At 44.4% G+C, this 115343-nt stretch carries 115 protein-coding genes (2 of these 115 cut by a window edge); 36 read left to right on the top strand and 79 right to left on the bottom strand.

The features are described from left to right. A protein-coding gene (locus QNH15_RS07370) for an O-methyltransferase (RefSeq protein WP_283893719.1) crosses the window boundary here: on the bottom strand, positions 1 to 74 show its beginning. It extends 589 nt beyond the left edge of the window; only the first 74 of its 663 coding nucleotides appear in the window; its start codon is at positions 72 to 74; its stop codon lies off the left edge, out of view. A gap of 542 nt (positions 75 to 616) precedes the next feature. Here QNH15_RS07370 and QNH15_RS07365 point away from each other — a divergent pair. Together QNH15_RS07365 and QNH15_RS07360 are read left to right on the top strand one after the other, a co-directional pair. Then, entirely contained in the window at positions 617 to 868 is a 252-nt protein-coding gene (locus QNH15_RS07365) for an anti-repressor SinI family protein (RefSeq protein ID WP_283895463.1), read from the top strand. A 117-nt stretch (positions 869 to 985) separates the two neighbouring features. Continuing rightward, complete coding sequence (locus tag QNH15_RS07360) at positions 986 to 1165, top strand: hypothetical protein (RefSeq protein ID WP_061968028.1); 180 nt, start codon at positions 986 to 988, stop codon at positions 1163 to 1165. A gap of 45 nt (positions 1166 to 1210) precedes the next feature. On the opposite strand, the gene QNH15_RS07355 is transcribed toward QNH15_RS07360, so the two are convergent. From QNH15_RS07355 to QNH15_RS07325, 7 genes are all read right to left on the bottom strand, one after another. After that, positions 1211 to 1987 (bottom strand): alpha/beta fold hydrolase, encoded by a 777-nt coding sequence (locus QNH15_RS07355; RefSeq protein ID WP_283893718.1) that lies wholly within the window; start codon positions 1985 to 1987, stop codon positions 1211 to 1213. A 113-nt stretch (positions 1988 to 2100) separates the two neighbouring features. After that, positions 2101 to 3348: an MDR family MFS transporter gene (locus QNH15_RS07350; RefSeq protein WP_283893717.1), complete on the bottom strand. Its 1248-nt coding sequence runs from the start codon at positions 3346 to 3348 to the stop codon at positions 2101 to 2103. Positions 3349 to 3618: 270 nt separating this feature from the next. Beyond that, on the bottom strand, positions 3619 to 6786 hold the full coding sequence (locus QNH15_RS07345) for a DEAD/DEAH box helicase (RefSeq protein ID WP_283893715.1): 3168 nt from the start codon (positions 6784 to 6786) through the stop codon (positions 3619 to 3621). Positions 6787 to 6871: 85 nt separating this feature from the next. Then, the gene (locus QNH15_RS07340; protein WP_283893713.1) at positions 6872 to 8104 is read right to left on the bottom strand and encodes an MFS transporter; all 1233 of its coding nucleotides are present in this window, start codon (positions 8102 to 8104) and stop codon (positions 6872 to 6874) included. 13 nt (positions 8105 to 8117) lie between these two features. Then, on the bottom strand, positions 8118 to 9137 hold the full coding sequence (locus QNH15_RS07335; protein WP_129477061.1) for an ROK family transcriptional regulator: 1020 nt from the start codon (positions 9135 to 9137) through the stop codon (positions 8118 to 8120). A 181-nt stretch (positions 9138 to 9318) separates the two neighbouring features. Further along, a complete protein-coding gene (gene gndA, locus QNH15_RS07330) occupies positions 9319 to 10734 on the bottom strand; it encodes an NADP-dependent phosphogluconate dehydrogenase (RefSeq protein ID WP_283893709.1) in 1416 nt (471 codons plus the stop codon). A gap of 231 nt (positions 10735 to 10965) precedes the next feature. Continuing rightward, positions 10966 to 11340 carry a PaaI family thioesterase gene (locus tag QNH15_RS07325; RefSeq protein ID WP_283893707.1) on the bottom strand — a complete coding sequence of 125 codons (375 nt, stop codon included), beginning with the start codon at positions 11338 to 11340 and terminating at the stop codon, positions 10966 to 10968. 313 nt (positions 11341 to 11653) lie between these two features. Here QNH15_RS07325 and QNH15_RS07320 point away from each other — a divergent pair, with 313 nt between their 5' ends. Then, on the top strand, positions 11654 to 12112 hold the full coding sequence (locus tag QNH15_RS07320) for a hypothetical protein (RefSeq protein ID WP_283893705.1): 459 nt from the start codon (positions 11654 to 11656) through the stop codon (positions 12110 to 12112). Continuing rightward, positions 12109 to 12501, top strand: coding sequence for a hypothetical protein (locus QNH15_RS07315; RefSeq protein WP_283893704.1), 393 nt, complete (start codon positions 12109 to 12111; stop codon positions 12499 to 12501). The genes QNH15_RS07320 and QNH15_RS07315 overlap by 4 nt, the downstream gene beginning before the upstream one ends. Before the next feature lie 26 nt (positions 12502 to 12527). On the opposite strand, the gene QNH15_RS07310 is transcribed toward QNH15_RS07315, so the two are convergent. Continuing rightward, on the bottom strand, positions 12528 to 13166 hold the full coding sequence (locus QNH15_RS07310) for a TetR/AcrR family transcriptional regulator (RefSeq protein ID WP_283893703.1): 639 nt from the start codon (positions 13164 to 13166) through the stop codon (positions 12528 to 12530). A 166-nt stretch (positions 13167 to 13332) separates the two neighbouring features. Here QNH15_RS07310 and QNH15_RS07305 point away from each other — a divergent pair, with 166 nt between their 5' ends. Continuing rightward, positions 13333 to 14535 carry a YhgE/Pip domain-containing protein gene (locus tag QNH15_RS07305; protein ID WP_283893702.1) on the top strand — a complete coding sequence of 401 codons (1203 nt, stop codon included), beginning with the start codon at positions 13333 to 13335 and terminating at the stop codon, positions 14533 to 14535. Positions 14536 to 14586: 51 nt separating this feature from the next. Next, positions 14587 to 16107: an FAD-dependent monooxygenase gene (locus QNH15_RS07300; protein WP_283893700.1), complete on the top strand. Its 1521-nt coding sequence runs from the start codon at positions 14587 to 14589 to the stop codon at positions 16105 to 16107. A 208-nt stretch (positions 16108 to 16315) separates the two neighbouring features. Here the strand turns inward: QNH15_RS07300 and QNH15_RS07295 are convergent, their stop codons facing one another. Beyond that, on the bottom strand, positions 16316 to 16492 hold the full coding sequence (locus tag QNH15_RS07295; protein WP_156412549.1) for a hypothetical protein: 177 nt from the start codon (positions 16490 to 16492) through the stop codon (positions 16316 to 16318). Between the two features lie 150 nt (positions 16493 to 16642). Between QNH15_RS07295 and QNH15_RS07290 the strand changes: the two genes are divergently transcribed. The 3 genes from QNH15_RS07290 (at position 16643) to QNH15_RS07280 (ending at position 19200) form a co-directional block, all read left to right on the top strand. After that, entirely contained in the window at positions 16643 to 17089 is a 447-nt protein-coding gene (locus tag QNH15_RS07290; protein ID WP_283893698.1) for a CBO0543 family protein, read from the top strand. A gap of 295 nt (positions 17090 to 17384) precedes the next feature. Continuing rightward, positions 17385 to 18332, top strand: coding sequence for a nucleoside hydrolase (locus QNH15_RS07285; protein WP_283893696.1), 948 nt, complete (start codon positions 17385 to 17387; stop codon positions 18330 to 18332). 109 nt (positions 18333 to 18441) lie between these two features. Next, positions 18442 to 19200, top strand: a complete 759-nt coding sequence (locus tag QNH15_RS07280; protein WP_283893694.1) for a MerR family transcriptional regulator — start codon at positions 18442 to 18444, stop codon at positions 19198 to 19200. 41 nt (positions 19201 to 19241) lie between these two features. Here QNH15_RS07280 and QNH15_RS07275 read toward each other — a convergent pair whose 3' ends face one another. Next, positions 19242 to 19550 carry a WGxxGxxG family protein gene (locus tag QNH15_RS07275; RefSeq protein WP_283893692.1) on the bottom strand — a complete coding sequence of 103 codons (309 nt, stop codon included), beginning with the start codon at positions 19548 to 19550 and terminating at the stop codon, positions 19242 to 19244. A 211-nt stretch (positions 19551 to 19761) separates the two neighbouring features. Here QNH15_RS07275 and QNH15_RS07270 point away from each other — a divergent pair, with 211 nt between their 5' ends. Then, entirely contained in the window at positions 19762 to 20280 is a 519-nt protein-coding gene (locus tag QNH15_RS07270; RefSeq protein WP_061967994.1) for a DUF3231 family protein, read from the top strand. A gap of 108 nt (positions 20281 to 20388) precedes the next feature. On the opposite strand, the gene QNH15_RS07265 is transcribed toward QNH15_RS07270, so the two are convergent. The 6 genes from QNH15_RS07265 to QNH15_RS07240 form a co-directional block, all read right to left on the bottom strand. Continuing rightward, on the bottom strand, positions 20389 to 20622 hold the full coding sequence (locus QNH15_RS07265) for a VOC family protein (RefSeq protein WP_283893690.1): 234 nt from the start codon (positions 20620 to 20622) through the stop codon (positions 20389 to 20391). Between the two features lie 25 nt (positions 20623 to 20647). Then, positions 20648 to 20746, bottom strand: coding sequence for a VOC family protein (locus tag QNH15_RS07260; RefSeq protein WP_283893689.1), 99 nt, complete (start codon positions 20744 to 20746; stop codon positions 20648 to 20650). Next, positions 20743 to 21555, bottom strand: coding sequence for a cytochrome c oxidase assembly protein (locus QNH15_RS07255; protein ID WP_283893688.1), 813 nt, complete (start codon positions 21553 to 21555; stop codon positions 20743 to 20745). Before QNH15_RS07255 ends, QNH15_RS07260 begins: the two co-directional genes overlap by 4 nt. Next, positions 21545 to 22036, bottom strand: a complete 492-nt coding sequence (locus QNH15_RS07250; protein ID WP_283893687.1) for a DUF2243 domain-containing protein — start codon at positions 22034 to 22036, stop codon at positions 21545 to 21547. The genes QNH15_RS07255 and QNH15_RS07250 overlap by 11 nt, the downstream gene beginning before the upstream one ends. Positions 22037 to 22355: 319 nt before the next feature. Beyond that, entirely contained in the window at positions 22356 to 23330 is a 975-nt protein-coding gene (locus QNH15_RS07245; RefSeq protein ID WP_283893686.1) for a hypothetical protein, read from the bottom strand. Next, positions 23317 to 23661 carry a PadR family transcriptional regulator gene (locus tag QNH15_RS07240; RefSeq protein ID WP_283893685.1) on the bottom strand — a complete coding sequence of 115 codons (345 nt, stop codon included), beginning with the start codon at positions 23659 to 23661 and terminating at the stop codon, positions 23317 to 23319. The genes QNH15_RS07245 and QNH15_RS07240 overlap by 14 nt, the downstream gene beginning before the upstream one ends. A 228-nt stretch (positions 23662 to 23889) precedes the next feature. On the opposite strand from QNH15_RS07240, the gene QNH15_RS07235 reads away from it, so the two are divergent. Next, on the top strand, positions 23890 to 25242 hold the full coding sequence (locus QNH15_RS07235; RefSeq protein WP_283893684.1) for a TrkH family potassium uptake protein: 1353 nt from the start codon (positions 23890 to 23892) through the stop codon (positions 25240 to 25242). 12 nt (positions 25243 to 25254) lie between these two features. Then, positions 25255 to 25920, top strand: a complete 666-nt coding sequence (locus QNH15_RS07230) for a potassium channel family protein (RefSeq protein WP_283893683.1) — start codon at positions 25255 to 25257, stop codon at positions 25918 to 25920. Between the two features lie 62 nt (positions 25921 to 25982). On the opposite strand, the gene abc-f is transcribed toward QNH15_RS07230, so the two are convergent. Continuing rightward, positions 25983 to 27710, bottom strand: a complete 1728-nt coding sequence (gene abc-f, locus QNH15_RS07225) for a ribosomal protection-like ABC-F family protein (RefSeq protein WP_283893682.1) — start codon at positions 27708 to 27710, stop codon at positions 25983 to 25985. Positions 27711 to 28168: 458 nt separating this feature from the next. Next, positions 28169 to 29239 (bottom strand): permease, encoded by a 1071-nt coding sequence (locus tag QNH15_RS07220; RefSeq protein ID WP_283893681.1) that lies wholly within the window; start codon positions 29237 to 29239, stop codon positions 28169 to 28171. A 168-nt stretch (positions 29240 to 29407) separates the two neighbouring features. Between QNH15_RS07220 and mnmH the strand changes: the two genes are divergently transcribed. Together mnmH and pepF are read left to right on the top strand one after the other, a co-directional pair. Continuing rightward, positions 29408 to 30460, top strand: a complete 1053-nt coding sequence (gene mnmH / locus QNH15_RS07215; RefSeq protein ID WP_283893680.1) for a tRNA 2-selenouridine(34) synthase MnmH — start codon at positions 29408 to 29410, stop codon at positions 30458 to 30460. Positions 30461 to 30587: 127 nt separating this feature from the next. Continuing rightward, a complete protein-coding gene (gene pepF / locus QNH15_RS07210; RefSeq protein WP_283893679.1) occupies positions 30588 to 32375 on the top strand; it encodes an oligoendopeptidase F in 1788 nt (595 codons plus the stop codon). Positions 32376 to 32592: 217 nt separating this feature from the next. On the opposite strand, the gene cypC is transcribed toward pepF, so the two are convergent. The 15 genes from cypC to QNH15_RS07135 all read right to left on the bottom strand — a co-directional run bounded on the left by cypC (position 32593) and on the right by QNH15_RS07135 (position 52144). Then, positions 32593 to 33867 carry a CYP152 family fatty-acid peroxygenase CypC gene (gene cypC / locus QNH15_RS07205; RefSeq protein ID WP_283893678.1) on the bottom strand — a complete coding sequence of 425 codons (1275 nt, stop codon included), beginning with the start codon at positions 33865 to 33867 and terminating at the stop codon, positions 32593 to 32595. A 78-nt stretch (positions 33868 to 33945) separates the two neighbouring features. Continuing rightward, on the bottom strand, positions 33946 to 35604 hold the full coding sequence (locus tag QNH15_RS07200) for an alpha-keto acid decarboxylase family protein (protein ID WP_283893676.1): 1659 nt from the start codon (positions 35602 to 35604) through the stop codon (positions 33946 to 33948). 119 nt (positions 35605 to 35723) lie between these two features. After that, complete coding sequence (locus QNH15_RS07195; RefSeq protein WP_283893675.1) at positions 35724 to 38210, bottom strand: transglycosylase domain-containing protein; 2487 nt, start codon at positions 38208 to 38210, stop codon at positions 35724 to 35726. 213 nt (positions 38211 to 38423) lie between these two features. Continuing rightward, complete coding sequence (locus QNH15_RS07190; protein WP_283893674.1) at positions 38424 to 38936, bottom strand: hypothetical protein; 513 nt, start codon at positions 38934 to 38936, stop codon at positions 38424 to 38426. A gap of 140 nt (positions 38937 to 39076) precedes the next feature. Beyond that, on the bottom strand, positions 39077 to 39562 hold the full coding sequence (locus QNH15_RS07185) for a DinB family protein (protein WP_283893673.1): 486 nt from the start codon (positions 39560 to 39562) through the stop codon (positions 39077 to 39079). Continuing rightward, positions 39555 to 40013: a GNAT family N-acetyltransferase gene (locus QNH15_RS07180; protein WP_283893671.1), complete on the bottom strand. Its 459-nt coding sequence runs from the start codon at positions 40011 to 40013 to the stop codon at positions 39555 to 39557. Before QNH15_RS07180 ends, QNH15_RS07185 begins: the two co-directional genes overlap by 8 nt. 220 nt (positions 40014 to 40233) lie before the next feature. Then, the gene (locus QNH15_RS07175) at positions 40234 to 41685 is read right to left on the bottom strand and encodes an MFS transporter (RefSeq protein WP_283893670.1); all 1452 of its coding nucleotides are present in this window, start codon (positions 41683 to 41685) and stop codon (positions 40234 to 40236) included. A gap of 167 nt (positions 41686 to 41852) precedes the next feature. Continuing rightward, entirely contained in the window at positions 41853 to 43334 is a 1482-nt protein-coding gene (locus QNH15_RS07170; protein ID WP_283893668.1) for an MFS transporter, read from the bottom strand. 57 nt (positions 43335 to 43391) lie between these two features. After that, positions 43392 to 44831, bottom strand: a complete 1440-nt coding sequence (locus tag QNH15_RS07165) for an aldehyde dehydrogenase family protein (RefSeq protein ID WP_283893666.1) — start codon at positions 44829 to 44831, stop codon at positions 43392 to 43394. 19 nt (positions 44832 to 44850) lie between these two features. Beyond that, positions 44851 to 45906, bottom strand: a complete 1056-nt coding sequence (locus tag QNH15_RS07160) for a homoserine dehydrogenase (protein WP_283893664.1) — start codon at positions 45904 to 45906, stop codon at positions 44851 to 44853. Continuing rightward, positions 45896 to 47131 carry a M20 metallopeptidase family protein gene (locus QNH15_RS07155; RefSeq protein ID WP_283893662.1) on the bottom strand — a complete coding sequence of 412 codons (1236 nt, stop codon included), beginning with the start codon at positions 47129 to 47131 and terminating at the stop codon, positions 45896 to 45898. Before QNH15_RS07155 ends, QNH15_RS07160 begins: the two co-directional genes overlap by 11 nt. Positions 47132 to 47165: 34 nt before the next feature. Further along, positions 47166 to 48362, bottom strand: a complete 1197-nt coding sequence (locus QNH15_RS07150; protein WP_283893660.1) for a cystathionine gamma-synthase family protein — start codon at positions 48360 to 48362, stop codon at positions 47166 to 47168. A gap of 15 nt (positions 48363 to 48377) precedes the next feature. After that, positions 48378 to 49382, bottom strand: coding sequence for a cyclodeaminase (locus QNH15_RS07145; protein WP_283893658.1), 1005 nt, complete (start codon positions 49380 to 49382; stop codon positions 48378 to 48380). Between the two features lie 14 nt (positions 49383 to 49396). Beyond that, positions 49397 to 50590 carry a M24 family metallopeptidase gene (locus QNH15_RS07140; RefSeq protein WP_283893656.1) on the bottom strand — a complete coding sequence of 398 codons (1194 nt, stop codon included), beginning with the start codon at positions 50588 to 50590 and terminating at the stop codon, positions 49397 to 49399. Between the two features lie 189 nt (positions 50591 to 50779). Further along, positions 50780 to 52144, bottom strand: a complete 1365-nt coding sequence (locus tag QNH15_RS07135; RefSeq protein ID WP_283893655.1) for an aspartate aminotransferase family protein — start codon at positions 52142 to 52144, stop codon at positions 50780 to 50782. Between the two features lie 187 nt (positions 52145 to 52331). On the opposite strand from QNH15_RS07135, the gene QNH15_RS07130 reads away from it, so the two are divergent. Further along, positions 52332 to 53198 (top strand): MurR/RpiR family transcriptional regulator, encoded by an 867-nt coding sequence (locus QNH15_RS07130; protein ID WP_283893654.1) that lies wholly within the window; start codon positions 52332 to 52334, stop codon positions 53196 to 53198. Between the two features lie 33 nt (positions 53199 to 53231). On the opposite strand, the gene QNH15_RS07125 is transcribed toward QNH15_RS07130, so the two are convergent. The 4 genes from QNH15_RS07125 to QNH15_RS07110 all read right to left on the bottom strand — a co-directional run bounded on the left by QNH15_RS07125 (position 53232) and on the right by QNH15_RS07110 (position 59950). Next, a complete protein-coding gene (locus QNH15_RS07125) occupies positions 53232 to 54932 on the bottom strand; it encodes a PucR family transcriptional regulator (RefSeq protein ID WP_283893652.1) in 1701 nt (566 codons plus the stop codon). Between the two features lie 83 nt (positions 54933 to 55015). After that, positions 55016 to 56005, bottom strand: coding sequence for a hydroxyectoine utilization dehydratase EutB (gene eutB / locus QNH15_RS07120; RefSeq protein WP_283893650.1), 990 nt, complete (start codon positions 56003 to 56005; stop codon positions 55016 to 55018). Between the two features lie 153 nt (positions 56006 to 56158). Then, positions 56159 to 59074: a type I pullulanase gene (pulA, locus tag QNH15_RS07115; RefSeq protein ID WP_283893648.1), complete on the bottom strand. Its 2916-nt coding sequence runs from the start codon at positions 59072 to 59074 to the stop codon at positions 56159 to 56161. Between the two features lie 126 nt (positions 59075 to 59200). Next, the gene (locus tag QNH15_RS07110; RefSeq protein WP_283893646.1) at positions 59201 to 59950 is read right to left on the bottom strand and encodes a DUF2161 domain-containing phosphodiesterase; all 750 of its coding nucleotides are present in this window, start codon (positions 59948 to 59950) and stop codon (positions 59201 to 59203) included. Between the two features lie 151 nt (positions 59951 to 60101). Here QNH15_RS07110 and QNH15_RS07105 point away from each other — a divergent pair, with 151 nt between their 5' ends. Next, a complete protein-coding gene (locus tag QNH15_RS07105; protein ID WP_283893644.1) occupies positions 60102 to 61514 on the top strand; it encodes a hypothetical protein in 1413 nt (470 codons plus the stop codon). Positions 61515 to 61643: 129 nt separating this feature from the next. Then, entirely contained in the window at positions 61644 to 62414 is a 771-nt protein-coding gene (locus tag QNH15_RS07100) for a SurA N-terminal domain-containing protein (protein WP_283893642.1), read from the top strand. A gap of 39 nt (positions 62415 to 62453) precedes the next feature. On the opposite strand, the gene QNH15_RS07095 is transcribed toward QNH15_RS07100, so the two are convergent. Beyond that, the gene (locus QNH15_RS07095) at positions 62454 to 62837 is read right to left on the bottom strand and encodes a nuclear transport factor 2 family protein (RefSeq protein WP_283893640.1); all 384 of its coding nucleotides are present in this window, start codon (positions 62835 to 62837) and stop codon (positions 62454 to 62456) included. A 141-nt stretch (positions 62838 to 62978) separates the two neighbouring features. On the opposite strand from QNH15_RS07095, the gene QNH15_RS07090 reads away from it, so the two are divergent. Both QNH15_RS07090 and QNH15_RS07085 read left to right on the top strand, forming a co-directional pair. Continuing rightward, positions 62979 to 63425, top strand: a complete 447-nt coding sequence (locus QNH15_RS07090) for a cupredoxin domain-containing protein (protein WP_283893639.1) — start codon at positions 62979 to 62981, stop codon at positions 63423 to 63425. A 99-nt stretch (positions 63426 to 63524) separates the two neighbouring features. Next, positions 63525 to 64175 (top strand): DUF2306 domain-containing protein, encoded by a 651-nt coding sequence (locus QNH15_RS07085; RefSeq protein ID WP_283893637.1) that lies wholly within the window; start codon positions 63525 to 63527, stop codon positions 64173 to 64175. A gap of 40 nt (positions 64176 to 64215) precedes the next feature. Here QNH15_RS07085 and QNH15_RS07080 read toward each other — a convergent pair whose 3' ends face one another. From QNH15_RS07080 to QNH15_RS07050, 7 genes are all read right to left on the bottom strand, one after another. After that, positions 64216 to 65466 carry a helix-turn-helix transcriptional regulator gene (locus QNH15_RS07080; protein WP_283893635.1) on the bottom strand — a complete coding sequence of 417 codons (1251 nt, stop codon included), beginning with the start codon at positions 65464 to 65466 and terminating at the stop codon, positions 64216 to 64218. Positions 65467 to 65574: 108 nt separating this feature from the next. After that, positions 65575 to 65757 (bottom strand): aspartyl-phosphate phosphatase Spo0E family protein, encoded by a 183-nt coding sequence (locus QNH15_RS07075; RefSeq protein ID WP_283893633.1) that lies wholly within the window; start codon positions 65755 to 65757, stop codon positions 65575 to 65577. A gap of 190 nt (positions 65758 to 65947) precedes the next feature. Then, positions 65948 to 68077 carry a glycosyltransferase family 39 protein gene (locus QNH15_RS07070; protein WP_283893631.1) on the bottom strand — a complete coding sequence of 710 codons (2130 nt, stop codon included), beginning with the start codon at positions 68075 to 68077 and terminating at the stop codon, positions 65948 to 65950. Continuing rightward, complete coding sequence (gene galU / locus QNH15_RS07065; protein ID WP_283893629.1) at positions 68074 to 68967, bottom strand: UTP--glucose-1-phosphate uridylyltransferase GalU; 894 nt, start codon at positions 68965 to 68967, stop codon at positions 68074 to 68076. The genes QNH15_RS07070 and galU overlap by 4 nt, the downstream gene beginning before the upstream one ends. Further along, positions 68964 to 69371, bottom strand: coding sequence for a GtrA family protein (locus tag QNH15_RS07060; RefSeq protein ID WP_283893628.1), 408 nt, complete (start codon positions 69369 to 69371; stop codon positions 68964 to 68966). Before QNH15_RS07060 ends, galU begins: the two co-directional genes overlap by 4 nt. Continuing rightward, positions 69364 to 70347 (bottom strand): glycosyltransferase family 2 protein, encoded by a 984-nt coding sequence (locus QNH15_RS07055; RefSeq protein WP_283893626.1) that lies wholly within the window; start codon positions 70345 to 70347, stop codon positions 69364 to 69366. The genes QNH15_RS07060 and QNH15_RS07055 overlap by 8 nt, the downstream gene beginning before the upstream one ends. 141 nt (positions 70348 to 70488) lie before the next feature. Continuing rightward, positions 70489 to 71394: a substrate-binding domain-containing protein gene (locus QNH15_RS07050; RefSeq protein WP_283893624.1), complete on the bottom strand. Its 906-nt coding sequence runs from the start codon at positions 71392 to 71394 to the stop codon at positions 70489 to 70491. 135 nt (positions 71395 to 71529) lie between these two features. Here QNH15_RS07050 and modA point away from each other — a divergent pair, with 135 nt between their 5' ends. Both modA and QNH15_RS26170 read left to right on the top strand, forming a co-directional pair. After that, the gene (gene modA / locus QNH15_RS07045) at positions 71530 to 72360 is read left to right on the top strand and encodes a molybdate ABC transporter substrate-binding protein (protein WP_430667132.1); all 831 of its coding nucleotides are present in this window, start codon (positions 71530 to 71532) and stop codon (positions 72358 to 72360) included. A gap of 84 nt (positions 72361 to 72444) precedes the next feature. Then, on the top strand, positions 72445 to 72771 hold the full coding sequence (locus QNH15_RS26170; RefSeq protein ID WP_430667131.1) for a hypothetical protein: 327 nt from the start codon (positions 72445 to 72447) through the stop codon (positions 72769 to 72771). A 58-nt stretch (positions 72772 to 72829) separates the two neighbouring features. Here QNH15_RS26170 and wrbA read toward each other — a convergent pair whose 3' ends face one another. The 5 genes from wrbA to mle all read right to left on the bottom strand — a co-directional run bounded on the left by wrbA (position 72830) and on the right by mle (position 77238). After that, a complete protein-coding gene (wrbA, locus tag QNH15_RS07035) occupies positions 72830 to 73441 on the bottom strand; it encodes an NAD(P)H:quinone oxidoreductase (protein WP_283893620.1) in 612 nt (203 codons plus the stop codon). A gap of 136 nt (positions 73442 to 73577) precedes the next feature. Next, the gene (gene mreC / locus QNH15_RS07030) at positions 73578 to 74354 is read right to left on the bottom strand and encodes a rod shape-determining protein MreC (protein WP_283893618.1); all 777 of its coding nucleotides are present in this window, start codon (positions 74352 to 74354) and stop codon (positions 73578 to 73580) included. A gap of 234 nt (positions 74355 to 74588) precedes the next feature. Next, positions 74589 to 75287: a YqcI/YcgG family protein gene (locus QNH15_RS07025; RefSeq protein ID WP_283895461.1), complete on the bottom strand. Its 699-nt coding sequence runs from the start codon at positions 75285 to 75287 to the stop codon at positions 74589 to 74591. 120 nt (positions 75288 to 75407) lie between these two features. Beyond that, positions 75408 to 76268, bottom strand: a complete 861-nt coding sequence (locus QNH15_RS07020) for a dimethylarginine dimethylaminohydrolase family protein (RefSeq protein WP_283893616.1) — start codon at positions 76266 to 76268, stop codon at positions 75408 to 75410. A gap of 112 nt (positions 76269 to 76380) precedes the next feature. Beyond that, positions 76381 to 77238: an alpha/beta fold macrolide esterase gene (mle, locus tag QNH15_RS07015; protein ID WP_283893614.1), complete on the bottom strand. Its 858-nt coding sequence runs from the start codon at positions 77236 to 77238 to the stop codon at positions 76381 to 76383. Positions 77239 to 77569: 331 nt separating this feature from the next. On the opposite strand from mle, the gene QNH15_RS07010 reads away from it, so the two are divergent. Then, a complete protein-coding gene (locus tag QNH15_RS07010) occupies positions 77570 to 77893 on the top strand; it encodes a class I SAM-dependent methyltransferase (RefSeq protein ID WP_283893612.1) in 324 nt (107 codons plus the stop codon). Here QNH15_RS07010 and QNH15_RS07005 read toward each other — a convergent pair. The 9 genes from QNH15_RS07005 to ybaK all read right to left on the bottom strand — a co-directional run bounded on the left by QNH15_RS07005 (position 77853) and on the right by ybaK (position 82765). Further along, positions 77853 to 78176: a hypothetical protein gene (locus QNH15_RS07005; RefSeq protein WP_283893610.1), complete on the bottom strand. Its 324-nt coding sequence runs from the start codon at positions 78174 to 78176 to the stop codon at positions 77853 to 77855. The two genes, QNH15_RS07010 and QNH15_RS07005, sit on opposite strands and share 41 nt — an antisense overlap. After that, positions 78173 to 78826, bottom strand: coding sequence for a hypothetical protein (locus QNH15_RS07000; protein WP_283893609.1), 654 nt, complete (start codon positions 78824 to 78826; stop codon positions 78173 to 78175). Before QNH15_RS07000 ends, QNH15_RS07005 begins: the two co-directional genes overlap by 4 nt. Before the next feature lies 1 nt (position 78827). After that, a complete protein-coding gene (locus QNH15_RS06995) occupies positions 78828 to 79010 on the bottom strand; it encodes a sigma factor-like helix-turn-helix DNA-binding protein (protein ID WP_283893581.1) in 183 nt (60 codons plus the stop codon). Further along, entirely contained in the window at positions 78988 to 79338 is a 351-nt protein-coding gene (locus tag QNH15_RS06990) for a sigma-70 family RNA polymerase sigma factor (protein WP_283893579.1), read from the bottom strand. The genes QNH15_RS06995 and QNH15_RS06990 overlap by 23 nt, the downstream gene beginning before the upstream one ends. A 110-nt stretch (positions 79339 to 79448) precedes the next feature. Beyond that, positions 79449 to 79961 (bottom strand): YbaK/EbsC family protein, encoded by a 513-nt coding sequence (locus QNH15_RS06985; protein WP_283893577.1) that lies wholly within the window; start codon positions 79959 to 79961, stop codon positions 79449 to 79451. A 71-nt stretch (positions 79962 to 80032) separates the two neighbouring features. Then, complete coding sequence (locus tag QNH15_RS06980; protein ID WP_283893576.1) at positions 80033 to 81049, bottom strand: S66 family peptidase; 1017 nt, start codon at positions 81047 to 81049, stop codon at positions 80033 to 80035. A 14-nt stretch (positions 81050 to 81063) separates the two neighbouring features. Further along, complete coding sequence (locus QNH15_RS06975; protein WP_283893575.1) at positions 81064 to 81507, bottom strand: GNAT family N-acetyltransferase; 444 nt, start codon at positions 81505 to 81507, stop codon at positions 81064 to 81066. Between the two features lie 88 nt (positions 81508 to 81595). Further along, positions 81596 to 82159, bottom strand: coding sequence for an undecaprenyl-diphosphatase (locus QNH15_RS06970; RefSeq protein WP_283893573.1), 564 nt, complete (start codon positions 82157 to 82159; stop codon positions 81596 to 81598). A 129-nt stretch (positions 82160 to 82288) separates the two neighbouring features. Beyond that, complete coding sequence (gene ybaK / locus QNH15_RS06965) at positions 82289 to 82765, bottom strand: Cys-tRNA(Pro) deacylase (RefSeq protein WP_283893572.1); 477 nt, start codon at positions 82763 to 82765, stop codon at positions 82289 to 82291. Positions 82766 to 83352: 587 nt separating this feature from the next. Here ybaK and QNH15_RS06960 point away from each other — a divergent pair. After that, complete coding sequence (locus tag QNH15_RS06960) at positions 83353 to 84579, top strand: MFS transporter (RefSeq protein ID WP_283893571.1); 1227 nt, start codon at positions 83353 to 83355, stop codon at positions 84577 to 84579. A gap of 499 nt (positions 84580 to 85078) precedes the next feature. On the opposite strand, the gene aldA is transcribed toward QNH15_RS06960, so the two are convergent. Beyond that, complete coding sequence (aldA, locus tag QNH15_RS06955; protein ID WP_283893570.1) at positions 85079 to 86530, bottom strand: aldehyde dehydrogenase; 1452 nt, start codon at positions 86528 to 86530, stop codon at positions 85079 to 85081. Positions 86531 to 86608: 78 nt separating this feature from the next. Here aldA and QNH15_RS06950 point away from each other — a divergent pair, with 78 nt between their 5' ends. Both QNH15_RS06950 and QNH15_RS06945 read left to right on the top strand, forming a co-directional pair. Continuing rightward, a complete protein-coding gene (locus QNH15_RS06950) occupies positions 86609 to 87325 on the top strand; it encodes a LysE family translocator (RefSeq protein WP_283893569.1) in 717 nt (238 codons plus the stop codon). Between the two features lie 25 nt (positions 87326 to 87350). Further along, a complete protein-coding gene (locus QNH15_RS06945; RefSeq protein ID WP_283893568.1) occupies positions 87351 to 88259 on the top strand; it encodes a phosphotransferase in 909 nt (302 codons plus the stop codon). A gap of 15 nt (positions 88260 to 88274) precedes the next feature. Here the strand turns inward: QNH15_RS06945 and QNH15_RS06940 are convergent, their stop codons facing one another. Together QNH15_RS06940 and QNH15_RS06935 are read right to left on the bottom strand one after the other, a co-directional pair. Beyond that, positions 88275 to 90389 carry a PAS domain S-box protein gene (locus QNH15_RS06940; protein ID WP_283893566.1) on the bottom strand — a complete coding sequence of 705 codons (2115 nt, stop codon included), beginning with the start codon at positions 90387 to 90389 and terminating at the stop codon, positions 88275 to 88277. A gap of 139 nt (positions 90390 to 90528) precedes the next feature. Continuing rightward, a complete protein-coding gene (locus QNH15_RS06935) occupies positions 90529 to 90891 on the bottom strand; it encodes a winged helix-turn-helix transcriptional regulator (protein WP_129477155.1) in 363 nt (120 codons plus the stop codon). Positions 90892 to 91033: 142 nt separating this feature from the next. Here QNH15_RS06935 and QNH15_RS06930 point away from each other — a divergent pair, with 142 nt between their 5' ends. Next, positions 91034 to 91669, top strand: coding sequence for an FMN-dependent NADH-azoreductase (locus tag QNH15_RS06930; RefSeq protein WP_061967874.1), 636 nt, complete (start codon positions 91034 to 91036; stop codon positions 91667 to 91669). Between the two features lie 56 nt (positions 91670 to 91725). On the opposite strand, the gene QNH15_RS06925 is transcribed toward QNH15_RS06930, so the two are convergent. Beyond that, positions 91726 to 92133 carry a hypothetical protein gene (locus QNH15_RS06925; RefSeq protein ID WP_283893565.1) on the bottom strand — a complete coding sequence of 136 codons (408 nt, stop codon included), beginning with the start codon at positions 92131 to 92133 and terminating at the stop codon, positions 91726 to 91728. 242 nt (positions 92134 to 92375) lie between these two features. Here QNH15_RS06925 and QNH15_RS06920 point away from each other — a divergent pair, with 242 nt between their 5' ends. From QNH15_RS06920 to QNH15_RS06910, 3 genes are all read left to right on the top strand, one after another. Beyond that, entirely contained in the window at positions 92376 to 93455 is a 1080-nt protein-coding gene (locus tag QNH15_RS06920; protein ID WP_283893564.1) for an NADH:flavin oxidoreductase/NADH oxidase, read from the top strand. 127 nt (positions 93456 to 93582) lie between these two features. Next, positions 93583 to 94011, top strand: coding sequence for a cell wall hydrolase (locus QNH15_RS06915; protein ID WP_090236609.1), 429 nt, complete (start codon positions 93583 to 93585; stop codon positions 94009 to 94011). Between the two features lie 124 nt (positions 94012 to 94135). Continuing rightward, the gene (locus tag QNH15_RS06910) at positions 94136 to 94477 is read left to right on the top strand and encodes a YolD-like family protein (protein WP_283893562.1); all 342 of its coding nucleotides are present in this window, start codon (positions 94136 to 94138) and stop codon (positions 94475 to 94477) included. Between the two features lie 49 nt (positions 94478 to 94526). On the opposite strand, the gene QNH15_RS06905 is transcribed toward QNH15_RS06910, so the two are convergent. After that, positions 94527 to 95342, bottom strand: a complete 816-nt coding sequence (locus QNH15_RS06905) for an STAS domain-containing protein (protein WP_283893561.1) — start codon at positions 95340 to 95342, stop codon at positions 94527 to 94529. A gap of 173 nt (positions 95343 to 95515) precedes the next feature. Here QNH15_RS06905 and QNH15_RS06900 point away from each other — a divergent pair, with 173 nt between their 5' ends. Then, entirely contained in the window at positions 95516 to 96058 is a 543-nt protein-coding gene (locus tag QNH15_RS06900) for a GNAT family N-acetyltransferase (protein WP_283893560.1), read from the top strand. A 35-nt stretch (positions 96059 to 96093) separates the two neighbouring features. On the opposite strand, the gene opuFB is transcribed toward QNH15_RS06900, so the two are convergent. The 4 genes from opuFB to QNH15_RS06880 form a co-directional block, all read right to left on the bottom strand. After that, positions 96094 to 97608: an osmoprotectant update ABC transporter permease/substrate-binding subunit OpuFB gene (gene opuFB, locus QNH15_RS06895; protein WP_283893558.1), complete on the bottom strand. Its 1515-nt coding sequence runs from the start codon at positions 97606 to 97608 to the stop codon at positions 96094 to 96096. Continuing rightward, the gene (locus tag QNH15_RS06890) at positions 97601 to 98569 is read right to left on the bottom strand and encodes an ABC transporter ATP-binding protein (RefSeq protein ID WP_283893557.1); all 969 of its coding nucleotides are present in this window, start codon (positions 98567 to 98569) and stop codon (positions 97601 to 97603) included. The genes opuFB and QNH15_RS06890 overlap by 8 nt, the downstream gene beginning before the upstream one ends. A 200-nt stretch (positions 98570 to 98769) precedes the next feature. After that, positions 98770 to 99420: a FusB/FusC family EF-G-binding protein gene (locus QNH15_RS06885; protein WP_283893556.1), complete on the bottom strand. Its 651-nt coding sequence runs from the start codon at positions 99418 to 99420 to the stop codon at positions 98770 to 98772. Positions 99421 to 99558: 138 nt separating this feature from the next. After that, on the bottom strand, positions 99559 to 99828 hold the full coding sequence (locus tag QNH15_RS06880; RefSeq protein WP_283893555.1) for a CD3324 family protein: 270 nt from the start codon (positions 99826 to 99828) through the stop codon (positions 99559 to 99561). Between the two features lie 580 nt (positions 99829 to 100408). Between QNH15_RS06880 and ppc the strand changes: the two genes are divergently transcribed. Beyond that, positions 100409 to 103168 (top strand): phosphoenolpyruvate carboxylase, encoded by a 2760-nt coding sequence (ppc, locus tag QNH15_RS06875; protein WP_283893554.1) that lies wholly within the window; start codon positions 100409 to 100411, stop codon positions 103166 to 103168. A gap of 55 nt (positions 103169 to 103223) precedes the next feature. Here the strand turns inward: ppc and QNH15_RS06870 are convergent, their stop codons facing one another. The 4 genes from QNH15_RS06870 to QNH15_RS06855 all read right to left on the bottom strand — a co-directional run bounded on the left by QNH15_RS06870 (position 103224) and on the right by QNH15_RS06855 (position 105691). Next, positions 103224 to 104048: a prohibitin family protein gene (locus QNH15_RS06870; RefSeq protein ID WP_283893553.1), complete on the bottom strand. Its 825-nt coding sequence runs from the start codon at positions 104046 to 104048 to the stop codon at positions 103224 to 103226. Beyond that, positions 104020 to 104181 (bottom strand): hypothetical protein, encoded by a 162-nt coding sequence (locus tag QNH15_RS06865; protein WP_283893551.1) that lies wholly within the window; start codon positions 104179 to 104181, stop codon positions 104020 to 104022. Before QNH15_RS06865 ends, QNH15_RS06870 begins: the two co-directional genes overlap by 29 nt. Positions 104182 to 104320: 139 nt before the next feature. Continuing rightward, on the bottom strand, positions 104321 to 104767 hold the full coding sequence (locus QNH15_RS06860; RefSeq protein ID WP_061967848.1) for a YndM family protein: 447 nt from the start codon (positions 104765 to 104767) through the stop codon (positions 104321 to 104323). 72 nt (positions 104768 to 104839) lie between these two features. Continuing rightward, positions 104840 to 105691, bottom strand: a complete 852-nt coding sequence (locus QNH15_RS06855; protein WP_283893548.1) for an STAS domain-containing protein — start codon at positions 105689 to 105691, stop codon at positions 104840 to 104842. 196 nt (positions 105692 to 105887) lie between these two features. Here QNH15_RS06855 and QNH15_RS06850 point away from each other — a divergent pair, with 196 nt between their 5' ends. Then, positions 105888 to 106721, top strand: coding sequence for a deoxyribonuclease IV (locus tag QNH15_RS06850; RefSeq protein ID WP_283893547.1), 834 nt, complete (start codon positions 105888 to 105890; stop codon positions 106719 to 106721). A gap of 43 nt (positions 106722 to 106764) precedes the next feature. On the opposite strand, the gene QNH15_RS06845 is transcribed toward QNH15_RS06850, so the two are convergent. Both QNH15_RS06845 and QNH15_RS06840 read right to left on the bottom strand, forming a co-directional pair. After that, complete coding sequence (locus QNH15_RS06845; RefSeq protein ID WP_283893546.1) at positions 106765 to 107484, bottom strand: TraR/DksA C4-type zinc finger protein; 720 nt, start codon at positions 107482 to 107484, stop codon at positions 106765 to 106767. 146 nt (positions 107485 to 107630) lie between these two features. Beyond that, the gene (locus QNH15_RS06840) at positions 107631 to 107843 is read right to left on the bottom strand and encodes an alpha/beta-type small acid-soluble spore protein (RefSeq protein WP_061967841.1); all 213 of its coding nucleotides are present in this window, start codon (positions 107841 to 107843) and stop codon (positions 107631 to 107633) included. 168 nt (positions 107844 to 108011) lie between these two features. Here QNH15_RS06840 and QNH15_RS06835 point away from each other — a divergent pair, with 168 nt between their 5' ends. Further along, a complete protein-coding gene (locus QNH15_RS06835; RefSeq protein WP_283893542.1) occupies positions 108012 to 108443 on the top strand; it encodes an SRPBCC family protein in 432 nt (143 codons plus the stop codon). Next, a complete protein-coding gene (locus tag QNH15_RS06830) occupies positions 108440 to 108766 on the top strand; it encodes an ArsR/SmtB family transcription factor (protein WP_283893541.1) in 327 nt (108 codons plus the stop codon). Before QNH15_RS06835 ends, QNH15_RS06830 begins: the two co-directional genes overlap by 4 nt. 55 nt (positions 108767 to 108821) lie before the next feature. On the opposite strand, the gene QNH15_RS06825 is transcribed toward QNH15_RS06830, so the two are convergent. The 3 genes from QNH15_RS06825 to QNH15_RS06815 all read right to left on the bottom strand — a co-directional run bounded on the left by QNH15_RS06825 (position 108822) and on the right by QNH15_RS06815 (position 112084). Beyond that, entirely contained in the window at positions 108822 to 109667 is an 846-nt protein-coding gene (locus tag QNH15_RS06825; RefSeq protein WP_283893540.1) for a YitT family protein, read from the bottom strand. Between the two features lie 168 nt (positions 109668 to 109835). Beyond that, positions 109836 to 111473, bottom strand: coding sequence for a SulP family inorganic anion transporter (locus QNH15_RS06820; RefSeq protein ID WP_283893539.1), 1638 nt, complete (start codon positions 111471 to 111473; stop codon positions 109836 to 109838). 35 nt (positions 111474 to 111508) lie between these two features. Beyond that, complete coding sequence (locus QNH15_RS06815; RefSeq protein ID WP_283893537.1) at positions 111509 to 112084, bottom strand: beta-class carbonic anhydrase; 576 nt, start codon at positions 112082 to 112084, stop codon at positions 111509 to 111511. A gap of 425 nt (positions 112085 to 112509) precedes the next feature. Between QNH15_RS06815 and QNH15_RS06810 the strand changes: the two genes are divergently transcribed. Further along, positions 112510 to 113364 (top strand): STAS domain-containing protein, encoded by an 855-nt coding sequence (locus tag QNH15_RS06810; protein WP_283893535.1) that lies wholly within the window; start codon positions 112510 to 112512, stop codon positions 113362 to 113364. A 50-nt stretch (positions 113365 to 113414) separates the two neighbouring features. On the opposite strand, the gene QNH15_RS06805 is transcribed toward QNH15_RS06810, so the two are convergent. Further along, positions 113415 to 114548, bottom strand: a complete 1134-nt coding sequence (locus QNH15_RS06805; RefSeq protein ID WP_283893534.1) for a hypothetical protein — start codon at positions 114546 to 114548, stop codon at positions 113415 to 113417. Between the two features lie 405 nt (positions 114549 to 114953). On the opposite strand from QNH15_RS06805, the gene QNH15_RS06800 reads away from it, so the two are divergent. Next, a protein-coding gene (locus QNH15_RS06800; RefSeq protein WP_283893532.1) for a DUF2254 domain-containing protein crosses the window boundary here: on the top strand, positions 114954 to 115343 show its 5' portion. 981 nt of this gene lie beyond the right edge of the window; the window shows 390 of its 1371 coding nt (coding positions 1–390); its start codon is at positions 114954 to 114956; its stop codon lies off the right edge, out of view.

Below are 115343 nucleotides of genomic sequence, written 5' to 3'. Positions count from 1 at the left end.
TGTTCAAGAACCATATCCTGTTGGTGGAGATTTGATATGAAATACTCATCCACATTGCCCCATTCTTCTCTCATTCTGCTCCCTCCTTTATTACCGCAACTCATATACATTCGCTCCCAATTCTTACGTTTCCGTCTTTTTACAAAAAAAGCTACATTTGTCGGCATATAGGTCTTTATGATTAATTTTAGCGAATATTCAATGTTTAATAATTTTGTAAAGTTGAATAAAATTGCTCAATTATTCGCTATTCACGCAAATTTATTCATATTTTTCCAATTATTCAAAAACAGTAGAAAGCGATTAAATTAGGTCTAACTTACCATTAATTTATTCATTGATGATACCGAAATAACGCTATATACCTAACAAATCCGACTTTTATAGGTATAAATTATCAATTTCATTTTTTACATATAAAGTTAATAGTTTCAAAAACATTCCATATATGCTAATCTATTATTAGAAAAGGCAGAAAGTCCTATTAAGAATTTACGAAGATTGACGAAAGTGCTAGAGAAACCAGTTTTAAAGAGAGATTTCGGGAGTCACATATCATAAGCAATACCTTATAAAACCATCTAACCCTTTAAAACGAAAGGAAGTAAAATCAGTGATGAAACAACAGTATATGGTTGCAAAAACAAAAGCTCTACATAAGAAGTTAATAGTGGCCACCCAACCATCACATCGCCTTTTGTCAATGAACAAAACTACTGCACAGCATTCCAGATTGTTAGCCTATAAAATAAGAAAAAAACCTGAGTTGTTTTTGGATCGGGAGTGGGTAAAACTCATTCATGAAGCAAAACAGATGGGACTGAGCCTTGATGAGGTCCGCTCCTTCATTCAATGCCCCACCCATTAAAAGAACAATAAAAACGAGGCCATCAGGTCTTGTTTTTATTTTTTTATCGAACCGACATTCTTCTTATTCAATCTGTGATACAATGCTAAAACGTTCTTCTTGAAAGGAGGAGAGTCCATGGTCATATTGCTAACGCTTTTTACAGCGATCGTTGGAGGTATTCTTTTTCCGTTCATTTCCTATCTTGGGGACAGGAAGAAAGGCATTAAGCCGAAAAATCATTACATTATCCAAGGGGCACTCTTTGCGGCTGTTTTTTTTATGGTACTGATGACTGTAAAGCCGATAAGTAATTGAATACATATCCAACAAAAAAGGCCGCACTAATGCGGCCTTTTCTTACTACCCAGCCAAAAATGCCGTAACCACTTGCTTGAATCTTTCCGGTTCCTCCACACTCGGCGCATGTCCTGAATGTTCAAATTCAACAAACGTAGCGTGTGGTATGAATTTGACAACCTCCCTTCCCTCCTTTGGCGGATTAAGTCCATCATATCTCCCATTAATGACTAGCGTTTCTGCTGTAACCTTATGTAACTGGGGGCGAAAATCGAAGTTCACCAGTGCTTTTCTGGCCGCTTCCTGCTGTTCCGGTGTAAGGACAGGCACATCAACGGCCACCCGCTGTGACCATTCCCCGACCGCCTCCAGATTATGAAAAATATACTTGGAGAGGGCATACATCTGTTCTTCCTCCGTGAGGCCTTTTAGTTCATCCGCATGTTCAGCCTGAAGCCTTGCGGTGGATGATGTTTTTCCATAAGCTTTTGCAACAACCAGAATCATTTTCTTTATCCGATTCGGAATGGAAACTGCTACTCCCTGCGCCACATAACTTCCCATGGAAGCACCTAACAGATTGGTTTTCTCGATGTTCAGTTCATCCATAAACGCAATGACGTCCTGGACATGATCATCCAGCGTATAATGAGGAACTTTCTCCGACTTGCCATGCCCCCTGGAATCCAGAGCGATGACCCGATACGATTTCTTTAACTCATTGATTTCGCTCTCGAACATATGATGGTCGCCACCAAGCCCATGCAGCAGGATAAACGGTTCCCCGCTGCCGTACTCTTCGTAATACAGCTGTACTCCGTTTACGTTTATTTCCGGCATTTCATCTCCTCCTCTGGTTTTCAATTCATTTCCATTATAATCCCAAAGATCATGCGGTTCACAGAAAAAACGTCCGCAAGTGGGACGTTTTTTCTGTTAGAAAACCATTCATTTTATGCACTGATTCCTCGCTCCATATCCATTTGAAACAGCTGAATATATAACATGATACTAATCAATGAAAAGCCAAGGATAAAGCTGAATATTCCCATAGGCGGAACCCAGCTGGAGAGAAAAACGGTAATGGGTGCCAAGAACTTACCGATGGTGTTCTGCAGGCTGTCAGCTGCCATGTATTGTCCCCTTGCGTGTCCCGGGGCATAGCGGCTGATGAAGCTTTGTGTCACGGGTGAACGGACCATTTCCCCGAAGGTAAAAATGATGGTAATAAAAAACAGATACCATATGTTGCTGTTCACCCCGACGAGGAATGTTCCTGCACCTGCCAGCAAAGAGGACAGGATAAATACATTCCGCTCTTTCCAATGCTGGAACCATTTCGTGACAGGCAGGATGAAAAGTACAAAAAGCAGACCATTAAACCCTACCAGCCATCCGAAGATCTCCTTGCTGCTCAGCATAAAGGAATCTCCTTTCCATAAGAAAATTGCTTGTGGGGGCACGTGCTCCATGACGTACACGGGCAGATACATATCCAGCTGCATAATCGGAATGAGGGCAAAAATACCGGCAACAATATAAACCAAAAACACTTTATCCCGGAAAATGATGCCATATCCATGCCATTGTTTCTTAAAAACGTGTAAAACAGAACTTGATTCACGCTCTTTGTTTAAAGAGGAAGGACATGTTTCATGAACCAGATGGTTGATCGCAATAAAATATAAAAGTAATATGACGGTACAAGTCCACAAAAGTTCCTGGCGGTAATGAAAGAAGAAGATGGCTCCAAGCACAGGCCCAAGGACAGCTCCCACATTATTTGAAGTTGAAAACGTGGCAAAGGCCCGGCGCAAGTGTTGGGCCGGTACTAGGTCAGCGACCATGGCAGAACTGGCTGGACGGTAGATCGCGCCTCCAATTCCGATACCGATGAATGAGATATAGTCGATCCAATATGACGGTGACAGCGCAAAGCAGGCGAACATCAACGTTTGAAGCACAGTTCCGATCAGCATGACCGGACGCCGTCCCAGCCGGTCCGCCAACGCTCCACCGAGCAGACTTCCGAGCATACTGAACACAGGAGGAACGGCCATTAACAAACCTGCCGTATGATATCCCAACGCTTCCCCAAAATACACGGTGATGAAGGGAAAGTACATCCAAAACAGCAGGTTGAACAGCCCTTCACCGATTAACCTGACTTTCAGGTTAGTATCCCAAATAAACTTCCCCACAAAAACCCTCTTTTCTGATGCAGTGTCATTCATACGTTGCCCGGCCAGGTATAGATACTATAGAACAATTTTTCAAAAAGAAATAGACTTATAATTTCAGATGATTTATAATATTAATATGAAAGTCAAGGGTACGACCTTGTCGTTTAAATGTTACATAAAACGAACATGTGTTCTTTTAATACAAAACCACGCTCATTGGAGGGTGCTTTTTTTATGCCTAAAAAAAGCCTGGAAAGTGGATGAACAATCACTTTCCAGGCTTTTTGCTCAGATCATCAGTATGTCCCGTATATCCTCTTCGGTAAGGGAGGTTGACGGTTTCTCACCAATCAGCTCCTCGATGAGGTTCTTCTTTTTATCCTGCAATTCATTTATTTTCTCTTCGATTGTGCCTCTGGCAACAAGCTTGATGACCTGCACGGCTTGAGTCTGACCCATCCGGTGGGCACGGTCTGCCGCTTGTTCTTCCACCGCCGGATTCCACCAAAGATCGTAAAGGATGACCGTATCCGCACCTGTCAAGTTAAGACCGGTTCCTCCGGCTTTTAGCGAAATGAGAAACATGTCCCTCTCTCCCCCGTTGAACCGATTGCACAATTCCACCCGGGTCATGGACGGAGTCTGTCCGTCCAGATAGAAAAAGGAAAGCCCTCTGGTATCCAGCTCCCTGCCGATCAAATCGAGCATTTTTGTAAATTGGGAGAAAATCAGCACCCGTCTCCCTGAAACCCTCGCTTCTTCCACGATCTGAAGAAGCTGATTGAATTTTGCGGACGACTCTTTATATCCATCCACAAACAGGGCCGGATGGCAGCATATTTGGCGCAGCCGCGTAAGTCCCGCAAGAATCTTGATCTTGTTCTTCCGGAAGGTATCTTTATCCAGATGCTTCAGTGTTTCATGGCGAAGCTTGGCCAGGTATGCGGCATAGAGCTTCTTTTGTTCCGGCAGCAATTCAGATGCCGCACTTGATTCCACTTTCTCAGGCAGTTCGGCAAGAACATCCTCTTTGATCCGCCTGAGCAGAAACGGTGAAATCCGCCGGGACATTTTCTTTCGCGTAAGGTGGCTGAAATCCTTCAATCCGCCCAGAAGCTCCGGAAAAATGACATGGAAGATCGACCATACATCCTCGATTGAATTTTCTACGGGCGTACCGGTCAAGGCAAACCGGTGGTTCGCATTAATCTTCTGAACTGCCCGTGCCGTTTGGGTGATCGGATTCTTAAAGAACTGTGCCTCATCAAAAAACGCGATATGAAAGCTCTGCTTTTCATACCATCCGATATCTTTGCGCAGCAGTGGATACGAAGTAATGATTACGTCCTTGCCGTCGGTGTTTTTTTGGATCCGGCTTCTCTCCTGTTGACTGCCGTCCACGACAACCGCTTGAAACTCTGGTGCAAACGTTCGGCATTCATTGAGCCAGTTGTAGGTTACAGAGGACGGGCAGACGATGAGTGCTGGTTTCTTCGTTTTCCGGATCGTTGGCAATTCTGAAACAATGAACGCCAGGCTTTGAATCGTCTTCCCCAGCCCCATATCATCGGCAAGGATACCGCCAAACCCAAAGCTGGCCAGCGTTTTCATCCATTGGTAGCCCTGTTTTTGGTAATCCCTCAGAACGCTTTCCCACCCTTCTGGCAGATCGAATAGATCCCGGTCCGGATTTTTCAGATGATGAAGAAAATCGGTAAACGACTTTTCAAGTGCAAAAGCCGAGTCATCAGCGGCATCCAGCAGCTGCAGCCCCTTGATCACCGGGACTTCGAACCCTTTTTCAAGGTCTTTCTTCTGTTCAGGAACAGTATGCAAAAACCGCTGGATTTCTTCATATTCCCTTGTTTCTAATGAAAGAAGAGCCCCGTTCTTCAGCCGGTAATATTTTCGTTTTTCTTCGAGTGCCCAAAGAATATCACTGATTTCTTTTTGGGGAATGCCGTCAATATCGAACTTGAATTCCAGCCAGTTGGTCCGCTCCTTTTTATGCTTCACCCGGATCTGGGGAGGCGGACTTTTGCGAATGATTCGGTTTCGTACCGACGTGGTCGCATAGATTTGGACAAACTTTTGAAGCCGGGGCATCTCGCGATAGATAAATTCATACTCTAATTCTTCATTGTGCAAATAATAGCCGCCGTCAGTTTTGGCAAACTGGCTCTCTTCCATAATCTTAAGGATTCGATTTTCCTTTTCAAGATCGCGGATGATAGTTGAATGTTCTCTTTGACTGTTTTCTTCCAGCGGGTTGATGATCACATGGTCATAGTGAAATTCCACTCCCGCCAGGAGACGGTTTTTTACCCGGTCCAAGTAGAGCTTCGCCGTCAAAGGAGTTTTGGCGAACTGTTTGGCGAGAGCGTCTGACAGCTTCACTTCCCCCAGCCTCTTCAGGCCCGGAACTACTTTTTCCAAAAACATGGCCATCTGCGGTTTGGGAATGGGAATGATTTCTGTCGCGGAAGCTTTCATCATGCGCTTAAGTTCTGACAGGCGCAGGCAGTCCTCTTCGCTTAACGAATACAGCTTACCGTGCGACAAAACGAGCCCGTAGGCACTCAGCACCACCATTTGTTTTAACCCCTGAATCTTCAGCTGATACCGGCCGCCTTTTGCCTCAGAGAATACGAACGATAAAGAAAGCGGCTCGCTCACTGTCCTTATACCTTCATAGGTTGTAACGGCATGCTGCAGCTTCACATAGGGCGCTTTTTCCAGCAGCGGCTGCAGGTTCGCCCAGGAAGACGGCGGTATAACGAGCTTGTCCGGGTGAAGTGCCATTCTGGATGAACCCATGCTTTCCATGTACACCCGTTCATCCTGCATGACATGGATCAGCTGCTCGATAACTTCATTCGTCTCTTTTTCAAAACAATGCTGATGGGGATCGAAGGTGAACGAGAGAGAAATGGGGCTTGGAACTCCTTTCTTCCATTCCTTGAGTACCTCACGGATATTTTTTACCGGGTAGGGTCCCACCTTAACCTCAACTTCCATCAAATGCTGATCTTGATCCACTCTTACCGGTCTGCAGGTAAAGACCGCATTCAGTACTTTTCTTTTTTCAAAATACAGCTGCTGGCCGCTAGAGATTCTTCTCTTGTTTTCAAACAAGTTCAGAAAATCTTCTGTCAGCCTCTCATTGCCGCCCGTCTTTTGACGTTCAGCTACACTCAGCAAAACAGCAGCGACGTGCTGGCATTCTTTTTGAAAGGAAGCAAGCTTGGGGCAAGAACAGGTAGTGCGAAAGCTTACTTCACCTTCCTGTTCGACCGTCACATGAAAGTCTTCTGTGCCTCTTACCGTCGCTTCGCAAGCATCTGGTTCAAAACGGGTAATCTCTACTTTCCCATTGCGATAAAAAGATTCTCCCTTTTTAAAGGAGACCGCCCCGCACCGCTCTTTGATGATGGATGGGTTTACCTTAATATTCACTTGGCTTCGGCTCCTTTCCTGAGGGAGATTCTTGAGTTCTTCTTTTATCATAGTAAAAATTGCAGTCTGATGCGAGCAGCACGTGCTACATCGCCGTCGTGTTTCCATTTGTTCCCTTAAAAAGTATCCCTTTTTTCATAAGAATATTTAATCTCTCTGAGCAGGCAAACAGAGCGACAACCAGTATGGCGATGAAATATGGAAAGATTCCAATGGTGATGTGGGCTGCCATCAAGCCGAGTAAAGGAGGAATGAATGTACTTCCCGTATAGGCCAATGCCATCTGATAGCCGATGATGGCCTGGGAATGTTCCTTGCCGAACCGGACGGGTGTTTCATGGATCATGCATGGAAAAACAGGGGCGAATCCCATGCCAATCAGAATAAAGCCGGTCAGAAGAAAAACGGACGGCAGCGGCAATATGACAAGCACGGCACCGAACAGGGCGACCAATAGACCTGAACGGATTAATGCAATGTTGCTCATCTTAAACGTAATAAAACCGGTAATCAGCCGTCCCGCTGTAATCCCCCCATAATAGAGGGAAACCCATTGTGCGGCCACACCTGCGGGCAGATCCTTCACCGCCACAAGAAAGCTGCTTCCCCAAAGGCCCGCAGCCGCTTCTGCACCGCAATACAGCAAAAAGGAGACCATCGCCAGCTTTACACCCTTGATGCGCAGCGGGTTTGCCTTTTTCAGCTGTTCACCCGGTTCTTGTGGAGTGGTAGCTGGTACTTCCTTTGTATCGTCAACAGTCCCTGCCCCGCCGACTTTTTTCCATAAAGGAAGAGTTAAAAAGAGAACAACAACAAGCGCGAACTGGATAAGAGAGATCGTCAGATAACCGTTTCTCCATGAATTCTGTGTGGAGATAAACTGCGACATGATGATTGGACCCATCGTTGCCCCTACACCCCAAAAGCAATGAAGCCAGCTCATATGATGTGCTTTGTAGTGAGTTGCGACATAGTTGTTCAGTCCGGCATCGACCGATCCTGCCCCCAAACCGAGCGGAATCGCGAAGATGAATAACCAAACAAGCGATGGCGAGAAATAAAAACCGAGCAGTGCGACAGCGGTCATGAGCACACTGACAAAGGTGACCTTGCCTGTTCCGAAACGGCCAATAACTTTTCCGCTCGCCAGGCTTGAAATGATTGTACCCCCTGCCATTGACATGGACAGCAAACCGGCAGTGTCAAGGGACACGCCGTAATCGCGTTGCATAACAGGCCAGGCAGCGCCCAACAGGGAGTCGGGAAGACCTAAACTGATAAACGCCAAATAAATGATGACCAGGAAAAATGTTGCCATGTGGTGCCTCCTTTTATGTAGTGTTGGTTCCTATAGAAGTAGTAAAAATCATGAGTTCAAGCCCAAGACTTTGTAGTCCATTCAAATAATCCTGCTTCCAATCACTAACAACCAGCTCTGGCAGGTGCTCCCCCGGAATATAGCGTGAGCTTCTTTCTTGGATGTCACGAAGCATGAATGATGTCATTTCCTCCTGGCTGAACAGAATTCTGTGCGGATTAAGAATAGCTGTAAATGAGGCAATCAGCCGGCTGATCGCGTCAATTCTCTGTTCCTGGTTCTGGAGAGCCTGCAGAAAGTTTTGATGATCATATTGCGGAACAAACGAAATCTCCCCTGTAAAAAATGTGCTGCCTCTCACCACATCACCGTTGATCAAGATCCCTGAACCGGGTCCATTTTGACCGAAGCACAGATACACAAGTGACGGATTATCTATCATTTTTTTCGTGTTGGAATACCCGAGCACCGCTGCGTTCATGTCATTTTCCACCACAACCGGTATGGAAAAACGTTCTTCATAATATCCTTTGATATCCTTATTTTGAAACGGTGGATAGCCCGGTATATAAATGACATGCCCCTGGTTAACCGCACCGGGAACGCCAATGGACATCGCACTGATTTTGGGATGCTTTTGAAGGAGTCCATCCAACAAGTGAGTAAATGATTCCAGTGCTGATTCGGAGAGTACACTGGACACAGTTCCCTGCTCCTTCACTTCACCGAGGCAATTAAATATGGTATAGACCGTTTCTGTTTTCTCCAAAAACACGGCCAAACCGAGCATGTGCTCCGGATTATACCGGTAACGGTGCGCTCTTCTTCCGCCACTGGAGTGATCCAGCCCCATCGCTAAAACTTCGCCGTCTTTTACCATTTGCGAAAGAAATTTGCTCGCGGTCGGAAAGCTGATGCCCAGCTTCTCGCTGAGTTCCGCTTTGGTGGCGCTTCCCATGTCCAGGAGTGCCTTGCGAATCCCAAGCAGGATGGCTTTTTTCTTTGATTCCGGAGTCGTAAATAGGGATTCCATTGCTTCTCCTTCCTGTTCTACTACTTTTTTAACGTCTTTAATAAGTGTTTATGATAAAACTTATTAAACGCCTTTAATAAGTCCTGTTTACCATAGCATATTCCATTTTCATCAACAATAGGCCACAAGAAAGATAAGAAAAAAGAGACTGACCAAAAGCCAGTCCCTTACCTCCATTTCATTACTTTTGAAGCCATTCGGTATGGAAGATTCCTTCCTTGTCCAACCGCTGATACGTGTGGGCACCAAAATAATCGCGCTGAGCCTGCAATAGATTGGCAGGCAGTGTTTCTGTGCGGTAGCTGTCATAATACGCCAGTGCACTTGAGAAGGCAGGTACCGGAATACCGGATTGAATGGCCAGACTGAGCACTTCGCGCAATGCGCCCTGATAGTTTTCAACAATATCTTTAAAATAAGAATCCAGTAATAGATTGGTAAGACCTGCATCCCGGTCGTACGCTTCTTTAATCTTTTGCAGGAACTGGGCACGGATAATGCAGCCACCGCGGAAAATCATTGCGATATTTCCATATTGAAGGTTCCAGTCATATTCATCTGATGCTGCTCTCATTTGGGCGAATCCTTGTGCATACGAACAAATTTTGCTCATGTACAACGCTTTGCGGACCGCTTCAATGAGCTCCTCCCTGTTCCCTGCAAAAGCCTGGCGCTCTGGCCCGGACAGCACTTTGCTTGCTTTCACTCGCTCTTCCTTCATGGCGGAAATAAAGCGGGAAAATACAGACTCGGTAATGATCGGAAGCGGAACCCCGAGATCGAGGGCACTTTGGCTTGTCCATTTTCCTGTTCCCTTCTGGCCTGCTGTATCAAGAATCACATCCACAAGAGGCTTGCCCGTTTCCTCGTCCTTCTTCGTGAAGATGTCAGCTGTGATTTCAATAAGGTAGCTGTCGAGCTCTCCCTTGTTCCACTCCGCAAACACTTCATGAAGCTCTTCTGCGCTTAATCCCAGAACATTTTTCAGAATAAAATAAGCTTCGGAGATTAATTGCATATCTCCGTACTCAATGCCGTTGTGAACCATTTTTACATAGTGGCCCGCGCCATTCGGTCCAATATATGTACAACAAGGATCATCATTGACTTTGGCAGAAATGGCTTTTAGAATCGGCTCAACCAATTCGTACGCCTCTTTTTGACCGCCAGGCATAATGGAAGGTCCCTTCAGTGCGCCTTCCTCTCCTCCGGAAACGCCTGTCCCGATAAAATGAATACCTGAATCCTCGAGCTCATGATTACGGCGAATCGTATCCTTGAAGAACGTGTTTCCTCCATCTATTAAAATATCATTCTTATCGAGGTAAGGCTTTAACGAATCAATCGTCGCATCCGTTGCCGCACCTGCCTTGACCATGAGCAAAATTTTACGTGGCTTTTGCAGTGCATTTACGAATTCCTCTATGGAAGTCGCACCAAAAAAGTTTCTGCCTTCTGCCTCATTTTTTAAAAAATCTTCTGTTTTTTCATAGGAACGGTTAAACACCGCGACAGAATAGCCCCGGCTTTCAATATTAAGTGCGAGGTTCTTTCCCATGACTGCTAATCCGATTACTCCGATTTGTTGTTTGGCCATGATCACTTATCCTTTCATTATTGGTTAAGCCTGTTAAGCTTTTGTTTGACTATACCATAATCGTTCTTGAGCACAAGGTCCTTTTTCTGAAAACATTGAAAAAAACTGTGTTTTATATGAGTTGGACCAAAACGGGTTCAAATGCTTGGTATAGTGGTTCATTTCATAGCCTCCTGTACTTTTGTATTATTTGAAGCTTAGCTGAGAAGCGGGTGGATTTCAAAAGAAAGCTCACACCTTTCGGAAAAGAATCGCTCTGGATTTCGCTACCAGTTCCTCCTTATCGTTGAAAATCTCGCATTCTGTATGGATGAGCGTTCGGCCCTGTTTCTCTATTTTCGCATGAGCAATCAGGTATTCCCCGGTTGCCGCTTTTAAGAAAGAAACATTTAAATCGACGGTTAACGCCTGCTGAATCCCGTTCCCTGTCGCTGGTATCAGATTGGACATGGCAACATCAGCTAATGAGGAGATTACTCCCCCATGAATCACACCTGCCGAGTTCACAAACAAATCCTGTACAGGCAATCGCAGCTGTACTTGCGTTTCATTCATCCTTGTATATTCAAACCCTAAAAACTCGTCTAATGCTTGCTTAATAAACATGGATGCACTCCTTTTTTTTACGTTTTCCTGATGGAGAATTCGACTCTTTCACCCAATTCCCTTCAAATAAAAACAGGAATTTTCGCAATGAAAATTCCTGTTTTTATTGAAAAAATCCTTGTCTTCCCTTTTTCGTTATTTGCTTCCTTTAGTTGTCAATCCATATCCAGAATACGCTTACAAAAAGAATACCATTTAAAAAATGAAAAGAATTCACTCATCATCTGTACTTTTATGCAAAATTCTGGATTATTTTGTGGTTCACATTTCCTTTTATTGGGTTTTTGTTTATTCTGAAGAGGGAGGCTTATTTATGAAAACAAATTTGCCATTTTTACTCGGAATCTTGCTCTTCCTTCTCTCAGCACCGCCTATTATTAAATTTGTTCAAGAGATGCACTACGAACAGAAATCTGCAGAACACTATAAATTTCAAACCATTTTCACTCCCCATCTTGAATATTATGTCGAAGACAACCATGATTTTGGGATTGAAAGTTACGGGCCGACGGATCAAAACATAATGGAAAAAGGCCGTGTTTCAATAAGACCCGGTCTTACACTTGAAAAAGTCCAATTAATACGGACAGGAAAAGACAAAGGCACTTTTTCACAGGTATTTCGCTATGGAAAAAACCGGATTGAAGTGAAAGATATTTTCCCTCTCGACCTGTCAAAGACAAAAACCTCCTCAAGATCTTTCCTGCAACGGCAACTTCGCCCATTGAAATCAAAATTAATGGCAAAGATTATTCAAATCAGCTGCCTTTGACGATTTACCCAAACGTATTTGACGAAAGCCGCTATCCGTATTTTGCACTTGTTTTTGTTGAAAACCTTATGACGAAGAAAGAGAATCTGGTTCTGGCACGGGCCAACGATGAAAATGGAAAAACTTATCGTTTTTTATGGATTTCTAAGAATGGAAAGATCATAGCCGAAACCTTCAATAATAAAGAACGAACAGAAAAACTTTATCGTACGGATATCATTAATGCTGGCAGTATTTCACCCATAACCCTTGGATATAAAAGTAACGCCGTTGAATTCTATCCCACTCTTTTCTTTCCATTCTTGTACCCTTTGCTTAGTGCTTTGGCCGGTGTGTTTCTCATTATCATTGGCGGAACCATGGTCATAAAAAATAAAAACCTCACCTAAGAACTGTCTGATGGCTGACAGTTCCCTTACGGTGAGGTTTTTTCATTTTGTTCATTGGATATCAGGCCCGCTGCCCGTCTTGGTCCGAGAAAAGTCAGCTTAAACGCAGTCATGGCAATTTCTTTTGGTGACTCTTTCATCCCGCTGAACAGCCATTCTTGAATGACGCCAAGGTGGGCAGAAATGACGTACGCTTTAAAATAGTCAAAAGGAACAGCCATTTCGATTCTCGCTTTCTTTACCATGTGCTTCAGCAGGTGTTCAGCCAGCATCTCCTTCAATTTTACTTGAAACAAGGGATCTCCATTTGGTCCCAGAATCACCCTCATAAATGCTCCATTTTCTTTCAAGTACTCAAATAATTTTACAATGAAAGGCAAGGGTTCACCTCTGTTAAAATGCTCATAGAAATTCTCCAGCTGAAGCTCCTTTACGTGTCCCTGGACCTGTGCCAGCTCCTCCAGCACTTCCCTCTCACATTGCTCAAGCAAATCGAATTTATCCTTATAGTGCAAATAAAAAGTCCCCCGGTTGATATCCGCTTTTTCCGTTAAATCTCTGACGGTGATGGCATCAAACCCTTTTTCCTCCATCAGTTCGGTTAACGCATCCCTGATCATTTGTTTCGTCCGCCGTATCCGCCGGTCGGTGTTGTTCAAAGACATCCCTTCACCTCCTTTTTTTTAAAAAAAATCAACACTTTAGTCTTTTCTGTTGAGTATGGAACAGCTCGAGAAATATTGATCATTGTTATTCGTTCTAAAGTCATTATAATAAACTCTAAGTCAACTAATCAACATTATGTTCAATAATGAAAGGAGTGTCCAATATATGTTCTTTAAAAACAAGCTGCTGTTATGGTCGCCAATAATTATTCTAGTTGTGGGTCTGCTGTTTAGCCTTGCAAGTCTTCCTTCCATCCATCCGGTACCGCGTGAGCTGCCAATTGCATTGGTGAATGAGGATAAGGGCGCTGCGCTCCCTGACAAATCCACCATCAATATGGGTGATCAAGTGACTGCCATAGCAAAAAAAGCGTTCTCTCCATCAGAAGGCCAGCATCCTGTTAAATGGGTGATGCTTAACGAGAAAAATGAAGCCATGAAAGGGATGAACGAACGAGAGTATTACGGTGCGCTTATTCTTCCGAAGGATTTCAGCAAAAACCTTGTTTCACTGCAGACAGCTTCTCCCTCTTCCCCAAAACTGCAAATTCTGGTGAATCAGGGCATGAACGGTTCTGCTTCAGTCATGGCAAACCAACTGCTGAACGGAATGGCCGATCAAATTAATGGTAAGGTGCGGGAACAAATCATCAGTGGTTTGAAGCAGAAAAAAGCTCCACTTTCCGTTGATACTGTTTCAGTTCTCGCCACACCGATCAAAAAAGAAACAATGAATGTCAATGTATTCGGTACTCACAGTGCAAATGGAAACTCTCCGGTTTTCCTTTTTCAGCCACTCTGGATGGGAAGTCTTGTTGGAGCTATTTTATTGTTTGTGGCGATGAAAAAAACAGTCTTCACCAGTAGAAAGGAAAAGCTTCAGTTCATCACGAAACAGTTCGTTGTTGGCATCTTCTTGGCCACATTGTTCGGATGGGGAATTACATGGTTTGCCGATGGGATTCTGCAGCTTGATATTCCCTCCAAAATGGACACGGCGATCTTTTTATCGATTGCGTATCTCAGCTTTCTTTTAATGATGCTCGCAGTCGTATCATGGATGGGAATGAAAGGATTTCCGCTCTTTGCGCTTCTTCTGTTTTTTGGCGCTCCCTTGCTTTCAATGGCACCGGAAATCATGCCGGAATATTATCAGAACTGGATTTATCCATGGCTCCCGATGCGTTTTATGACAGACGGGCTAAGAGACCTTTTCTTTTTTGGAAACGGACTGAGCTGGGATCAAAGCGTGCAAGTCCTTTGCGGGATCGGCATCGCAAGCCTTGTACTTTTGCTGCTGTCAGCCCTGATTCAAAATGAAAAACAAAAAATCTCGGCTGATGCCAAAGAGAAGCTTTCCTTTTCATAAAACGGGAGATAACCACAAAAAGTAATCAAAGAAACTTAAGGAGGGCGTATCATGAATTCAAAAGTGCTTATTGTCGGAGCAGGGCCAACCGGCCTTGTCCTTGCCCTGCAGCTCGCCCATTTTGGCATACCTTTTCGTATCATTGAAAAACATTCCGGACCCGGAGAAGCTTCCCGGGCCCTGGTCGTCCATTCCCGTATTCTAGAGTTCTACCGGCAGATTGGCATTTCAGATGAAGTGGTGAACCTTGGAATTCCGTTGGATTCGGTGCAGCTTCATGAAGGATTAAAGGAAAAAGCACAGTTGAAATTCAGCGATCTGAAAAAAGACATCGGCCCCTACCCATTCGCTCTTTGTCTGGCACAGGATGTTCATGAAAGATACCTTGTGAAGAAGCTGGACGAAATGGGAATCACAATTGAATGGAACACCGAGCTGTATTCATTTTCTGATGAAGGCGGAAGCGTAAAGACTGTTTTAATCAAGAATGAAGTGAAGGAAGAGGCGGAGTTTGCTTATCTCTGTGGATGCGACGGAGCGCACAGCATCGTCCGAAAACAACTTGGACTCGGCTTCTCGGGTGGAACCTATGAAGAACTTTTTTACGTGGCCGATGTGGAATCCTCTGATGTGAAAGCGCAAGAACATGCGTTAAAAGTTCATTTAAGCAACAATGGCCTGTGCATCTTCATGCCGGTAAGGACAACTGGGATGGTACGGCTGATCGGCATCGTTCCCCCGGAAATGAGGGACAGGGAATCCCTTCAATTTCATGATGTCCAGCCTGTCGCCGAGGCACAAATCGGAATCCGGGTGAGTGGTGTGAACTGGTTTTCGACGTACCACGTGCATCATCGGGTCAGTGACCATTTCAGAAAGGGCCGTTGTTTTATCGCCGGTGATGCCGGGCACATTCACAGTCCCGCCGGCGGTCAGGGTATGAATACAGGAATTTCCGACGCCATTAATTTGGCCTGGAAGCTTGCAGCAGTGCTTCAAGAGAAAGCGGATCCTTCCATTCTGGATACGTATGAAACGGAAAGGATAGCGTTTGCCCGCACGCTGATTTCCACTACGGACCGCGCGTTTCAGGTTATGGTGGGCAAGAACTTTCCCAGCAGATTGGCCCGTACTGTCCTGATTCCGTACGCCGCTCCCCTTCTGTTTGGCTTCAGCATGACGCGAAGAATTTTTTTCGGCATGGTTTCCCAGCTAGGGATCGAATATCAAGACAGCGCATTAAGCAAAGGCAAAGCTGGTAAAGTACATGGTGGAGACCGTTTGCCCTGGTGCCGGACCATACAGGGAAACAATTTCGATGCTCTTCGGTCACTGGATTGGCAGGTCCACGTGTATGGAGAAGCAAAACCGGATTATAAGAGATTTTGTGAAAGCGCCGGCCTTCCCCTTCACATTTTTCCATGGGAAGCATCAATGGATGAGGCAGACCTGAAACGAAATGCAGCGTATCTCGTCAGGCCCGACGGCTATGTTGCCATTGCGGATGACGCACAGGATCTCATGGTGTTGCAGCAATACCTTAAAGAATTTAATCTTTCTTCTCTTTTTTAAAGAAATAGGAAAGCACAGGCTGACCGCGCCTGTGCTTTTTTAAAATTTACTCACCGTTTTTTGGGATTACTCTCCATCCGAGTGATCATGTTAGCGGCTGACAAGATGTCCTCATAAGATTTTCGTCATCTGTACGTCAAAGTACATACCTACTTCAATTAAAATAAAATGCCTCCATTACATTATATAGGAACAAGAAATACAAGATTTAGTATACCTCTGCATATCCAATAGTCTTTACCTTATCTAAATCCATCCTATTAATAATGACAAACGTGCCAGGATTATTCGTGACAATGACTTCATTAACCTCTAAGTCACTCTGTGCAGTTTCTAGAGAATCATATAAAAACCCTTTAATTCTTTCTCCTTGAACTTTTATCATGTTTAAACACTCCATAAACTTCATTATGTAATACCCTGTAATAGTATCCTACATCTTGATTAATTGTCGAATTAAATTTATTTAATGATGGTACACCAACCAAGAAATTAGGGACATAATAGTTAACATTCAAATAAAGGAGTGTAAGAAATGATATATCAAGTAATCGTAGGTCTTATCATTCCTTGGATGGTGGGTACTTATCTTTGTTTTAAGAAACCTAAATTCATGCTAATGATTGTTCCAATTGGCATTTCAACTGCATTTTTAATTAATAATTGGGGTTTTAATTACTTCTGGAGATTGAAACATTCATATAAAAACTTATCGCTCGCTTCTGTCCCATTTAATATAGGGTTGTTTCCCATTTTGGGATGCTTGTTCATAAGCTCCATTCACTACACGAAACTTAATACCTTTCTTTCGCTAGCCCTGTTTACAATTTTCACTACTTTGATCGAATTCTGGGCTTTAAAAGAAGGGGAAATTATCTATAGAAACGGCTGGAATATCGGTTTCACGGCAATTAGTTATTTCATTGGATATTTGGTTGTATTTATTTATTATAAACTACTGCGAAAATATAAAATACTATAGGGATAGGCTCGTTATGTAAGAAAATATATAAGTTCTTGATGAAAATCGAGTAGCTTTAACCGATCTCACCATATGGCGTCACCTCCTGCGGTGCTGGAATCTCCGAGTGCTACATATGCCACCGCTTTTTCAGATACTTTTTCCCATTCGCTTGCAGTCGCTGTAATAGGAACCGAAACGAACAGAACGTTCGGTGTCCTCCTAATACAGGCCAAAAGACACACTTCTTTCAGTTCCCATTCTTTTACATATCGAACGGTCATATGCTGTATAAATTCTTTAAACAGGTGATAATATGGCCAAGAAGGTACTGCTTTTCGCTGACGTGGGGATCGATGATACAATCGCTCTGATTTATGGATATTTGAGCAGACAGGTCGATCTGATCGGAGTGGTGGCGGATTATGGCAATGTCCCGCGGCAGATGGGCTTGCGCAATATTACGTATTTAATTAACCTTTTCAATATAGCCAATCAGACAAAAGTGGTCCTCGGAGCTGAGAAACCGATGACGGGCGAAGACCCCGTATTCTACCCAGAGATTCACGGTCAGTACGGACTAGGATACATCAAGCCACCGGACTTGCCAGAAGGCGGGTTTACCGAAAATTTCTATGAAGTTGTAAATTTAATCAACCAGTACGCAGGAGAACTCGTCATTGTGAACACCGGCAGGCTTACCTCTCTTGCGAGTATGTATATCTTGTTCAATGATCTCATGAAAAAAGTTAAAGAAGTATATGTTATGGGGGGCGCGTTTTGGGTACCAGGCAATGTTACCGCTGTATCGGAAGCGAATATTCACGGTGATCCGATTGCGGCCAATATCGTATTCCGTTACGCCAGAAACCTGACCATTATCCCGTTGAACGTCACGGAACGCGCGATTGTAACCCCTCGAATGGTGGATTATATTCAATCCAAGGGCAAGGCAAAGATCATTAAGCCTCTTCTCGACTTTTATTATGAGTTTTATAAAAAACGAAATCCCGCGATAAAGGGAAGTCCTGTACATGATGCTCTTACTTTGATGGCAACCGTCAAACCCTCGATGTGTTCATACCAATCGCTTCCAGTTCATGTTAGCCCAAATGGCACCGTTACCAAGGGACAGACCATTGCTGATATCCGGCCGTATGCTACTCTTAATAATCTGGAAAGCAAACACAGAATCGCCTTTAATTTTGATTATCAAGTCTTCTATCATGATTTTATGTCAATCATGACCGGTGAACTCATGTAATATCCGATGCCCGCTCCAGAAAAGAGCGGGTTTTAAATATTTTTTAAAAAATGGGTTTGACCTTTACGCAGCGTCAACGTGTAAGGTTTAACTGTCAGGAGGTGATGAAATGGAATACACTGTTCAAAAACTGGGACAGCTCGCAGGTGTCAGTACACGGACCCTCAGGTATTATGATGAAATTGGGCTCCTTAAGCCGGCAAGGATCAATTCATCCGGATACCGTATTTATGGCCAGCAAGAAGTGAACCGGCTCCAGCAAATCTTATTTTACAGGGAACTTGGACTCCATTTGGAAAAGATTCGCGATATTATGAACGATCCAGACTTTGACAGTACAAAGGCATTAAAAGATCATCATGAGAACCTCCTGAACAAAAAGGAGCAGCTTGACCTTCTCATTGCAAATGTGGAGAAGTCCATTGCTGCACACGAAAGGGGAATAACGATGACCGACCAGGAGAAATTTGAAGGCTTCAAAGAGAAGCTCATTGAGGAGAATGAAAAATTGTACGGAAAAGAAATCCGGGAAAAATATGGACAGGATGCGGTTAACCGCTCCAACGATAAACTAAAAAGGATGACCGCACAAGAACATGAGGAACTTACCCGCCTGGCTGACGAACTTTATGAAACATTGGGTGAGGCCTTCAAAACAGGTGATCCAGCTGGAGATCTCGCACAAAAAGCAGCAGAACTCCACAAGCAATGGCTTTGTTTTTATTGGGACAGATACAGCAAAGAAGCCCATAGAGGACTCGCACAAATGTATGTAGACGATGAACGTTTCAGACAGCATTATGACAAGAACCAGCCAGGAACTGCGGAATTTTTACGAGATGCTATTCATGTTTATACGAGCAACTAGAAAGATCCCCTGCAGTCTTAACGGCTGCAAGGGATTTTATTTTAACGGACTTCTTCCCTGTCCCGGCGCTTAAGGCCGAAAAGGCCAACCAGCCCTAAAAGACCGAGCCATTCCCAGTTCGTGTCATTATCGTTGTTATTTGCGGTGGACACGTTGCGTGTCGCAGGGCCGCGGTCGTTATAATTAGTATCATTATAGTTGAGGTTGCCGTTGTTCAAGTCCGCTCCACGGTCAGTAGTGATCCGGTCTCCGCGGTCCACCATGTCACTTGCACGATCGGCAAACGCCGGCATGCTGAACATGAATAGAGATACCATAAGCATACACACCAATGCTGTTACTTTTGACATGTGATTTTCCCTCCTTCCATACCCCTTAATTTTTCCTGAAAAAGAGTACTTATGCGGCAGCCAGCCACATAAAATTTACCTTTTATTTAGAAGGAATTCTGCGGATAGACTCCCCGCATTTAGACAATCTAAAGATTGTGGCCAAACGACGAATCAGAAAGGGTGGTCCACATTGCGTGCAACTAATTTGATCTCTATGGGGAGGACAATCATGGGAATTTTAAGCGGAAATCCACAAAATGAACCAATGCATTACGGAGAAGTTTTCGCATTATGGAGCTATCTTGCAGGAAATAAGGGATATGTCGCAGGATACGAAACACTGATCAACCATACCGGTGACGGTGATTTGAAAAAATTCCTGGAAGATTCTGTTCAAGCCATGAAACAAGAAATTGAACAGGTGGAAAAAATCTTAAAAGCTAACGGTATCGCCTTGCCTCCAGCACCACCTGAACGTCCAACTGCATCCTTGGAAAGCATTCCTGCCGGTGCCCGTTTTAATGACGCAGAAATTGCAGCATCTGTTGCCAAGGATGGTGCAGCCGGACTTGTTGCATGCAGCCAGATTATGGGACAATCCATCCGTGAAGACATTGGAGCGATGTTTGGCCAATTTCACATGGCAAAAGCCCAATATGGAGTTCGCCTTCTTCGTATCATGAAAGAAAAAGGATGGTTGATCCCTCCACCGCTTCACATGGAAATGCCAGAAGCAATCCACGCATAAAAAAAAAGCCCGTTACTAACGTTGCGGGCTGTTTTTTATCCGTCTTTATTGGCATACATCACGGCCGAACTGTGGCTGTACAATTCGGTAATATTTCCATAGGGATCTTCACAATAGATCAGGTGGTACGGTTTGCCTTTCCATGTATTCCATCTCTTCCGCCTTTTGTTCAAGGTCTTCCGCTATGACACACACATGAAAAAAACCGCTGTATACCCTGTTTTTAGTTTCCGGCATTTTTGGCTCCACAAATTCAAACAGCTCAATGCCCACTTGATTTTCAGACATCAGATGGGCGTTTTTCATTTTTTTGATATGCGCACCCAATACATCATTTGTCATGTTTGGCTCTCCGGCGGTCTTTGCGTTAAACATGTAGCAGCGTAAAGCCCAATACGTCTTCATACCATTTGATGGCACCTTCCAAATCAGGCACCGCTAATCCAATGTGGGTAATGGCAGTCATGTTGTTTTTGCCTCCTTTTGCTGAGATGGGAAATTTTCATATACCCGTGGGCGGGCTGCTCGATACCATTGATAACAAAATACGATGATCAGCAATGCATCAATCATATCCCCGCCATAGTACATCACCATACTGCCGGTCTCCGCATCCGTTTTCTCTATCCCTGCAGGTGGATGGGCATACAAATATTTGGACAAAATGCCATGCCCCGCAAGTGCTGTCACTAAAACAATCGCACGGTACTTAAAACTAAAGCGGCGGGAAACGGGTTCAATGTAAATGAAGGACATCGTAAAGACAAAACCTGCCATAAACACATGAAAATGGATCAAAAGGTTAATCCAAACTTTCTTATGCATTAACATAAATAAATCTGTTGTATATAAAAGCCAAAGTCCGCCGATGTTCAAAAGTGCCGCAATAACAGGATGGATAACCCAATGAAAATAGGGAAGCTGCAAGAGCCGGGACAAACGCCGGCCCATAGAAACCGGAAGTGTACGCAGCATCAAGGTGATTGGCGCAGCGAGCACAATTAGCAGTGGTACCAGCATGCCCCAAAGTAAGTGCCCCGCCATATGTAAGGTGAAATCATGATGAGCAAGCTTCGGAAGAGGCCCAACCACCGTTGCTCCGGCACAAAGGATTCCAGCGGTCCATAACACATACCGGTAACGAGGCCACTTTTGAAGGCTCCTATGTCTGTTTGATACGATACCGGCCATAAAGTAGCCTGTCCAAATGATCCCGGCTAATAACAGAATGAGTGTATCTCGTGTATTCCAGAGAGACGAATGCTCATGCTCCATGGACCTTCTTCTCCCTTTTATTCTGAGGCATTTTGCCGGTCGCCTTCAGGAGCATCCCTCCTGCTGCAATCATGATGACGGCTGTCACATTCCACACCCAGTCATAATAGATAACGTTATCCACATAACGGATCTGGTGCAGACCAAATATTTTATGCTGAATCAGACCATCATAGAGCTGGAAAAGGCCGGCACCCAAAAGAACGCCGCCCCACCACCGTTTGACGATCCACACTCGGCGCCGGCGGAGATCAGCTACCATAAACAGTCCTGCGATTGTAGCAAACCAGCTGAACGCATGAAAAAAACCATCAGACACAAGGCCGACTTCCAAGGTGGATTTATCATAAAAATGATGCCAGTGCAACAGTTGATGAAATACCCCTTCATCAATAAAGGCAATCAGGCCAAGGCCAAAAAACAAACCCGACCAAACATTTCGTGTTAAATAATTATTATGTACAAACTGCTCACCTTCCATGGTATCCTCCCCTTACCTGTAAAGAATTTTATCTGAATTTACTTTTCACTATTTCAAATAAACCAAATAAAAATGAAGCCCCAGCTAAAAACAACTCCTCATAAAGGACAAAGAATATTGATAAAATCACGAGTAAAATACCAAAGAACCACATGAAACAGAATCCCTTTCGTCATCTTGATGTATATGGTATTCATACCCTTTAAATAAATCACGAAACTAAAGCTTATCTCCACTGTTGGGGGCTATTGCCTTTTATAATCACATGGTAAACCAAAAAAGTCAGAAAGCTCATGAAAGGCTCCTGACTTTTTTCATTTTAAATTCTTGCTTTCCTGAATCCGCTGAATACATCGATGGCAGCGGATATACCGAAGATGATAATTACAGCACCGATCAGTTCCTTTTGTCCCACAGAAACAATGGACAATAAATCCATGAACGCTGTGGCAAAAATTTGGTTATTGGTAAAGATGATGATTAATATGACAAAGGCGATGAACTGGGTGCTCAGATTGAAAAAGGCCAATCGCATCGTCCATTTTCCTATCCTGAATTTGGAGATCGCCAAAAGGAGTTCCAACAATATGGCAATGACCACCAGCGGCCAATATGAGTGAAGAACGTGTTCATTAAAGACTGGAGTGGTCAGTTCGAGGCCGTTGTCCCCGCTTCTATAAACACCAACCAAATTTGATGCGTAATAATAAAGACTTCCCCAAATCGCCGTCCAGATCACACTGCCTGAGACCTCCCATCTGGTGATGGCTTTTTTCTTTGGGACATATGGGATATCCTTTAAAACTTCCGGCTTCCATTCTTTCCGCCGTGTTGTCATTGAATACTGGGCAATACCGGTACGTTCAAGGATCGCAAAGACCAGTGTAATCCAGAAAAACACTTGCATACCGGTGGAGATGGCATTCCATATCCCTTTTCCAATTACGGAAAGGATTACTTGCATGACCGATTCATTGCCCGAATAGCCCATTACCTTCTCTGCCACCAATGCCATAACGGAAATGGTTATTGCTATGGGAAGAACCATTTTTAACAGCGAAATATAAATATCATAGATTTCCGGTCCGATGAGGTACTGTGGACGATCACGGTATCCGCTTGCCAGCACAGCAGGATTTCCGAGCTTTTTCAATTCCTCTTTTACATCCTCCTCCGTAAAATCTTCAGGAAGCATATCTTCGATGGTTGACTGAAGTTCCAACCCAATATCTTTTCTGCTTTTTTCCGGAAGCCGGCGGGTCACTTCTTGAATGTAAAGCTCAATCAGATTCATCCTCTTCCTCTCCTTTTAACAATATCGAAAGTTCATCTGATGTTTTCTTCCACTCTTCTTTCAGCTGCTGAAAGATCTCCGTTCCATACTCGCTTAACACGTAATACTTGCGCGGTCTGCTTTCTGATGTGTCCCAGCTGCTAGTGACAAGCTCTTGCTTCTCCAGTCTGCGAAGCAATGGATATAATGTGCTCTGATCAATGCTGATTCCTGATGCTTCCAACGATTGTACGAGAGAATAGCCATACTGCGGTTTCCGGAGCTGACTAAGAACGGCCAGTGTAAGTGTTCCTCTTCTTAGTTCTGTTGTTAAAGATTGAAGTAATGTCACAGGACACCTCATTTCTTTGTTACTTAATGTTGTACGACAAACGATACTGTACATCGTACACTATATAATACTGTGTATCATACACTATTGTTACAATAAAATCAATGCAAGTTTAAATTCAGTTAAATTTGTTTTTTTTGTCTATATTACTGGGTAATATTTCAGCAATAATCGCAAGATAATAAAAGAAATAATTCCAACACAATTTTTTGAAAGGAAGAACAACCGATGGCAAGCATAGTCCGCATAAAGCGTTTTGTTTTAACTCCACCCAAGATTCTGGTACTCGGATTCGCAGCCATAATCCTGGCTGGCAGTTTTCTTCTTAGTCTCCCGATCGCAACACATGATGGGCAAGGTATGTCTTGGCTAAACGCATTTTTTACATCAACCTCAGCTACGTGTGTAACCGGATTGGTTGTAGCAGATACAGGCGATACCTTTACCCTCTTTGGAGAGTTGGTGATCCTCTCCCTGATCCAAATCGGCGGTCTGGGTTTTATGACATTTTCCACCTTTATCGCACTTCTGATTGGCAGAAGAATTTCTTATCGGGAACGGCTGCTTCTTCAGGAAGCGTTGAACAATCCGTCTACCCAGGGAATCGTTAGAATGACCAAAATGATTCTCCTCTTTACGATCATTACTGAATTCATCGGAGCGGTCTTGCTGTCTTCCCGTTTTGCTATGGATATGCCACTGAAGAAAGCCATATATTTTGGCTTTTTTCATTCGGTCTCCAATTTTAACAATGCTGGTTTTGACGTGATGGGAGATTACAGGAGTTTAACCGCTTATAAGGAAGATCCGCTGGTTTCTCTTACGGTTTGCACACTCATTATCCTTGGGGGTATTGGGTTTGTTGTGTTCAGCGATCTTTTAGAGAACCGAAAACATTTAAAATATATTACGTTACATACAAAGATTGTCCTTTCAACAACCGCGATTCTGATTGCCGGAGGAACCTTGCTTATCTTCCTGCTGGAAATGCATAACAGCAAGACCCTTCAACCTCTGTCTCCTACTGGAAAGGTTCTGGCTTCTTTCTATCAGGCAGTAACGCCTCGGACTGCAGGATCCAATACGTTAAACATTCCGGATCTGACTCATCCGACCCTGCTGTTGATTATCCTTCTTATGTTTATTGGCGCCTCTCCCGGATCCACTGGCGGCGGAATTAAAACAACCACTTTTGTAACGCTGTTCGGTGCTGCCTGGTCCCAAATTAAAGGAAAAGAAGATGTTGTGTTCTTTAGACAGCGGATAATTCCATCTATGATTTATAAAGCATTGACGGTTATTTTAAGTGCCCTGATTCTCGTTATAACGGTTACAATGCTCCTGTCCATTACAGAACACGAAGGCAACTTTTTAAAAATCATGTTTGAAGCAGTCTCCGCGTTTGGAACAGTGGGTCTTTCCATGGGGCTTACCCCAGATCTTTCACCATTCGGCAAAATCATTATTGCACTTACCATGTTTGTCGGAAGGCTGGGACCATTGACTGTGGCCATTGCACTGACGAAACGAAACGAAGTAGAATCCTACCGTTATCCTAAAGGCAAATATCTCATTGGTTAAGGGAGAAAGAACATGAAAAAACAATACGCAGTTATTGGACTTGGCAGGTTTGGGTCTAATTTGGCAAAAGCATTGTACGAGGGAGACAACGAGGTTATTGGAATTGATATTAGAGAAGATCGAGTCGAAGAATTTCAGCATGACTTGAGTCAGGCCTTTATTGCTGACAGTACCGAGGAAGCAAGCATCAAGGATCTGGGTCTGCGAAACTTCGATGTGGTCATTGTTGCGATTGGAGATGACATGGAAGCCAGTATTTTAACGGTTGTCCTTTTAAAAGAGCTGGGGGTCCCCCATATTGTGGCAAAGGCTCTCAGTAAAAGGCACGGTTCCGTACTTTCCAAAATTGGTGCGGATCAAGTCGTGTTTCCTGAAAGGGATATGGGGCTGCGTCTGGCCCACAAACTCATGTATCCGAACATTATCGACCACCTTAAACTTTCGGATCACTACAGCATTGAAGAAATCAAAACGCCTGCCAGTTTCGTCGGACAAACCATTAAAAGCATGGATATCAGAGCAAAATACCAGTTGAATATCATTGCCATCCGGCACAGTGATGAAGCAGTTACTGTCTCTCCAGGCCCGGATTACTCCTTGAGTGCCGGAGATTTGTTGGTGGTGATCGGACAAAACAAGAAATTGAAGGTACTGTCTAAACTATGGAAGGATAGCTGAGGAATGTTTTGCAAGCAAACCCTTAAAAGGAAAAGAAAAAAAGCCCGGGTAGGCGCCCAGGCTTATTGAAGCTTTCTTTTTTCAGCCATCAATTCTTTAAATTCCTTATCCAATTGCACATATTCCTTTTGACCGGGCACAAGCACACTGAGTTCCCCCAATATGGCTGAGATCCGAGTCTCAATGACCATTTTCCTTTCCTCTTTTTCATCGTTTGTTTCCTTTTTAAAACGAGGGCTTTGACGCTTCCCCTCAATATATTCCTTAAATCCTTCTTCCGTTTTGACAATGGTTTGGTCACGGAAAACCAACAGCTTCTCACATGTTTTTTCGAGGAAAAAGCGGTCATGTGACACAACCAGCAAAGTGCCGCTGAATGAAAGCAGTGCTTCCTCCAATTGCTCCCGGCTCGCCAGGTCCAGATGATTGGTAGGCTCATCAAGAATGAGCAGATCATGTTGCTGCAGGATCAGCAGCGCGAGCTTCACACGCATTCGTTCACCAAGGCTTAGCGTCTTGATGGGCTGTTTCAGCATATTTTCATGAAATCCCATATTGGCCAGAAGTGTTCTCGCTTTCGCTGCCTCTGACCGAATTTCAAAGAGATCCTGTATGAGGGAAAGCACTGTCTTTTCAGGTTTAAGATCCGTCACGTCTTGGGTCAGATACGCGATTTTCGCTGTGGGACTGATCCAAAGGTCGCCCGAATCTGAAGTTTCCTTTCCTGTCAGCATGTTAAGGAACGTTGTTTTTCCGCATCCGTTCGGCCCTGTTAAGCCAATCCTTTCCCCGCGCTGAATATAGAAAGAGCTGTTTTGGAACAGGAGCCTCTCTCCAAAGGATTTTGAGATGTCGGATGCCGCCGCCAAACGTTTCCCCCGCTTTTCGGGATCTTCCCACCCAAATTGGATCTTCGCTTCCTCTTTTGGACGCTCCACACCTTCAAGCTCCAAATTTTCCAGCCGTTTAATTCTGGATTTGATATGTTTATCCATGCTCTTCGCTTTGCTTCGGTAAAATTCCTTTGTCCCGCGCATATCCGCCATCTTTCCGGTTTTACCGGCTTCCTTGTGGGCTTTGGAGGACCAGTTGTTCAGACGGCTGATCTCTTCCTGAATTTTTTGCTCATATTTTTTCTGATTTTCGTAATCATGGAGCTGTGCCTGATACCGTCGTTCCTTTTCTTTGCGATATTCGGTATAATTCCCGATGAAATCATGAGACTCGCCATCCATTAATTTAACGATCCGCTCCACGGTTTGATCCAGGAAGTACCGGTCATGGGATATAATCAGCACGGCTCCCTGAAACGATTTCAGCTCCTTGATCAGCCATTCCACTCCTTGAAAATCAAGATGGTTGGTCGGCTCATCAAGAATCAAAATATCAGGATTATCGGACCAAATATGAGCGATGGCCATCTTGGTCTTCTCTCCGCCACTTAAACCCTCATACCTTTCTTCATTCCATTCATTCACTTTTTGGAGTCCGAGGCGGCTTGTGGTCTGAAGAAAATCCTTCTGTTCATTGGCCATGTCTGTCAGCGTATTTGCTGTATAAGAGGTGGATTGCTTAAGGTAGCCGACCTTCAGCGAATTTTTAAACCTTGTTACCGTGCCCCCATCCTGCTGCATGGATCCGAAAATAATATTCGCGAGCGTGGTCTTTCCCGCACCATTTGCCCCGACGAGCCCTATTTTTTCGTGTTGGCCAATCTCCATCGTTACATTGCTGAGCACTTTCTGCTCACCGAATTCCTTTTGTACTTCATAACATTTAATGAGTTCCATACGATCACCGCTTTGTATCATCATTTACAGGCTTAAGTGGACATATGAAATTTGAATACACAAAAGACCGCAGAAGCTTCTGCGGTCTCAGCCAAGCGAAAAAAGATACAAGAAATACAACGGACTACCTCCCGCTTCGTAACACAAACGGACAAACCGAATCCCGAGTATATCCATAGACAGACGTATCCCATCCCGCTCCGCAGCCGCAGAGCTCTTTTGCCATGCAATCAAATTTCATGATCGACAAAGGGATTAGTTCCACATCGTGTCTAATTGGATACCTCCTTCTTTTTGTTGCTGTTAGTATATCACAGTTTCCAGAAAAAAGTGAATGGGCTTTTCGGATATTAAAAAACCACCACTTATTCAGCGATGGCCTTTGATAGTTAGAATTCTAAAGGTTGGAACGGAAATCAACTACTTGCAAGAGCAAAAGAGGTTACAAAAAAAAAACCTTAAAGGAAAAGCATACCTGCAATTCCGCTCAGTACTCCCAAAACCACTACTGAAGCTGTAACAAACCCAAGCACACGCTTTGGATAGGAGCGAGCTACGATCAACAATGAAGGCAGGCTGAGCGCAGGAAGCGTAATGAGCAAGGCCGCGGCCGGTCCTTCTCCCAACCCGACAAGCATGAATGTCTGAATGATTGGAATTTCAGCAGCCGTCGGAATCACAAACAGCATTCCGGCGAGCGCAAAACCGATGATCGCAAACAAGCTGTTTGACGCCGTTTCACTTAGCTGCGGAAACAGCCAAATTCGGGCAGCACCAAGCAATAGGACGGAAAGAATATACGCTGGACCGATATGAAGCAGCATGGTTCCAAGGCTCTTCATCCATCTTGTGAAAAATGGTCCCTGCTCCTCTTCAAAGGTCTCACTTTCCGGTACATCTTCCAAATTCACGGGTTCAGCGTCTTTAGCAAATCGGTTGGCAAGATAACTGACACCAAATACAAGGATGAGTCCGAAGACCAGACGAAGCACCGTAAATTTCCATGACAGCACAAAAGTCATAAAAATTAAGGTTGCTGGGTTGATGGTCGGGTTGCCCAGCCAGAACGCTATGCTGGCGCCGATGGAGACTTTCTTTTTGCGCATGCCGACTGCCATCGGGGCAGCACAGCACGTGCACATCATGCCCGGAATAGATGCCAGTCCGCCAGCAACTGTACTTCCGAATGATGTTTTTCCCAGTACCTTAAGCAGCCATCGTGAAGGCAGAAGCACTTGAATCAAAGAACCCAAAAGAATTCCGAGTGCGGCGGCTTTCCATACTGACAGAAAATAAACCTTCGCATAATCCCAGGCAGATGTCCATGGCGAACTTGAGGCTGACTGATCGCCCAATATGGATGGCCCAATGGTATGTGTAGCAGATGAACTAATGGCTTTTTGAAGGTACGGCCACCACTTTACATAGAGAAGACCCGCTGCGGCCACTATCAAAAAAATAACAAGAGCCCAGATGGCTTCCTTGTTTCTGGAACGCCCTTGTTGAACAGAATGATTTATTTGAGACATTTTATCCCCACCTTAACTATTTACAGTCTTTATTCAATACCCCTCATTATATCACAAGCAACTAATTTTTTGACAGAAAAAGTATTGTCGTGCGGGCGAACATGCATTTCATGTAAAAATATTTTATAATATGAAATAGACGTGTTAAAAAGAAAGGCGGAAAAGCCAGTGTTTCAAGATATTGCAATCGAAGAATTAATGGCTGCTTACAATAATAATGAGATTACTCTCATCGATGTGCGGTCTCCATCGGAATATAAAGATTCCACCATACCAGGAAGTTTGAACATTCCCCTCTTTAATGACGAAGAACGGGCAGAAGTGGGAACCATCTATAAACAGAAGAGCTCGGAAGCGGCTAAAGAACGAGGCCTTGAAATCTTTTCGGCCAAGCTTCCTCATTTCATTAAAACCTTTGCGGCGATCGACGGTCCAAAAGCCGTGTTTTGCTGGCGCGGGGGCATGAGAAGCCGGACGGCAGCAACTGTACTCGATCTTATGGGGATTCGTGCGCAACGCCTGCAAGGGGGCTTTCGTACTTATCGGCAATGGATTGTCAAACAGCTTGATGCTATCGATTTTACACCCGAAGCTTACGTCCTGCACGGAAATACTGGAACAGGAAAAACTTTGATTCTCCAGGAATTGGCGAAACAAGAGTATCCGGTTTTGGACCTGGAAGGCCTTGCCGGCCACAGAGGTTCGATTTTTGGTGAGATCGGCCTTGAGCCCAACAACCAAAAAATGTTCGAATCCCTTCTCTTTCATGAGTTGGACAAGCTTAAATCTTCACCTTATATCCTGATGGAAGCCGAAAGCAAACGAGTCGGCAAGGTGGTTCTGCCCGAGTTTGTGTCTCAGAAGAAACAAAAGGGCTTGCATATTTTTATCGACATGCCGATCAGCGAACGCGTGAACCATATTTTGGAGGATTACCTTCCATGGGAGCATCACGAGGAATGCCTGGAAGCTTTCATGCGTATTAAACGGAGAATTCATACCCCGATTGCTGCCCAAATTGAAGAAGATTTGAAGAGCGGAAACTATCATGCTGCGGTCCGACTGCTATTGGAGCATTATTACGATCCACGATACGAATTTCATGAAAATAATTATGATGAGAATAAACGGATCAACCTGCGTGTCCAAAACAGCAGCGAGGCCATTGTAAAAATTAAAGAGATTATTGAAAAGCGTCAGCCGGCTCATACGGTACTGTAATTTTTACGGTTCCGGCCGGCTTTTCTTACATATCCCCACATCCATTCAGCATATTGATACTCATTTTGCCCTGGCTATAATACACTTAAAGGAATAAGGATAACTTACAGGAGAAGGAGCTATGTTTATGACAACCTACCTATCAAGAAAAGAGGTTCCCGTTCAAGAAAAGTGGAACCTGAACGATATTTACCCTTCCCTTCCTGAATGGGAGAAGGATTTCGAAACGGTAAAAGAACAAGCCCAAGAATTAAAGAATTATGATGGAAACATTAATTCTGCAAAATCCCTGCTGGAGTTTCTTACAAAACAGGAAAGTCTTTCTCTCATGTTTAACAAGGTTTATGTCTATGCCATGCTGAGCGTGGATGTCGATACCCGTGATTCCCAAGCTCAGTCTCTGCTCGACCGGGCCAAGCATGCCGGGGTAAAAATCAGTTCGGCTACCTCCTTCTTCATGCCTTTCCTTTTAAGCCTTGACGAGGAACAACTAAAAGCGTACATCGCAGAAGAAGAAGGACTGCGCTATTTTGAAGAAGATCTATTTGATTCGTTCCGCTACAAATCCCATATCCTGAGCAAAGAGCAGGAACAGGTTGTCTCCCGCCTCGGAGAAGCTCTCTCTTCCCCAAGCGGTACATTTAACATGATTAACAATGCCGACATCCAATTCGGCGAGGTCACAAAGCCAGATGGAGAAAAAGTAGAACTGACACGCGGCATGTATTCCAAATTAATTGAAGATGAGGACCGCAATGTACGGAAAGAAGCGTACAAAGCTTACTACAAGCCTTACTTATCTCTTAAAAATACCATTGCTTCGACGCTTTCGGCAGCCATCAAAAACAATGTAGCCGTAGCAGAAATCCGAAACTACCCGTCCGCTCTTGAAAAGGGACTGTTCGGTGATAATGTCCCAAAGGAAGTGTACGAAAACCTGATTCGCACGACCAAAGAAAACATCGGTTCCATGCACCAATACAGTGCGCTTCGAAAAGAAAAGCTTGGACTCGATGAACTGCGCCAATATGACTTGAGCACGCCGTTAGTCGCTGGCGTCAAGCTGGATATCTCGTATGAAGAAGCCTATCAAACGATGCTGAAGGCGCTCGCCCCGCTAGGCAGTGATTATGTGATCAAGCTCAAGGAATTTAAAGACGCACGGTATATTGATGTCCGGGAAACGCCCGGAAAGCGGTCTGGTGCCTACAACCTCGGATTGTACGGTGTGCATCCGTTTGTCCTGCTCAACCATCAGGACGATTTGGACAGCTTGTTCACCCTTGCCCACGAGATGGGCCACGCCATGCACAGCTATTATTCCAACAAGCATCAGCCGAAGATCACTGCAGGCTACAGCATTTTTGTGGCGGAGGTGGCTTCCACGGTCAATGAAGTGCTGCTGATCAATTACCTGCTCAATAAAGAAGAAAATCCTCAAATCCGTAAGCATCTTTTGAACCATTTTATCGACCAATTCAAGGGCACGCTCTTTACGCAGGTCATGTTTGCAGAGTTTGAAATGAAAACCCATGAGCTTGCCGAACAGGGGGAGCCGCTGAATGCTGAGGTTTTCAGCCAGGTCTATGAACAGCTGTTCAGGGAATACAACGGAGAAACCGTAATGTTCGATGAGGAAGTAAAATATGGCTGGTCACGAATTCCTCACTTTTACCGTCCGTTTTATGTATACAAGTACGCAACCGGGTTTGCCTCTGCCATTCATCTGGCAACAAAGATCCTTGAAGGAGATTTAGAAACCCTTGAAGCGTACCTGGAGTTCCTGAAAAGCGGGAGCTCCGACTATCCGCTTGAGCTCTTGAAAAAGACGGGAGTCGACCTTTCGACACCAGAACCTATCGTGAATGCGCTGAACCGCTTTGGAGATCTGGTTGAGGAATTTTCACGAGTATAAGCAGTTAACATAATGAGGAGTTGGACAGAAGGATTCTGTTTTTGGCCAGTAAATTTCGAATTTCGGCCAGTAAGTTCTTCGTTTGGGACAGTAAATCTTCCAAACCGGCTTGTAAATGGCTCCCTGTCCTGATTTCATCCAGGCTCGATGCCCTCAATTCTATACAACACACAAAAACAGCCCTGAAATGGGCTGTTTTCTGCTTTACTTCTCTTTTTTATACCGTTGTTTGGCTTTTTATGCTGACTCCCTGAATGATGAACCCGCTCTCCGGATAAGTGGGCATTCGAGAAAGACTGTAGCTTAAATCCTGGCCCACTGGTACATTGTAGATCATCTCGTTAGTTAAAAACGAAAAGCTTGTTTTCATAACCTGAATGGTTGCCATTTCACCCGGACAGCGGTGTCCGGTGTACTCATCTCCCCCGCCTTGGGGAATCAGATCGAACATTCCCCCGTTCCAGTTCCTGAACCGTTCAGGGTTGAACACATAAGGTTCTTCCCAAAGCCGGTTATCATGGTTGGTCCCATACACATCCAAGAGAACGAGCTGGCCCTTTTCAAATGTATGGCCCTTCCATTCAAATTCATTCTTCACTTTCGCACCAAGGAAAGGAGCAAACGGATAGAAGCGTCTCACTTCCTGAGCAAACAACTGAACGCTCTCTTCATCGCCGCTCTGCAGCTTTTCCTTCCATACATTATGCTCAAACAAAGCAAGGGCACCGAACGTAACTAAGTACGTAATTGCTACTATCGGGCGAAGGACATTTAGCAGCTCTACCGCAGCTGTGTGTTCGTCCAGATGCTTTTCCTTATGATCGCGGTGCCAGGCCATTTTGTGAAGCGCCGTACCATCAATCGGTTCCATTCTTCTGTGACGGATTTCAACAATCAGGCCTTTAAAATAATCTTCCATCTTCTTTCTCGCCTTGCGCCCTTTCTGATGCCTTGGCCCGACAGCGCCAAATGCATCGACCATCGCAATAAAATCTCTGGCCAACGGCTTAACCTCAATGGCATCAATCGGAACACCTGCCCACCTGCAGGCCACCCGGCACAGTATTTGCTGTACCTCGTCAAAAAGGACGACTTGTTCCATCTTCGCCCACTCGGCCGCTGCGAGCCTCCATTCTTCTCTCGTCAGTTCGGCAAGCAGCTCCAGCCTTTCTTCCGTCATCAAGGAAATAAATAAAAGCTTGCGATGTTCATGCGCCTCTCCGTCCAGCGTATGGATGGCGTTTTCTCCAAAAAGAGATTTTTGAATCCGCTTCGGCACGGCCCCTTTCCTTTCGAACTTTTCGTTGTCATAGAAAAGTTCGGCCCCCTCTTGTCCGCCAATGCAGACGACCTTCTGCCCCAGAAGGCGGGTTTCAAAAAGGTCCGACTTGAATTTCGTCCGGCGGCTCGTAATATATTGATATCCTTCCTGTATGAGAGCCAAACTGTGGTCCAAGCCTTCTTCCTTTGGTATGTTTAATTGTTTGCTCATGTTCTTCCACATCCTTTCCATCGGATTTCTATTTAAATGATACCCTCGTTTTTAAGTTTGCAATCAAGGGTTACAGCGTTACTGTTCCATTGCCTTCCGCATCTTTTGCAAATAGGCCGGTGCATCCATCGGGTCGTCCACAATGAGCTCGATCAGGCAGAGTTGTTCACCGTTTAATTTTTCCACTTGTGAAATGGCTTCATCCAGCTGATTGTTTGTTTTTACCTGTGCGGTAAACACGTCTCTGCCAAATACCTCCGGCAGTTTCGTATAGTTCCACATCGGAATTTCATTGTAGGTTTGTTTTTCCACCTTCACCTGAACATTCAGGTATTTTTCAATCGTATAGCCGTCATTGTTTAAAACAAAAATGATCGGTTTGCAGTCATTCTCAAGCATCGAGCTGATTTCCTGGACGGTCAGCTGAAGTGAACCATCCCCTGTAAAGAGCAGGACTCGCCGGTCCCTGGCGGCGATGCATGCCCCAAAAGCAGCCGGTGTGGCGTATCCTATGCTTTGCCATCCACCTTGAGCAATATAGGCTGTACCTTTTGGCAGCCTCACCTGTGACATCCCATAAGAAAGGGTGCCTGTTTCCGTTACAATGACATCATTCTCCTTCAGCATGTGCTGAATCCTTGGATAATAGGCGGCCGCCCTGATTGGTTCCTCTGCTCCTCCTGTAACGGTGTCATACGGAAACGAAGTCTCAGGCAGCTTACCTTCCTGCTTGAATCCTATACCGCTTAATTCCCGGATAAAATCGGCAGCCTGGATCTTCATATAGCTTGCTTCTCCCACTTTTACGGAGTCCGGCTGTATTTCCACCACTTTGAGCGGATCAAGCTTGATGGTATTTTTTGATGTGTTCACATCTGACCATAATGCTCCGACCGCGATGACCGCATCAGCACCTTCTACAATCTTTGTGACTTCCTGATCTCCAAACGCCCCGCCGTATACTCCTATGTACTGTGGATGGCTTTCATCAAAGGCGCTTTTCCCCTGCATGGAAGAAGCGACGGGAACGTTCCACTGCTCAGCCAGCTGCTGGACCTGATCCTGCAGGCCGTATCTGATCGTTTTCATGTCCGCCAGAATGACGGCATTTTTCGCGCCAGCCAGCAACGTTTTGCTGTGGGCGATCGCCGCTTTTAAAGCAGAGTCCTTTGCGCCCTCCTCAATGGTCTGTTTTTCGGAAGGGATGATGGGCTGTGTGACCAGATCAATGGCAACACTTAGATAGACTGGTTTTTTCTTTTTCTTCGCTACCTCAATGGCAGCCGGTATTTCCCGTGCGGCGTTTTCCGGTGTCAAAACCGCTGTATAAGCAGTGAGGTTGTCATACACTTTCCTGAACACATCAAAGTCCCTGTCCATCAGCGTATGGTGGGCAAGTGCCTTTTCCTCCTGCATGGCTGACTTGGGAGAACCAACAATGTGGATTACCGGGACGCTTTCACTGTATGAACCCGCAATCGCATTGCATGCGCTCAACTCTCCCACTCCAAACGTCGTTATGAGAGCTGAGATTCCGTTCAGCCGGGCATAGGCATCTGCCGCATAGCCAGCGTTCAATTCATTTCTGTTGTTTACAAATTGAATCCCTTCATAATCTTTCAGCGTATCAAGCAGGGAAAAGTTGTAATCTCCCGGTACACCGAAAATTTCTTGAATTCCTTCTTTCTTTAAACAATCCAGTAAATACAATCCTAATGTCTTGCTTTCTGCCAACATGCTCACTCCTTTAATCGTTCATCTCTACTCTATGTATATACCCAAACCTTTTTATGCTAATCCCACACTCTGCCTATAAAAAAAGCAGATTTCCGTAATTGGAAATCTGCTTCTATCGTTTAATTGCTCGTATCTGATTGGGCTTTACTGCGGTTGCTGCTTACGCTGTTTGACTGAATCGTATCTTTTTTCGGAGGTGTGGTTGGCTCGGTTGGTTTGTCTGGTTTATTATCGTCCTTTGGCGGAGTGGTTGGCGTGTCAGGTTTATCCTGCTGGCCACCGTCCTGCCCGCTGTCTCCTCCCTGATCCGTACCACCGTCCTGATTGGTTCCGTCATCCTGGTTATTGCCGCCATCCTGGTTATTGCCGCCATCCTGATTGGATCCGCCTTGACCGTTGTCTCCATTTCCTCCCTGATCGCTGCCGCCCTGATCATCTTTTGGCGGTGTGGCTGGCGTATCAGGAGTAGTGGTTGTTCCATCATCTTTTGGCTTCTCTTGATCCGTTTTCTTTTCTTCTTCTTTTTTATCTTTTTCTTTATTGGCGTCTTCTTCCTTTTTCGCCTCTTTGGATTCATCTGATTTCGATGTATCCTCATCACTCTTTGCGTATTTCGGCTGAGCTAAAGCCGGTACAGAGGTTCCTTGAACATACAGCTCAGAGCCGCGGGCTACCACTGAACCTGGTTTTTCAAAATCAGCTGTCATTTTCCCTTGGGAAGCATGGGACACAAGCTGCTTGAAAATCAGCTTTGCGATCACCTGATCATCTTTTCGCACATAGGTGTTTGACCCGGTCTTGTCATACCCGGTCCATACCGCTGCTGTATAGCGGGTAGTATAGCCGACAAACCAGGAGTCACTCGAACCATTTCCATACACACCTTGCGGCAGGTTGGTCGTTCCTGTTTTTCCGGCAACATCGAGTCCAGGGATCTGGGCCATCCGGCCAGTTCCTCTGCTCACTACACTCTTCAGCATGTCGGTTACCATATATGCGGTGTAGTCGCTCATCGCTTTTTTCGGCTTATGTTTAATCTCGCGGACTTTACCGTTTGGATATTCAATCTTTCGAAGGGTTGTGGGCTGATTATAAACCCCTTGGTTTCCAAAGGCGGAAAATGCGCCTGCCATCTTCAATGGTGACACACCGGTTTCAAATCCTCCGATCGCATACGATGGATAAATCTTATCCAAACCAAGCCCCAAATTATTGGCAAACTTTTTCGCATTATCTTCACCAACCGCCTGGAAAGCTTTGATTGCCGGGACATTGTAGGATTGAACAAGCGCTTCCCTCATCGAGAGCGTACCATGGAACCTTTTGTCCCAGTTCTGTACTTGCTTACCGTTGATTTCAAGCGGTTCATCCTTGATTGGTGTGTTCGTAGACCACTTCAGGTATTCAATCGCAGGACCGTAATCCAATACTGGTTTAATGGTTGAGCCCGGCTGTCTCTGCGTGTCTGTGGCATAGTTGAATCCTCTGGACACTTGTTCTTCTTCACTCAGGCGGTTTCCGCCGATCGCACGGATCTCACCGGTTTTTGTATCAAGAAGTACGACACCGGCCTGGAATTGATTGTCTGGATACACGACATAATCGTCGGTGCTCAGAATTTTTTCGGCCTGTGACTGGGCATCAGGGTCCAGTGTGGTGTAAATTTTCAGGCCGCCCTCAAACAGGTCTTTTTCAGAGATGCCTTCCTTTTCAGCGTCATCAATTACCTGCTGAAGGAACGCTTCATATCTCGGACCTGAATCTTCTTTTTGTTTAACAATCATCTTCTTAATAGACTCAGCCTGCGCCTTCTCTTTCTCCTGCTCTGAAATATAGCCGTTTTTTTCCATTAGTGACAGGACAACATTTCTGCGGTCTTCCGCCAGATCCGGATTCTTCACGGGATCATAGCCGTTCGGTCGCTGCGGCAACCCGGCAAGCAGTGCGATCTCGCTGGTTGTCAGTTCATCGAGGGACTTATCAAAGTACACTTTTGCGGCTGTCTTTACTCCATACGCTCCGTGGCCAAAATATATCTTGTTTAAATAGAATTCGAGAATCTGATCTTTGGAATATTCCCGCTCAAGTTTTAACGCGAGATAAGCTTCCTGAACCTTTCTTGTTACCGTTTTTTCCGGTGAAAGGAAAGAGTTCTTGATTACCTGCTGGGTAATGGTACTTGCTCCCTCTGAACCAAACCCGTGTGTAATGTTTGACAGAATCGCACCGGCTACTCGTTTGGGATCAATCCCCGAGTGCTTATAAAACCGGACATCCTCTGTCGCGATAAAGGCATTTCTCACGCGGGGTGGAATGTCCTTGATTGATGCATAATCCCGTTTTTCCTTGCCGTTGATCGATATGACCTTTTTGCTGTTCATATCATACACGGTAGAAGAGCTTGCATACTTTAAGTTTTGTGCATCCAATTCCGGGGCATTTTTGATCATTGAAAAGACCGTGATGCCGCCGCCAACGACTATGACTAGAAAGAGAACAAGAAAAGTTACTGCAGTGTATGTTAGGAATTTTCGAAAACGCTTTGGTGGCTTTTTGTTCTGTTTTCTTCTTTCCATTCTTGAAGCTGAATTATTCTTTTCCATCATAACTCTCCTTAAATTGTTCCATGTTATTCCCTATGCTGAAATAGTTAATATTATCCTGAACACCAATTTTATACTATTTTCATAGAAAATCATACGAATATCACCCGGAAATGTTACAACTTTATTACAAACAGGTAAGAAGCACTAGATTTATCCAATTGTTTACATGATATGCGTTTTAAAAAAGAACAAGAACATGTTCCGTTATGTGCTTTAATGATATTCCGGCTGGTCCGCAGTGGTCCTCAGCGGGTGTACAGGATAATAAAATGATAGATTGCGATAGTTCCAGGCATAACGGCTTTTCTTAAAAAAAGAACGCAGCGGGACCGATTTCATTTTCTCGCCTTCTATCCAAATATCCTTATCCCTCGGCTTCTCATTGTCAAAACCAAATGCCAGCCTATTTTTATCGTAAACCATCGAATCTTTAGTGGTGCTTTCATACAGGTTATTCACTTGAGCCAGGTCAGCATGATATCTGCTGAAATGTTTTGTTATTTTAAAAACATAAATTTGGTGAGGAGAATCTGTGATGGCGAGCGAATAAGGACTGTTTTCAACAGGTACAGATTGATAGTTTCTTGTATTGAGTTCTTCTGCTTCCTTATTAATCGCCGATTTCAGCGCCTCACTTTTTGACTGATATCCGTAATGGACAACAGCTAAGTAAAGGGAAGGAACGGCCAAAACAAGAAGCAATATTATGAGCCATTTATAGTTCACACCAACTTCTCCTTATCGTCTTGGTTATCGTTGGTCTTCCTGTTTTTTCATCCTCCTGTTCCATTCCTCATTTTACCACATTTTTCCCTATATATTGTAAAAAAAGAAGCCTTTCTGTAAGAAAGACTTCTTCGGACTGTTTATCGGTTGGAAGGCCATGACCCCTGGAGTTTTCGAAGCTGAACAATCTGCCCGGTATGAAACGAATCATGCCTTATAAGACTCGAGATATAATTTCCCATAGGGTCACCATCAGCAAGAAGGGTATCAAAATCTTCGTCATTTTTGGTTCCTACGATATTGAGCAATTCCTGCTGAACTTCTTCTATCTGTGAAACAGTCTGCCGCCAGGCCTCCTCATCAAAAGGAGAGTCTACTTTAAACGTTTCGTTGTTGGTTTGTGCGCAATTTGACATCTCCTCACCTTTTAAATAATGCAGGAGCTGTCGCTTGTAATACAGCAAATGATTGGCTGTCTCCCAGATCGTGTTCACACCGTCCCCTTCCGGCCGCCAGCTTGCCTGTTGGGCTGACAAACCTTCGAGCGCGGGCTTTAACGGGGCATACCAATCTCTTTGATCATACGCGTGCCTCATCTCACGCACTAACAATTCAAATTTACTCATTGTTCTCCTCCTTCCGCTCCCAATACACCATATCTCCCTCTTGTCCGGTACGTTTCATCTCCAGCTTCTCCAATACGCGTATGGATGAACCATTGTCACTGAGGCATTCAGCAATGATCCTTTCGACGCCGTCTGAGGTGAACGCCCATTGGATCAGTCTTTCAACAGATTCGGTTGCATATCCCTGATTGCGGACAGATGGATCAAACCCGTATCCGATTTCCACCTTTTTTGCATCCGGCCTTCCTTTAAAACCGATATCTCCCACAATGCGGCCGGTTTCTTTTTCCGTTACCAGCCAAACGCCCCATCCGTATTCCTCCGGATTCTGATCCAGCTTTTTCAAATGAGAAGCAATATGGCCGCCCAGGGAATATTCACCCTCTGACAATGAGGCCATGTAAGGACGCGTACACGGCATGATCGTTAATCGTTTTGTTTCCAGCTTCATGGATTTAGTTCCCTTTCTCTTTAAGTCGTTCTAAGCCTTGTATGTATTCTGCTTTCCTCTCGTAAATCCTTTTATGGATTTTGGAGGAGTAGCACAAATCTGAAAATTCAATAATGTGCAATTATCCATGAGTTTCATGCAATTATCCAGGAATCGTTGCAATTACTTCCAAACCACCATCTAAAAAAGGCTGCACGGACGCGCCGGCAGCCTTTACTCACTATTCAATTATGCTTTTTACTTGTTTTGGAGCATTATCCGGTATTTCTTCCTCCCACCACAGGGCTTCTTCCGGATTTTTCAATACTTCTTCCACTTCGGCGGGTTCCTCCACTACTGGCAGTGAACCGCGAAGCGAGCGGCCAGCTGTCTCCTTGACAAAAAAGGCCACGACGATAATTCCGATGATACAGACTGCCATTAAATAATAGGCCGGAACCATGTTATTATTCGTCTTTTTAACAAGCCAGGCCACAATCAGCGGCGTGGTTCCTCCAAATATGGAAGTGGAAACATTATAGGTTAACGCAAGCGAGCCATACCGTACATTTGTGAAAAATAAAGACGGCAGGGTCGCCGGAAGCGTTCCTTGAAAGGCGGTCAGCAGGCAGCCCAGGATCAGCACTCCCCAAAAGGCGTTGATCCCGTTGCTGTTTCCGGCCAGCATAAATGCCGGGATGCTGAGAATGATCGTTAAAATCAGAGCTGAAATCAGGATCTTATTCCGCCCAATCCGGTCACCCAAATAACCCATTCCAATAACAAACGGTATCATGATGACCATCACGATAAGAATAAGCAGCAATCCTTTAGTCTCCCCATAGCCAAGCTGTTCCGACAGATAGGACGGCATATAGGTTAATACCATGTAAACGATTGTATTGTAAAACAGGACAACCCCCACACAGATCAATAGTGATTTCCAGTGATTAACGAATATTTCTTTGAGGGAAGACTTGCTTTTGCTTTCCTCTTTTTCTTCCTCCATGGCTTTAAATGCTGGCGTTTCTTCCAGATGGGAACGAAAATAGAGGCCGATCAGCCCCAGTGGCGCAGCAACAAAGAACGGTACCCTCCAGCCCCATTCAAGCATGGTGTCTGACCCAAGAATGAACGTTAGCAGTGTAACCAGGCCTGAGCCCGCAATATAACCAACCAGTGTTCCGACTTCCAGGACACTCGACATCACACTTCGCTTTTTATCAGGGGTCGATTCTGCAATGAACGTCATCGCGCCCGCATATTCTCCTCCTGTGGAAAATCCTTGAACAAGCCGGGCAACCAGCAAGAGAATGGGTGCCGCTATACCAATGGACGAATAACCAGGAATCAGCCCGAGGGCTAATGTGGCAATGGCCATCATGATCAATGTAATGGCCAGCACCTTTTTCCTTCCGAGTCGGTCACCAAGCATTCCGAATACAATTCCACCGATCGGTCGGGCAATAAATGCAACAGCGAAGGTCGCAAATGCATAAATGACTTGGGCGGAAGGATCAACTTCCGGGAAAAACACTTTGCCGATGGTCACTGCCAAATAGGAGTAAATACCAAAATCAAACCATTCCATCGCATTGCCAAGTGAAGTTCCCAAAATCGACTGCTTCGCAATTTTCTTATCTACTACTGTAATATCCCCTTTTTTAAAATTCCTTTTAACTCCTTTACCCACAGCGTGCCTCCTTCAATTTATAAAAATTTCAGATGATTTACTAAACCATTTCCCTAAACTGAAATTTATTAATCATTAAGCAAGCTTAATGACTCAATCATTAGGCAAGCTTATGACCCACCATTAAAAACAGAAAGGCCGCCTGATGTGCCGGCAGCCTTTTTTCATTATTGAATATTGCTTACATTTTTCTGCTGAGATCCCAATAATCCAGGAGTGATTCCTGCTCGTTCCTGCCTTTTCACGACTTCATCCTTCCACCAGAATGCTGTTTCGGGATCGAGTCCTGCTGCTTCGCTCTCGTGCTCCACTGTAGGCTTGGAGCCTCTCAATGAACGGCCCCCTGTTTCTTTTACAAACAGAGTGACAACAAAGAGACCGATCACACATACGCCGATCAAAAAGTAAGCAGGAAGCATATTTATGCCCGTTGCTTTCACAAGCCATGCGACCATAAGCGGTGTTGTACCACCGAAAATCGAGGTGGACACATTGTAGGTAAGTGCCAATGAACCGTACCGGACCTCTGTAAAAAACAAGGAAGGCAGTGCGGCCGGCAGTGTCCCCTGAAAGGCTGTGAATAAACAGCTTAACACCAATAGACCAATAAATGCTCCCACGCTTGAACCGGTATCCATCAAGTAGAATGCCGGAATACTGAGAACGATGGTACCGATTAATCCCGTTATGATCAGCCGGTTCCTGCCAATACGGTCAGCCCAGCGTCCCATGAGCAAAACACAGGGAATCATCGCGATCATGACAAACAGGATGAGCACAAGGCCTTTCATTTCTCCAAAACCAATCTGTTCTGATAAGTAGGATGGCATATACGTAAGAATCATATAGTTAATGGTGTTATAAAAGAAAACCACACCAATGCAAATGAGCAGAGACCGCCAGTGGTCTGTAAAAATCTTCTTCAGGGAGGCATGATCCTTTCTTTCTTTGGTGGTTTCCTTCATTTCTTTAAATGCAGGTGTTTCCTCCAGATGTGAACGGAAATACAAGCCAATCATGCCTAATGGAGCTGCAATAAAGAATGGAATTCTCCAGCCCCATGCAAGCATGGTTTCGGATCCCAGCAGAAAAGTAAGCAATGTTACAAGGCCCGAGCCGGCAATAAAGCCGACAAGAGTGCCTACTTCAAGGAAGCTCGACATAAAGCTCCGCTTTTTATCAGGGGTGGACTCAGCAATAAACGTCATGGCACCGGCATACTCGCCGCCTGTGGAAAACCCCTGAACCAGGCGGGCAGCCAGCAGTAAAACCGGAGCGGCTGCACCAATAGTGGCATAACCGGGAATCAGGCCGATGCTCAAGGTGGCAACGGCCATCATGATCAGTGTGATAGCAAGGACTTTCTTTCGGCCTAAACGGTCACCCAGCATTCCAAAGACCAGACCACCGATCGGCCGGGCAATAAATGCGACAGCGAACGTAGCAAAAGCATAGATCAACTGGGCAGAAGGATCGATTTCAGGGAAAAACACTTTGCCAATCGTTACTGCCAGATAGGAATAGATCCCAAAATCAAACCATTCCATGGCATTGCCGAGAGACGTTCCAAATATGGATTTCTTCGCTATTTTCGTATCTACAACCGTGATATCTTCCTTGGTCAGCTTATTGATTTGTCCTCTTTCCACACTGTACCTCCTCTTATTACCGTAATTTTGCCTCTTTCCAAAACCCTCTTTCACTTTTCAATTTGATAATTTGTAGCAAACAACTTTTGGCTCTGTCATCTCTTGGATCGCGAACTTGATGCCTTCTCTTCCAAGACCCGATTTTTTCACCCCGCCAAATGGCATAGCGTCAATCCGGTAATCACTGCTGTCATTGATCATTATGCCTCCGACCTCCATGTTGGCGATGGCCTTTTGGGCTTGATCCATATTCTTGGTAAAGATGCCTCCCTGCAGGCCATAGCTGACTGCATTCGCTTTTTCAATTGCCTCATCCACGTTCTCCACTTCAAAAAGAAGAACGACCGGACCAAAAATTTCTTCCCTGGCAATGGAGCAATGCTCAGGAACGTTTTTTAATACCGTTGGTGAATAGAAGGCACCCTTTCTTTCTCCGCCAGTCAGCAGCTCAGCACCTTTTTTAATGGCTTCATTTACCAGATTCTCTACACGAATCGCCTCTTTTTCTGTAATGAGAGGCCCCATATCTGTCAGCTCTGACAGCTTGTCACCCACAAGGTACTGGTTGGTCTGTTGGACGAATTCTTCCTCAAATTTCTCCATCACACTCCGCTGGACGTAAATTCGCTGGACGCTCAAGCAATTTTGTCCTGCGGCCCAAAACGCTCCCGAAACTGTTGATTCCACAGCCTCTCCAAGATCTGCGTCCTCAAGCACAATAACAGGGGAATTGGAGCCAAGCTCCATGCTGATCTTTTTTAATCCCGCTTTCTTGACGATCTCTTCCCCCGCTTCTACACCGCCTGTAAATGAAATCATGCGGACCGCCGGGTGTGTGACCAATACATCGCCAATTTCGCTTCCATGCCCAGTAATTACGGACAGCACCTTGGGCGGAAGGCCGCTTTGTGAAAAAGCTTCGGCAAGCAGCAACGCACTGAGAGGCGTAACGGTAGCAGGTTTTACAATGATGGCATTTCCGGAAGCTATGGCAGGTCCGACTTTATGGGCCACCAGGTTCAAAGGATCATTAAACGGAGTGATCGCTCCGATGATGCCAATGGGAAACCGCTGATAGTAGCCCACACGGTTTTGGCTGCCTTCCATCTGGTCAAACGGAATCGTCTCACCATGGATACGTCTTGCCTCTTCGGCACTGATCCGGAGAGTCTGAATGCATCTTGCCGTCTCCTTTGTCGCTTCCCGGATGGTTTTCGAGCCTTCTTGAGCGATGATTGAAGCGTATTTTTCCTTGTTCGCTTCGATATAATCAGCCGCTCTGTGAATGACTGCCATCCGTTCGTATACCGGCATGGCGGCCGCGATCTTTGCTCCTTCTTTTGCCAGATCGATACAGGACAGCATATCTTCCTTTGAAGCCGCCGGAACGGTATCAATCACTGTGTTATCCTGCGGGTCCCTTACCTCAATGATGTTTTCACGATTTACCCAGGAGCCTCCTAAAAACATCTTTTGGCCAGCAAGCTGAATGGTCATAATTTCCCGCCTTTCTAGATTAAATGTTTACCAGTTTCCGTTCACGATCAATGTTGATCAAATCAATGAGCAGAGAGAATCCCGTTTCCACTTTGCCTGCACCGGCTCCGCTCAGAGTAATCGTACCTAACAGGTCACAGTCATAAGCAATGGCATTTACTGCTCCCTTAATGGATGCGAGCGGATCGGTTACCTCCACTTTTTCAGGAGCAATAGAAGCGACGATTTTCCCATTTTCTTTTCGTGCCTTTGCGAGAAGCTTCCACCGCTTGCCCTGGGCCTTCGCCGTTTCAATATCATGCCGGGTAATATTCGTGATTCCTCTACAGGATATTTCTTCTACAGAAAGCGGCTCTTTCATGACATAGTTTGCAAGAATGGCAATCTTGTACCGCGCGTCAAATCCTTCCACATCGCTGGTCGGATCGGCTTCCGCATATCCAAGCGCCTGAGCTTCCTTCAGTGCTTCCTCATACGTTACGCCCTCATCCTCCATTTTTGTCAGGATATAGTTGGTCGTCCCGTTCAAAATGCCGCGGATTTCATAGATTTCATTTCCGGCAAGGGCAGCAATTGGCATGCGCAAGGATGGTGTCCCGCTCATCACCGTGCCTTCAAAACCCCAATGAACACCTTGCTTTTCAGCCAGCTGTGATAACTCCTGATACGCCAGCGCAACCGGGCCCTTGTTCGTCATCACCACATTCTTTTTGGCCATAAACGCGGTGCGGCAATGGTCAATTGCAGGCTGCCCGGTTTGGACATCCGTATAGGAAACTTCGACAATGGTATCCGCATTGGATTCCCGGATGGTCGTAAGGCTGTCCCATCCCGTCACGAGACCCGGTGAAGAAGGATAGTTCTCAAGATTTCCGGTTTCCTTGAGCACTTCAAGCGCGGTTTCTATATCAAGGCCTCTTGGGTGATAGATGGAACCTTTTTTAAAATCTGATATGGCGACAATTTCAGCTTCAAATTGTTCATTTATCTTTAACTGCTCTTTCTTATTTTTTAAAATTTCAGCCAGCCCCTGACCGACCGTCCCAAACCCGATAAATGCGAGTTTATGTGCCATGAATGTCGACCTCCACCTTTTTACGGTTTGGCAAAACTGCCTCGCCCTTTAAATAATTGATCGCTGTTTGTGCCAGGATTGCCGTACCCATCGGCAGGCACTCCTCATCAATGTCAAATATCGGGGTATGTAAATCCCTTTGCTCACCGCCAGGTTCAGCACATCCCAGAAAAAACAACGCACCTGGTACCCGTTCCGTTACGTACCCAAAATCCTCCCCGCCCATTCCGAAGGGCCCTCTTGTAATATTGATTTTTGGATACCGCTGTTGAGCCGCCTCAATAAACCACTGGTTCACCGCCGGATCGTTTTTCAACGCAGGCTCGCCGCGGTCGATTCGAAAGGAATACTCTCCGCCGAGCGGTTCAACAATGGAAAACGCCCGCTGCAGTTCCACCGCCAGCTTGTCCCGCACTTCCGGCGAATAGCTGCGCAAGGTGCCAGTTATGGAGACTTCGGTAGGAATGATGTTACTTGCTGAACCCGCGTGTACCTCTCCAATACTGAGAACAGCCGAATCCAATGCCGATAGCTTCCTTGCAACAATGCCATGAAGAGCCTGCAGCACCGGGCCCAGCATCCATATCGGGTCTGTGCCCTGCTCCGGGTAGGCCCCATGTCCGCCGGTCCCCGTAATCTTGCCTTGAAACACGTCGACATTGGCCATGCTGTACCCGTCGTTCACTTGCATGGAACCGACGGGCAGCCACGGACACATGTGAAGGGCAATAGCTGCATCCACCCCATCATACGCTCCGGCTCTGATCATATACGGAGAGCCGGATAGCCCGTTTTCATCGATACTTTCTTCTGCCGGCTGAAAAATAAATTTCACGGTTCCCTGTATATCACCGCGCTCGAACTGTTCCGAGAGCAATGAGGCCACGCCGAGGACAATCGAGGTATGCGCATCATGACCACAGGCGTGCATCACCCCTTCGTTTCCGGAAGAGTAACTCACTTTGTTTTCCTCCGTAATCGGCAGGGCATCGATATCGGCCCTGATCGCGATCACGGGCCCTTCACCGGAAGAGAGTGTACCCACTACCCCGGTAGCCCAGCCTATTCCCGTCTTGGTCTTCATTCCCTTCATCTTTCTCAAAGCATCAGCAATATAGCTTGACGTTTCAAACTCCTGAAAACTGAGTTCGGGCCTTTGATGAATCTGCCGCCGCCAGGTCATAAGCTTTTCTTTCATGCTTCCTATACCTTCCGGATGTTTCATAGATCACTCATCTCCTCAAACCCGGAAAATTTTCTTAAACTTTCAACCCGCTTTCCACATGCTGAAAGGCTTGTTCGAAATCGGCAATAATGTCCTCAATATCTTCTATGCCGCAGGAGATCCGGATTAATCCTTCAGGGATGCCCATGGCTGCACGCTCTTCCGGTGTACACTCCACATGGCTTGTGGTCCGTGCCGGCCCGACTGTTGTTTCCACAGCACCAAGGTTTGCCGCCCGGTTGGCATATTGCAATTTTGGAAGAAGGTCCCGTACCGTTTCCACTCCGCCTTTTACGGCAAAGCTGAGCATTCCGCCAAACCCTCTCATCTGCTTCTTTGCTATTTCATGGTTTGGATGGGTTTCAAGCCCAGGATAATAAACACCCTCGACAAGTTCTTGTGTTTCAAGGAACTTGGCCAGTGCCATTGCGTTTTCACTTTGCTGGCGGACACGAAGCTTGAGAGTCTTCATTCCTCGCAGGATAAGATAGGCTGCCATCGGATCCATGGTCGCTCCGTTAATCTCACGGAAATGATAGATTTTTTCCACCAGTTCATCAGAACCGCATACAACACCTCCAAGTGCATCTGCATGTCCTCCAAGGAACTTGGTCGCACTGTGAATGACCAAATCTGCACCAAGAGCAAGTGGGTTTTGATTAATTGGCGTTCCAAACGTGTTATCCACCACCACGAGCGCTCCAGCTTCACGGCCGGCCTTCGCCATTCGTTCGATGTCAGTAATCTTCACAGTCGGATTGGTTGGAGTCTCAAGATAAAGAATGGAGCATCCTTTGGCTACTTCTTCTTCAATTTGCTCGTGGTTGCCCGTTTCACACAGAACCACTTCTACCTGCTGGCGGGGGAGGAATTCAGTAAAAATTTTATTCGTTCCGCCGTATGTATCCTTGATGGACACAATTCGGTCCCCTGGTACAAGGAACGTGGACAGCGTGTTGCTGATCGCAGCCATTCCGGTTGAAAAACTTGTTGCGGCTTCCGCTCCCTCAAGAATCTTTACCTTATCTTCAAACGCCTGAACGGTGGGGTTCGTGTTCCTTCCGTAAATATGTCCCTTTTTCTTGCCGATGGCCACATCATACCATTCATCCATATCGTCGTAGCCATAGGCTACGCTTAACACTACAGGCACTTGAGTTGCCCCGTGCACCAAATAGTCTTTTTCCCCTGCCCAAACGGATTGTGTTCCTGCTTTTGCATTCTGTGTCATACGATGACTCCTCCTTTAGTTTTTTAGAGCTGGTTTTTTGTCTTCAATTTTCAATCCCATTCCCCGGTTCACCATTTCCTGAAAAGCGAACAGAGCAATCGCCGTATCCTGAACACCCGTGCCTGTCAGATCACACACCGTAATCTGCTCATCATTTTGGCGTCCTTCAGCCTGCCGTGAGGTGAGCTCACCGATTTCAGTGATGGACCTTGTTTCTGAAATCACGCCCTGAGAGAGCGCATGATGAAGCTCGCCCAGCCGCTCACATTGAGCGACCGTATCACAGACCAGAACATCCGCTTTCGCCAAAACATCGGCTTCAATCTCCTGTTTGTGCTCTGCATCCGAACCCATCGCCGTGATATGGAGTCCGGGATGAAGCCACTCTGCTTTGATTACCGGTTCGCTTGCCGGTGTGGTTGTAATGACAAGATCGCTCTGGATGACGGCTTCTTTTGCACTTTCAGCCGCCTGAACTTCCACTCCAAGCTCTTCGGTCATTTCCTTCACATACGCTTCTACTCGATCCGGTGATCTTCCGTAGACGATCACCCGTTTGAAATTTCGAACCAACTGAAGCGCTTTTACCTGATACCGGGCCTGGCTGCCACAGCCAATCACACTGACGGTATGGATGTCCTCTTTTGCCATGTATTTCGATGCGATTGCCCCGGCGGCAGCCGTCCGAACGTCTGTGAGATATCCATTATCGAGCAACAGCGCCTCCGGAACTCCCGTAGTTGCACTAACGAGCATCATCAGACCGCTTCCGCTCGGCAGACCCAGCTGATAGTTGTTAAAAAAGCCGGAAGACACTTTGATCGCAAACTTGTCTTTGCCTTTGATATAGGCCGTTTTCACATCCACTTCACCATTGTGGTCATGAACATCCACCCGCATGATGGGAGGCATGACCGCTTTCTTTTCGGCGAGGCTTGAAAATCCGTCTTCCACCACCGATAGCGCTTCATGGTTAAGTGATATATGCTGCCTTAACTCTTGTTCTGTAAAAATGTACATCTGCAGCTCCCCTTTTAATTGAAGTTGGTTTCAAGGGCACCTTCTTTAATCACGAGCTGTCTTGGCAAGGATGCGAACGTTTCGCAGCCAGTTGCCGTTACCCGAAGGGCTTCGCTCGCTTCAAACCCATACTGGTCAAGCCAGATGCCCGGAATGAGATGGAACGTCATATTTGGCTGGAGGATCGTTTTGTCCCCTTTCCGGATACTCGCTGTATGCTCGCCCCAGTCAGGCGGATAGTTCAGCCCCATCGCATAACCGAGGCGTGATTCTTTCACGATCCCGCTTTTATGAATGGTCTTTCTCCACGTTTCTTCGATTTCTTCACAGGCAATGCCAGGCTTGATCATATCCAGGCACGCATTCAATCCCTCGACCACAATCCCGGAAAGACTTTGTAAGCGTTCAGACGGCTGTCCGATATTGACCGTTCTGGCAAGAGGTGAATGATACCGTTTGTAGCAGCCTGCCAGCTCCAGGATGACGGATTCGCCTTTCTTATACCTGTCATCTGTCCAGGTCAGGTGGGGTGTGGATGTTTTTTCCCCTGATGGCAACAGGGGTACGATAGCTGGGTAATCGCCGCCGAATTCCTTGGTTCCTGTGATCTGGGTATGAAAAATCTTGGCCGCGACATCACATTCCCTTACGCCTTCGTTGATCATCCCGATTCCGTCCATCATAGCTTTTTCCACGATGGTTGCAGCCCGCTTCATATATTGAATTTCGGTATCGGATTTAATGAGGCGGATCCAATTGACGAGCAGCGTTGCATCCTTGAATTCAGCGCTCGGAAGTCCCTTTCTCAGCTGTTCATAGCATTTGGCCGTAAAATAGTAGTTGTCCATTTCTACGCCGACCGCGCGTTTGTCCTGTCCGATCTGCTTTAAAATATCAGCAACAAAATCCATCGGATGCTTCGTATCGGATTGAACGTAATCATCCGGATAAGGAATCAGGTTCTCATGATAAAGCCAGGATGTGGCTTTGGCTCCATTTGTATCCTGGTTCCGGCCGATCCAGATTGGCTGGTCTTCATCATCAATGACGATCAGCATTTGATGAACATAAAAGGACCATCCATCATAGCCGGACAAGTAATTCATATTTGCGGGATCCGTGATGAGCAGGACCTCGATTCCTTTTTCCACCATCCTTTGTTTCGTTTTCACAATTCTCTCCTGATATTCAGTTGTTCCGAATGACATCGGACCCACCCTCCCTAACGCATTTATTATTTGAATTTTAAGAATAATTAATCTATGACTCTAGTATAGAAGAAAAGATGGTTTTCTCTCATCTGCAAAAATGTATGAAGTTTTTGTAAAAATTTTAGCCAAATTATCATATTACATAAAAAGAGACCGTCAACAGATAGACGGTCCCCGCTCATTTATTTAACTCATTTTGGATAGTGCATAATCATAAGCTTCCAACGTACGATTGATTTCGTTCTCACCGTGCATGGTAGACAAACTGTAACGATTTAAAGGTTTCGTATAGATTCCCTGTGAGAGCAAGTAGAAATCCAATTCCCTTCTCAATGTAAAATTGGATTGCTGAAACTCACGGTAATTTCTCACATCTTCCAGCTCGGTAATTACCACATTGAATATAGTCCCCAATCCGATAGACTGCATGGCGATTCCCCGTTCAGCGAAAAGCATTTGAATCCCGGATTTAAGTCGATCTGTCACCGACAGAACATGCTCCATCTCATCTTGTAGAACATTGATGGTCGCCAGACCTGCCGCTAAGATCGTTGGATGCCCATTATACGTTCCGCTGTGAAACAGCACGTCCCTGGCACGTGAATGTTTGCTTTGGCTGCTGTCGAAAACATCCGATGAAGAGGAAGGAGCACTGACCATTAAAATGTCTTTTTTTCCGCCAACCACGCCAACAGGGAATCCGCCTCCCAGTACTTTACCAAGCGTAGTCAAATCGGGGTGTACTCCATAAACCGATTGAGCGCCTCCGATCCCTAACCGGAACCCTGTTTTTACTTCATCGAAAATGAGAAGGATTCCGAGCTCCTCGGTGATCTTCCGCAAGCCTTGCATGAAGGCTGGTTCTGCCGGAATAAATCCGCCCTGAATGGGTTCCATCATGACGGCCGCAATCTCATCTTTTCTTTTATACAATATGTCTGAAACGGCATCCAAATCATTGAACGGAAGAACAATAGTATGTTCTTGATGATAAGGATCGATCCCTTTTGACTCAATCACCGATTTTGGTTCATCAATCGGTCCCGCTTCGGTAATCGGCGGATTCACACTCAATAGGACTTGGTCATATCCACCATGATAATGCCCCTCAAACTTTGCGATTTTTTTCTTGCCAGTATAGGCATAAGCCAGACGAATGGACAAAAGCGTTGCTTCCGTTCCTGAATTGGTATACCGGATCCGCTCCATACTCGGATACAGCTCCATCATTTTCTTTCCCATTTCCAGCTCCAGCTGATGTGGAGTACCAAACAGGAACGTTCCGTGTTCCTCCATTTGCTGCTGAATGGCGGCTTTTACTGCAGGATGCCCATGGCCAAGCATGAGTGCTCCGTAGGAAAGCAGATAGTCAATATACTCATTCCCGTCCACATCGTATAAATAAGCTCCGCTTGCTTTTTCCATGATGATTGGATAAGGGTCATAGGCCTTAATATTGGCTGTGACACCGCCGGGCATGACGTGCTGCGCCTCGTTCATAAATTCTCTGGAGTTTGGTGTTCTTTTTGTGTATTCCGTAAATGCATCCATCGTTTCATCTCCGATATGAAATATTTATTTCATCTTAAACGTATATTTTTTAAGAATTATATAATAAACTATAAATAAATGAAATATTTATTTCAAAAATTTCGTATGGGTGTATTGTTTTTTCAACTCGTTTATGATGGTAGTAGGATACAATTGCACAACTACAACGTAAAAAAGGAAATGAATTATGGCACAAGACCACGTTTATCATGTTATGGCGGAAAAAAGGATGAAGATGAGCAAAGCACATTCTAAAATTGCAGATTACATAATGGATCATCCAAACACTGTCCCCTTCTTTACCGTTTCCAAATTGGCAAAAGAAGCGGGTGTCAGTGAAGCAACCGTCGTCCGATTTGCTGTCTTTCTTGGGTATTCCGGTTTCCCTGACTTTCAGCAGCACCTGCAAAACGCCGTACAGCAGCAGCTCACCACCATTGAAAGACTTAAACTGTCGAAAGAGGTATATAAAAAGGAAGATGAAGCGGCTTATGATATTTTCCAGGACGATATCGCCAACATTAAAGCGACCATGGAAAGTCTTGATATTCGCTCGCTCAAAGACGCGGCCGACCATCTGATAGAAAGTGACCATGTGTATATCTGTGCAAATCGCAGTGCAGCTGCTCTTGGAAACTTCCTTCACTACTACTTGAATTTTCTTTTGGATCATGCCGAGATGGCGACTTCCAAAGAATTGCTTCCTGAGCAATTGTATCAATTAAGTGAAAAAGATACGGTGGTTGGCATCAGCTTCGCCCGTTACACAAAAAGCACCATTGATATGGTTTCTTTCGCAAAAAAACAGGGATCGAAAACAATTGTGATTACCGACAGCCCTTACTCTCCCCTTGTTCCCCAGGCGGATGTTGTCCTGCTGGCTTCCAGTCATCTTCCTACGTTTTTCGATTCATTTGTAGGTCCGCTTAGTCTGATTAACAGCCTGATCGCGCTTATCGGAAGGGAAAAAATGAATGACGCTCAGGGCCGCCTGAATAAACTGGAGGATGTTTGGGAACAGTTTGATGTTTTTTACAAGAAGGAAGATCACTAAGAAAAAAAGACCTTTTCAGGGTCTTTTTTTGCATTATGAATGAATAGTGGTTTCAGTGAGTCCCAATTTCCACGTTTTAATGCTGAGATCGAGCAGAAACAAATCGTCCGTATCGATGAGAGAAAGGCCTGTTAACGTTTCAATTTTGCGCAGTCTGTACAATAGAGACTGTCTGTGAAGGTTAAGCAGGCGGGCGGTCTGGCTGACGTTTCCGTGGCACTCATTGTAAGTACTGAAGGTGCCGATCAAGTCCATGTTGCGCTGCTGATCATATTGGATGAGCGGTTCGATGGCAGAGACGATGATTTCTTTCATTTCCTTGTTTTGGGCCAGGGTCAACAGCACCCGGTCCACCTTTGTATTCTCATACAATACCCGGTGTCCGGCGCCTTTTTTCTTCCTGCCGATTTGCAGGGCCGTTTGTGCATGGTCAAAGCCTGTTTTGAATCCTGCGATTGTTTCTTGCGCCCCTCCAATTCCCCATGAAATGACCACATCAGGCAGCAAATTCCGCAGCCGCCTTTCCACCAGGTCCAAAAAATGATGGGCAGGGTTTTCATTGTTTTTTGCCTGCACAAAAAGGGTTAATTTATCTCCTTGATAGGTCATCATTACTTCTTTTTCAAGCGACCCGGCAGCATAGTAAATTTCTTCCTCAATGTAGCGGATCATGCTGTCAAGCCAATGCTCGTACGAAAGGTCATACTGCTTTCTTTTTTTAAACAAGAGCTCCAGGTTCTCGGGATATCCCGCAATACAGACATAAGGAACCTTAAGATTAAATCCAAGCAATTTGGCTCTGGATTCCGCTTGCTCATCAGAAGTAAATTCACCTTTGGCCAATTCCTGTATAAAATCGCTGCGTAGGCGCATCTCGGTTTCTTCAATGGCATTTTGGCGAGACAGCCAAAGCGCGATCGTGGTAGCCGAATGCTCAAGCACATTTACCCGGTATTGAGTCAGGAAGTCTTCAATCTCCCCATCCTTTGGGAACAGTACAAATAAATATCCCTGAATATCTCCTGAAGCGTTCAGGATCGGCAGCCGCAGAATGGTCTCACCGTCGAGCTCAATCATTTGAAACTTTTGATACATGGGATCCTGGGGCAAAAGGGATGATGTTTTTTTTATCGAGATTCCATCCTTCAGGTTATAGTACTTCCATTTGTCGTCGGGATCCCCCGCTTCCGTACGGTCCTGGATGATTCCCGCACGGTCGGTAATGACGATCGGGCAACCGATCTGATTTTGAATATAATAAGAAATCTCCCTGAGGCTCGTTTCCTTGAGAATCAGCTGGAGGAGTTCCTGCTGGGCTTTTTCCGATTTCTCCCGTTCTTTATACTGGATGTCGTTGAGCTCCCTCAGCACTTCTTCTATAATGGTGGAAAAACGGACTTCCCAGGGGATTTCCATAATGATAAATTGATGCTTTTCAGCCAGCTCCACCACTTCTTTTGGAACGTCAAAGATATAACGCCCCAACGCAATAATCAATGCAGAAGCTTCGGAATGGATAATATCCTCTACAAATTTTTTAAATAATTGAATATCATGCCCGCAGCCGATGGCCGTACTCAGGACGACTTCGTTCTTACGCACAAAATTTTCCACCGGCATTTCAATGGCAGAAATCCACTGGACATGCCGTTCTCTAAGATGGGAGCTCCCGGTCCGTACCCTGGCATTTTCCATAATTTCAAGGCTTAACAGATCATTCACAGCTAACTTCAACCGCTCTCCCCCTCTGGCTGCAAGATTATTTTCTAAATATTCATATAGTTAACTATACCAAAACTTGCAGCAGGCGGGGATCATTATGCAGGATTATACATATTCAATATATGCTGAACAACAGTCAGATCCACATTATGGCCAGTGATAATAACGGCAATAGCTCCATCCTTGTACTCAATATGATTTCCCAGCAACGCAGCAATTCCGGTCGCCGCTGCCCCCTCGATGATCATTCGGTGATGGTCGATCATGAATGCCATACTCTGTGCGATTTCTTCTTCAGGTATCAATACCGCCCGGTCCATATATTTCTGGACCATGTCGAAGGTGTAACGGTTATCCATCCCAATGCCGCCGAGCAGGCTGTCGGCAAGCGTATCCTTTTCCGGCATCTTAATCGGTTTGCCCGCTCGTAAACTTTCATACATCACGGCTGATTCTACCATGGAAACGCCAGTGATCCCGATTGAAGGGTCATTCGTCTTCAGCGCCATACCGATTCCTGACAGCAGTCCTCCGCCTGAAAGAGGGACAACAACGTCCTTCAAAGCAGGGATATCCTCCAGCAGCTCAAGGCCGATGGTGCCCTGACCGGCAATGACCTCTGGATCATCAAAGGGTTCAATAACGGTTAACCCATTCTCCCTTTCCAGCACCAGACATCGTTCGCCCGCTTCATCCTGGCTCTCTCCGCAAAATTCAATGAAAGCTCCAAGCCTTTTCAATGAATCTACTTTTGCCTTTGGTACCCGGTTCGAGATGCAAACGGTCGTTTTAATTCCCAGCTTTTTAGCGACATAGGCCACTGCCATTCCATGATTTCCGGTGGAATACGTTGCTACACCCCGTTTTCTTTCCTCCTCAGTCAAGCTGAGGATTTTATTGGCCGCACCCCGTACCTTAAAAGCCCCTGTATCATGCACGGTCTCCAGTTTTAAATAGACCGGGCGGCCCACCTTTTCTGATAGAATAAAAGATTCAACAGCCGGTGTTTTGCTGATTATTGAACTCATCCTCTTTCTTGCTTCCCATACGTTTTGTATTGTCACATTCGTTTTTAGCTCTTTCATTTTTGTCCCTCCCTCTTAAAACCATCTCTACTTCGGATTATATAGTAACAATATTCTGTAATCTATTGTGAAAAGTGACTAGGAACAGGTAGAACTTTTACTACAGAATGATAAAAAACCGCCGGATTCCTCCAGCGGTTACTTCCATTCTTTTTATCGTCCATCCAGGACAATGGTACTGAGCGCAGGTACTTTAATGGTTTTGCCCATTACGATTCCGAGGGGTTTGTTCCCCGCCTCTTCGCCATTCGCCAGGACTCGCCATGGTCCGATCTTTGGAAGTGAGATCGTTTGAACGCTTGTGTTGGCGTTATAAACCACGACCAGATCCTTTGACCTGTCTTTGTTCGCGTGGCCTTTCAGATCATAGGCAACTGTATTTTTTGGTGCGGGCAGGAACTTGATATGGCTGCGGATGTCAGCAGCCGTTCTCATCCGGAAGGCAGGATGACCTTTTCGGAGCTTAATCAAGCCTTTCATATAGTCTACCTCTTTTCTGAAATCGGCACGGCGCTGCCAGTCGAGCTGGTTGACTGCGTCAGGTGACTTGTAGCTGTTATGGTCGCCGCCTTTCGTTCTCATGAATTCCTGTCCGGCATGAAGGAAGGAGATACCCTGTGATGTCAGGATGATGGATGACGCGAGCTTATGCATCTTTTTCCGGGTATCCACCGAGCTTTCTGGATTTGTCAATTGAAGCTTGTCCCACAGGGTGTGGTTATCGTGAGCTTCGACATACGTGATCACCTGTTCCGGATCCTTATAGGTCGCAATAGTGCTCGAATAATCGATCCCTGCTTTAACCCCTTCCTTGATCGCCTCTTCAGTATCCGGTTTTCCGTTCACAAATCCTTTGTCCGTATCTTCAAATACGCTCCCCTTTAAGCTGTCACGGATTCCATCGTTAAAATGGGCGATGCCATTCATTTTTCCGGCATTCTTTTGATTGGCTTTCAATGATGGATCAAGCGGAGTATTGAGATCCCATCCTTCACCGAGTACAATGATCGATGGATCAATCTTATTTAATGCCTTTCTGACTTGATTCATTGTTTCTACATCATGAATGCCCATCAAGTCGAATCGGAAGCCATCCAGATTGTATTCCTTGGCCCAGTAGCTGACGGATTCCACAATGAATTTCCTCATCATCTTGCGTTCTGAAGCCGTATCGTTTCCGACTCCCGTTCCGTTTGCCAGTGTTCCGTCATCGTTATACCGGAAGTAATAACCCGGCACGAGCTTTTGAAAATTTGATTCGTCTGCCGAGAACATATGGTTATACACAACATCCATAATCACCCTCAGGTTGTTGTGATGCAGGGTGTTTACCATTTGCTTCATTTCTTTGATCCGGACGGCCGGCTTATAGGGATCTGTTGAGTAAGATCCTTCCGGTGCGTTATAATTCTGCGGATCATAGCCCCAGTTAAATTGCGGCTGATCGAGCTTGGTTTCATCTACGGTTTTATAATCATAGATCGGCAAAAGCTGTACATGCGTGACTCCAAGATCCTTGATATGGTTCAATCCTGTTTTGACGCCTTCTGGTCCTGTTGTGTTTTCCTCAGCAACTCCCAGGAACTTTCCTTTATGCTTGATTCCGCTTTTCGGATGCATGGAAAGGTCTCTGACGTGAAGTTCATAAATGATGGCATCTTCCGGAGTGAAAGCTTTCATCCGTTTATGGAAGTGCTTTGGATCGGTTTTATCCAAATTGATGACGGCTCCTTTTTGGCCGTTTACGGTTACCGCACGGGCATAGGGATCAACCGCCTCGCTCCATTGGTTGCCGATTTTCACCTTATACGTATAGATCAGCCCTTCATGATTGCCTTTTAGTGTTAATTTCCACGTTCCGCGTTTGCTTTTTTTCAAAGGAAGATCTGTGCCCTTTTCGTCCTGCCATGATTTGTACATAACAAGCTTTGCCTCACTGGCGGTTGGTGCCCAAAGCCGGAACTTTGTTTCTTTTTTGGAATAGCTGTTGCCCAAATCATCTCCACCGTAAAAGAACTTATTGTCAAATTCCGGCGTGCGGACAACTTTGCCTGTTTGTACCTCTGCCTCTCCAAAGTTTTCTTTGGAAACCTTGTACACTTTAGTGAGATCCAAATCTTTGGAAATGATGATCTTCACCTTGTTTGTAAAGTCTCCCCCTTGATTGTCAGCGGGAACAACTTGTTTGATGGATGCACCGCCGGTAAGGCTGATGCCATGCTCTTTTATATCAAACGGAAAATTCGTTTCAAATGTAATCTCACGAAAACCATCGATGGATGCCTTTACGATTTTCGGTGTACGGTCCACCAAATCTTTATCGTAATAAAGGCGCTCCTGTCCTTGCGCAATCCATACCTCGGCAGAGCCGTCCTCCTTGAACTTTGTTACATAACGGTCGTTGAATTCTTTTTCGGCCCAATCATTGCCTGGTATGCTCTTTCTTACAATAAATCCAAGCTTATGAACGTCCTTCAGGTTTTCTATTTGAATTGTAGCTACTTTGCCGAATGCATCATCCTTTGTAAACTGAACCGCTTTTCCTTCACCATTCTCTGGCCATGTCCACAGATTCCATCCGTCGTATTGATTGTCGTAACGGAAATAGTGCACTTTCACATTGAACTTTTCATAGGCAGGTAAGTCACGGTACTCGCCATCAGGCGGCTCGGTATATGTGTTGTCATCCCCTGACTTGACCCAGACTTCCCCTTCCCCTCCAGCAATATCAATGAAACGGTCGCCTCCGTCTTTCTCCCAGCTGTCAGTGCGTACAATAAAGCCTACCTTTTTGTATGTACCATCGAGCTCAATCTCAGCCAGCTTTCCAAATTTGTCCTCCCCGGTAAACGGATAGGATTTCCCTTCTCCGCCTTCAGGAAAAACCCATAAGTTCCAGTCCTTCGTATTTCCCTCTGATGGCTTGTAATGAATGGTTACTTTTGTTTTCCCTGATGAATAATTCGTTTCTGCAAACGATTGCACAGAAAGGAATGAAAAAAAGATTCCTATCAGCAGTGTAAAAATGGAAACAAGAGAAACAAACCGCTTGATCTTGATCCCCTTCATATTCCCGTCCTCCCTTTAACATGAAAATTTTGGATTGCTATCACAACTTTACCACGATAAGGGTATAAATGAAAGCGCTTGCATAACAGATAGGTCAAAAGGCACAAAAAAACCGAAAAGAGATCATCAGCTTTTTTCGGCTTCTTCCTGCAGCTCTATTATTTTGTTTTGATAATAGCTCACCTGATCGGGATAGATTGCCAATTCCTGTTTTCCCTTTTCACTCATGGAGTAGATGCCCCGGGAAATTTTTTCAAACCATCCATAATAGTTTTTGCTTAAAATGGACAGCGTCTTGTCTCCCGTTCCCCACCCTCGCAGTGCCTTGGGAGTCAGCGGACCGAATTCCTGAAGAAGGCAGGCGATGTAAATGCAGGTTTCCATGTAGGCCGTGATCAGTTTGGTCTTGCTGCTTCCGCCGACATTGTAGTCCCCATTCCGGCCTTTGATTTCCTCGAGCAGCTTCGTCCGTCTCTTTTTATATCGCTGCTGGCTTTTCTTGCGGTCAAAGGCCCCGGGATTAAGAATGGTTTCCACCGTCGCACCTTTTTTGGTCAAGGAAACATGCAGCAGCCCGAGTTCCAGCCGTTTGATTAAGTGCAAAACATCATGCCACTTTTTTGAATTCCTTTTGTATTTGGGCTTGGGAACCGCTATATAAACAAAGTCGGTCAGCCGTTGCCGGTTTGTCGCCTGTACAAGCAGGTCCACGTTTAAGGTGAGCTTGAGTTCGACAATAACGAGATCGTCTTCTTTCATCATAGCGATATCGCAATGATGGACTTCACCGTACACTTCATATCCTTTTTCCATAAAATAGTCCCGAACAGGCATATACAGATCAGTTTCATAGCGTTTTTCTTTACTCGTCTTCATAACTACCTCGCTTTGGTGCCCATTATAATCGGTTCCCATATCTTTGGAAAGCTTTTTATCTCACCACTTTTCATTCCTTACATATTCTGTTAGTAATCACCGGGCGGCTGCCCATTGGCCCGGTACATGAATCGGAAGGGAGAGAAAAGATATGGGCGTTGAACTAACAGCGCTTCATTGGATTTATGTGTTTTTTATCTTTTTTATCATTGGCTTTATGGTCGCAAGGAGAGATACAACCCTCATCTGCATCTTGGGAATTTTCCTGATCGCACTCACTGCCACAGGCTCGTTAAGCGCCTCGGTAACCAGCATCTTCAACAGCTTCGCCTACGCCATCACTGAACTTCTCTCCACTATACTAGTCATCTCGATCATTGTGGCCATGAGTAAAACACTGACCGTTACAGGGATCAATGATGTCATGATCTCTCCTTTTTCAAAACTCATACGCTCACCGGCCCTCGCTTACTGGACGATCGGACTCCTAATGATGGTTATTTCTTTTTTCTTTTGGCCATCTCCCGCCGTTGCTTTGATGGGAGCTGTTCTGCTTCCCGTTGCCATACGGGCCGGCCTTCCTGCTCTCGGTGTGGCCATGGCCATGAACCTCTTTGGACACGGGATTGCATTGTCCGGCGACTTTGTCATTCAGGGCGCACCTAAACTGACGGCAGATGCTGCCGGCCTTCCCGTCAGTCAGGTCATCCATGCCAGCATTCCTCTTGTGATTGTCATGGGAGTCGTTACAACCTTGTGTGCCTTCTACTTTTTAAAGCGTGATTTAAAAAACGGCAAGCTCACAAGCGGCACAGGATTGGCAACGGCTGCCGCTTCCTCCAAGGAAGGCACTCTTCAAAATGGAGATCCTGCATTGCTTTCCTCCAGCCAAAAACGCTTTTTCGCATTGCTCGTTCCTGTTTTATTTGCCTTGGATGTTGTGGCTATGTATTTATTTCAACTTCAGGGCGGCGATGCGACCGCGCTGATCGGAGGAACCTCTATTGTCATTCTGCTTCTCATCTCGATGGCAGGGCACAAAGGAAAAGGACTGGAGAAAACAACAAGCTATCTTATTGAAGGCTTTCAGTTCGGTTTTAAAGTCTTTGGTCCCGTTATCCCGATTGCTGCCTTCTTTTACCTGGGTGATGCCGGATTTAACACCATCATCGGGAACCTTCTGCCCAAACACTCTCACGGGATCGTGAATGACCTTGGTGTATCACTCGCATCGGTTGTTCCAATGACAAAGGAAATCGGCGCGGTCACTTTAACGGGTGTTGGAGCCATCACTGGTCTCGACGGCTCGGGCTTCTCCGGCATATCGCTTGCCGGGTCCATTGCCGCATTGTTTGCCCATGCTATTGGTGCTGGAGCGGCGACCTTGACTGCCCTGGGACAAATCGCGGCCATTTGGGTTGGCGGAGGCACGCTGGTGCCATGGGCTCTAATCCCCGCAGCGGCCATCTGCGGAGTCGATCCTTTCGAACTTGCCAGAAGAAACCTGATCCCTGTTGCGATTGGGCTCGTGGTGACCACCATTGTTGCCATGTTCTTGATCTGACGATAAGAAGAAGGCTCCAAGAGTGAGCCTTCTTCTTTACATTTACAAAACATTTTCCTGTTTCATTTCCATTTTCACGCCAAATCCGTTATAATTCGCCCCAAGGGCAATTTTGAAAGGAGTGAAATAATGAAAAAGATTATTTCAATACTAATGATCGCAATGCTTGCCATCGCATTGACAGCTTGCGGTTCGGATGATAAAGACAAAAAGGCTTCAGATAGTAAAGACAAAGCAAAAACATCTCAAGCCGAAAATCAGAAAAAGCAAGAAGAGCAAATGAAAGAAATGCAGAAGAAAATGGATGCACAAAAAGTGGATGACAAGAAAGTAGTAGCCACAGTAAATAATGAGAAGATCATCGGCAAGGATTACAACATGGCGCTTTCTTCTTCACAAATGCAAATGCAGCAAATGGGACAAGACCCTTCCTCCAAAGACGCTGCAAAGCAAATTAAAGACCAGACCGTTGAAAGCCTGATTGGACAATCCCTTATCCTTCAGGATGCAGAGAAAAAAGGATACAAAGCATCAGATAAAGAAGTGAACGATCAGTTGTCTCAAACCAAAAAGCAATATAAAGATGAAAAGAAATTCGCAGCCGCTCTTAAGCAAGCGAACCTGAGCGAGTCAGATGTTAAGGGACAAATTGCGGACGGCATTGCTTCCCAAAAATATATTGAAAAAGAAGTTCCTGCTGACAAAGTGTCAGACAAGGAAATTCAGGATTACTACAACAAATATGCTAAACAAAGCACAGGAAAAGATCAAAAAGCACCAAAACTAGAAGAAGTAAAACCTCAGATCAAGCAGCAGCTTGAACAACAAAAGCAGCAGGAAAAACTCGTTAAAAAAGTTCAAGATCTGAAAAAGAATGCCAAGATTGATGTAAAAATCTAACTGCACGAAATAAGGATGGACTCCAGGTCCATCCCTTTTTTATGGTCTTGAATGACTAGCTGGAATTGAAGGGTCCAACGGAGTTACGGTCCCCTGGTGAAAATAAAGCTGCCATCTCCCATCCATGTGCTTCCATATGGAACTCCTCAATGTGTTTCGGTCTTTTGTCCGGTTACGGATGATATACGTCGTTAATACGATGTCAGGACCCAGCATCCGGACTTCAAAATTTAAAAGGGATAAATCATCCACGTCAAGATCCCCTGTCATACAGTCCTCTTTTCGTATTTGATACCCGGAACTGCCGAATTCCAGGAAATCATCGGCAAGCAGTTCATCCAGCTTTTCGACCGAAGTTCGAACATCGGGCCGCAAATGGCTCTCCTCCAGCTCTCTCATCTGTTCTTTCATGGCCTTTTCCATTTATCTCATCCCTTTATTCCGTATTCCTTTAACTATTCTTCTTCTAAAAGGGTTGTCCTTTGCGCTTCCCCTCTATTTTTTTAACAAGAAATCCATCCTGTCCACATATAGTCTAAAGACAAGCTGATGGAGGTGGAACATTTGAAAATATGGTTTGTTCCGAGAAAATGGATTTTATTGTTTATTTTATGTATTTGTATCGGACTTGGAACGTGGTATGTTGTAAAGCCTGATGCTGTTGAAACGACGGGATCACCGGCCAATGCAAAGCGGCTGACCATTAACATGGTCACAGGGGAATTCAAATCCACGCTGGATAACGGAAAAGAGATTGAAGCCTACCGCTGGGATCCAGGGACGATTTATATCCCGCATGATCAGCCGGTGACCTTGAGCATTTATGGTGTAAACGGCAAAGCACATCCTTTTTACATCGAGGGAACGAATGTGAAGGGGAACGTGGTAAAAGGCAAGGAAACGGTCCTGCATCTTCGCTTTAAAAAGGAGGGCATCTACCGGCTGATCTGTAAAACACACGCAGATATTTCCCACAACGGTCCCATGATTGCCTATCTGGTCGTTGATTGATTCAATGGAAAGCATTCGAAGCTGAATGCTTTCTTTTTTGTCATATTCCACTTATATACATTATATGGTAATATATAACAAAAAAGAGGGAGGGCTTTTGTGACAGGGCGAACGAGAAAGAATTATGCTGTAGCAGGTTGTTATGTAATCGTTGCTCTTTTTATTGCGTATATCGTTGTTCAATATCTGGCCTTTGGGCCAAAACAGGCAGGGATTGTTTCGGGGAAACTTTCGATTCCCGGATTTCCTTACAGCACGTGGCAGGTCTTTTTCTTTGTACACATCGCCACTGGATCCATCGCCTTGCTTACAGGTCCCTTTCAATTCTTAAGGTCCAGCCGGAAGGTGATTTCTGTCCACAGAATCATGGGCAGAATCTATGGGATATCCATTTTCGTCAGTGTCCCGGCTGGCATTTATCTGGCGTTGTATGCCACAGGCGGCCTTGCCTCTTCGATCGGATTTATTGTTCTGGATGTGGCCTGGTTTATGACCGCTTTTCTCGGCTTGAAGCGAATCCGCGAAAAAAAGGTGACCAGCCATCAGGAATGGATGCTGCGCAGTTATGCTGTGACACTCGTTTTTGTGACATTCCGTGTTTTTCTTCCGCTGCTTACCCTGGCTGGCCTGCCTATCTCTTTATCGTTCCCACTGTCCATCTATCTTTCAATGGCGGTTAATCTCGGATGGGCGGAATGGCACCTTCGAAGAAAGAAAAGCCGGTCCATACAGCCAAACATTTCCGCATAAAAAATGAAGGAGAAAAACAGGATTGTTTTTCTCCTTCATTCTATAGGTATTCTTTATACAACTGATTTACTTTTGCATAATAGTGGTTGGCATTTTTATAAGAAAACTTTGCCGAGTAATAAGCAGCCAGCTCTTCATACATTTCAATCAGATGCAGCCGGTCCTGCGTCTTTTCCAAAAATGGCAATGCTTCCTCTTCGATAAACTGCTGATAAGCTTGATCCTGGTCCTGATTGTTGACTTTAAACTCCAATTTTTTTAACCGAATATAATTGATCGTTATCTGGTTCTTGTCAATGGCTTGGAATCCCTTTTTTAGCCACTTTTTTGTTTCTTTTACTTTTTGCATTTTAAAATAGGTATGAGCGATAAGTGAGAGCGTTGATGCTGTATTGGATCCTTTCTTTTTTTCAAGACATTCTCTGAGCACAGCGAGAGCTTCATCATATTGTTCTGCCTGGAAATGGGAATGGCCCAGATTATGAAGGATTCCCGGCAGCATTCCATTCAGGGCAGGATTAAATTTGGACGCATTTAGTGCAATCGAATAATGAGAACGGGCACTTTCGAAGTCCTTTAACCGGCTGTAATTGATACCGAGAATAATATGGCAATCGACACTGCGTGTATAATTGGCTTCTGCATTGAACGCTTCCAGAGCCGTTATTCCATAAAACAGGGATTGTGAAAAGTAGCCAAGCCGCGCGCTAAGCTGGGCCAGCTGATAATAAAGTTCCTCATCATCAATTCGAAGTGTTCTCGATAATACATATGCTTTTTTGTAAAAATCCAGAGACAACTTATTATTCTCAATAAGAAATTTATATAACCCTGTGAATTGCAGGGTATAGAACTCAATCTCACTTGTAGACAGCTTTTTTACTTCAGCGAGCCGGTCAAGCAGCTCCCTCGCTTTTTCCATTTCATCAATATAGATATAAAATCTTGCCAACATGACATTATACAGGTTGACAAGCCCGGGATCATCCAGGCCTTTCATTCGGTTTTGAAAATCATTATATTTTTGTATGGCCACTTGTTCATTCCGGAATTTGATATCCTTGTACCAGATATGAATTTCCTTCTTCAGGTTATTTATGGCTTCTTCACTAACATAAGAATATTCAATACCCAGACGCTCACATAACAATTCCAGAATTTCCGGACTTGGGGTTATGCTGTTGTTTTCAATTTTACTTAAATAAGAAACCGAGCAAATCCCTTCACAAGCCGCCTTTTGTGTTAATCCCTTTTTGATTCTGTAAAAGAATACTTTCTTGCCGTCGATCAATGGCTTCCCCCTTAAATTTTCAGAGCAGATAATATTTTCCTAGTAGAAATATTACCACAACTTATACCAGGCAGCCAGTTCGCAAAATCAAAACTATGTAAAAGAAGGCTACATTTTATTATGGGTTGGAATGGATAGCAGCTTTTGATAGCAGTTTAGTAGTTCATTTAGCTCATTTCCACGAGTAATCGTTTCTTCACTTTGAAAACCCGTCTCCCTGGCTGAATGAATCATTTCATTACGCTTATGTTCAATTAATTCTATTAATTCTTGATTCAAAACCGGGCTCATGTCTTTCACTCCTGAATAATCGTTTCTCCCCCCATGATAAATCAAAATATACTCCATTAGTAGCAAAATTCGACATTTCCATGTTGAGAAAATAGAGCGAAAAACCCCCTCTTTTGAGGGTGATTTCAAGGGAAGTTTCTCAACCAAATTAAAAAAGCAGCCGTTTCTTTCGAAAACGGCTACTGATTGATCAACCTTTATAAACGTACAATGTTTGATTTTGCGATGGGCCGAAAGACACAGTACTCTTTTCCTTATTATTGTTGGAGCTCCATTCACTGGAAGGGACTTTTTCGCAGTTTTTCTTGATCCAGTCGTTGACCTCCTGATTTCCTTTGCCTCCCATTCGGCCGTTGCTGCTTCCTGAAATTAAGAAATATTTAATCTCTCCTGCTTTGACCATCTTTTCAAGGCTTTGTGGCGTAAGTGCAGGATCACTTCCAGAAAAACCTCCCATTGCCATTACCGCATAATCTGTATTTAAGATGATAGGAGCCGCAGATTGGGAACTTTCTGTGGCTACCAGATACTTTTCGCCATTATAATGTTTCTTTAAATAGCTGATCAGTTTTTTGTTCACTTGCTGATTCATTGGATTGCCTTTTTTCATTTGAGGCATTGCTGCGCGATTAAAGCGCTTGATGTTCTGACCGCTACCCGTATTGCCCCCGTCAGCCGGAGCACTTTCACCGTTCTCCCCAAAACTTTTGCTGTTTGGAGCTCCGCCTGGCATGTCACCTCTCGCCGACATGCCTGGGGGTCCTCCCATACCGCCGCCAAATCCAAGAGACGAAGGTCCTGCAACGGGTAATGACGAATTCCCGCTTTGAATCGTCAGCACGGTCCAATACAACGGTAAAACCAAAGCGAGCAGCAGCCCGGCAAGAGCAGCTTTAAAAGTGGGTATCTTTCGTAAGAAAAGCAAAGAGGCGGCCAGGATTCCCGCCAAGACAGCACCACCTGCCCAGCCAAGAGAAACTGATTCTTTGTTTTGGTAAACAATCAATGCTTCAAAAAGGAAAGTGATCAGGATACCAACAGGCAAAAGCCATTTCCCTGTTCCTTCCCCTTCTTTATACTGCTGCCATAACAATACCCAGCCGGTTCCAACGAGCGCAGCAATGGCAGGACCCATCATGCTTAAATAATATTGATGAAAGAATCCGGCGACACTGAAGAACACCATCATGGGAAGAAGCCATGCCAGCCAGAACAACGTCAACTTGTTCTGAATCGTAAATTCCTTTGTTCGCCTGAACTGAACGAGTGAGCCAATGACTCCGAATAATACCAATGGCAGGAGCCAGCTGATTTGTCCCGATAGTTCACTGCGGAAAAGCCTCAGAACACCAGGCGATCCTGTACCGAACATTCCGCCGCTCTGTGTCATTTTTTTCATTTGTCCATTCATATTCGGAGGAGCTCCTGCATCTCCATTATTCTGAGTAGAGCCCGATCCGCTTTGCTGGCCCTGTTTCTGGTTTTGATCTCCGTTCCCTTGTGGCATGCTCCCTTTTGCTCCTGGACCCTGGTTTCCTGTAAGCCGCGATATTCCGTTATAACCGAGAGCCAATTCAAGAACAGAGTTTGTCTGGCTGCTTCCGATATACGGCCGTTCGCTTTTCGGAACAGAATCCACGACAACTGCCCAGGACAGGGATACGCCTGCCAATACAACAGAGGCGATCACGAGATGAAGAATTCGTTTCTTCCAACTCACCTTAACACTTAAAAAGTAAAATAAATAAAAGGCCGGTAACACCATGTATGCCTGAAGCATCTTAATGTTGAAGCCAACTCCTACGAGCACTACGCTCAGAATCAGCCAGCCCACTTTCTGTTTCTCCACGGATTTCATAAGTGCCCATGCGGCAATTAGCAATGTTAAAATCAAAATACTGTCCACATTGTTAGTACGGACCACACCGACAAAAATGGGAGAACAGGCAAGAACAAGACTGGATATGAGAGCCGCACTTCGTCCAAACTTGGGTTTAATCAACACATACATCAATGTAACTGAAATGACACCTGCCAAAGCTTCCGGCAGAAGGACGCTAAAGTCACTGACCCCTAACAGGTAAGCGCTGGCTGCCTGTATCCACAGGGCCACTGGCGGTTTATCAACCGTGATAAAGCCGGCCGAATCAAGCGAGCCGTAAAAGAAAGCGTGAAAGTTCTGCAGCATGCTTTTCACGGCGGCCGTGTAATACGTATTGGAACCTGCATCTCCAAGACTGTATAAGTTTAATATTGCAGAAAACAGGACAATCAAGACTAGTAAGTAATCAATCTTCCATTTTCCGATCAGTTTCATCATACGGCCGATCCCTTCCTTTCCGTCGCAGAACGCATGATATTTTCGAGAAACGGATAGAGCTCGCTCCGTATAGGTTCACGCTGCAGACCCATTTCAATCATTGCTTTCATATAACCCACATGGTCTCCAATATCAAATCGTTTTCCTTGAAGCTCGATGGCATGAAGTGCCTCCGTACTGCACAATTTCCGCAGCGCGTCCGTAAGCTGAATTTCATTGCCTGCTCCTCTTTCAAGTGTTTCCAGAACAGGAAAGATGGATGGATTTAAAATATATCTTCCCATAACGGCAAGATTGGAAGGTGCTTCATGCTCTGCCGGTTTTTCTATCAGGTCAATGACTTTTCTGACAGGTCCTCTCCCTTTGTCAGGGTGAATCACCCCGTACTTGTGAAGAACCTCCCGTTCCACAGGCTGCACACCGATGACAGATGCTTCTGTTTGCCTGTGCCACTGAATCAACTCCTGCAATGCCGGGGTTTTGGACATCATGATGTCATCACCGAGCAGTACCGCAAATGGCTCATCCCCAACAAACTCCTGCGCGCATAACACTGCATGGCCCAATCCCAGTGGCTCCTTCTGCCGGATAAAATGAATGTTGGCCATGTTGGAAATCGCCCGGACCTCATCCAGCTCCCGAAACTTTTCTTTCTTCAACAGCTGCTGTTCAAGCTCAACCGACTTATCAAAATGATCCTCGATCGCTTTTTTGTTCCTCCCTGTTACAAACAAAATACTTTCGATTCCTGATTGCACTGCTTCCTCAACAATATATTGTACGGCGGGCTTATCCACGATTGGCAGCATTTCTTTCGGCTGTGCTTTTGTTGCCGGCAGAAACCGCGTGCCAAGACCCGCAACAGGAATAACTGCTTTTCTTATTTTCATGTATGTTCTCCTCTTTTCCACTCTTTTTCCTGAAAAACCAATAGCTTTGTGCCTGCAAAATTAATCACTGTTCCGACAACGGTAGCTCCCAGTTTGCTGCTGTAGACGCCAAGGTTTCCCTGCTTATGGAGCAGCCAGAGCATGAGCGCTGTAACCAGGAACGTAACTCCATTGATAAGCGCAAACCGGAAAAATTCCGCAAAATCAGCTTTTTCTTTCTGCTTGAATGTCCACGTGCGGTTCAAAAAATAACTGTTCATTACACCGGCACTGTATGAAATACATTGTGCCGCCATATATGCCAGCCCGGACCAGGCAAGAAGGCTGAAAAGACTGTAATCCAGCAGGGTATTCAGCACACCGACACTGCCAAACTTAGCGATTTCCGATACGTTCTTACCCATGGCGCAAAGAACGGGGCCCTGTTATTTCATGAGCAGATAACCCGTAGGTTTCCTTCACAATATAGAGCGGCCTGTCTTTTGTTTCATCATAAATACGCCCGATGTACTCTCCCATCATGCCCAGGATCATAAGAACAAACCCGCTGAACAAGAGCTGAATGACAACAAGAGAAGACCAGCCCGGGACGGTTGTCTCGGTAAAGAACGTTTGGAACAAAACAGCAAGCATATAGACAAAGCCAACAATCGAAAGCGCCATTCCTCCATAGCTCGCCAGCTTTAACGGTTTGTAGGAAAACGATGTAAGTCCGTCAACGGAAAGCTTGATCATTTTCTTTAATGGATATTTAGTTTCACCTGCTGCCCGTTCGTCCCGTTCGTACTCTACAGCAGTTTGGCGGAAGCCTACCCAGCTCACCAATCCGCGGACGAATCGATTCTTTTCCTGGATTCCCTTGAGCTCATCACACACTTTTCGGTCAAGCAGCCGGAAGTCACCCGTATCCACAGGAATTTCGATATCTGTCATCCTGCGCAGTGTTCTGTAAAAAAGGGAAGCCGTCTGTTTTTTAAAAAAGGTCTCTCCCTTTCTTGCGGTCCGTTTGGCATACACTACGTCATAGCCGGCTTTCCATTTTTCAATCATGTTGAGCATCAGTTCCGGAGGATCCTGCAGATCCGCGTCAATGACAATGACCGCTCTTCCTTTCGCATAATCCATACCTGCTGAAATCGCCACCTGATGGCCAAAGTTCCTCGAGAAATCAATCAGCTTCACATTGTAATCCTGCTGCCGGATCCTCAGCAGCTTTTCAACCGTAGAATCTCTGCTGCCATCATTGACAAAGAGAAGTTCATAGGATTCTTTTGTTGTGTCCATCACAGCTTTCAGCCTGTGATACGTGTGTTCAATGACTTCCTCCTCATTGAACACAGGAACCACAACAGAGTAGGTACAATTCCTCTCTCTTTCCATTCACATCTCCATCCTTTCCAAAAAAATCTTCCTGCTTGAACCACCGTTATGGATAGTTTAGAGAAGCAAGCTTAACTCTTCCTTAAGTTCATAAAACAAAATAAAAACCCAGATTTCCGTTGAACGGAGATCTGGGTTTAGTTACGTTTCATATACAATTTCTCCTGAGAGGTGCAGGTTATAGCCTTTTAACTGGCTAACCTGGGTTTGAAATTCGTGTGAAGTGATGGTGTCCCTCACGAGCTTAAGGAGGTTTCGGTTGTCTTTTAGCACAACCAGATCGTATTGTTCCTGGATCAAGGGAATAAAATCCACTTCAGCCATCTTGGCTACATTCTCAATTCCTACCCCGGCATCCGCCTGTCCGCCTGCAACGGCAGAGGCAATTGAAAAATGGCTGGTGTACTCGGTGTTGTATCCTGAAATATATTCACGGGAAAGCCCGGCGAGCCTCAGCTGTTCATCCAGCAGCACCCGTGCACCCGCTCCCTTTTCACGGTTAACGATGGTTACACCCGGTTTGGCGAGATCACTCCAGGTTTTAATTCCAAGGGGATTCCCCTTTTTCACATAAATGCCGGCAGTTCTGCATACCAGGTTGATCAAGGCAAAAGGTTCGCTGATTAAAATGCGCTTCACATACGGCACGTTATAGGTCCGGCTTTCACCATCAAATAAATGGACGCTCACAATATCGCACTGTCCCTGGTACATGGCCATTAAGCTGTTCAGACTGCCCATATACCACCTTAAAGGAGACGTGCCAAGCTTCGGTTCTAAATGCTTGCCAAGAAAATCAAGCACCATATCCTGTCCGCTGATGACCAGCTGTTCTCTTTTTGATGGAGGCTCCTTGCTTTTTTGTGGCTTCTGCACGGTTTTTGAGCTGTTTTTATATGCTTCAAGATCTTGGTCATCAATTCGCATCTGCCTGCCGACCCGATAAGCCGGCAGCTCGCCTTTTTTGATCAGATCATAGATGGTAAGCTTTGAAACTCTTAACCGGTCGGCTACTTCTTCTATGGTATATGATACTGGTTTATCCATACGATCCCTCCACGTTATTAGTGTATCTAATTTTAAGGAAAATGTATTCTCTCTCGCCTTAATAATCTTAGTTATAACTAGTTATAACTAATTATAATAAGTTATAATAAACCTACTTTATTTGAAATGAGGGATATGGAGTTGAAAAAAACGGTTTATCTCGTACTCTTTCTTTTTTTATTTTCAATTTTGTCCGCTTGCGGAGAGAATCAGTCTAACGACAAAAACGCAAGCAGCAAGAAAACGACAGAGCTGACGATCTCTGCTGCCGCGAGCCTTAAAGATGCCCTGACTGACATACAGAAAACGTATGAAAAAGAGCATCCAAACGTTAAGCTCCGTTTCAATTTCGGAGCTTCCGGCACCCTTCAGCAGCAAATTTCTCAAGGTGCTCCTTCAGATTTATTCTTTTCCGCCGCAGAAGATAAGTTTGATGTGCTGGTGAAGGAAGGAATGATTAAAAAGAGCGAAGGCATCAACCTTGTCGGTAATGATGTTGTACTGGTTGTACCGAAGGATTCAGAGGCAAAGATCTCGACATTCACCGACCTTTCGAAGTCTTCCATAAAAAAGATTTCCATTGGAACACCTGAAGCCGTGCCAGCCGGATCCTATGCCAAGGAATCCTTTAAAAACATGAAGCTCTGGAATACTCTACAGTCCAAACTTGTGTATGCCAAGGATGTTCGCCAGGTTCTTTCCTATGTGGAAACCGGAAATGTTGATGCCGGGGTTGTATACAAAACAGATGCCCTGATCTCAAAGAAAGTACAGATTGTTGCTTCGGCTGATCCAAAGACCCACAGTCCAATCGTTTATCCCGTCGGCATCATTAAAGACACTAAACACAAAAAAGAAGCAAAAGCGTTTTACCAATACTTACAAAAACCTTCAACCGTAAAAACCTTGGAGGACTACGGCTTCAAAAAAACAGCTGAGAACAAAAAGCAGTTCACGATGGGGTGAACTGCTTTTTGCGGTATACATAAAGTTTCTGTCCCTTCCATACACATAGAGGCAATAGGGATTTTCCTTTGAGAGGTGACGTCCGTGAATGTGAAAATTGTCAACCGAAAGCTGGCTGTTCATCAGTTCAATATCATAGGTGTGAGCATATCTTCTGTTTTACTGATCGGAGATGCTGAATCCATCTCCGCAGGATCCACCTTCGATACTCCCCCCACCTCTCTAGTGGTAGGCCCTCTTCTTGTGCCCATTCAGGGTACACTTGAGCCTGCCAGTCAGAGCACCGCACCTCCTGATACAGGGGCGTCCGTTCCATTGACACCTGCTCCTCCTGCAGCAGCCCCTCCATCTGGAGGAACCGCCCCTCCTGCACCTTCTGCTGGCAGCGGAGGTGCACCTGCCGGAACGTAAAAAAGGTAAAAGCCGGTTTCCATAGTAGGAGACCAGCTTTTACCTTTTTCATTTTCAATTATTGGTTGCCCTGCTTGACCCACTGAGCTACGTTTACGGTACGTTTCGCCTGGTGCTTCACCGCACCCTGAACGTCTTCAACCATATTGCCGCTCTGATCGACGGTAACACTTGTACCGTAAGGATTTCCTCCGGCTCCATAGAGTACAGGATCTGTATATCCCGGTGTGGCCACAATCGCACCCCAATGATACATTGTGGTGTATAGAGCTAATATAGTGGCTTCCTGTCCGCCGTGTGGATTTTGAGCAGAAGTCATGGCACTTACTACCTTGTTAACCAGTTTACCCTGGAACCAAAGTCCGCCTGTCGTATCAAGAAACTGTTTAACTTGTGACGGAACGTTCCCAAAACGGGTCGGAACACTGAAAATAATCGCATCCGCCCACTCTAAATCGCTTAACGATACTTCCGGAACATGTTTCGTTTCCTCGACATGAGCTTTCCAGGCAGCATTGGATTCAATTGCTTCAAGAGGAGCCAGTTCAGGAATCTTCAATACTTTGACCTCAGCACCTGTTTCTTTTCCACTTTCGGCAGCCCACTTCGCCAGTTGGTAGTTCGTTCCTGTCGAGCTGTAATAGATAACAGCCAGATTGATTGCAGCCATTCGTTTCATCTCCTTATTAAAGAGTACACTACTTTTCTTACTATCCTTAACATATCCTATAAAAAATAGTTTAAACCTCTATTTTTAGTTAATAAGTATTTGTAAGTATGTACCTTTAATATATTTGGAAATGATTTTATGCTTTTTTCCCTGTTCTGAGAATGATCACCTGATTGATATCATAAAAGTCCGCCGTTGGCTTAATATAGGCGATGCTTGTCAGGCCATAAGGATCGGGCTTCACTTTAACAATGGTTCCGATATCCAGATTCGGAGGCAATATTTCTCCCAGACCTGAAGTGACTACCTTTTCACCCTTTTTAAGATTCTTATTCAGAATGTCACGGACCATTAAATACTTATTGCTTGGATCAAAGCCGTTCAGTATGCCGTTTACATTTTTTTTGCCTTGAATGGTCGCGGAAATACGGTATCTTTTGTCTTTGCTGGATAGCAGTTTTACTTCAGAAAATGTCGGTTTAACCTGTGTGATCTTGCCGATCAATCCATCCTTGGTCACGACGGCCATGTTCTCCTGAACGTCATCATTACTTCCCTTGTCAACAATAACCGTTTCATACCAGTTTGCCGGATCTGCATCCCGGTGCATCACACTCGCCTGCAAAGGATTATATTGTTCCACTTCTTTTGTTTTATCTACAACAGCCTGAAGGTTTTTATTTTCCCGCTTTAACTCCAATTGCTGTACAGAAAGAGTTTCCTGTTCCTCCAGTTTGGCTTTTAACACATTATTTTCTTTTTCAATGGAAGCCATGTCTTTAACATTTTGGACAATACCTGAAACGGATCGCTGCCCCGGAATAGTAATATTCGTAAAATAATAGAGCAGCATTACCGCCAAGACAGCGACACAAACCAACAGCAGTAAAAATCGCAAACTAAAAAATCTCATGAATGAAACTTCACCTTTCACATTTATCTGTCAATAAATCTCATAGACGAAAAACGCTCTTCACATACGTTATATCGTAGCGAAAACGCCGGAAAATTTCCCCATTATCAAATGATTTACACACAACGTTCAAATTCAGCGGTAAAACTTCTACCATTGTACCATGAAATAAGAAAAATGGTGCCAGCCATCTTGGAAATTCGATGAACCGGCACCATTGCGTATGCTGACACTTTAATTTTCTTTTGATTTATGATGAAAAGGACACTTGCCTACAATGGGTTTAACATCGTCGCCGATAAAATATTGCTTCCATTCTTTGTGTTCAGGATCCCCGTAATGGCTGATATTGGGATGTGTTGGCAGGTTGTCCCATTTCTCTACCCTTTCCCTTACCTTTTCCCGGGACATGATTCCTCCCTTTGACGTTCCTTCCAGCCCTTCAAAGATACGTCTGGGCTGAAATCCCAGCACAAGGCTGTTTCCAAGATCCCGCGTTTTTCTTTGTTTGTAGGCAGGTGCGTTTCCAAACACAAAGAATGGCTCTCCTGCAAACGTGAAGTTCCACAAATAGTGATCGGGATCGATGGGTTTATCCTCAGGCCAGGGAACATGATCCTCTTCATGCATATATTGAAGCAGGTTCCAGAAATACTCTCTATAGTAAGGAATGGACTTCTCTTCAGTTTCCGGCTCCACAAATACAAATAATCCGTGCCGGATCAGTTTCGGCGCATCGAACAGTTCCATGAATTCTTCGACAGCGCCCGGCAGGTTGGACCAATCGTTCTGGCTAACATATGCGTAACGAAGCTCACCCTTTTTTTCGGCACTCATCCCGAAATAGCAGGGAAAGGTCTTGTCTGTTACCGTTTGATGAAAGTTCTTATACTCTTCAATCACCCATTTTGGCACGATTTCAGGTTTTGTCATATCTTCTTTCTCTAATAGGTATCGATTGGCTGTTTTCAACTTACCACTCCCAAGTAAAAATTTATTTATCGTTACACAGGAGTCGTTCCCTTATACCCAGTTAGTTAAACGGCAAGCATGCTAATTGGCATACCTTACCAGAGGCAATGTGCAGCAGCGGAAAGAGCCTCCGGATTTAATGATTTCCGATAAATCCACTTCAATGACTTCATAGCCTCTTTCCCGGAGCTGGCTGTTAACCTTCTTGTTAACGGGCAAACTGAATACCTTCTTATTCCCAATGGAAAGAACATTGGTGCCCAGGGTAAACTGTTCTTCCTTGCTTACTTCAATGGTGTCGTACATTTTGGATAGAATGTTCAGTTCTTTTTCTTGAAAAGCAGGAGGGTAAATCAATGCTTTCCGGGGAGAAAGAATATTGAAGACACAGTCCAGATGCAGATACTTTTTATCAAAAGGAATGGCCATCACGTTTTTTTCCGGTAGATGGTTGCGTAATGTCTGGATGGAAATATCTGATGTCCGGCCGCTTACCCCGACAAACACATTGTCCCTGTCGGCGATTACGTCTCCGCCCTCAATTTTCGTATCAGGCAACGGCTGCATCGTTGCCTTTTGGGAAATGAGCCATTTCTTCAATATTTCTACTTCACCTTTTCTAATAGAGCTTTCCATCGTAGAGAGAAAAACAGTGGAATCTATGGTAAATCCGATATCACGGGTAAATACTTGTTCCGGATATTGATGATCTGGTGGCAATTCAACAACTTCCACACCTTGATTGCGAAGCGCGTGTACAAATTCTTTATGCTGTGCGGAGGCTAAGCTTCTGTTTATATTTTCTGCAGCATAATGCCGTTGGGTTTCATTGATAACCTCTGAGATGGACATGTACTGTGGTTCACATACAATGACACGGGCAAGGGAATCATATTCGCTTTGGCATCTGATGCTTTCTGTTGGCTTCAATGCGATAGACATGTGGTTCCTCCGATTCTGTAACGTTACTTTTTTATTTCCCGTTGTATGCTTCGCTTTAAACATCAGACCAAAGAAAAGCAACTGTCAAAAGTGACAGCTGCTCTATTTCAGTTTATCTATTATTTTCTATCAGAGAACTTGTTTTTACAATGGATGCTATGATTGTATCCCAATCTGTACGATGCAGTTCATGGCCTGAGCCCTCAAGAGAAATCAATTGAGAATGAGGAATGGCCCTGGCAAGCGCCTTCCCATGCTCAAAAGGAAGAGCAGGATCTTCCGTACCATGGATTACTACTGCTGGAACCGCAATCTCACCCATTCGGTCGTAAAATTCTTCTCCACCACCCAGCAGCGCATGATTGAACCTGCTCTGCAGCTGCCGTGCCCGGTTCATTTCTCTTCCTGCCAACCGGTACATCCGTTCTTTTTCAAAGGGCTTGGAGCCGGCCAGTGTTCTCCAGCCTCCTGCCAGATACGAAATAACCGCATCCCGGTCGGACCAGTCTAAGGAAGAACCCTTTCCATGGTGATCAAGAATTTTTTGATCCATTGGCGGAAGCTTTTCCTGTTCTGTTCCAAACACACTTGAAGCAATGAGCGTCAGTGATTGGACGCGCTCTGGATTCCGAACGGCAAGAATCTGACCGACCATTCCGCCCATGGACATGCCGACAACATGAGCTTTTTCCAAAGCATACGCGTCCAGCACGTGGATGGCATCATCAGCCAGGTCGGTAATGGTGTAATTGGACGTCCCCGGTTCATACACAACAGATTTGCCCAAATCACGGTGATCGTACCGGATAACATATCTTCCCTCCGCAGCCAGCGCCGAACAGAAATCTTCATCCCACCAATCAAGCGAGGACATGGCTCCCATGATCAGTAAAATAGCCGGATCCTCCGGATTTCCAACGTTTTCTGTACAAATATCCATTCCATTACATGAAATTATTTTTTCCATCATAACATTCCCTCCGTACTTTTGGTATTCAACGCCGGGTCGATCAGGCGCAGAACTTTTACTCGTAACGGAGCAGCAGGTCTGCACCTATCATTATCTGACTCTCATCCATTTGATAATCATGACGTGGCAGCCTCCTTTTACTGAATACTAACGGGGAAATCCCCCTTTCACTATATCATGTTCTCCGGGAAAATAATCCAATTATTTCTTGCCTTTTTTGTATTCTATGGTCAATTTTGATTACTCTTAAAGGTTAATCATAATCTCAAAAGAATAGATATAGGCGGGGCACTTTAAGGAGGATTTGGTTTTGGACAGGAGGGTTTTTTTGATGGCTGATGAAATATTTGAGAATCCAAGACTCGCATCTATTTATGATCCTTTTGACTCTGACCGTTCTGATTTAGATGTTTACGAGTCTATGGTTAATGAATTTGATGCTCACACTGTACTTGATATCGGCTGCGGAACCGGAACGTTTGCCTGTCGTCTGGCAGTGAAAGGCTTCAAGGTTATTGGACTGGACCCTGCTGAAGCTTCATTAAAGGTGGCTAAAACAAAACAAGGTGCTGACCGTGTAAGATGGATTCACGGCAGTGCTTTCAAGTTTTCTTCTATAGAAAATACTCCCTATAATATATTGCCGTTGCAATGACCGAACAGATCGTATAGCCAACTGCTGTATAAAAGGAAATACCGGGAGAAAAAGCCTTTTTCTCCTCTTCTCCTTTTATTCCTGTCTGCGCCTGTGCCTGAAGTCTCGCGGAGTTGGAGAAGAACCCTCCGCTTGACGTAAAAAATTTCAGTATGACAGCTGATGCCAGACCTGTGATGAACGCCACATCGATAAATGAAACCTTTGCCGCCCATGAACAGACAAAATTGAGTACGATGTTTCCTACTAACGTAACGATAAACGTGCTGATTGGTTTCTTCATTGTTTCGCCTCCGCATACCTCATATCTGATAACATCACAGGCACGACAAGGACATCATATCCTTCTTTTACTCCCGTGCAGCCTTCGAGCTGTATTGTGGAGTCACTGAAGGCTTTGCATTCATACGTTTTCGGTTCGCCAAGAGCAGGCACCGTATTTTTGTAAATGATTTTTTTTCCGTTATATTCAATTGTATTCTGATAAACCTTGTCGCCAAGAAAATAATGGATGGTGGTCTTAAAAGGCTTGCCCTGCTCTTCTTTTTTCTTGAGACGCAGCATGTACTCAAGATTTTTGGTTTTGCTGTCAGGAATCCACTTTTCATTTAAATACGACACTACTTCTCCCTTTTTAGTCGCCTCTTTCACAATTTGTTGTTGTTTCATCTCGGTTTTAGTTATGGTTTTTCCTGAAGAAGGATCGAGTTTCCCTTTATGATCCGTTACAATGGTGGTCGTTAAAAAGAAGAGCAAGGCGCAAACAGCCAGACTGACAGCCGTCATAACCACTGGACGTCGGCGTTTTGTCCTTTTTTCTGTCTTCATGCTTTTGTATCGCTGATGAACGGTCCTCCGGTTACTTTCATCATAATGGTGGCCGTTGAAGACCGTTGTCTTCATATGATTCCGTAAATCTTTGAGCTCTTCCATTTTACTTCCCTCCTTTGATCGCATCTTTCAGCAGCAATCTCGCTTTCGTTAATCTGGATTTGATCGTACTCAGATTGGCATTAAGTGTATCGCTGATTTCCTGAAGGGTCAGTTCTTCATAATAGTATAAAAAAATAACTTCACGGTACTTCAATGGCAGTTTAAAAATGTGCCGATAGAGCATATTCTTCTCCTCTCTGTATACGGTGGATTTTATGCGTCACCATGGAATACCGGTAATGCGCGCTTTTAATATAATCCTTGCAGTGGTTGGCTGCGATCTTGTACAGCCATGTTTTCAGCTTGGCCTCCCCTTTGAACGTATCTGCCTTTTCATAGACCTTCAAAAAAACATCCTGCGCCAGGTCCTCGGCCAGATTCCATTCCTTCACATAGGTATAGCAAAGATACAGCACTTCGTTTCCATAGTCCTTCATGACTTGTTCCATCATTTCTTCCTGTGTCATTGCTTCTGTAAAGTCTGGCTTTCTATCAAATGACAGTATGTGCATAATTTCACTCCCTCTGCCCCTCTCTATTACTATAGACGAAGAACACTTGGAAAAAGTTGATAATTTCAAAAAATCCCACAAAAAAAGGACCCTGATCAGGATCCTTACTTTTAAGAATGGCTTTTTACTTTTTCTGCTTCGGTTTTTTCGCTTTCCCAGCCTTTGCAGATATCCACCCATTCTTTGGCTGAGGCGTATGTAACCAATTCCTCACAGGTCAGCTCAATGGCAGAGTTTGAGCTGCCGCATGCCGGAAAGAGCGTATCAAAGCGCATCATGGATTCATCGAGATACACATCGAGATCATTTTTCAAACCGAAAGGACAAACTCCTCCGATCGCGTGTCCGGTTTGGTCCAGGACCTCTTCTGGTGAAAGCATCCGGGCCTTGAATCCAAAATGCTGGCGGAACTTCTTGTTATCGATCTTGGCATCTCCTGCTGCCACAACAAGGATTGCCTGATCGCCCTCTCCCCTGAACGAAAGGGTTTTCGCAATCCGTGCAGGAATAACGCCTATCGTATCAGCCGCCTCTTGCACCGTTGCACTGGATGCGTCAAACTCCATTACGTCTTGTTCACGGTTGAATTGTTTGAAATGTTGTCTAACACTATCAATGGCCATTTCTATCATCCTTTCAAATAGATATTTCTAGCATCTTATCATTTTTATTAAAATATATCGAAAAAAGCGGATCACGGCTTAAAGTGCTGCAGGACGGTCCCTTTCCCTCCGGATACCTCCACTTCTGCCCAGGCACCGTTAATGAATGTAACCTGCGGCGGCACATGTCCGCAGTCGATGTCATAGATGATCGGGATCTGCAGCTCTTTTGCGAGATCTTGATAAACATCTTCAACAGTGTAGCCGCCCACTGGTTCATTGGCAGCACTTCGGCCAAATAAAATTCCAGAGCACCCGTCAAACCAGCCGGCCAGCTTCATTTGCACCAATGAGCGTCGAAGATCGGCCGTATTCAGCTCACAATTCTCCAAATACCAAATCAATGGTTCGCCAGGAATATGTTCTTTCTTAAAACCTTCAACATGGCCAAATGGAGTGCCAACTAGATGACGGATGACATCAATACATCCACCCAATAGACGACCTTTTATTTGTTCAGTCTGACCGGATACCGTTTTCCATTCGGTCTTTTCTGTCAGATGATAGACATGAGACGAAGGATTTTCGTGATCCCATTTTTCCTGATACTTCCTAGAGGAATGTTGCAGCACCGAATCACCTTCTGGTACGGACAATACCGTTTCCCACATCGCTGTTGTGGCATCCGTTTCTTCTCCCCTCAAATCGATCAGGTTTGTACCGTGAGCCGTTGCCATTCCTGTAGTTAAAGTAATCGCCAGCAGCAAAACACTTATGTCAGAATAACCGAGGATCCATTTTGGTTTTTTTATGGAATAATCAACGAAAGGCAGCATTTCGATCAACAGCTCCCCGCCCCAGGGAGGGATAATGATATCGATGTCCTGTCCTTTCATCATGTCATTGAATTCTGCGGCTCTTACTTTTGCATCCGCTGACTTTGCCTTATGCTGCGTCCATGGTGTTTTTCCGCAAACCACCTTGTAACCCGCTTTTTCCATTCTCTCCATTGCCTGATTCAGCAAAGGGTGAAGCGCGTCGGACAGACCTGAGGATGGGGCGGTAACACCAATTGTTGTCCCTTTTTCTAAAGACGGATAGGTAATCATGTGGTTTCCTCCTTTTAAAGGCTTTTATTCATGACCAGCCGGTTTTCGTTCACGTGGTATCCGTTTTTCTCATAAAACGTTTGGGCAAGCCCCTCTGATACGGTTAACAAATAAATACTCCATACTCCTCTTCCTTTTAATTCATCTTCAAGGAGTTTTAACATTCTTGATCCATAGCCTTTTCCTTGAATCTCTGAGTTCACGCAGCATTCCGCGATATAGTACGTGAGTCCCTGAAAGGTTCTCTTGCTGTTGCCTGCAATGAATCCCACCAGCTCCTCTCCTTCATAATACATAAATCCGAAAAACTTCGGGGTATTCACAAGATCGCGCAGTCTTTCCCCTGCCGTTTCATTTGTCCAGCTCTCGTTCCAGGGTTCACGGTTGAACACCTGCTGATAAAGCGAAACACAGCGATCCATATTCTCATGGGTCATTAAAACAGTGGTGAGCGACACTTTGGTTCTTCCTTTCGCTTTCGCAATGGAAATATTCCGTCTATTATAGCAAAAAAACGGTCAAGTTGTTTAATTGAACCGCTGCATTTTAAAGATATTCGACTCCCTTTTTTGAAGCATCCATTTTGGCAAAAGGCATAGCGGACATGGTTTTCACTACAAGTACTGCAGAAAAAATACCGAGCAGCCCGCCTGTCACCACATCCACGGGGTAATGCACTCCAACCCAGACCCGGAAGATGGCCACGCAGCACGCGATGAACATCCAGATAGCTCCTGTCTTCCTTTTGAAAAGCAACAAAACCATACAGACGGAGAAAAAAATAATCGAGTGGTCGCTTGGAAAGGAGTTATCAATGGCGTGTTCAATCAACTGGTTCACATCCGGCAGTACGGAAAACGGCTGATGATGAGAATAGAACAGCCCTGCCAGCCTCCCGAAGATCTCTGCCACCAGACAGCTTACGATTGCGAAAACCACCATCACCCGATTGCGCTTGGAACGGGTCAAAACATAACCGAATAACACGATTCCCAGAATATACAACATATACTCTGCCATAAACACCATAAAGGGATTTAAAGCAGACAAAGGATCCGCAAGCTGATTAATGCTTCGAAACGTCTCATTATTAAATTGAGTAAAATCCATTTAGTACCCCCTGTAATTTTTTAAAATATCCTTTTTCTTTTTTCTCTTTCTAATTTATAAGAAAAGTTTGTGATTCGACATCGAGACAACTTACAACTTTCTCACAATGTTGTAAGGTCCTCTTTCCAACTATTTAGATACATTCGCATATCGGCCATTAGTTACCTTCATTAAATCTTGAGGAGACAATTCTACTTGATGACCGATTTTTCCCGCGCTTACAATGACCGTTTCCAGCTCGGCTGCTTGCTCTTCTACAATTGTGGAATAGAGCTTTTTCATCCCGATCGGTGAACAGCCGCCACGAACATATCCTGTGACAGGAAGCAGGTCTTTGACCGCCAGCATCTCTACTTTTTTCTCGCCAGCTGCCTTTGCTGCTTTTTTCAAATCCAGCTCCGCTTCCACTGGGATTACAAAAACGTAATATTCTTTTCCTGCCCCTTGTGCAACCAGTGTCTTGTATACGGTTCCCGGCTCTCTTCCGATTTTGCGGGCCACAGACACACCATCTATTTTTCCATCATCCGTACTGTAATTCATTGATTCATAGTCTATTTTTTCCTTGTCCAGAATTCTCATCGCATTCGTTTTTACTTTTTTCATAAAAATCTCCTCCACTTGCTTGTATTCTGCCATTATAATGTACGGCTTACTTCGGTGCCGTTCCTGTTTATACACCTGCACGTTCGTAAATCACCTAAAAGAAAAGCACCTCGAAATTTTAGACGCTGTCTAAAATTTGTGGTGCAGTACACGAGCTTGGCTGTTACTTTACCTTTTTGGATAAATCAATTAATGAAATATGTTTGATACTGTATGCAATCAAAGATATAGCAGTTGATGTGAGCGCAGCCACACCTATGACAGTAAGTATTCCATATTTATAGTAACCACCAAATATTAACATGAAAATGAATGTATATCCAAACCCTTTTAGAAGAAAAAATGGCTCTAAAAATTCATAATGAAAACCCCTTAAGCGTTCTTACTTAGTAATGTACGCTAATTAGCACCATATTCCCTTCCTTTGATTATAAATCCAGTCACCAATACTGATTTTTTGTCGTATTCTTAAAAAAATTATAAATTTCAAAAATTTCATTTTATTTTCTATACATTTTTGTATAATAAGTTTATAAATAGATCCGTGCTATAAGCATTAAATCCTTTCTTGAATGGATGGTTTTTTAATGAAAACGCCTTTTTACTTTTATTGGTTTGCTTCAACGAGCATTTCATTAGCGGATGTCATCTATATTATGGTGATTACAACTTTTATATATCAACAGACAGGTTCTGCTTTTCAAGCTTCATTATTTCCTCTCCTGAAAGCTTTAGCTAATTTTGCTGCTGGTTTTACTGCACCACTTCTATTTGAAAAAGCTACGTATTCAAAATTATTGGTATCACTTCAATTGTTGAAAGCGGCTCTCTTAACTGGGTTGACATTCAATTTTTCATTCTTTACTTCAAGTATCACCTTTCTTTTGATTTTTGTGTTATTCATATCCTTTATTGAAGGATGGGGCAGTCCTATTTTGAGTTCAGTGGTACCTAAACTGATTGAAAAAGAAAACCTGGTCAAGGCAAATAGCTTATTGTCGGTGACCAGCCAAACCGTACAAATCGCTGGTTACACTTTTACTGGATTTATAGTCGTTAAAATGGGACATATGCCAACACTCATTGGAGCTGTTATTTTGTTGTGGCTCGCTACCATTAGTTTAGGCTTTACCTCTGGTTCAATCAAAACTGAGAGACAGCCAAAAATAGTTCAATCCAAATGGGCTACTTTAAAAGAAGGATGGTCTCTTTTGTGGCATAATCAGACATTAAAATTGGTGACCATAATGGACCTAATTGAAGGAGTTGCGGGAACAATCTGGGTAGGTGCCCTTACCTTGGTTTATGTAAAAGAAGTATTGCATCAAGATGCACAATGGTGGGGGTATATTAATTCCAGTTATTACGTTGGTACTATTCTCGGTGGTTTCTTTACTTTTTGGTTAGCCAGAAAAATTCAGAACCATTTAGTGATCAATATGGCCATTGGTTCTTCGCTTTTTGCGTTATTCACATTGTTTTATGGCTTGAGCAGCACGCCGATACTTTCTCTGGTTCTTTGTGTCTTAATGGGTCCCGCCTATCAACTTAGAGACGTATCTCAACAAACTGTTATCCAAACGAATGTGGATAATCAAATTCTTCCTAAAGTATATGCTTCGAGAAGTATTATTTTATCGACTGTAACAGGAAGTTCAATTGCTCTTTTTGGTTTTATTGCAGATTTCCTCGGTATAAGATGGGTTTATATTCTTGGTGCTTGTTTAATCGCATCATCCGCTTTTTTGTCTTTTACTTTAGTTAAATTCCAAAAGGCCCAAAAAACGGGCCGTGATGATTTATCGGTTTTATGAAGTAAACATCCGCCGGTATAAGTGCGGTTACATCAAGAATCGAGCTGGATTTGTTTATCATTGCTCTTCACATTCATCAATAACCATGATATACTAATTTTTGCGATGAGCTTATTTTGCATAAGACGAGATTGACCCGCCGATTTTAGGCAATGCACAATGTGGAGTGCTGTCTCTCGCCGCAAAACGCCAAAAAGACGTTCTTTTAGGACGTCTTTTTTCTATTTCATAATCCCTTTAAACCACTATGACTTAAATGGCATTCCCTTTTAGTGACACCTTCTGGACTACCGGCATAATTCTTCTACTTTAACACCTTCTCTTTTAAGTTCGATAACATCCTCTTTCAGCTTTGCTTTATTTAACAATGCAGGTACATATTCTTTCACAAACTTCCCGCTGCTTTCATGCTCCCAGCCTGTCCATACTAAACAGTTGTGCTTTTTTTCCAGAATGAATCAAAAAGCCCGGCATTCCCTGCCAGGCTTCTCAACTTTCATTACTGAATATCATTCTTGTATTCCATATAAACCGCATGGGTCACGAGGAAGTCTTCGATGCCGTGCTTGCCGTCCGCACCACCCAGTCCGGACTTTCTCTGGCCGGCATGATAGCCCTGAATCGCTTCAAAGTTTTCACGGTTCACGAATGTTTCTCCATATTTTAATTCATTCGCTGCTCTCATCGCTTCATGCACGTTCTCTGTATAGATGGAAGATGACAATCCATACTCTGAATCATTGGCCCATTCAATGGCCTGGTCAAGAGTGTTGTATGTTACGACCGGCAAAACAGGTCCAAAAATCTCCTGCTGGATAATTTTCATCTCCTGAGTGACGTTCGTAATAACTGTCGGTTCATAAAAGAACCCCTTATCCATATCGGCACGCTTGCCGCCCGTTGCCACCTTGGCTCCACTGCTCACGGCACTCTCCACCATTTCATGAACGGTTTCCAGTCTGTCCTGGCTGACTAGCGGTCCCATTTCTGTACGATCTTCTGATGCCTTGCCAACGGTGATATCTCTCATTGCGTTAACCATTTTATCAACAAACGCATCAGCCACACTTTCATGAACATAGACTCGTTCTGCGTTCGTACAAGCCTGCCCGGCGTTCGTGATTCTTGAAGTCTTGATCTTGTCCACAGCCAAATCAAGATCTGCATGCTGAGTTACGATAGCCGGGGCTTTGCCGCCAAGCTCAAGGTTTACCTTCGTAATATTTTTTGAGGCAGCTTCCATAACTTTTGACCCGGCACCAATACTGCCTGTCATCGTCACGATGCCTACTTTCGGATGGGAGGCCATCGCATTGCCGATCACCGATCCTTTACCGGTAACCAAATTGTAAACACCGGCCGGAATCTCCTCTTTCATGCTGTCGATGAGCTTAGTAAACTCGACTGCCGTGTTCGGGGTTTGCTGGCTCGGTTTCAGGACAATGGAGCATCCCGTAATGAGTGCGGTCGCAACCTTTCTTGCCAAAATAAACACTGGAAAGTTCCATGGAACAATACCGGCCACGACACCAATTGGCTTGCGGTAGATCAATATATTTTCATTTGGCCGGTCGCTGGGGATTATTTCCCCTTCAATGCGGCGCGCCCATTCAGACATATAGTGGAAATACTCAATCGCTGTATCGACCTCCATGCTGGCCGCATCGTACGGTTTGCCCTGTTCTTCAGACAACAGCTGAATGAAGGTTTCTCTTTTCTCCTGAATCAAATCCCCCAGCTTTCGGACTGCTTTTCCGCGCTTGAAACTCGGAACCTTTTCCCATTGCTTTTGCGCTTCAAACGCAGCGTTTATTGCTTTATCAACATCTTCTTTCGTCCCGTTATAAATAGAAGAGACCACCTCTTCGGTTGACGGGTTTAGGATATCGATCGTCTCATTGGATGTGGAAGGTACATATTCACCATTAATGTAAAGCTTATGTGGTTGCACTAAAAAATCCTCCCTTACTTCTTTTAAGTACATCCGTTATCTTCCACATTTTAGATATCATGAAACATGAGGGGTGTTTTGAAATATCCACTGTCAGGCATGTCCTGTCCATCAACCCGCATAGAATTAGTGAAGGGACAAGAAGGAGTGGCGGGAATGAAGGATTGGGTGATATTTATTCATTTTATCGTATTGGGATTAAGTTTGGCCGCACCGGTCGGGCCGATGAATATTGAAGTCATGAGACGGGGATTAACGGAAGGGTTTCTAGCCTCCTGGTGTGTGGGACTCGGCGGATTGACAGGAGATGTACTGCTGCTTTTAGGCATTAACTTTGGCCTGGGGGATTTCATGCAAATATCAGGTGTGCAGATCAGTATGTATGTAATCGGAATCGTTCTTTTAACGCTATTATGCTGGCAAAGCTTCAGTCATGCTTTTCAAAAAAAAGAAAGCGAATATACAGTTTCTAAAGAAATCAGCCCAAAAGGCGCCTATATGACAGGGTTCATGATTTCCATTGCCAATCCGATCAGCTTAATTTTTTGGTTTGGAGTATTCGGTACTTCCCTGCATGTACTCACTGCTACCCATTCAGTTGCTTTTTCTGTACTCTGCAGCATTGCGATACTACTGGGCTTATTTTTATGGAACCTTAATCTGGTGTTCACCGTTCATTTTTCCAAAAAGCTGATGAGCGTGAACGTGATGAGAACCATCATGATTTTGGCTGGAATGTGTCTTTTGGGTTTCGCTTGCCATTTTTCCTATCAATTATATAATTTAATCCTATGAATTTATTCGCAGTAGGAGGATTGTTATGGGAAATGTATGGGATGCTGAGGTCGTCGTTACCCCCTTGCTCGCCAAACAGCTCATCGAAGCTCAGTTTCCACAATTATCGCCAGCCCGTGTGGCTGAGCTTGGCAAAGGATTTGACAATACGGTCTATGCCGTAAACGACCAATATGTATTTCGGTTTCCGCGCCGCTCCATTGCCGTGCCGCTTTTGAAAACAGAAAACGCATTGCTTCCACTACTGGCAGAGGTATTGCCTATTCCCATTGCCACTCCTTGCTTTTTTGGCTGTCCGGAACCGGGCCTGTTTCCGTGGCTGTATACAGGCTATCATCTTCTTCCCGGACACCCACCAGGGAATTTATCTTATGAACAGCGGGTGAAATCAGCGGCTCACCTTGCAATCTTTCTAGGTGTGCTCCACTCTTATCCAGTTGAAAAAGCATTAAAAACAGGTGTGCCCTTTGATGAACTGGACCGGCTGGATGTTCACAAACGAAAGCCAAGGCTGCTTGAGTTTTTAGAGAAAATAAGATCGCTTGGTTTGTACAGTGAGGTTGATGAGTTAATACGAATCGCCTTACGTACCTCTACTCATGACATTAGCGGACAAACCATCCTTGTCCATGGGGATCTGCATATCCGCAACATGATTGTTAATAAAGAAGGAGTAGTAGCTGGTATTATCGACTGGGGCGATGTTCATGTGGACCACCCCGCCGTGGATTTGTCCATCGTTTATAGCTTTCTTCCTCCAGAGGGCCGGGATCGCTTTTATCAAATTTACGGTGAAGTCACTCCCGAGACCAAAGAACTTGCCCGGTTTAAAGCTCTTTACACCACAGCCGTTCTCCTGCTTTATGCTCATGACATGAAAGATTTGCACCTGCAAAAAGCTGCTGCTCAAAGCTTCGACCTTCTTCGAAGCTGAGCGGCAGCTTTTCTTTTATAGTGGAAACCGCAGGATAACGGTCGTTCCCCGTCCTTCTTCACTTTTCAGGTCAATGGTCCCCTCATGAATCTGCATAATTTTCCTGGATACCATCAATCCGAGACCAATTCCTTTTTCTTTATTGGAATAAAAGGGTTCTCCCACTCGGTCGAGACGCTCAGCCGGCATGCCCTGGCCATTATCTCTGATGGTTATATTCACCTGATGCTCTTTCACAAAGGAAGATATCCAAAGTTTACCGCCATTCGGCATGGCGTCTGAAGCATTTTTGAACAAATTTAACATGAGCTGGCGAATGTTTTTTTCATCGCATTTGATAAAAGGAAGATCAAAATTCAGGTCTGGAATCATTGTAATGTTTTGCAGAAAGGGCTCTTTCTTCATTTGTCTCAGAAAGTCTTTCAATATAAGGGATATATTTTTCTTTACAAGCCTTATTTCATGGTGCGGCTTCGCAAGGATTAAAAATTCATGAAGAATTTGCTCAATCGTTTCAAGCTCAGACATGATAATTTCTTCATACGGGATATTAACCGTATGTTGGTTCATTTGCAGAAACCCTTTAATTGTCGTTAGAGGGTTTCTAATTTCATGCGCAACCCCGGCAGCCAGCTGACTGACAATCTCGAATTTCTCCGTTTTTTTAATCTGTTGTTCCTTTTCTTTCAGATCGGTGATATCCTCCCAGATGCTGACGTTTTTGAAAACCTTATCTTTTACCGGAAATACAGGATATCGCCGCCAGCGGATCCAGCGCTGTCCTCTTTTGGGATGGTTCAGCCGGTAGTCAATGTTAATAATCGTTTCCGGACGTTTTTCGCCGGTAGAGCGTACAGCTTCCTGATCCTCCGGATGAATGCATTGCAAGGCGAGCACCGGGTTATTCAGAATCTCAGCTAAGGGCTTGCCTAAAATATCTTCTCCGCCAGCGCTAAGAAAATAGATTTTGGAGAAGTCCGGTGAATGGATGCAAAAGCTCTCCTTAGCATTCTCCGTTATTTCACGGAGAATTTCCTGGCTTTCCTGCAGTCTCTGGAGAACGTTCTGAAGCTCGGTGTAGTCTTTTAAAAACACGGCAACACCGTTGTCCGTTGGATAGGTCCGAATATCAAAATATTTGTCGAATGTATCTGAATACACTTGAAAATTGCATGGAACTTGTTGTTCGATGGTTTTTCTGAAATGCTCTTTAAAAGGGTGCTGCAGAACAACCGGGAAAGCATCCGATATTACCTTGCCCAGCAGCTCTTCCGCAGGAATTTTCCACATTTTCTGGAGCGGTTTGTTCATGTATGTGAATCGTAATTCCTCATCCAATGTATAAAAGCCATCCGTGATGCTTTCAAGAATCGTTTCACACCGTTTATTGGCTTCCTTCAATTCCGCTGTTTTTCTTACCAATTCCCACTCGATCTGTTTACGCTTGGAGATATCTCTTGTTACCGCACTTAAGGCAATTACATTGCCATTTTGATCTTTAACCGGAGAAACGGTAACGCTTACATTTAGCAATTCTCTATTCTTTTTAAGTCTCTGTGTTTCAAGATTTGCAATTTTTTGGCCGGTTTTGGCCACTTCCAAATAATGAAGGAAACTGGGATACAACAACGGGGGCATGTTAGGCAAGGTCCGTCCAATCATTTCATCCTGTGACCAGCCAAACAATTCTTCAAAAGCTGGATTTATAGCCAGTACATTGGTTTCAAGATCGATCATAACCGCAGGGTCCGCTTGCTTTTCGATGACGGATTTGTGGAGTTCAAGCGCGGCTTTTCCATCACTAATCGGCGAGAGAATACCTTTTAAATACAACAATTGATTATTAACAATGGTTCCATGGGTCCATTTCACATGTCTGATATCCCCTGTTTTGCCCATAACCTTGCAATCAAAATGGGCGTATTCCGAAGAACGGAGCCCACTGCTCCAGCGTGTAAATTGCTCATGCAGTTCAGGTGGAAAAAAACTGATTAATGGCCGGTGAAGGATCTCCTGTTGTTCATAGCCAGTGAGGTTATTCCAAGCTGAGTTCGTCTGTTGGATCATGCCTTGTTCATTGCAAACAATATATATTTCTTCGGATACTTGAAAAAACCATTCTGCATTCAACCTTATCCCTCCCTTTCTTCTAATCATGAACCACAACTCAAAAAAATTCATCCTCTATTTTTTTACAATTAAACCTCCCCATTTTCTGTATCGACCAAACCTTTGAGGTGTCAATTCCCATTAAAAAAAGGAAATCTTGTCAGATTTCCTTCTCGCTCAAAGCATCTTCTTTCTTTTTCATCTCCATATGTTCCACATGGGCAGCTCCCCATTGGTGCATGGCATCCATGACGGTCTCCAGACTTTTTCCGTATTCCGTAATTGAATATTCCACTTTTGGAGGGATCTGCGGATAAACTTTTCGCTGGACAATATCCTGCTCTTCCAGTTCACGCAGGTGAAGAGTAAGCATACGCTGAGTGATATCAGGCATTAATCTTCTGAGTTCATTAAAACGCAACACATCTCCATTCAGCAGATGTTGTATAATAATCGGTTTCCACTTTCCAACAATCATATCCAATGCCACAACGACCTGGCATTGCTCGGGATTTTTCTTCATCCTTGCTTCCTCCACTTTTACAGTACCTTTTTTTATACTATAACACATAAATGTGCCTACTTCACAAATTCAATCCTAAGCGTGATAATAACACATGCACATGTTCTGTGTTGTAAATTTACAAGAAAAGGTGGAAATAACAATGGCAAAAGTATTATATATCACTGCCCACCCTCATGATGAGGCTCAATCCTTTAGCATGGCTGCCGGAAAGGCATTTATCGAAGAATATAAAAATCTGAATGCTGAGGATGAGATCGTTCATATCGATCTTTATAAAGAAAATATCCCGCAAATCGATGCGGATGTATTCAGCGGCTGGGGAAAATTGCAAAGCGGTAAAGGCTTTGAAGAACTATCTGCAAGTGAAAAGGAAAAAGTGGAACGTTTGGGTCAGCTTAGCGAACAATTCGTTGCAGCAGACAAATATGTATTCGTAACACCGCTTTGGAACTTCTCATTCCCGCCTGTAATGAAAGCATATCTTGATTCCGTTGCAGTTGCAGGAAAAACATTCAAGTATACAGAGCTTGGCCCTGTAGGTCTTCTAACCGACAAAAAAGCCATTCACATTCAAGCTCGCGGCGGCATTTACTCTGAAGGCCCTGCAGCAGAACTAGAAATGGGGCACCGTTACCTTGGTATCATGATGAACTTCTTCGGTGTTCCTTCTTTCGATGGCGTATTTATCGAAGGACAAGCAGCCATGCCTGAAAAAGCACAAGAAATCAAAGAAAACGGCGTTGCACGTGCTAAGGATGCAGCACATACTTTCTAATAAATTACAAAACAAGCAAGGCAGTTCTTTTACAAAGATCTGCCTTTTTTGTTTACCTAAAAAAGAACAGGATCAAAAGCCTCTTTCAAATAGCTGTTGATCAGGGGAATTGTAAATTCTTTGTTATACCGTTCAGAGGCCACACACCTTCCATCCCACTGAAGTGTATCCAGCTTGGTCTCGATATCTTCGTTTTTTAACTGGATATAAATGATTCCATTGGGTGACCGTTCAAAGCAGAGAACACTTTGTTTAATCATGATTTGGGCAAAGATGCCGGGGACTGCTTCGTTAATCACAATGTTAATTTCATCCGTTTTTTCTTCTACAGATCGTAATTTAAATTTCATGTCACCAAAAAAGACGTTAATGGAATGCTGGGCTTTATCAATATGTACACGCGCTTTATGATCCAATATGTACATTTCCTTTACCTTTTGAATGAGTTTTTCTGAGTATGACATACATCGCACCTGCCTTTTTCTATTCAAGCAATACATTCGATAATCATGCAAAATTTCCCTTCCTGTTTCTGTCTATTTTTCTGTTTTTGCGTCATTTCATGTCTATGTTATATCTCTCCCTTAAAAAGGGTAGACTACAATGAGTTTTGAACGAATGCTAAGCACATTGTTTTATCGCACCATTCGGATTGTGTTACCATGATTTTGATTTTAATTCTTAAACCACAGGAGGAGTCTTGTCCATGCCACATCTTTTTTCTCCACTAACCATTAAGGATATTACACTTCGAAACCGCATTGGTGTCTCACCTATGTGCCAATATAGTGCCGAAGACGGAGTACCGAATGATTGGCACTTCGTACACTTGGGATCACGTGCAGTCGGTGGAGCCGGCCTGGTGATCGTGGAAGCTACCGCTGTAGAACCAAGAGGGCGCATCTCACCCGAAGACCTGGGGATCTATACGGATCAGCATATCGAACCCTTTAAACGCATCACTGCCTTTTTGAAAGAACATGGTGCCGTACCAGGAATCCAGCTCGCCCATGCTGGACGAAAAGCATCCACCTACAGCCCATGGAAGGAAAAAGAAGCACCGGCTGCCGGAGTTCCAAATGATCAGGGCGGCTGGGATGTGGTCGGACCGAGTGCCATCCCATTTAATGACGGATACAAAGAACCGAAAGAACTGAGCGTGGAAGAAATCAAGGAAATTCAGGAGAACTTCCGACAGGCCACCATCAGAGCGCGGGAAGCCGGCTTTGAGTGGATGGAATTCCATGGTGCACACGGATATCTGGCTCACAGCTTTTACTCCCCGCTTTCCAATAAGCGTACAGATGAATATGGCGGAAGCTTTGACAACCGCATCCGCTTTGTATTGGAAACGGTTCGTGTGATGCGCCAAGAATGGCCCGAAAATCTTCCGTTTACTGTCCGTATTTCATCTACCGACTGGGTAGACGACGGATGGACACTGGAAGAATCCATTGAACTCTCCAAACGCCTGAAACAAGAAGGTGTCGACCTTATCGATTGCAGCTCTGGCGGTAATGTTCCAAAAGCGCCGATCCCGGTCGGTGCCGGTTACCAAAACCTTTTTGCAGAAAAAATCCGCCAGCAAGCGGATATTGCAACTGCGGCCGTAGGTATGATCACACAAGGCATGCAGGCAGACGAAATCATCCGCAACGAAAAAGCAGATCTCGTTCTGCTGGCCCGCGAGCTTCTACGAGATCCATACTGGCCGCTTCGTGCTGCGGAAACTGTGCATAAGAAAAACGAACTTCATATTCCTTCTCAATATGAGCGGGGATGGTAAAAAAATCAGGGTAAGGATGCTGCTGCATCCTTGCCCTTTTTTGATTTCCTGGGAAAATCTTCTCTTCATGGTTATGGCCCAACCTTCTTTTTTATATATTAGAAAAGAACGATATGGAGGTGATACGGTGGCAGTTGTGCAAGCCAGCAGTTCAGATATTAATCTTCTCGCCCGTTTGCTCAGAGCGGAAGGTGAAGGTGAAGGAGTTCGAGGGATGCAGTTGATTGGTAACGTTGGAATTAACCGGATCCGGGCCAATTGTTCCGACTTTAAAGGCCTCAGGACCATCCCTCAGATGATTTACCAGCCGCACGCTTTTGAAGCCGTAACCCATGGCTATTTTTATCAGGCTGCCCGATCGAGTGAAAAGCGGCTCGCAAGGCGTGCCATTAATGGGGAGCGCTTTTGGCCGGCCAAATATAGTCTTTGGTATTTCAGGCCACAGGGCGATTGCCCGCCGACCTGGTATGACCAGCCATTTGTTGCACGATATAAGCTACATTGTTTTTATCAGCCGACAGCTGAAGAATGTGACAATGTATATAGTACCTTTTAATCGGATGGGCATGATATAAGACTGCAGTTTTCTTCAAATCAGCCTTATATCATGACTGTCCATTTTTTCCAGTTTAAAAAGAACGTGTGTTCGGTTATTATAGGTAGAAAGGAGGATGAGTGATGTGATTCGGGACCGTGGTAACATAAAATGGAAAACCAGCTTGATGCTCCCCGAGACAGTAACACATCTTAAGAACTATTTTCTGGAGGAGTATTACGAAGAAGAAGAGCTGGAGCCGGATGAACAGCATTTGGAGGAAATGGATCAGTTGGTCCTTGAAGCCTTGGAATTTTCATTTGCCTTGCTGTTTACCGTTTATCAAAGGGACCATCTGCACAGAGTCAAAGGAATGGTCCATTATATGGATGAGAAGAACCGTATCCTGAGAGTGATCGATGAAAACGGTCAGCTACATATTTTGCGCATTTCAGCGATTAAAGACATTTCTAGAGCTGAGGAGTAGATGAATATCGTAGAAAAAGGGGACAACACCTTTAGTATTGTCCCCTTTTTTATTGGATGTTTTCAATAGCCTGCTTTACATTGCCATATACCTTAATCGTTGTAAAATCAATGCCTGCCTGAACAATCCGGCTGGCTAATTCTGGACGTATCCCCGTTATTAGGATTTCAATGCCAAGAAGCTGAAAAACACTTTGTATATTAAAAATGTACATCGCTACTTCTGTATTAATGTTCACGATTCCTGAAAAATCAATGATTAAATGGTGAATGTGCAGCTGCTGAATCCTTGGAACCACATGGTTGAGCAAATGATCCGTCCGGTCGGCATCTATCTTTCCAATCAGAGGAAGGACAGCAATCTTGTCCTGAATCGGAACAACCGGATTGGATAATTCTTTGATTTCATTTTGCGCGGCATTAATGAGATGGTCTTTATATCGTTCAAAAGCAAAAACCGTTTCATTAATACTCAGATCCAAAATGTGGTTCACTCGCTTGATGATCATCACGACATCCTGAGTGCCAAGCTGATATTCCATCCCCAGCTTGGTCATATAATCAGCAAAAACGATCCGTGTATCTGGATACCGCATCAAAATTTGGGAAATCTCAAGCCCGCTTTTGGCAGTTGCCTCTCCATTCTTTTTGCTCCACTCCATTAAAACCTCAGGAACAGAGCCTTCCTCACAATCCAGAGAATCTGCCAGAAACACAATAAATTCATTATACATTTGTTTTGCCTGTATAATTTCCTCTTTCGGAATATGAAATTCAAACCGCCCAATAATCTCGTCAACGACTTCTGAAGCAATGGACGCTGAATGGTTGGTAAGATAGTTTTCCAAGGTATTGATAGAGTCCATGGTTACTCTCCTATTAAAATAGTAATGTTCAAACCGATAGGTGTTTTAATAGTTAAACATCTAAACAACATAAGCTTATTATAGCTTATTTCGACATAATAGGAAGAAATATGTTAGCAACCTATCATGAAATCTTTTGCCTGTGCTACGATATAAGAAAGGCAGGTGAGTATATGAGTAAAAAAATAGAATCCTTCCTTTTACAGCCGATGGAATCCGGCCATGCCGAACATATGCTTCAGCTCGAGGTAAAGAACCGGGAGTTTTTTCAAACATTCACTCCCTTAAGAAACCCTGAATTCTATACGCTGGAAGGCCAGCAGGAACGGCTGAACATGATTGAGCGTATGCGTGAGCTTAGACAGCAATATACGTTTGGTATTTTTTCAAAGGAAACCGGCGATTTAATCGGGGATGCTTCCCTGTTTAAAATTGAAAGGGAGCCTGTACAAAGCTGTATGCTTGGCTACTGCCTGGACCAGACCTATAACGGGAGAGGATACATGAGCTCGATCGTTCAAAAAATGGTCTCCTATGCCTTTGATGAACTTAAAATGCATCGTATCGAGGCCGGTGTCATGCCCCACAATAAAGGGTCCATTCGCGTCCTGGAAAAAGCCGGGTTTCATAAAGAAGGAATCGCCGTAAAATCTGTAAGGATCAACGGGAAGTGGGAAGACCACCAGATGATGGCCATCATCAATAAAGATATCTAAAAAGACCGCTCCTCACAAAGCGGTCTTTTTGTTCATCAAAGTATATTTTTTCCCTCTAAAAATTCCTTTGCCACCTTCCCCGGTGACATGCCTTTCACATTTACCTTATAGTTCATCTCCCTCATGTCATCGTCTGTAATTTTCCCAGCGAGCTTATTCAGTGCCTTTTTAATTTCGGGGTACTTTTCCACCGTTTCCTTCCGCAACAGCGGTGCTCCCTGATACGGTGGAAACAGGTGCTTGTCGTCCTGAAGAACTTTCAGGTGGTATTGCTCCAGCTCACTGTCAGTGGAATAAGCATCCACGATGTTGATGTCGCCCTTTTTCACGGCATTGTACCTCAGCTTTGGCTCCATCGTCTTCACATTTCCGAGTGTAAGGTCATATTTTTTCTGTATGCCGCGGTATCCGTCTTCCCTGTCTGCAAATTCCAGCGTAAATCCGGCGTTCATATTCTGGCTGACCTTTTTCAGATCGGAAATCGCAGTGAGTCCATATTGTTTTGCCGTTTTCTCCGGAACCGCGAGAGCATAGGTGTTGTTATATTTCATGGGGCGGAGCAACTGCATATCGAACTTTTCATCCATCCCTTTTCGTGCCTGCTCATATACCTTGCCTCTGTTTGTACTGGATGCGGTTTCTTTTAAAAATTCAGTAATGGCCGTCCCTGTAAATTCGGGGTAAACATCAATGCTGCCAGATTTCAGTGCATTAAAGACGAAGGATGTTTTTCCAAGACCCGGTTTCAGTTCAACCTTCAAATCCGTTTCGTCCTCAATCAAAAGCTTGTACATATTAATGAGTATTTCCGGTTCGGAGCCCAGCTTACCGGCAATGACAATCTCTTTCTGTTCCCCCCGTAAAGCGGACGGAGCAATCGCAACCAAGAGGATCGCCAGGCTCAAGATGCCAAACGTCATCATGGACCGTTTAAATGAAAGAAGCTCAAATCTTCTAAGGAGAACATCAAACAAAATAGCCAGTAAAGCGGCTGGAATAGCTCCCAGCACGATAAGTGTCGAGTTATTCCTGTCAATACCCAGCAGAATAATATCCCCAAGCCCGCCTGCACCGATCAGCGCGGCAAGCGTTGCTGTACCAATAATCAAAACCATGGCCGTCCGGATTCCTGCCATAATCACAGGCATCGCCAGGGGCAGCTCCACTTTTATGAGTCGCTTTCCGCTGTCCATGCCCATTGCTTTTGCGGCTTCAATCAGGGATGGATCGACTTCTTTAATACCGGTATATGTATTTCTTAGAATGGGAAGTAAAGCATACACGACCAGTGCGATGATGGCCGGAATTTTTCCGATTCCAAACAAAGGGATTAACAACCCAAGGAGTGCCAAGGACGGAATGGTCTGCAAAACCGCTGTGACTCCAATGATAGGTTCAGCTGCTTTTGGTTTTTTGGTCAGATAGATTCCAAGCGGTATGGAGATCAGAACGGCAAACAATAGTGCAATAAAAGAGATTTGGATATGCTCAAGAAGGGCGCTTGCCAGTTCCCCCTTCCTTTCTTGAAACACGTTTAAAAAATTATTCATGGCCGCTGCTCCTTTCCTCCAAATGATCCGAAAGGTACCGAATCACGGCATGTCTGCTGAGGGTACCGATTATTTTTCCTTCTTCCTCAACCCCCAACTCTTCTTCATCCTTTAAAAGGAACAGGGCATCTTTTAATGAAGCAGACGCAGATATCATTTTCAATGATTCAGAAAAACTTACATCCGCTGGAAGAGGTGCAGCCAGACGGGAAAGATCCCCTTCTGCTTTATAGGATTTTTCATTACTGCCAACAAAGTCCCGAACAAATTCATCAGCAGGATGCTTCAGGAGATCCTCCGGAGTTCCAATTTGAACCATTTCGCCACCATTCATGATACAAATGCGGTCTCCCAGCTTTAGCGCTTCTTTCATATCATGCGTAACAAATACAATCGTCTTCTTGATGCGCCTCTGCAAATCGTAAAGATCATCCTGCAGCTTTTCGCGGCTGATAGGATCAAGAGCACTAAATGGCTCGTCCATGAGAATGATTTCCGGATCCGCAGCCAGCGCCCGGATGACGCCGATGCGCTGCTGCTGGCCGCCCGAAAGTTCTTTTGGCTTCCTGCCGCGGTATGTATCGGGATCCAAACCAACCATTTCCAATAGCTCATCTACTCGCTTTGTTATTTTTTCTCTGCTCCATCCCCTGAGCTCAGGAACGACCGAAATATTTTCCTGGATAGTCATATGAGGAAACAAAGCGATCTGCTGAAGAACATACCCGATATTCCAGCGCAGTTCATGAATATCGTAATCACTGATTCTCTTTCCATCGATAAAGAGAGTTCCTTCTGATAGTTTAATCAGCCGGTTGATCATTTTGAGCATGGTCGTTTTACCGCACCCGCTTGGCCCAATCACAACGAAGAATTCACCTGCCCTGATCTCCAGGTTCAGCGATTTTACCGCCATGGTCCCGTCATTGTACTTTTTTGAGACATTATCAAATCTAATCATTCACCTGCTCCTTATTTTTTGTTTACTAACTGCTTTCCTGGTAAATAACCATATCCTATGTATTTTCACGCTGCAGAGGAAATTAAAACATAGATAGTCTGGCCGAAAAAAAAACAGGGCTTTACTTGCGCAAGTTTCCCTGGCTTGAGCAGTAAAGCCTTCTACAAAACGACAAAGATTCCTCTTTTTACAAAAAGAGTTCAGATTCCTAATGATTCTTTTAAAAAGGAGGTTAAATAACCAGTGTTGGTAATTTTTTTATTGCACTCGCTGTTATCAGCGCAGATCAGATTACCAATGGCCTTGTAGTAATCCGGATTTTTGGATTTTTTTGCTTTGGTTACAGTGGAAATATAAGCGACCTCTCCCGCACATTTACAAAATGAGCAAAAGCTCTTCTTACCCGCCGGCTCAAATTTGCATTCAATGCCGACCAATTTGCCATCTAATTCATATACGATAAACTTTTTGTTGGATCTGAGATCGTTCCAGCTCAGGTACGTCAGCTTTTTGTGGTCGATCATTGATAAATCCGGCAGCTTTAACTTTTTATTTTTCGGAAACATTTTTTTCAATTGCTGTTCTGTCACGCTTGGAAAAGGCAGCAAAAAAGCGGAAAGATGCTGAATATACTCCTCAAACTGCTCATCTGTTTTCAGGCTTGAAAGGTCCAGCATTTCTTGTTGATCTGATGATGCGTTTGGAAAAAGGTCAAGAACTTTGGCAGTGGCCATATCGATTATCGCCTTCAAAACAGATGGAGGCACATGTTTTTGAGCCGTATCCTTAATCAAGGCAATCTGTTTCTTTATGAAATTTAACTGTTCGTTTTTAATAAATCCTTCTGTCATCCGTAATCTCTCCATTCCTTACTGGTGCCTTTTACTTATAGTATAAAAAAGTCAAGAAGCATCCAAAATGGAAAAAATGACTTAGAATCGTTTTTTGCATAAAAAAGCACTGGTGAAAGAAGGCACCAGTGCTTTGAACTATGCTTTTCGAGAATAGACAATCTTCTTAATGGTTTCAGTGGAAAGGTAATGTTCTTCGGCCAGCAGCTCGATGCTGCTTCCGTTACGAAAAGATGTTTTGATAGCAGCATTACGCCGGTCAAGCAGCCGCCTCCCGCCACTCGATACTCCCCATTTCCGGTGCTCAGTTTCCCGCTTAGGAATGTACAGGGTCTCCCCCTGAACATATTTTTGAATTTCCAGAATCAGATTCTCAGGTAACACTTTACTAGCATTGCTATATTTCATTCGTGCCAGCCCCTTATTTTTGAATTCCAGCAAAATAAGGTGCAAAGCCAAAATACCAGAAAAGCTGTTTTTTGCGATCAATTAGATGTTTCGCCCCATGCAAAGGATCGCCTTTCTACTATCAGGCTTTGCATGAGTGAAAGAAGTCCCGGACAATCGTTTGTGATTCTCCAACCGGATGCACCCCCCTTTACTCTTTATCATACCAAAATTTTCTGTTGATTCGAATCCCCACAAACTCTCTTACGACCTGTTGAATCTTTTTGTTGAATGTCTAAAATGTCCCACATTCCATGATTGTGATGTACAAGCTGGTATAGTAAAGACATCCCAACAACCCCTTTTCATATTTAGACGTGATGCCCGGCTGTCCCGCCGGGTATTTTTTTATCCGCGATGTATACGCTTACATGATAAACTGTATTAGTTTTTTTCTCTTTTTTACTCACACAGATTTCTTTTTCAATTATTTTACACTGGGAAAGAAGAGTGTTTTTATGGTACAATGCATACAATCAAAATATTCAAACAATGGTACAGAATTCAACAGTAAGGGATTACAGTTAAGGAAGGTGAAGTCATGACTACAACTTTAGAATCCGCAAAAGCTGAAAATAATAGCTCTCCGCTGCGCCGGGATGTCAAATTCCTCGGACAGCTGCTGGGAAACGTCCTGGTACAGCAAGGCGGACAGGATTTATTGGATAAAGTGGAAAAAATCAGAGAAATGACCAAGTCTCTTCGAAACAATGACCAATTATCCTATCAGGAGCTAAAAAATGAAATCGCTGCTCTGCAATTGCCGCAAAGACAGCAAGTCATTCGGGCTTTTGCTATTTATTTCCACCTGGTTAACATCGCAGAACAAAATCACCGAATCCGTCGCCGAAGGGAATATCAGCTTCTTGACGGGAACCAGCCGGGTTCCCTTGAATCGACCGTCAGTTCATTCAAAGAAAATGGGGTTGAAGCCGATCTTATAAAAAATGTGATCGATAAGCTATCTATGGAATTGATCATTACCGCACATCCAACAGAATCTACACGAAGAAGTGTACTTGAAATCCATAAACGGATCGCGCTTTTGCTGCATCAGCTGGATCAAACCGTTCTTACCTCCAGAGAGCGTGAGGACGTGCAGGACAAACTGTTTAATGAGATTACCATCCTGTGGCAGACCGATGAACTTCGTGACCGCAAGCCAACTGTTATGGATGAGGTGGCGAATGGCCTTTATTATTTTGATGAGACACTCTTTGAGGTGCTACCGCAAATTCATGAGGAGCTCCAGGAAACGCTACAGAAGCATTATTCTTCTGAAGAGTGGCATGTACCGAACATTCTTCGTTTTGGTTCATGGATTGGCGGAGACCGTGACGGAAATCCAAATGTTACCCCTTCCCTCACTTGGGAGACGTTGACGAAGCACCGGAAACTGGCTTTGCGAAAATATCACCAGGCGCTGACCAGCCTCATGAAACAGATGAGCCAGTCCACAAAGCACGTACAGATTTCTGAAGAACTTGTAGCAGCCAACAAAAAAGACGCTGCATTCCTTCAAGAGGATGAAAAATGGAAAGTTGAACATGAGGCCTATCGTGTAAAAATCGCCATCATGCTGAAAAAGTTAAAGCTTGTTGGCAAAGATTCGCAAGGCTATCAGCATGCCAATGAATTTAGGGAAGATTTGCTGCAAATCAAGCGAAGCTTTGAGCAGCATTCCCCGGCTGGCAGCCGATTAAAAAATCTTGACCAGCTGATCCGTCAGGTAGAGCTTTTCGGATTCCATTTGGCGACACTTGATATTCGCAATCATAGCGGCGAGCATGAAGCAGCCATTACGGAGATCTTCCGTTCGGTAAGCCTGGCAGATGATTATTCTGCTTTGGAGGAAGAAGAAAAAGTAGCATTACTGACCGGGGTACTCGAAGATCCCCGTCCTCTTCTGCTTCCTTTCACTGAAGATTATTCAAAAGAAACCCGGCAGATGATTGACGTATTTACAATGATCAAGGAAGCCCACAGAGAGTTTGGGGACCGTGCGATTGAAGTCTATCTTGTCAGTATGACGGAATCCGTAAGCGATCTCCTTGAAGTGCTTGTTCTCGCCAAAGAAGCAGGGGTATACCGGCTTCACGCGGACGGCCGTATCGAAAGCAAGTTAAACGTTGCTCCGCTGTTGGAAACAATTGATGATCTGATTGCAGGCCCTGCCATTATGGAAAAGCTGTTTTCTATGGATTTCTATCGCAAACAGCTTGAGAAGCACGGCAATGTTCAGGAAATCATGCTGGGATATTCCGATGGAAGCAAAGATGGCGGCACATTGACGGCCAACTGGAAATTATATAAAGCTCAGCAGGAAATCCATGAAGTCGCCGAAAAATATGGTGTGAGACTTAAGTTCTTCCACGGGCGCGGCGGCTCACTCGGACGCGGTGGCGGACCATTGTATCGAAGCATACTTTCTCAGCCAGCCGAGACCCTGGGTGACGGCTTTAAAATTACGGAGCAGGGTGAGGTTTTATCCTCACGCTATTCCCTGTATGACATTTCTTATCGAAGCCTTGAACAGGCCACGTCCACCCTTCTTTCGGCCGCCGCTAATGTATCATCGGAAGCAGAACAAAATAACATCCGCACCAAGGAATGGGAGAAGATGATGGACGAGATGTCTGCCGCTGCTCTTAAAAAATATCAGGAGCTTGTCTTTAATGATCCCGACTTCTTGACATATTTTAAACAAGCAACTCCTCTTCCAGAGCTTGGTTCCCTGAACATCGGTTCACGTCCGATGAGCCGTAAGGGAAGCGAACGTTTTGAGGACTTGCGGGCAATCCCTTGGGTATTCGCTTGGACACAGAGCCGCCAGCTGCTGCCTGCCTGGTATGCGGCGGGCACAGGACTTCAGCGTTTTACAGAAACAGAAGAACAGCTTCGTCTGCTACAGCAAATGTATCAAGAATGGCCGTTCTTCGGTTCTACCATCGATAACCTCCAAATGGCCTTAATGAAAGCGGATTTGACCGCTGCCAGGGAGTATACCGCAATGGTGGATGACCAGAATATGGCCCAGCGCATTTTCTCGGAAATTGAAAATGAGTATAACCGCACAAAAGATGCGATTTTGCTTATCACTCGCCAGGAACAGCTCATGGACCATGTTCCTAATATTAAAGAATCGATCCGTCTTCGAAATCCGTATGTCGATCCGCTCAGCTTCCTTCAGGTTGAGCTAATTTCAAAACTGCGGGAGAATGAACAAATCGATGAAGAGCTCCTGAGAGAAGCATTGCTTACCATCAATGGCATTGCGGCAGGGCTCCGAAACACAGGTTGATCAAACAACAAGCCATTCGCTTAAAAGCGAATGGCTTGTTTTATTATGTGCTGCCTTATTTTTCGTCAACCGGTATCTGAATCAAAGAATTCGTTCCGGTCGCTTTTGGCATCTTTCCATCCCATTTTTCGATCCACTTGTTTTGAATAACTTCTTTGGAGATCGATTTCTTAATGATTGCGTTATAATCAGCAATCCCTTTGGCTTCAATTTGCTTCTTTTCAGCCTCAGCTTTTGCGATTTTCAGCTCGATTTGTTTTCGTTCCAACTCTTGAGCTGCTTCCACTCTTTTATCAATCGCGGCCTGAGTGGATTTATCCGGTTTTGGCACCCCAAGTGTCAAATTATTCACGTTAAAGCCCAGCTGACGAACATCCTCGGCAAAGATTTTCTGCACGTTAGTTGCCGCTTCTGATGATTTCTCACCGTATGTATCAATAACCGAATATTTTGCGATGGCCTTTCGCCCGGCATCCCACAGCCGTGTCCGCAAATAAGATCCTTCAATTTCTTCAATTTCCACCGGACCGAACTTATTGAACACCTGTACCACTTTATCAGGCTGGATGCTGTAATTGTAAGCAAAATCAATGGTTACACTTTTTCCATCGGATGTTGCCACTTGAATATTGCTGTAATTAACGGTCTGCATGCGAACCGGATAAATCGTCACCTTGTCAAACAAGCCGACCAAGTGCCATCCCTGTCCTAACGTATCATCTTGAACCCCGCCATTCGGGCTGTACACGACCCCTACATAGCCATTGGGTACCTTCTCTATGAACAACGAAGTAATGCCAACTGCCAGGATTAAAGCAACTCCAATGATAATTCCCCCAAGTACTTTGCGGTTAATGCCTTTCTTGCTTTTCTTCTCCATTTTCTTCCCCCTGTACATTCTCTCTGAGCTTTTGAGCCGTATCGCCCACTTTTTTAAATGAAGGAGACAAAATGAGCCATACTCCAAAACAGATCACCAGAACCACAATGATTGAACCAATCAGTACTTTCATGTTTCTCCCTCCCCTATACTACTATTACAACAGTTTCCAATTATGCCATATCTACCAGTTATTCACCAGAGATATGTGCCGATTCACATAGAAAAAGAAGAGCCTATCACAGCTCCTCTTCCAAATTACTCACTTAATTCTACTTCCTTTTTGTTGGATCTTCGTCTTCTGCAAACTCTGTAACAAACCGAAGTTTAGGTGTTGTGCCCGGGTGCGACGGCACACCTTCCCTGTTGCTAGCGCTTGGCAAATGTTTTGCTAAAAACTTATGAATATAGACCTCTCCTGCCGTGATGATGACTGCTGAAATGGCACTTCCCCATGCGATTTGAAGATAACCATGCAGAAGGATGGACCCAAACAGCCAGACAATGGTGTACGTCAGCAAAAATTCAGCCATCAGGGTATTTCCTTGGCCGATCCGCGGCAAAAGAATGCGGTCAGCGAGGATATAGGTAGCCACCGTGGTCGTGACACTAAAGGAAATAATATCGGTCAGTGTTGCATCAAAGAACAAATCCAATCCAATTGAAAATGCAATGAGGCAAACAATAAATTTAAGTAAAATCACTTTCGCTTGTTCCACTTTAAAAACCTCCTTTTTCTGTTCCTAGTTTGCAACAAAAGAAGGAGGTTCATTCTTACTTTCTGGTTGGACTTACGTCTCGTTCGGAATCAGGCTGAACCCGATATGCGTGAGGGCATCTTCAAGGTTTCCCTTAATGGTTATTTTCGACAGTTCTTCCGCGCTATTCACACTGCGTCTTGCCATATCAGGTCTGAAACCCGTAAGAATAGGGAGGACTCCCAACAAAGAAAGTGTTTTTGTGATGGTTAATAAATAATGGGTTACATACTCATTGATTTGAGTAATGCCTGATAGATCGATCACAAGGCTTTCAAGAGAAAGTGTTTGTGTTTTTTCAAGTGTTAATTGAATGATGGCTTCTGCCCTGCTTTCTGTAATCTCCCCAATAATCGGAAGTATGGCCACTCCCTTAGTGATTGAAATCATGGGAGCAGACAATTGATTGATTTCTTTCTTTGCCCGGGTTAATCCCAGTACATAGGTCATAAGTGAAGCCATGGTGGTGAACAGTTCAATGTGATCCTCCGTAAACGAAAAAGGCTTACTGTCCAGCCCGCAAATCGTTCCATAGTTGTCACCATTTTCGTAATAGACAGGAATCCCGATAAAGCTTCCATTTCCCAAGTCCTTGGTTACGTTTAACTTTTTAGTGAGCGGATTTTCGGAAATGTCTGCAATAACAAGTGCATTCTTACCATTTTCCACACTAAGATTGCAATAGGTTTCTTTGAAGGGAGGCTGCTCTCCTTCATTCAGAAGTACATAGTCACGATTATGGACCTTAACCATTTCATTGGTAAATGTATCATTTTTCGCTATAAATAACGTATTAATCGAAATAAACTTGCTAATTAAACTCAGAATACTGTCGGCAGCTTCTTCGAAATCAGAAAAAGGCGTCACTAACGATCTTTTATTCATAGTTCCCGGACTCCTTTCTTTTTTTAGCTTGAACCCCTCTCATCATACCATTAATGAAACACTTAAAAAGGAATTCGCCCCATTAAGTAAAGGGTCCTATTTCCCAAGCAGGAAATATTACGAAATCCATTTTACATGAATGAAATGCTCCCCGTGGTTTACGCTAATAAAAAGCATTGAAAGGCTGGTTATCCTCATGAGATTAGGCTGTCATGTAAGTATACGAAACGGATATTACGGGGCTGCCAAACACGCTGCTTCGATCGGGGCAAATGCCTTTCAATTTTTTCCGAAGAATCCCAGAAGTCTTTCAATAAAAGAATTTAACCGGGATGACGCAGAGCAATGTAAACAATTTTGCCATCAGCATAATGTCATCTCCATCGCCCATACTCCGTACCCGACAAGCCTTACTCCTCATCCTGACAAAAAGGACCTGATCATCCGCTCCCTTGCCAATGACCTTGAAATTTCAGAGGCCTGTGGTGCCGTGGGGGTCGTCGTTCATTTTGGAAACCGCGCGATTGGCAGTGATCCTCTTGCTGCGTACCAAACCATGATTTCCATGCTGAATGAAGTCCTTGATGATTGGGAAGGAAGCTGCAAGATTTTGCTTGAAAACAATGCAGGACGGCCTGGTTCAATGGGCACTACACTGGAGGAGCTCGTTCAAGTTCGCAATTTGACTCATTATCCTGAAAAAATCGGCTTTTGTTTAGACACGTGCCATGCTTTTGCCAGCGGTCTTTGGAACGGAGACAACTGGGAGGAAATTGTGGATCATGGAAAACAGCTCGGTTATATTCAGCACCTTACAGCGATTCACCTTAACAACTCCAAATACCCTTACGCCGAAGGCAAAGACCGACATGCGAATATTTTTAAAAATGGGTATATCTCTCGGGAACAATTTCAACCCTTCATCCGTTCCCCCATATTACAAGAGATCCCTCTCCTTCTTGAAACACCCTCAGACGAAGGAATCAGCCATGCTGAGGAGATCGATCAAATAAAAAAGCTGGCACATTGAAAAAACTCCTTTCCTCAAAATTGAGGATAAGGAGTTTCATGTTTTATACATAATCAGAGTCTTCATCCGTTTGTTCCTGATCCATTAAAAACCGTTCATAATCCTTATGCATCTTATTGGGAATGATCCGGGTATTACTTCCATCCATGTCGGTCGCGATAAACCCTTCAATGTCTTCCACATATCCAACATTCTCTTCCGATTCTACAAACATCTCATTGTAATTGAGCATTCCGTTCTCGGAGAAATCGGATGGTGTTTCACTTGTTCCATAAACCGCTACATCCTGCCAAGAATCTTCGGCATCATAGAACGTTGCATCCTTATCATCATTATCAAATTTCCCATAAGGAGGCATCAGTACTTCTTCTTCAACCGGCCGGCGGTAAGAGCCTGTCTGCTCAAGGCTGTGTTCTTTGCAATACGCGGTTGCAGGCAAAGCTTCCAGGCGCTCTGCAGCTATAGGCTGGCCGCACGTTTTACAATATCCGTACTCACCGTTGTCAATCCGTTTGAGCGCTTCGTTTATGGACTTTAGCTCCGTTTCATTCAGATCATTTAACGCAATGTCTTTTTGCCGCTCAAATAATTCGGTTCCCGTATCACCGGGATGGTTGTCATAGTTGGAAAGTTCACTGACCGATTCCTTGATCAGCTCTAATTCTGATCCGTAATGACGATTGTCATTCAGCCTGTTGTCCAGGCTCTCCTTCATTTGAAGCAACACATTTTTAAAATGATTCATTTTCTGCTGTGACCACATGTTGTTTGAACCTCCGATTGTAAACTTCTCCACAACTGTATTATGCAACATAAGCCATGACAGCATACTGGAAATAAATAAGAGCTGCCTATGATCATAGGCAGCCCTTGTCCATTGAGTATTCTGTTTTGTCGTCTTCGCTAAAATTAGCGTTGTCCACCAAATCCAGAAAGTTGAGATTGAGCTTGAGCAACTAGACGTTTAGTGATTTCTCCACCAACAGATCCGTTAGCACGAGCAGTTTGGTCAGCACCAAGTTGTACACCAAATTCAGAAGCGATTTCGTACTTCATTTGGTCGATAGCTTGTTGAGCACCTTGAACCAATAGTTCGTTGTTGTTTCCACCTTGTTGAGCCATGTGTTTTCACCTCCTCAATTGGTATATTTAAATTCTCTCTCTTCCGGGAAAAACAATACCATGAAATTTTTGTAAAAAATTAAAACGCATTGACATGAAACCGATTGGTTGTATATACTTTATATAACCAATCGGTTTCATATTCTAAACTAAAAGGAGACAATCACGATGTCAGAATCAACCGAACGCACAAAAGATATACAGTATGAAGAGGTAATTGATGCTCCCATTGAAAAAGTATGGAATTTGGCAGCCACAGCAGAGGGCATTTCCAGCTGGTTTATGCCAAATGATTTTGAGCCCCATGTCGGACATGAATTTCATATCCAGTCACCATTCGGTCCTTCACCATGCAAGGTTCTCCTGGTGGAGCCGCCAAATAAACTTTCTTTCGCATGGGACCAATTTGGCTGGGTCGTTACATTTGAACTGAAAGAAGAAGAAGGAAAAACTCAATTTACCCTTACCCATTCCGGCTGGGGTCATCCGGATGCCATACTGCCAAAGGCACAGCAAAAAGTTTCTGCTGTCCGTGACAATATGAGCGGTGGCTGGGCAAAGATCATTCAAACCTTGAAAGATACTGCCGAACAGAAATGAGCACCTCACCGAAAAAGCATGATGTCTTCCAGGCTATCGCTGATCCCACGAGGCGTGAAATTTTAAAGCTGCTGGCCGGACGGGAACTTGCGGTTACCGAAATTGCTGAAAGGTTCCCCATGAGCCGGACAGCTGTTTCGAAGCATCTGCTTATTTTGGATGAAGCAGGTTTGGTCCAAAGCAGGAAGACGGGCAGAGAAAAGCGGTATACCCTTCAGGCCGAACCACTCTCAGAGCTGGAGCAATGGCTCTCCTACTTTGAGCAGTTCTGGCAAAATAAAATGTCAATGTTGAAGCATCTTGCCGAAAAAAAAGAAAATTAAAACCCGCCAGCCGTTTTATTGCGAGCAATGCGAAATAAATCAGCCAGTGGGTTTTTTACCATACATTTTTAAAGTTACCTACGATTTTATGAGCCGGAACAGCAGTAATGAACGCTGTTTCATCCACTTCTTTCACAATATCCACAAGATCGGACCATTGAATATTCACAATAACGCAAAACACGACTTGTTTACTCGTATGGGAATAGGCACCTTCACCATCCCAAAACGTAACTCCCCGATTAAATGCCTCGTTCAGAGCAGCTGACACTTCACTTCCTTTATCCGTAACAATCATGACAGAACTTCTCTCCGCAACCGTAAGAATCGTATCATACGTTTTGGCGCCAACATACATGGAAAGAATGGTAAACATGGCCGCCTGTACGTTGAAGATCACAGCCGAAATCGTAATGATGATAAAATTCATGATCAAACCGAACCGTGCAATTGACAAGTTTTTGTATTTGGCAATCACCCTTCCCAAAACGTCAAGACCGCCATTTGAACCGCCAGCACGAAGCATAATCGCACCTCCGGCGAAGGAAACCACCCCTCCAAAAATTGCTGCTAGGATGATGTTATGCGTCCACATCATTTTAATCGGGACCAAATGCAAGAACAAAGAGTCAAAGCCTACCGCAAGCAGGGTATACACGATAAACTTCCTGCCAAGGTGGATATAAGCCAATATCAGCAATGGAATATTGTAGAGGAAATATTGGGTTCCTACCGACCAGCCCGTCACATTGTAAATAATCATACAAATCCCCATGAGGCCACCTGAAAGCAAATGGGCGGGCAAAAGCAGGGTATTCGACCCTACCGCGACCAGCATACTACCAAAAATTATGCATAAAACTTCAATACCAATTCTGACCATTTTGTTACCTAATACCATACGCAACCCTTCTTTTTCAACGATTATGTATAAAAATTAATAATACTATATGGAACTTTACCATGTATAAAAAGAAATAACTATTGTTTTAATATTATCTTTATGGCTTAAGACTAAACCAAAAAGAAAACCGCCTCTTCCATATCAGTGGAAAAGACGGTAAACCTGTCAGGAGATTTGGCTTGATACTTTTGTTTTCATCAGTTGTTTCGCGGTGCCCAGGGCCTCTTCCATCCGTTCAAAGAACCGATGGTGCCCGATTTCGTGAGTCAGCCCTGTCCTCTCCAGCAATTGCTTCGGCTCAGGCTGAAGTCCCACAATCAGCAGCTCTCCATCCTGTCTGTTCACCTTCTTCACGATGTTTAACAAGGCAGCCTCGGCACTGGTATCGATATAGGGTACATCCTGCAGCTTAAGGATGACAACCTTTTCTTTTTGTTTCGCACTGACTGATTCTTCAAGCACATCGGTTGAACCAAAAAAGAGCGGTCCATTCAGCGTAATAACTTCAATACCTTCCCTCTCATCCTCCGACAAGTGGGTAAGTGCTGTTTTTCCCTTCTTAATGTGAAGAGCACGGCTCATCCGCGTAATAAAAATGACAAAAGCAAGAAGCAATCCTGCAATAACCGCAGTAGCCAGGTCGGTGAATACCGTCAGCAAAAAGGTGGTCAGCAAAATGACGGAATCCATTGTTTTTGTTTTCAGCACATGCATGAACTGCTTTTTTTCACTCATATTCCAGGCGACAACCATTAAGATGGGAGCCATGCTCGCGAGAGGAATTAGTGAAGCATAAGGCGCAAATAGCAGCAGCACGAGGAGCACCACAACCCCGTGAAAAACGCCCGAGACTTTGGAAATTGCTCCGTTTCTAATGTTAGTGGCGGTTCTTGCAATGGCACCTGTTGCCGGGATCCCCCCAAACAGCGGAGCAACCATATTTGCAATACCTTGTCCCACCAGTTCTTTGTTGCTGTCATGTTTGTAGCCTTGTTTCATGCCGTCTGCCACCATAGCTGACAACAGTGATTCAATCCCGCCAAGAAGGGCGATGGCAATCGCAGGAGGAAGAAGATAGATAATCTTTTCAAGCGATAAATCAAAGAACTCAAATTCTGGCAGCTTGTTCGGAATATCACCAAAGGCAGTACCAATTGTCGGAATCTGACCCTGAAAAAACAAAAATCCGATTAAGGTGGATCCAAGAAGTCCGATAAGGGCCGGCGGGATCTTGCTTGTGATTTTTGGAACAGCAATCAACAAGGCAAGGCAAAAAAGGGCCACAAGGACACTTTTCCCATTAAATGTTGAAATCTTATCCCAGATCGCCATCATGTTGAGATGAAATTCTTCGTGCTTTTCCACATCTTTCAGACCGAGGAAATTAGAAATTTGTCCTGAGAAAATGATGACAGCAATCCCTGCCGTAAAGCCAATAATGACTGGCCTGGGTATATATTTGATGAGTGAACCCCATTTTAAAAGCCCCATGATGACGAGCATGATTCCAGCCATAAAACCGGCAATCATGAGGTTTTGAAAACCATATTGCATCACGATCCCGAGCAGTATCGGAACAAACGCGCCGGTTGGACCCCCGATTTGATAGCGGGAACCGCCGAGAAGCGAGATCAATATACCTGCGATGATAACAGTATACAATCCATTTTCCGGACGAACGCCTGATGCGATGGCGAATGCCATTCCCAGGGGGATGGCCACAATCCCTACAATAAAACCGGCCACCAGATCCTTTCTCAAATCAGACAGTGTATAGCCTTTAAAACGGTTAACAAGACCCATTCAATCTCTCCCTCTCTTCTCTTATCTCTATTTTTCTAATGCTGTACAGTTACAGATTCCTGTATTTCAACAGTGGTCAATCCACCTGTGTGAGGGTCAATCACAAGCCCGTGTACTTTTATTCCTTCAGGAAGAAGCGGATGATTTCTAACCAACGTCACACTGTGTGCCACACTATCTTCCACACGGTCAAAGCCTGTCAGCCACTTTTCAAGGTCTATTCCTGCACTTGTTAAGAAATCCAGCTGGTTTTGATCAATTCCCTTTTCCTTTACCTTATCAAGAAAGGAATCATGGCGGAGCCCGGACATGCCGCAATCTTTGTGGCCGATTACACATACTTCTTCAGCCCCAAGTTCATAGATAGCGAGCAGGATACTCCTCGTTACGCTTCCAAAGGGGTGAGAAATAAGAGCTCCGGCATTCTTTATAATTTTGGCATCACCATTGCAAAATCCGATCGCCTTAGGCAGTAGTTCTGTGAGCCTTGTATCCATACACGTTAAGATGACCATCTTCTTATTCGGAAATTTTGTTGTTTCAAAATCTCTGTACACTTCATCTTTTACAAAGGTTTGATTGTGCTCCATAATCTCAGAAATAGTTGACATGTTTCTCTCTCCCTTTTTATTTGATGGGCTAATTATACAGTGCAACGTATCACTGTACGTTTACAGTTTAATTAAGGAAATTTTGTATGAAAGCGCAATCTTTGAGAAAAAATACACAATTTATGACAATAGTGAGAGGCATTTCTAATCAGTCATGACCATTGGTATAAGGGATATACTGCATTTTGGGGGCCAATGTGTGAGACCCGATAACAATGGGGGCTTTTGAGGGATAAACTGTAGGAAAAAAGAGGTGAAACCATGAATTGTATATGAATGTTGATAAGGTTTATAGAACTTCTGTCCTCAGGGTTTTCTCCTTGTTTAGACATACCAACGGCGTTATTCATCCATACGTTACAAAAAACGGAAAATGATCGAACAATATAGGGTAGACTATGCGTAGGTTTTAGGAGGAGTCTGTTATGTCAAAAATGATCAAAAATGAACCAACTACTTATCTTCAAGAGATCAGTGAGCTGATATTAGAACAAAAAGAAACGTTATCCAATTCCATCCTGGAGGATGAGCGTTTTAACTATAAGCATGCAGGAAACAACAAAGACCGGCTTCAGCACTTACGGCTTCAGCTGATCCAATTGTATGGGGAAACCATCCCGCTTCCTTTGAGCATAACAGCTAAAAAACTGAAAGACTGGGGCAAGGATTATGCTGATATATTTGTCTCATTGAATATTCCACTTGATCATGCGATTGAAGAGGTTCATTTTTACCGAAACAAAATCGGTTTGATTATAAAAAAAGCAGCAAAAAATGAAAAGTTGGATCTCGATACGTTTTATGAGCTAATTTCCGGATTTGATCTGGTTGTGGATACTGCGGTACAAATGGTAAGTACGTCTTATATGGAAAAATACATCTCCAACTTGAGAACTGCAGAGGAGGAGATTGATGAGTTGTCCGTTCCAGTGGTTCTTCTTGGGGACGGAATAGGCATCTTACCCATGATTGGGGATATTGATACCAAACGAGCACAGATTCTCATGGACAATGCCTTAAAAAGTTCGGTGGATCTCGGATTAAGCAACCTTATTCTGGATTTATCGGGAGTACCCATCATTGATACGATGGTGGCGCAAAAGATTTATCAGGTGATTCAGGCGTTGGAGCTTATTGGTGTTGAGACCAAAATCAGCGGTTTGCGCCCAGAGCTTGCCCTTACAATGACGTCTCTCGGTGTCGAGTTTAGAGGCATCAAGACCTTTTCAAGCCTTCATCTCGCTCTGCAGCATCTTGGTTTCATGCGGAACACTCACTAAAAGTCAAAGAAGAAGAAGTATCCGGAAAATGGATACTTCTTTTTTGATCCTTAAATTAATTTGCTGGCGTTAATGGCTTCCCTGTATCCTGACCGCGTAAAGTGATAACGATCATCCAGATAACCCTCACGCTGAAGGGAACTCAGTGTTTCTTCGGGAATAGTAGCTGCCAATTCATCAAGCTTATGATTGATTTCTCCCAACGAAGAATCGCTGACAAATTCGGGAGTCAGGAGGCGTACAATACCTTCGATTCGTGAATCCCGTTTTTGGAAGAGCTGCGGTGTACGGTTGATCGCCTGAGAAATCCGGTTCGTGAACTGAATCAATTCCTGCTTCAGATTGGTAGCCTGTTTTTCTTTTTCCTGAAGCTGTTCCTGATAGAACTTTCTTTCCTCTTCATTCAGATTGGCCCTCGTGTACAGCTGCTGATAAATCTGGGTCTTGTCCATCTCGATTTGTTTCAATTCTTCTTCTTTCAACATCTGTGTTTTCATATCTTCTTCACTTGGCTCATAATACGTCCAGTCATTGACCGAATCTTCTTGCTCAGTGCGATTGACCGCTGAATCTTCTTTTACTTCCTCGTTATCCGGTTCATTTGTTTCGAATAATGGTTCAGGTTCCGCTACAGGCTGAGCGTCTGCTTTTTCAATGGATTCAAGAGTTTCCTGCTCCGCATCCGAAGCGTCGCCTCCCGGGTTGTGAAGGGCTTCCTGTCGTTCTTCTGCTTGCTCCGCCTGAACCTCCACCGATTGTTTATTATCCGTCGGAAGATCTTCAGCTTCATCGTCTTTTTGTGGAAGTTGTTCTCCTTCTTCCAGAAAAACAGTTTCTACTGCCGGTTCATCCTCGTTTTTGTTTACAATACCTTCAGGAAGTGCTGCCACTGCTGGTTCTTCCATTCGTTCCGTATCAGTCGTACGTTCTTCAAGCTTCCGTACAAGATCGTTGAATTTTTTATAGTACATGACGGAAATGGTTAACGCAAAAAGTGAAGCAAACAGAGAGATAAAGTCTGAGAAGCGGAAAACGAAAGGCGAGGCTGCAATCTTATAAAAAAGTAAAAGTGCAAAAGCTCCGATTACAATAACCTTCAACCAGCTTTCCCGGTTCTGAATTTGATCACTCTTTTTGGAAGCTTCACCGCTTCCCCCAAGAAAAGATGATAACTTTTTATTCATAGCGTAGTCCTTTCTAAACGTGTGTTGTTTGTGAGAAACAGTAAAATGGACATCTTGAGGTGTGCTCCTACATACATAGATATCGATTGCTTCCCTTTCTTTCTAGGGGTTTACCCTTTTACAGGGGGAGGCAATTCTCCCTCCTTTCCCTTCTCTCCCTTCTCTCCTGCTCTCAAGCTTACTCATTTAAAATTAAATACTGTTTTCTCATACCCTCTATTTTACCGTTTAATAGCCACCGTGCAAAAATTCTGAAGGCACCTTTCATAAAATGGAAGTTTAAAAATGCCGATATAGGTAAAAGTGTACTAGGGTGCAATGACATAACGAAAGACACAGTTTTTTCGTTTTTTTTTAGTGATTACAAAAGAAAACCGGGACATTTTTCCCATAGGAGTGTGTTGAATGGCAAGATTCAGGTTACTTGATAAATACTTAAGAAGATACACCCAGCTTTCAGAGAGAGAATTGTCACACCAGCTCCAGACGAACCTATGGTTCACACCCGTTTTGTATATCGTCTTCTCGTTTGTATTGCTCGCCCTTTCCTACACGGCAGATTATAAATTTCAAATGGGCGAAAGAATGTGGGACATCTTCGCAGTAGATTATGATCTTACACAAGCACTCGTCAGTACACTAACTGCAGCAATCCTGACATTGACTACATTTACCTTCAACTTGATTCTTGTCGTATTTACAACCTTTTCCGGCCAATTTTCACCGAGGATATTAAAAAACTTTATAGCGAGCAAAGCGACACAGCGGATCCTGGGAATATTCACGGGCAGCTTT

Origin of the sequence: Fictibacillus enclensis (assembly GCF_030123385.1) — a bacterium.
GTDB classification, from domain to species: Bacteria; Bacillota; Bacilli; order Bacillales; family Fictibacillaceae; genus Fictibacillus_C; species Fictibacillus_C enclensis.
Note: the sequence above shows the minus strand (reverse complement) of the source record. Positions and strands in the feature narration are given on the sequence as shown.

Excerpts from the sequence above, each read along its gene's own strand:
- QNH15_RS07365 (WP_283895463.1), top strand. The coding sequence starts at position 617 with ATGAAACAACAGTATATGGTTGCAAAAACAAAAGCTCTACATAAGAAG.
- QNH15_RS07360 (WP_061968028.1), top strand. The coding sequence starts at position 986 with ATGGTCATATTGCTAACGCTTTTTACAGCGATCGTTGGAGGTATTCTT.
- QNH15_RS07355 (WP_283893718.1), bottom strand. The coding sequence starts at position 1,987 with ATGCCGGAAATAAACGTAAACGGAGTACAGCTGTATTACGAAGAGTAC.
- QNH15_RS07340 (WP_283893713.1), bottom strand. The coding sequence starts at position 8,104 with ATGGCAACATTTTTCCTGGTCATCATTTATTTGGCGTTTATCAGTTTA.
- QNH15_RS07335 (WP_129477061.1), bottom strand. The coding sequence starts at position 9,137 with ATGGAATCCCTATTTACGACTCCGGAATCAAAGAAAAAAGCCATCCTG.
- gndA (WP_283893709.1), bottom strand. The coding sequence starts at position 10,734 with ATGGCCAAACAACAAATCGGAGTAATCGGATTAGCAGTCATGGGAAAG.
- QNH15_RS07325 (WP_283893707.1), bottom strand. The coding sequence starts at position 11,340 with ATGTTTATTAAGCAAGCATTAGACGAGTTTTTAGGGTTTGAATATACA.
- QNH15_RS07320 (WP_283893705.1), top strand. The coding sequence starts at position 11,654 with ATGAAAACAAATTTGCCATTTTTACTCGGAATCTTGCTCTTCCTTCTC.
- QNH15_RS07310 (WP_283893703.1), bottom strand. The coding sequence starts at position 13,166 with ATGTCTTTGAACAACACCGACCGGCGGATACGGCGGACGAAACAAATG.
- QNH15_RS07305 (WP_283893702.1), top strand. The coding sequence starts at position 13,333 with ATGTTCTTTAAAAACAAGCTGCTGTTATGGTCGCCAATAATTATTCTA.
- QNH15_RS07300 (WP_283893700.1), top strand. The coding sequence starts at position 14,587 with ATGAATTCAAAAGTGCTTATTGTCGGAGCAGGGCCAACCGGCCTTGTC.
- QNH15_RS07295 (WP_156412549.1), bottom strand. The coding sequence starts at position 16,492 with ATGATAAAAGTTCAAGGAGAAAGAATTAAAGGGTTTTTATATGATTCT.
- QNH15_RS07290 (WP_283893698.1), top strand. The coding sequence starts at position 16,643 with ATGATATATCAAGTAATCGTAGGTCTTATCATTCCTTGGATGGTGGGT.
- QNH15_RS07285 (WP_283893696.1), top strand. The coding sequence starts at position 17,385 with ATGGCCAAGAAGGTACTGCTTTTCGCTGACGTGGGGATCGATGATACA.
- QNH15_RS07280 (WP_283893694.1), top strand. The coding sequence starts at position 18,442 with ATGGAATACACTGTTCAAAAACTGGGACAGCTCGCAGGTGTCAGTACA.
- QNH15_RS07275 (WP_283893692.1), bottom strand. The coding sequence starts at position 19,550 with ATGTCAAAAGTAACAGCATTGGTGTGTATGCTTATGGTATCTCTATTC.
- QNH15_RS07270 (WP_061967994.1), top strand. The coding sequence starts at position 19,762 with ATGGGAATTTTAAGCGGAAATCCACAAAATGAACCAATGCATTACGGA.
- QNH15_RS07265 (WP_283893690.1), bottom strand. The coding sequence starts at position 20,622 with ATGACAAATGATGTATTGGGTGCGCATATCAAAAAAATGAAAAACGCC.
- QNH15_RS07260 (WP_283893689.1), bottom strand. The coding sequence starts at position 20,746 with ATGACTGCCATTACCCACATTGGATTAGCGGTGCCTGATTTGGAAGGT.
- QNH15_RS07255 (WP_283893688.1), bottom strand. The coding sequence starts at position 21,555 with ATGGAGCATGAGCATTCGTCTCTCTGGAATACACGAGATACACTCATT.
- QNH15_RS07250 (WP_283893687.1), bottom strand. The coding sequence starts at position 22,036 with ATGGAAGGTGAGCAGTTTGTACATAATAATTATTTAACACGAAATGTT.
- QNH15_RS07245 (WP_283893686.1), bottom strand. The coding sequence starts at position 23,330 with ATGAATCTGATTGAGCTTTACATTCAAGAAGTGACCCGCCGGCTTCCG.
- QNH15_RS07235 (WP_283893684.1), top strand. The coding sequence starts at position 23,890 with ATGGCAAGCATAGTCCGCATAAAGCGTTTTGTTTTAACTCCACCCAAG.
- QNH15_RS07230 (WP_283893683.1), top strand. The coding sequence starts at position 25,255 with ATGAAAAAACAATACGCAGTTATTGGACTTGGCAGGTTTGGGTCTAAT.
- abc-f (WP_283893682.1), bottom strand. The coding sequence starts at position 27,710 with ATGGAACTCATTAAATGTTATGAAGTACAAAAGGAATTCGGTGAGCAG.
- QNH15_RS07220 (WP_283893681.1), bottom strand. The coding sequence starts at position 29,239 with ATGTCTCAAATAAATCATTCTGTTCAACAAGGGCGTTCCAGAAACAAG.
- pepF (WP_283893679.1), top strand. The coding sequence starts at position 30,588 with ATGACAACCTACCTATCAAGAAAAGAGGTTCCCGTTCAAGAAAAGTGG.
- cypC (WP_283893678.1), bottom strand. The coding sequence starts at position 33,867 with ATGAGCAAACAATTAAACATACCAAAGGAAGAAGGCTTGGACCACAGT.
- QNH15_RS07200 (WP_283893676.1), bottom strand. The coding sequence starts at position 35,604 with ATGTTGGCAGAAAGCAAGACATTAGGATTGTATTTACTGGATTGTTTA.
- QNH15_RS07195 (WP_283893675.1), bottom strand. The coding sequence starts at position 38,210 with ATGATGGAAAAGAATAATTCAGCTTCAAGAATGGAAAGAAGAAAACAG.
- QNH15_RS07185 (WP_283893673.1), bottom strand. The coding sequence starts at position 39,562 with ATGAGTAAATTTGAATTGTTAGTGCGTGAGATGAGGCACGCGTATGAT.
- QNH15_RS07180 (WP_283893671.1), bottom strand. The coding sequence starts at position 40,013 with ATGAAGCTGGAAACAAAACGATTAACGATCATGCCGTGTACGCGTCCT.
- QNH15_RS07165 (WP_283893666.1), bottom strand. The coding sequence starts at position 44,831 with ATGACCATTCAGCTTGCTGGCCAAAAGATGTTTTTAGGAGGCTCCTGG.
- QNH15_RS07160 (WP_283893664.1), bottom strand. The coding sequence starts at position 45,906 with ATGGCACATAAACTCGCATTTATCGGGTTTGGGACGGTCGGTCAGGGG.
- QNH15_RS07155 (WP_283893662.1), bottom strand. The coding sequence starts at position 47,131 with ATGAAACATCCGGAAGGTATAGGAAGCATGAAAGAAAAGCTTATGACC.
- QNH15_RS07150 (WP_283893660.1), bottom strand. The coding sequence starts at position 48,362 with ATGACACAGAATGCAAAAGCAGGAACACAATCCGTTTGGGCAGGGGAA.
- QNH15_RS07145 (WP_283893658.1), bottom strand. The coding sequence starts at position 49,382 with ATGTACATTTTTACAGAACAAGAGTTAAGGCAGCATATATCACTTAAC.
- QNH15_RS07140 (WP_283893656.1), bottom strand. The coding sequence starts at position 50,590 with ATGTCATTCGGAACAACTGAATATCAGGAGAGAATTGTGAAAACGAAA.
- QNH15_RS07135 (WP_283893655.1), bottom strand. The coding sequence starts at position 52,144 with ATGGATGCATTTACGGAATACACAAAAAGAACACCAAACTCCAGAGAA.
- QNH15_RS07130 (WP_283893654.1), top strand. The coding sequence starts at position 52,332 with ATGGCACAAGACCACGTTTATCATGTTATGGCGGAAAAAAGGATGAAG.
- eutB (WP_283893650.1), bottom strand. The coding sequence starts at position 56,005 with ATGAAAGAGCTAAAAACGAATGTGACAATACAAAACGTATGGGAAGCA.
- pulA (WP_283893648.1), bottom strand. The coding sequence starts at position 59,074 with ATGAAGGGGATCAAGATCAAGCGGTTTGTTTCTCTTGTTTCCATTTTT.
- QNH15_RS07110 (WP_283893646.1), bottom strand. The coding sequence starts at position 59,950 with ATGAAGACGAGTAAAGAAAAACGCTATGAAACTGATCTGTATATGCCT.
- QNH15_RS07105 (WP_283893644.1), top strand. The coding sequence starts at position 60,102 with ATGGGCGTTGAACTAACAGCGCTTCATTGGATTTATGTGTTTTTTATC.
- QNH15_RS07100 (WP_283893642.1), top strand. The coding sequence starts at position 61,644 with ATGAAAAAGATTATTTCAATACTAATGATCGCAATGCTTGCCATCGCA.
- QNH15_RS07095 (WP_283893640.1), bottom strand. The coding sequence starts at position 62,837 with ATGGAAAAGGCCATGAAAGAACAGATGAGAGAGCTGGAGGAGAGCCAT.
- QNH15_RS07075 (WP_283893633.1), bottom strand. The coding sequence starts at position 65,757 with ATGAGCCCGGTTTTGAATCAAGAATTAATAGAATTAATTGAACATAAG.
- QNH15_RS07070 (WP_283893631.1), bottom strand. The coding sequence starts at position 68,077 with ATGATGAAACTGATCGGAAAATGGAAGATTGATTACTTACTAGTCTTG.
- galU (WP_283893629.1), bottom strand. The coding sequence starts at position 68,967 with ATGAAAATAAGAAAAGCAGTTATTCCTGTTGCGGGTCTTGGCACGCGG.
- QNH15_RS07060 (WP_283893628.1), bottom strand. The coding sequence starts at position 69,371 with ATGGGTAAGAACGTATCGGAAATCGCTAAGTTTGGCAGTGTCGGTGTG.
- QNH15_RS07055 (WP_283893626.1), bottom strand. The coding sequence starts at position 70,347 with ATGGAAAGAGAGAGGAATTGTACCTACTCTGTTGTGGTTCCTGTGTTC.
- QNH15_RS07050 (WP_283893624.1), bottom strand. The coding sequence starts at position 71,394 with ATGGATAAACCAGTATCATATACCATAGAAGAAGTAGCCGACCGGTTA.
- modA (WP_430667132.1), top strand. The coding sequence starts at position 71,530 with ATGGAGTTGAAAAAAACGGTTTATCTCGTACTCTTTCTTTTTTTATTT.
- wrbA (WP_283893620.1), bottom strand. The coding sequence starts at position 73,441 with ATGGCTGCAATCAATCTGGCTGTTATCTATTACAGCTCGACAGGAACG.
- mreC (WP_283893618.1), bottom strand. The coding sequence starts at position 74,354 with ATGAGATTTTTTAGTTTGCGATTTTTACTGCTGTTGGTTTGTGTCGCT.
- QNH15_RS07025 (WP_283895461.1), bottom strand. The coding sequence starts at position 75,287 with ATGACAAAACCTGAAATCGTGCCAAAATGGGTGATTGAAGAGTATAAG.
- QNH15_RS07020 (WP_283893616.1), bottom strand. The coding sequence starts at position 76,268 with ATGTCTATCGCATTGAAGCCAACAGAAAGCATCAGATGCCAAAGCGAA.
- mle (WP_283893614.1), bottom strand. The coding sequence starts at position 77,238 with ATGATGGAAAAAATAATTTCATGTAATGGAATGGATATTTGTACAGAA.
- QNH15_RS07010 (WP_283893612.1), top strand. The coding sequence starts at position 77,570 with ATGGCTGATGAAATATTTGAGAATCCAAGACTCGCATCTATTTATGAT.
- QNH15_RS07005 (WP_283893610.1), bottom strand. The coding sequence starts at position 78,176 with ATGAAGAAACCAATCAGCACGTTTATCGTTACGTTAGTAGGAAACATC.
- QNH15_RS07000 (WP_283893609.1), bottom strand. The coding sequence starts at position 78,826 with ATGGAAGAGCTCAAAGATTTACGGAATCATATGAAGACAACGGTCTTC.
- QNH15_RS06995 (WP_283893581.1), bottom strand. The coding sequence starts at position 79,010 with ATGCTCTATCGGCACATTTTTAAACTGCCATTGAAGTACCGTGAAGTT.
- QNH15_RS06990 (WP_283893579.1), bottom strand. The coding sequence starts at position 79,338 with ATGCACATACTGTCATTTGATAGAAAGCCAGACTTTACAGAAGCAATG.
- QNH15_RS06985 (WP_283893577.1), bottom strand. The coding sequence starts at position 79,961 with ATGGCCATTGATAGTGTTAGACAACATTTCAAACAATTCAACCGTGAA.
- QNH15_RS06980 (WP_283893576.1), bottom strand. The coding sequence starts at position 81,049 with ATGATTACCTATCCGTCTTTAGAAAAAGGGACAACAATTGGTGTTACC.
- QNH15_RS06970 (WP_283893573.1), bottom strand. The coding sequence starts at position 82,159 with ATGGATTTTACTCAATTTAATAATGAGACGTTTCGAAGCATTAATCAG.
- ybaK (WP_283893572.1), bottom strand. The coding sequence starts at position 82,765 with ATGAAAAAAGTAAAAACGAATGCGATGAGAATTCTGGACAAGGAAAAA.
- QNH15_RS06960 (WP_283893571.1), top strand. The coding sequence starts at position 83,353 with ATGAAAACGCCTTTTTACTTTTATTGGTTTGCTTCAACGAGCATTTCA.
- QNH15_RS06945 (WP_283893568.1), top strand. The coding sequence starts at position 87,351 with ATGGGAAATGTATGGGATGCTGAGGTCGTCGTTACCCCCTTGCTCGCC.
- QNH15_RS06935 (WP_129477155.1), bottom strand. The coding sequence starts at position 90,891 with ATGAAGAAAAATCCCGAGCAATGCCAGGTCGTTGTGGCATTGGATATG.
- QNH15_RS06930 (WP_061967874.1), top strand. The coding sequence starts at position 91,034 with ATGGCAAAAGTATTATATATCACTGCCCACCCTCATGATGAGGCTCAA.
- QNH15_RS06925 (WP_283893565.1), bottom strand. The coding sequence starts at position 92,133 with ATGTCATACTCAGAAAAACTCATTCAAAAGGTAAAGGAAATGTACATA.
- QNH15_RS06920 (WP_283893564.1), top strand. The coding sequence starts at position 92,376 with ATGCCACATCTTTTTTCTCCACTAACCATTAAGGATATTACACTTCGA.
- QNH15_RS06905 (WP_283893561.1), bottom strand. The coding sequence starts at position 95,342 with ATGGACTCTATCAATACCTTGGAAAACTATCTTACCAACCATTCAGCG.
- QNH15_RS06900 (WP_283893560.1), top strand. The coding sequence starts at position 95,516 with ATGAGTAAAAAAATAGAATCCTTCCTTTTACAGCCGATGGAATCCGGC.
- opuFB (WP_283893558.1), bottom strand. The coding sequence starts at position 97,608 with ATGAATAATTTTTTAAACGTGTTTCAAGAAAGGAAGGGGGAACTGGCA.
- QNH15_RS06890 (WP_283893557.1), bottom strand. The coding sequence starts at position 98,569 with ATGATTAGATTTGATAATGTCTCAAAAAAGTACAATGACGGGACCATG.
- QNH15_RS06885 (WP_283893556.1), bottom strand. The coding sequence starts at position 99,420 with ATGACAGAAGGATTTATTAAAAACGAACAGTTAAATTTCATAAAGAAA.
- QNH15_RS06880 (WP_283893555.1), bottom strand. The coding sequence starts at position 99,828 with ATGAAATATAGCAATGCTAGTAAAGTGTTACCTGAGAATCTGATTCTG.
- ppc (WP_283893554.1), top strand. The coding sequence starts at position 100,409 with ATGACTACAACTTTAGAATCCGCAAAAGCTGAAAATAATAGCTCTCCG.
- QNH15_RS06870 (WP_283893553.1), bottom strand. The coding sequence starts at position 104,048 with ATGGAGAAGAAAAGCAAGAAAGGCATTAACCGCAAAGTACTTGGGGGA.
- QNH15_RS06865 (WP_283893551.1), bottom strand. The coding sequence starts at position 104,181 with ATGAAAGTACTGATTGGTTCAATCATTGTGGTTCTGGTGATCTGTTTT.
- QNH15_RS06855 (WP_283893548.1), bottom strand. The coding sequence starts at position 105,691 with ATGAATAAAAGATCGTTAGTGACGCCTTTTTCTGATTTCGAAGAAGCT.
- QNH15_RS06850 (WP_283893547.1), top strand. The coding sequence starts at position 105,888 with ATGAGATTAGGCTGTCATGTAAGTATACGAAACGGATATTACGGGGCT.
- QNH15_RS06845 (WP_283893546.1), bottom strand. The coding sequence starts at position 107,484 with ATGTGGTCACAGCAGAAAATGAATCATTTTAAAAATGTGTTGCTTCAA.
- QNH15_RS06840 (WP_061967841.1), bottom strand. The coding sequence starts at position 107,843 with ATGGCTCAACAAGGTGGAAACAACAACGAACTATTGGTTCAAGGTGCT.
- QNH15_RS06835 (WP_283893542.1), top strand. The coding sequence starts at position 108,012 with ATGTCAGAATCAACCGAACGCACAAAAGATATACAGTATGAAGAGGTA.
- QNH15_RS06830 (WP_283893541.1), top strand. The coding sequence starts at position 108,440 with ATGAGCACCTCACCGAAAAAGCATGATGTCTTCCAGGCTATCGCTGAT.
- QNH15_RS06825 (WP_283893540.1), bottom strand. The coding sequence starts at position 109,667 with ATGGTATTAGGTAACAAAATGGTCAGAATTGGTATTGAAGTTTTATGC.
- QNH15_RS06820 (WP_283893539.1), bottom strand. The coding sequence starts at position 111,473 with ATGGGTCTTGTTAACCGTTTTAAAGGCTATACACTGTCTGATTTGAGA.
- QNH15_RS06815 (WP_283893537.1), bottom strand. The coding sequence starts at position 112,084 with ATGTCAACTATTTCTGAGATTATGGAGCACAATCAAACCTTTGTAAAA.
- QNH15_RS06810 (WP_283893535.1), top strand. The coding sequence starts at position 112,510 with ATGTCAAAAATGATCAAAAATGAACCAACTACTTATCTTCAAGAGATC.
- QNH15_RS06805 (WP_283893534.1), bottom strand. The coding sequence starts at position 114,548 with ATGAATAAAAAGTTATCATCTTTTCTTGGGGGAAGCGGTGAAGCTTCC.